Consider the following 114649-nt stretch of genomic DNA (forward strand, 5'->3'; position numbering starts at 1 on the left):
GCGTCGGGCTGCGGCGCCCACCCGCGTACGACGAGGACGGCCGCGTCGCCGGTCTGCAGCGGGGCCACCGCCCAGTAGCCGGGCTCGTCCCCGCGGTCGCGGTCGGCGACCCAGAAGCCGCCGTCCAGCCACTCGCCGGCGACCTCGACGGGGCGCCCGAGGTCGGGGGCGGGGAACGGGTCGTCGTTGCCCATCACGTCACCCAGCGGCACGGGGGCGATCCCGGTGAGGTCGCGCGCCTCGGCCTCGCGCGACGCCTGCCAGGCGTCGTACTGCCACTTCCCGAGCATGCCCGCGATGCCGACCAGCACGAGCGCCAGGGCCGCCGCGCCGAGGTCGGTCAGCAGGCCGGGTCGGCGGGGCGCGGTCACGGGCTCGATTGTCCCAGCCGCTCCCAGCCGGCACTCGTGCAGGTGGGTGGAGCGCGCGGTCGACGAGCCTCGAAGCCCGTGAGCCGAGCTCACGCCTCGTCGGCGTCCGGCCGCTCGCCCTCGTCGGCGGCGCGGGAGGACCCCGTGCGCTCGCGGAACGACTCGGTGGCGAGGTAGTGCATCAGGGCTGCCTTGACCTCGTCGCCCTTGCTGCTCGGGCGTTGCTGCCCTCCGACGGCGTCACGAGCCTCACGCGCCGCTGCGGCCTTCTCGAATTCTTCATGACTGTTCACGGGTGCCACCTCCGTTGGGAGCTCCTGGGTCCAGCCTCTGCGTCCCCACCCGGGCGCACCAGAGGCGAAGGACCCTGAAAACGAGACCTGCCTGAAGCCGCTCAGGCGGAGGCGAGGGCGAGCTTGACCGCGAACCCGACGAACACCGCACCGACCGCGGAGGTCGCGCCCGCCGACAGCGCCTTGCGCCTGCGGAAGGCGGCCGCGAGGTGGGTGCCGCCGACGATCAGGATGCTGAGGTACGCCGCGCTGGCCAGCGTCGCCAGCGTGCCGAGCACGAGGAAGGACAGGACCGGGTGGGCGTACGCCGGGTCCACGAACTGCACGAAGAACGCGACGAAGAACAGGATCGCCTTGGGGTTGAGCAGGCTGATCACCAGGGCGCGACGGTACGGCCGCTCGCCGCGTGCCTGCGGCTCCACGCCGGCCTCGACGGCGGCGTCGGCGAGCTGGTCGGCGACGGGGACGCGCGAGCGCCACATCGCCCAGGCCGCGCGGAGCATGCCGATCGCGAGCCAGAGCAGGTACGACGCGCCGGCCCACTTCACGACGGCGAACGCGGCGGGGTTGGCCTGGAGCAGCGACGCCACGCCGGCCGCGGACAGCGTCATGAGGACCGCGTCGCCCGTCCACACGCCCGCCGCCCCGGCGTACCCGCTGCGGACCCCGCGTCGCGCGGCGACGGAGAGGACGTAGAGCGAGTTCGGGCCCGGCAGCAGGATGATCAGGACCAGGCCGACGAGGTAGGTCGGGAGGTCGGTGATGCCCAGCATGGGACCAGTGTGGGGCCGGGCCCTCTGCGCCGGGGACCGATTTCGAGGGGTGGGCCCGACGTCACGACCGGCCGGCTGTCGCCACCACCTCGCCGGTGAGCCCGTCGATCAGCTGGGTGCCCTCGGCAGCCGACTGGAGGGCGCGCAGCGCGATGGCTCGGCGGTCGAACGACTGCAGCTCCGCGCGGGGGTCCGGGTCGGCGAGGATCCAACGCCGCGCGGGTCGGGCACCGCGGGAGGGCCGCGCGGGTTCGGGGTCGCGGTCGACGGGTGCGACGTAGTCCCCGTGCAGTGCCTCGGCGAGCCGGGCCGCGCGCACGCGACCGATGCCGGGATGGCGACGAAGGCCCTCCGGTGCGGCTGCCGCGACCTCGGCGAGGGTGCCGTACGCGGCCAGCAGGCTGCGGGCCATCGTGGTGCTGATGCCGGGGACGACCGACAGCATGGCCTCGGCCTGCGCGGACGGATGGCGCGGTGCTCGACGGGGGCCGTGGGTGGGGGTCGTCGGCCCGGCGCGGCGGGCACGCTTGGCGAGCCGGATGATCCAGGCGGCGCTGTCGTCGGCGTCCAGGCTGTGCAGCACGGTGAAGCCGTCCTCGACGAGGCGGCACACCGCGCCGCGCCAGGCATCCTCGGCGATCCCCCGCGGTTCTCCCTCGACCAGGAGCACCGCTTGGGCGAAGGCCGACTGCAACCGGACCGCCTGGTCGAAGATCCGACCGTCGCGGATTGAGGCCCCCAGGTCCTCGGGGCCCTTGCGCTCGATCGCCAGGCCGGCTCCGAGGACGTAGTCGCCCACCGGCAGGTCGGTCAGCCGGACGTCGAGACCGGCGGCGGCGAGGGCTTCGGGGATCACGCTGTTGCGCTCGCGGTGGTCGACCAGGACCGGTCCCACGACCACGCCGACACCCCCGCCTGAGGGGCTGGCGACGGCGCTCAGCTGGCGTGCCCCTCGGGATCCTCCTCCGGCTCGAAGGTGCTCCCCTCGCCGTCGGAGCGGCCGATCTCTGCCCCGGGACCACCGGTCTCGGTCTCGGTCTCGGTCTCGTCCTCGGGCCGCTGGTCGGTGGGCTCGTCCTGATGGTTGCTCATGGTCATCTCCTTGCCTCGCTGACGCTGTACCCGTCCCGCGCACACGGATGCGCGCGGGTGGCACGGATCATCCGGGCAGGAGTCGGCCCGGCCACTGGTCCCACGGCGTCGGCGTCGCCCCGCGGTCGGCTTGCGCGACGATCTCGTGCGTCATCCAGGCGCGCAGCTCGCGCAGCTGAGGAGAGGACGTCAGGGTCAGCAGTCGGCCGTCCTCGCACAGCTCGTCTGCGCGCGCGACGGCACTCTGCAGCCGCACGATCAGCGCGCTGAGCTCGCGCGGCATCGCCATCTCCACGTCCACCGTCTCCTTCCCCTCCTCGCGTGCTCGCTCGGCGGTCCGACGGCCCACGACGCGGGCGTGCGCCGGTGAGACCAGCAGGTCGCGGATCTCGTGCGCGAGGGTCGTCGACTCCGGTCGTCCCTCGTCGGCGCCCAGCAGCTGCAGCTCCCGCACGAGCTCGTCGAGATGACGGTCCTGTTGCAGGCTGAGCTCGACCGGGCATCCGGCCAGCCGGACCAGGGTCCAGCCCGGCGGCAGCTCCTCGTCCAGCGAAGCGTCGGCGCGGGTGCCGGGTCGCTGTGGTTCGCGCAGCTCGCCGACCGCACCGGGCTCGACCAGACGTGCCCACACCCGCTTGCCCCGACGCGTCTCCTCGACACCCCACTCCGCGGCGAGGACCGCGACGATCGCCAGGCCCCGGCCGGTGGCCGGCAGGTCTGTCCAGTCGAGGGGGCCCTCCGCGACAGCCGGTGTCCGGACGTGCAGGGCGTCCGCACCGACCGGACCGTCGTCCTCGACGGCGACCCGCACTCCGGGAGCGTCGTCGCTCCGTTCCACCGTGACGTACATGAAGCGAGCACCCGCGTGCAGGGCCGCGTTGCCGGTCAGCTCGCTCGCCACCAGCTCGCCGTCCTCGACGTGACGCCCTTCGCCCCACGCGGTGAGCGCGTCGACGACGAACCGACGCGCGGCCGGAACACTGACCGGGTCCGCGGCGAGCTGCACCTGCAACCTTCCTGGCGCACCCTCCATACGACGTGAGGCTAGACCTTGCCCGGGCTCGGTGGCTTGAGTCGGCCCGCGGTGGGCGCCGCCCTGGGCTCGCGCCCCCCGTCCACGATGCAGAGCTGCGGCCCTCCGACAGCCCGGGGTGCTTGATTTCAAGGACGGCGGCGTGGCGTACGGCCGCAGTTCTTGACTGTCCATGCGAGGGCGATCAACCCGCTCCTCGCCCGAATGCGCGAAGATGGTGCATGCGGCGTCGGGTGGAGCATCCGATCCGCACACTGTCCGGTAGGGCCGCACTCACCTTGGGGAAGACATGTCGAGCTTTGACCAGCCGTCCGGCGAGACCGCCACGCCGATGAACGACCACGATGGGGACTCCCGTCAGAACCCCTCACGCATCCTGGAGATCGCAGCACGCACCGCCGACCAGCTCGTCGCAGACGCGAGGACGGAGGCCGAGTCGCTGGTGACGACCGCGCAGGCCACAGCCCAACAGATCGGCGAGGCCAGCCGCGACGAGGCCGCGCGGATGGCGGACGAGCTGTCCCGCACCAGGGCGGAGCAGACCGCGGAGCTCGAGAGCGAGCGGTCGACCGCGCTCGGTCAGCTGGCGGAGGAGAAGGCGAACCTCGAGTCGCAGATCGCCGCGCTCCGCGAGATGGAGGCCGACCAGCGCGAGCAGGTGCGACGCCTGCTCACCGAGCATCTCGCGCGACTCGACGAGCAGCGCCCGGTCGCACCGACCGACGGCTGAGGGTGTAGCCGCCCCGGCGGCACCCGCCGGCATCGGGCCGCACCCGCCAGAGCGGACGTGGTGGTGGAGCCTAGGGGACTCGAACCCCTAACCCCCTGCTTGCAAAGCAGGTGCGCTACCAATTGCGCCAAGGCCCCGTGAGCGCCAAGCGCTCGGTGGAGGAGAGCGTCAGGCCTTCTCGACGGTGTCGGTGGCCTCGGCCCAGAGGGCCTGCTCGTTCTTGCCCTCGTCCAGCTTCTTCTTCGCGAGCACCGCGCCCGCGGCGGCGAGGACGACCAGCAGGAGCTTCTTCATGGACTCTCCTCAGTGGCGGAGCGAAGGGTGGGACGAAGGTCTGGAGTGGGCCTAACAGGACTTGAACCTGTGACCTCTTCCTTATCAGGGAAGCGCTCTAACCGTCTGAGCTATAGGCCCGCACTCGCCGCAAGCGGCGACGCCGAAGATTACCTGACCGCGGTCAGGCGGTGCCAATCGGGGATCGACTCACTTCTCGTCCTCGGCGAGGGTCACCTCGATGCCGCCGAGCAGGGCGGCGGCGAGGTTGTAGAGGAACGCCGTCAGGGTGGCGATCGCGGTGATCAGGATGACGTCGAGCACGGACACCAGGAGCGTGAAGCCGAGCACCCGGGACATCCCGACGTAGTCGGTGACGTCGAAGGTCGAGTTGCCGCTGTCGCCCTCGACGATGCTCGCCACCGCGGAGTTGATCGAGTCCCACACGCCGGCCGCGCCGAGCACCGACCACACCATGAAGATCGCGACGAAGGTGACGACGCCGAAGGCGACGGAGAGCAGGAACGACGTCTTCATCACCGACCACGGGTCGATGCGGGTCAGCCGCAGGCGGGCGCGCCGGGGCTGGCGGCCCGGCACACGACGGGCGCGGCTGCCCCTCGCCTGACGCGGTCCGGCATTGGCGCGGTGCTCCTCAGCGGCGCTGGAGAACGTGTCCTGCAGCCGGTCGGTCAGGGACCGCTTGGCGGGCTCGTCCCCCGCCGTACGACGGGGAGCTGCGGTGCGTTCCGACATGGATCACTCACTCCTCGGTGGTGTCGGCAGGGGCGTCCTGACCGTCGATTGTTGCATCGTCGGCCACAACCGGCGATTCCTCGTCCTCCTCGGGCGCCTCGACCGAGCGTGCCACGACGGCGACGGTGTCGCCCTTCTTGGGCGTCACGAACTTCACGCCCTGGCTGTCACGGCCGGTGGCGCGGAAGTTGGCGTCGATGGGGCTGCGCACGACCTGACCACCGCTGGTGATGGACAGGACCGCGTCGCCCTCCTCCACGATGAACGCGCCGACCAGGCCGCCGCGGTCCTCGTTGCTGAGCTTGACCGCACGGATGCCGACACCGCCGCGGTTGGTGATGCGGTAGTCGGTGATCCGTGTCCGCTTGGCGTAGCCGCCGTCGGTGATCGTGAAGACGTACTGCTCCTTGACGTCGGGCAGGTCGCCGGGCGCGATGTCGGCCGGCGCCTCGCCCCCCTCGACGAGGCGGGCCTCGGCCGCCTCCTCGGCCGCGACCTGCGCTGCCCGGATCACCGAGAGGGAGAGCACGGAGTCGTCGTCGTGCTTGAACTTCATGCCCCGTACGCCGCCGGTGGCCCGGCCCATCGGGCGCAGCTGGTCGTCGCTGGCCTGGAAGCGGATCGCCTGGCCCTTGCGGGACACCAGCAGGATGTCGTCGTCGCCGTTGACCAGCTCGGCGCCGATCAGCTCGTCGTCGTCCTCGCGGAAGTTGATCGCGATGACGCCGGCCTGGCGCGGGCTGTTGTAGTCGCCCAGCTTGGTCTTCTTCACCAGGCCGTTGCGGGTGGCGAGCACCAGGTAGGGGGCCTGCTCGTAGTCGCGGATCGCCAGCACCTGCGCGATGTCCTCGTCGGGCTGGAAGCTCAGCAGGCCGGCGACGTGGCCGCCCTTCGCGTCGCGCGCAGCCTCGGGCAGGTTGTAGGCCTTGGTGCGGTAGACGCGACCTGCCGTGGTGAAGAACAGCAGCCAGTGGTGATTGGTGGTCGCGATGAAGTGCTGGACGACGTCGTCACCGCGCAGCGTGGCACCGCGTACGCCCTTGCCGCCGCGCTTCTGCAGGCGGTACTGGTCGGCGCGGGTCCGCTTGGCGTAGCCACCGCGGGTGATGGAGACGACCAGGTCCTCGTCGGGGATCAGGTCCTCCATGGAGAGGTCGCCGTCGGCGGCGATGATCTGCGAGCGCCGGTCGTTGCCGTACTTGTCGACGATCTCGGTGAGCTCGTCGGCCACGATCTGCCGCTGGCGGGCCTCGTTGGCGAGGATGTCCTCGAGGTCGGCGATGACGCGCTCGAGCTCGGCGAGGCGGTCCATGATCTTCTGGCGCTCGAGGGCGGCGAGGCGACGCAGCTGCATCTCGAGGATCGCGTTGGCCTGGATCTCGTCGATCTCCAGGAGGTCGATGAGGCCGGTGCGGGCCTCCTCGACGTCGGGGCTGCGGCGGATCAGCGCGATGACCTCGTCGAGCGCGTCGAGCGCCTTGGCGAGTCCGCGGTAGATGTGGGCCTGGCGCTCGGCCTCCGCGAGGCGGAAGCGCGTACGCCGCTGGATGACCTCGATCTGGTGGGTCACCCAGTGGGAGATGAACTGGTCGATCGGCAGCGTGCGCGGCACCCCGTCGACCAGCGCCAGCATGTTGGCCGAGAAGTTGGTCTGCAGCTCGGTGTGCTTGAACAGGTTGTTGAGCACGACGCGGGCGACGGCGTCGCGCTTGAGGATGATGACCAGCCGCTGGCCGGTGCGGGAGCTGGTGTCGTCGCGGACGTCGGAGATGCCCTGGATCTTGCCGGAGTCGGCGAGCTCGGCGATCTTCAGCGCGAGGTTGTCCGGGTTGACCATGTAGGGGAGCTCGCTGATGACCAGCATGACGCGGCCCTTGGCGTCCTCGTCGATCTCGACCACCGCGCGCTGGGTGATCGAGCCGCGCCCGGTGCGGTAGGCCTGCTCGATGCCCTGGCGGCCCACGATGAGCGCGCCGTTGGGGAAGTCGGGGCCCTTGATCCGCTCGACGAGGGCGTCCTGCAGCTCTTCCTTGGTGGCGTCGGGGTGCTCGAGCGCCCACACGGCGCCCTCGGCGACCTCGCGCAGGTTGTGCGGCGGGATGCTGGTCGCCATGCCGACCGCGATGCCGGCCGAGCCGTTGACCAGCAGGTTGGGGAACCGCGACGGCAGGATGGTCGGCTCCTGCGAGCGACCGTCGTAGTTGGGACGGAAGTCGACGGTGTCCTCGTCGATGTCGCGCACCATCTCCATCGCCAGCGGCGCCATGCGGCACTCGGTGTAACGCATGGCGGCGGCGGAGTCGTTGCCCGGCGAGCCGAAGTTGCCCTGGCCGTTGATCAGCGGCGCGCGCAGCACCCACGGCTGCGCGAGGCGGACCATGGTGTCGTAGATCGCGGAGTCGCCGTGGGGGTGGTACTGACCCATCACGTCACCGACGACGCGCGAGCACTTCGAGAAGCCGCGGTCGGGTCGGTAGCCGCCGTCGTACATCGCGTAGAGGATGCGGCGGTGCACCGGCTTGAGCCCGTCGCGTACGTCGGGCAGCGCGCGCCCGACGATGACGGTCATCGCGTAGTCGATGTAGGACTGCTGCATGAGCGTCTGCAGCTCGATCGGCTGGATGCGGTCGTCGCCGTAGCCGAAGCCGCCTGCTCCCGTGCCGGTGGGGGTCTCAGTCATGTCTGTCTTTCTCCTGCGTTCTATCGATGTCTAGGGCTGGTCGTAGATGCGGCTAGCGACCTAGATATCGAGGAAGCGGACGTCCTTGGCGTTGCGCTGGATGAAGGAGCGGCGCTGCTCGACGTCCTCGCCCATGAGGATCGAGAAGATTTCGTCGGCTTGGGCGGCGTCCTCGAGCGTGACCTGCTTCATCAGGCGGCCGTCGGGGTCCATCGTGGTCTCCCACAGCTCGTCGGCGTTCATCTCGCCGAGGCCCTTGTAGCGCTGGACCGGGTTCTCCTTGGGGAGCTTCTTGCCCTGGGCCTGGCCGTCGGCGAGCAGCGCGTCGCGCTCGGCGTCGGAGTAGACGAACTCGTGCTCGGCGGGCTTGTTCCAGCGCAGGCGGTAGAGCGGCGGCTGGGCCATGTAGACGTAGCCGTGCTCGATGAGCGGCTTCATGAAGCGGAACAGCAGCGTCAGCAGCAGGGTGTTGATGTGGTGGCCGTCGACGTCGGCGTCGGCCATCATCACGACCTTGTGGTAGCGCAGCTTCTCGAGGTTGAACTCCTCGTGGATGCCGGTGCCGAGCGCGGAGATGATCGCCTGGACCTCGGAGTTGGCGAGCACCTTGTCGATGCGGGCCTTCTCGACGTTGAGGATCTTGCCGCGGATCGGGAGGATCGCCTGGATGCGCGGGTCGCGGCCCTGGCGTGCCGAGCCGCCGGCCGAGTCGCCCTCGACGATGAAGACCTCGCACTCGGCGGGGTTGGTCGACTGGCAGTCGCTGAGCTTGCCGGGCAGGCCGCCGCCGCCGAGGAGGCCCTTGCGGTTGCGGGCCAGCTCACGGGCCTTGCGTGCCGCGATCCGGGCGCTCGCCGCGGCCTGCGACTTGCGGACGATCTCGCGGCCCTCGGCCGGGTTCTGCTCGAGCCAGGCGCCGAGCTGGTCGTTCATGATCCGCTGGGTGAAGCCCTTGGCCTCGGTGTTGCCGAGCTTGGTCTTGGTCTGGCCCTCGAACTGCGGCTCGCTGAGCTTGATCGAGATGATCGCGGTCAGGCCCTCGCGGATGTCGTCGCCCGAGACGCGGTCCTCCTTCTTCTTGATCAGGCCCCACTCCTCGCCCCAGTTGTTGACCAGGGAGGTGAGTGCGGCGCGGAAGCCCTCCTCGTGGGTGCCGCCCTCGTGGGTGTTGATGTTGTTGGCGAAGGTGTGGACCGACTCCGTGTAGGAGGTGTTCCACTGCATCGCGACCTCGAGGCTCATGTGCTGCCCGGAGGCGCCCTCGGCGGTCTCGGCCTCGAAGGAGATGACGGTCGGGTTGGCCGCGGTCTTGCGACGGTTGAGGTGCTCGACGTAGTCGACGAGGCCGCGGTCGTACCTGAAGACCTGCTCGAGGCCGCCGGTCTCGGCGCGCTTGATCGCGTCGTGGCCGGCGTTGTCGACCTCGTCGTCGACGGTGTCGTCCTGGACGGCGTCGACGCGCGACTCGGCATCGGGGCGCTCGTCGCGCACGACGAACTCGACGCCCTTGTTGAGGAAGGCCATCTCGCGCAGCCGCGAGGTGATGGTCTCGAGGTTGTAGTTGGTGTGCTCGAAGATCTCCTCCGAGGCGTACCAGGTGACGGTGGTGCCGGTCTGCTCGCCGTCCTCCATCGGGCGCACCTGCTCGAGGTCGGCGTCGGGCACGCCGAGCTGGAAGGTCTGGCGCCACAGGTGGCCGCGGTTCTTGACCTCGGCGACGAGCCGGGTGGAGAGCGCGTTGACCACGGACACGCCGACGCCGTGGAGGCCGCCGGAGACCTTGTACCCGCCGCCGCCGAACTTGCCGCCGGCGTGGAGCATGGTCAGCGCCATCGTGAGCGCGGGCATCTCCTGACCGGGGGCGGTGTCGGTGGGGATGCCACGGCCGTTGTCCTCGACGCGCAAGCCGCCGTCGGCCTGGAGGGTGAGCACGATCCTGGTCGCGTAGCCGGCCAGCGCCTCGTCGACGCCGTTGTCCACGATCTCCCAGATCAGGTGGTGCAGGCCCCGCTCGCCGGTGGAGCCGATGTACATGCCGGGGCGCTTGCGGACGGCCTCGAGGCCCTCGAGGACCTGGATCGCGGAGGCGTCGTACTCGACGCTGCCGTCGACGGCGGTGGTGGAGCGCTTCTCCTCCACGGCCTCGACCGCCTCCTCGACCGCCGCGGCGAGAGCCTCGGCGCGCTCGCTCTCGCTGGGCGCCCCGTCGGAGGGAGGTGCGGGCTGTGGAGTGGGGTCAGAATCGGGGGTGGTGGCCGGGGTGGACTCGTGATTCTGTTCGCTCAAGGCACAGCCTTCTGCTCGTCGCCGCGGATCTCGTCCGAGGGCGTTCGACATGAGTCGAGTCGCTGCGGTTGCGCCTGCAACACGACGTGCGACTCGTACGCTCATATTACCCGTCAGGCGCTCTGAACCGAAGTACCCGCCCCGGGTTGGGGAGGGATCCGCTCGAAAAAGTGCCCGTAGCAGCCCCGTGGGAGCCGTTCAGCCGGTCGAACAGGGGGTTCGGTGGGGCCCCATGTGGTCGTGCGGCTCCCAGATCGGCAGAACGAGGCTCTCGCGCGATCAGCCGTAGGTGTCGCGCGGGCCGCGGCCGTCGCGGCTCGAGAGGCGTCCCTTGGTCCAGCTCGGCAGGTGCGGTCCGAGCACCTCGATCACCGTGACGGTGCCGTGCCCGAGGTCCTCGTTGAGCCGGCGCACGATGCTCGGTGCGAGCAGCTTGAGCTGGGTGGCCCAGGCCGTGGAGTCGGTGCGGACGACGAGCCGCCCGTCGTCGAACGACTCCGGCGTGCAGTGGTCCGCGACCTCGGAACCGACGAGCTCGGCCCAGCGGCCGAAGACGCCCTGCACGCGGAGGTCGACCTCCCAGCCGTGGTTGGCGATCAGCCGGCCCATCGCCTGCTCGAGCAGCTGGGGGTCGCGGTCGTCCGGTCGGGCGCCGGACGACGTGGTGAAGGTCCGCCGGCGGAAGGAGGACGTACGCCGCCGCGCGGGTGCCGAGCCCGGGTTGGCCGCCGCGGCGCGGGCGGCCGCGCGCGCGAGGTCGAGGCCGTCGGGGCGGTGCTCCTCGGCAGCGACCTCGGGGGTGCTCTCGTCGGAGCCGGCCTCGTCGGTCGCGGGCCCGTCGGGGCCCGGCTGCTCATCCGTCACGGGTCACCGTCCCGTCCGCGACGAGGAAGCGCACGCCCTGGAGCGACGCGGGCACGTCCGCGGCGACCGCGGCCGTGACGAGGACCTGCTCGGCGCCCGCCACGAGCTGGGCGAGCTGGTTGCGGCGCTCGGCGTCGAGCTCGGCGAAGACGTCGTCGAGCACGAGGATCGGGTCGTCGCCGTCGGCGCGCAGCAGGTCGTACGACGCCAGGCGCAACGCCAGCGCGAACGACCACGACTCCCCGTGGGAGGCGTACCCCTTGACGGGCAGGCGCAGCTGGGGGTCGCCGAGGGTGAGCACGAGCTCGTCGCGGTGCGGACCGATGAGGGAGATGCCGCGGTCGAGCTCCTCCTTGCGACGAGAGGCGATCGCGTCGAGCAGCGCCTGCTGGAGGTCCTCGGCCAGCTCCACGCTGGCCTTGTACTCGAGGTCGGCGTCGTCACGGCTCGCGCCGCGGGCCACCGCCTCGTAGGCCTTGCCGAGGTAGGGCCGCAGGTCCTCGACGAGCTGCAGCCGGGCACCCAGGATCTCCGCCCCGACGCGGGCCAGGTTGTCGTCCCAGATCTCCAGCGTGGCCATCGCCGCGTCGCGCGAGGAGCCGCGGGCGAGTCCGGCGGTCTTGAGCAGGCTGTTGCGCTGCCTGAGGATCCGGTCGTAGTCGGACCGGACGCCCGCGAGGCGTGGCGTACGGAGCATGAGCAGGTCGTCGAGGAACTTCCTGCGGTCGGAGGGATCGCCCTTGACCAGGGTGAGGTCGTCGGGCGCGAAGACCACGGTCCGCACCAGGCCGATGATCTCGCGCGGTCGGGGGAGGGGCGAGCGGTTGATCCGCGCACGGTTGGCGCGTCCGGGGTTGAGCTCGACCTCGAGGAGCGCCGTACGCCCCTCCTTGACCACCGACGCGCGCACGATCGCCTGGTCGGCGCCCGCCCGCACCAGCGGCGCGTCGGTCGCGACCCGGTGGGAGGAGAGCCGCGAGAGGTAGTCGATCGCCTCGACGAGGTTGGTCTTGCCCTGCCCGTTGCGTCCGATGAACGCCGTCGCCCCCGGCTCCAGGGCGACGTCGATGTCGCCGTAGGAACGGAAGTCGTGGAGGCTCAGGTGGGCGACGTGCAACGGGTCAGGCCTAGCTCTCGCCGGTCTCCCGGTCGCTGCCGGCGCCGGCCTTCTGCGCGGACTCGGACTGCTCGGCACCGGTGGCGCCCTCGGCGTCGCCGCCCTTGGGCGCGGAGGAGCGCACCGCGTGGCCGCCGAACTGGTTGCGCATCGCGGCGATCGCCTTCATCGTCGGCGCGTCGTCCTGGCGGGAGACGAAGCGGGCGTAGAGCGCCGCGGTGATCGCCGGGGTGGCCACGGCGTTCTCGATGCCGGCCTCGACGGTCCAGCGGCCCTCGCCGGAGTCCTCGGCGTAGCCGGCGACCTGGCTGAGCCCCGGGTCCTCGTCGAGGGCGTTGACCATCAGGTCGAGCAGCCACGAGCGGATGACGGTGCCCTCGCGCCACGAGCGGAACACCTCGGTGACGTTGTCGGTGAGCTCGGCCTTCTCCAGCAGCTCCCAGCCCTCGGCGTACGCCTGCATGATCGCGTACTCGATGCCGTTGTGGACCATCTTGGAGAAGTGCCCGGCGCCGACCTTGCCGGCGTGCACGGACCCGAACTCGCCCTCGGGCTTGAGGGCGTCGAATGCCGGCTGCACCTTGGCGATGTCGTCGGCGTCGCCGCCGTACATCAGGGCGTAGCCGTTCTCGAGGCCCCACACGCCGCCGGAGACCCCGCAGTCGACGTAGCCGATGCCCTTGCCGGCGAGCAGCTCGGCGTTGGCGAGGTCGTCGGTCCAGCGCGAGTTGCCGCCATCGACGACCACGTCGCCCTCGCCGAGCAGGTCGGCCAGCTCCGCCACGGTGGCCCGGGTCGGGTCGCCGGCGGGCACCATGACCCACACGACCTTGGGGCTGGGGAGTGCCTCGACCAACGCGGCGAGCGAGTCGACGTCGCTGACGTCGGGGTTGCGGTCGTAGCCCACGACCGTGAGTCCCGCGCGGCGCATGCGCTCACGCATGTTGCCGCCCATCTTGCCGAGTCCGATGAGTCCGATGTCCATGTCCGGAGCCTAGCCGTGCACGAGGAACGAGTGCACGGCGTGGCGGAGGAGGTCGAGTGGCACCGCGAGTGAGGGACGAGCTCGCGACGTGCTGTATCGAGACCCGGTTGATCGCAAGGTCTCGATACGCCACTCGTTCCTCGCGGCTACGCGACCACCGATCAGGACAGCAGGCGGCGGGGCATCAGCAGGTAGCGGAAGGAGCTCGCGTCGTCGTCCGCGGCGTCGGTGCCGGAGATGACCACCGGCTTGGTCGCCTGGGTGAAGGACAGGTCGACGAACTCGCCGTCGATGGCGGTGAGGCCGTCGAGGAGGAACTGCGGGTTGAAGCCGGTCGTCAGCTCGTCGCCGTTGATCTCGGCGTCGACGGCCTCGGTCGCCATGGCCTCGTCGCCGGAGCCGGCGTCGAGCACGATCTGGTTCTCGCCGAACTTCATCTGCACGGCCGTGTTGCGCTCGGCGACGAGCGCGACGCGCTTGACGGTCTCGATGAGCTCGGCCTTGTTGACCTTGGCCACCGTGAGGTGCTCGGCGGGGAAGAGCGAGCGGACCTTGGGGAACTCGCCGTCGAGGAGGCGGGTCGTGGTGCGGCGTACGCCACCGAGACCGGTGCCCTCGAAGCCGATGAGGCCCTCGCCGGTACCGCTGGTGCTCAGCGCAATCGTGACCTCGGCACCGGAGGTGAGCGACTTGGCGGTGTCGCCGAGCACCTTGGCCGGCACGAGGGCGGCCACCGACACGTCGGGGGACTGCGGGTTCCAGGTCAGCTCGCGGTGGGAGAGCCGGAAGCGGTCCGTGGCGAGCAGCGCCATCGTGGACCCGTCGATCTCGATCCGTACCCCGGTGAGGACCGGCAGCATGTCGTCGCGGCCCGCGGCGGTGACCGCCTGGGCGACGGCGTGCGCGAAGTCGGCGCTGGAGACCGTCCCGGTGGCGGACGGCATCTCGGGCAGCGTCGGGTAGTCCGAGACCGGCATGGTCTGGAGGCTGAAGCGTGCGGACCCGCAGGTGAGGGAGACGCGCGGGCCCTCGAGGGTCAGCTCCACCGGCTTGGCGGGCAGGCTGCGGCAGATGTCGGCGAGCAGGCGGCCGCTGACCAGGGCACGGCCCTCGTCGTTGACCTCGGCGGAGAGGGTGGCGCGCGCGGACGTCTCGTAGTCGAAGGTGGAGAGCACCAGACCGGCGTCGCTCGCCTCGATCAGCAGGCCGGCCAGGACCGGGGAGCTGGGACGGACGGGCAGGCTGCGGGCAGCCCAGGCAACGGCATCGGCGAAGACGTCGCGTTCGACGCGGAACTTCACAAGGGTCTCCTCGACGAGGGGTGGGGCGAGCGACTGGTGGGCAGAGGCTCAGGCAGACAAGGACCACACGTGTACGCGTGGGAAGTGCATCCTGCCACGCGCCGGCTCGGCTTCGGCAGGGTTCTCCCCAGAGGGAGGTCGGTCAGACGTTGGTGGGAGATCGGACCAGTCTTGAGGTTCACAGTCGTCGTAGGGTCCGTGGAAACTGTGGATGACGGGCATTCGTGCAGGTCAGGGCCCGAAACCCTTGTGGATGGGGGTTGTGGAGGCAGTCGGACGGCCAGGCGTTCGGTGTGGACGCAGCCGGACGACGTGTGGTTCGTCCCGAGGTGTCCACAGGGGCTGGGGACGAAGCGCCGGACCGAACCACAAGTTCTCCACACGCGGCACCGGCCGCCGTACGGCGCGGACAGGTCGCCCGAGTCCGTCAGGCCTGGCGGGCCTGCATCTTGACGCGGTTGGTGAGCTCGCTGACCTGGTTGAAGACCGCGCGGCGCTCGGCGAGGAGCTGGCGGATCTTGCGGTCGGCGTACATCACGGTCGTGTGGTCGCGGCCGCCGAACTCGCGGCCGATCTGCGGCAGCGACATCGAGGTCAGCTCGCGGCAGAGGTACATGCCGATCTGGCGCGCCATCACCAGGTGCCTGCCCCGTGAGGGTCCGGTGAGGTCCTCGAGCGAGACGCCGAAGTAGGCGGCCGTCTGGGCGATGATCAGCGCGTGGGTGATCTCCGGCTCGCCACCCTCGGGGATCAGGTCCTTGAGGACGATCTCGGCCAGGGTCATGTCGACCTCCTGGCGGTTGAGGTTGGCGAAGGCGGTGACCCGGATCAGCGCGCCCTCGAGCTCGCGGATGTTGGTCTGGATCTTGGAGGCGATGAACTCCAGCACGTCCGGCGGCGCCGTCAACCGGTCCATCGCGGCCTTCTTGCGCAGGATCGCGATGCGGGTCTCGAGGTCCGGCGGCTGGACGTCGGTGATCAGGCCCCACTCGAACCTGTTGCGCAGTCGGTCCTCCAGCGCCTCGAGGCGCTTGGGCGCGCGGTCGGAGGTGAGGACGATCTGCTTGTTGGCGTTGTGGAGGGTGTTGAACGTGTGGAAGAACTCCTCCTGCGTCTGGGTCTTGCCCTCGAGGAACTGGATGTCGTCGATGAGCAGGACGTCGACGTCGCGGTAGCGCCGCTTGAACCGGTCCTGGCGGTCGTCGCGGATCGCGTTGATGAACTCGTTGGTGAACTCTTCGCTGGAGACGTAGCGCACCTTGGCGTTGCTGTAGAGGCTGCGTACGTAGTGGCCGATCGCGTGGAGCAGGTGCGTCTTGCCCAGGCCGGACTCGCCGTAGACGAGGAGCGGGTTGTAGGCCTTGCCGGGAGCCTCGGCCACGGCCACGGCCGCCGCGTGCGGGAACCGGTTGGAGGAGCCGATGACGAAGGTCTCGAAGGTGTACTTGGGGTTCAGCCGGGTCTCCAGCGCGGAGGGCCGACGCTCGCCGGAGGCCGGTGCCGGCTCGAAGTGGTCCACCTGCTCCGGGACCGACGCCTCGTAGGGCTGGTGGTCATTTGTCGACATGGCGACAGATCGATCTGTCGATTCGTCGACCGGAGTGGGTGCGGCGTCCTCGAGGGCGGGGTTGACCGTGACGAGCATGCGGATCTCGCGGCCGAATCCCTCGCTCAGCGCGTCCTCGATGTGGTTGCGGAGCCGGCCCTCGAGCTGGTTGCGGGTGAAGTCGTTGGGGACGGCGATGATCGCGGTGTTCTCGTGCAGCGTCATCGGGACGCTGGGCCTCAGCCAGGCGCGCTGGTTGGGCTGGAGGTCCGCGACGATCTGCTGCCACGCCGTCCCGAGATCTACCTGCTGGTCGTCCACCGGACCGCCTTCACTTCCACCGTGTCGTCGTGCCAGTCGTGCCTGCCGCACCTCGCCGGGCACCTGGATCCGTGCCCGTCCCGGTCGAGCGGGTGTGTTCTGCGCGACCCTGACCGGTTGTGCTTCCACAGAGTTGTCCACAAGCTGTGCACTGTTTGTCCCGGCCGGGGTGGCCGAGCTCTCCGCGCTGCGCCGGTCTGTGATCTTCCCAGCGTTTCCGCAGGTCAGAGGCCTGTTCAGGGGCCGTGGGACCCGGATCACAGCAAGCCGTGGACCTGGGGAGCACCGTCGTCCGACGCGACCGCGAAGAGGTGGAACGTAACAACCGGGCCGTGCAGGGAGCAAGACGTCATCCACAGGCTGGCCCCAGGGGTGGGCTCGAGGGTTTGACCCCCACTTTCCCCTCCGCGTACCGTTGGCCGGTCGCTCCCTGTCGACGGGTGCCGCATGTCCACGATCCGCCACACGGCGGCTGCGTGGGTGGGCGGTGCCGGCCGAACGACCTGCACCGATCCTCGCGCGGAGTGGACATCCCTCGAAACCTTCGGAGAAATGCCGTGAGCAAGCGTACGTACCAGCCGAACAACCGTCGCCGTCACAAGGTGCACGGCTTCCGCCTCCGCATGCGGACCCGTGCCGGTCGCGCGATCCTGTCGAGCCGTCGCCGCAAGGGCCGCAAGAGCCTGGCCGTCTGAGGCCCAGGGCTCACGGCAACCCCGCCGTGCTCTCCGCTGACCATCGCCTCACCGACAGTGACGGCTTCCGCCGCACGGTCCGCAACGGGCGACGTGCCGGGTGCTCGACGCTCGTCGTCCACATGTGGGTGGACCAGGCTGCGGCCTCCGGTCCGGCACAGGTGGGCTTCACGGTGGGCAAGTCCGTGGGCAATGCCGTCACACGCAACCGTGTGAAGAGGCGACTCCGGCACCTGACCCGGGAGCACCTCCCCGCACTGGAGGAGCTCCCGGGTCGTGCTGCACTCGTGGTGCGGGCGCTGCCGGCGGCGGCCGACGCGTCGTACGCCCGTCTCGGTGCCGATCTGGCGCGTACGCTCGATCGGGTGAGCGCGTCGTGAAGTACCTCCTCATCGGCTTCATCCGTGCGTGGCGCTTCGCGATCAGCCCGCTCTACGGACAGGTCTGCCGCTACCACCCGAGCTGCTCGGCGTACGCCCTCGAGGCCGTCACGGTGCACGGCTCGCTGCGCGGCACCTGGCTCGGCGTACGCCGTCTCGGCCGCTGCCACCCGTGGTCCGACGGCGGGTACGACCCGGTCCCGCCCCGTGACCGACCCCGTGTTCCCCCCCACGCCACAGGCGTGGGCTCCACCACCCCGAGCCAGGGAGCTTGAGTGATCGACTTCTTCACCTCCATCGGCAGCGCCATCATGACGCCGCTCTACTACGCGATCTCCTTCGTGCTGGTGGGCTTCCACAACGTCTTCGGGGACCTGTTCGGGCCCACGTCCGGTCTTGCCTGGGTGCTGTCGATCATCGGGCTCACGCTCGTGGTCCGCGCCGCGCTGATCCCGCTCTTCGTCAAGCAGATCAAGTCCAGCCGCAACATGCAGCTCATCCAGCCAAAGGTGCGCGAGCTGCAGAAGAAGTACGGCCACGACCGTGAGCGTCTCGCGCAGGAGACGATGAAGCTCTACAAGGACTCGGGGACGAACCCGTTCTCCTCGTGCCTGCCGATCCTGCTGCAGATGCCGATCTTCCTCGCGCTGTTCCGGATCCTCGACCAGGCCGCCCGCAATCCGCAGGACAAGCGCGGACTGATGACGCCGGAGCTCAACGAGCAGCTCCGCTCCGCGGTGTTCGCCGGCGGCAGGATCTCCGACACGTTCCTCAACGCCGACGGGGTGGAGGTCCGCGTCCTCGCCGCCGTGCTGGTGCTCGCGATGACGGCGACGACCTTCCTCACCCAGCGGCAGCTGATGAGCAAGAACATGCCGGCCGACGCGCTCTCCGGTCCCTACGCGCAGCAGCAGAAGATGCTGCTCTACGTGCTCCCCGTCGTCTTCGCCGTCGGCGGCATCGCCTTCCCTGTCGGTGTCCTCTTCTACTGGACGACGTCGAACCTGTGGACGATGGGCCAGCAGTTCTACGTGATCCGCAACAACCCCGCTCCCGGCACTCCGGCGGCGGAGGCCAAGGAGGAGCGCGACCGCGCCAAGGCTGCGCGCAAGGGGATCAAGACCCCGGCTCAGCTCGAGGAGGAGCGGCTCGCGGCCGAGGCGGAGGCCCGGCGCGCGGAGAAGTCCCAGACGCGCCAGCAGCCGCAGCGCCAGACCAAGGCCCAGCGCAGCAAGAAGAAGCGCTGACCCAGACATCCGCGATCGTCGCCCCGGCGACGTCGCACATGATCGAGAAGCAGGAGACACCACTGTGAGTGAGCAGCTGACGGACGACGAGGCCGTGGACAACGTCGAGCAGGACGGCAAGGACCTGGACGCGAGCACGCCGGCGGACGGCGGGAAGCCCCGCCCCTCCAAGGTGGAGCGCCTCGAGCACGAGGGCGACATCGCGGCGGACTACCTCGAGGAGCTGCTCGACATCGCGGACCTCGACGGCGACCTGGACATGGACGTCGAGGGCGACCGTGCGAGCGTGCAGATCGGCGGAGCCGACCTGAGCCTGCTCGTGGGTCGCAACGGAGAGGTCCTCGAGGCGCTCCAGGAGCTCACCCGCCTCGCGGTCTACCGCGAGACCGGGGAGCGCTCGCGCCTGATGCTCGACGTCGGGGGCCACCGCGCCGAGCAGCGCACCCGGCTCGTGGCGATCGCGGAGAAGTCCATCGCCGCCGTGCGCGAGTCCGGAGAGTCCGTCTCCCTGGAGCCGATGAGCGCCTTCGAGCGGAAGGTCGTGCACGACGCCGTTGCCGCCGCCGGCTTGACGTCCGAGTCCGAGGGTGCCGAGCCCAAGCGCTACGTGGTGATCCTCCCCGCGTGAGCGACGAGGTTTCACGTGAAACCGGTGGGTCGAGTAGGCCCCCCGCGGCCGTTTCGAGACCACCCTCCGTCCCTCCCGGGGCGCGGAGGGTGTTCGCGTCCGAGCAGCTCCCGCTCGCGGAGCGGTACGCGGAGCTGCTCGCGACGGAAGGCGTGGTCCGCGGTCTGATCGGACCACGGGAGGCGCCTCGCTTGTGGGAGCGCCACCTGCTGAACTCGGCGGTCCTGTCGGACGCCATCCCGCAGGGTTCGACGGTCTGTGACATCGGGACGGGGGCGGGGCTGCCCGGCCTGGTCATCGCGATCGCGAGACCGGACGTACGGGTCACGCTGGTCGAGCCGCTGCTGCGACGCACCACGTTCCTCGAGGAGGTCGTGGACGAGCTCGGCCTCGACTGGGTCTCGGTCGTGCGCGGGCGTGCCGAGGACCTCCACGGCGAGGCGACGTTCGACGTCGTCACGTCCCGTGCGGTCGCGCCACTGGAGCGGCTGCTGGGGTGGTCGATGCCGCTCGTGGCGCCCGAGGGTGCACTGGTGGCGATGAAGGGCCAGACGGTGCACGAGGAGATCGAGTCCGCCCGGAAGTTCCTCAGGACGTGGAGGTGCAGCGAGCCCCAGGTGATGGAGCTCGGCGACGGCGTGGTTTCTCCACCGACCACTGTGGTGCGGGTGTCATGGGCTGACCCGTCCCGGATAGGTTGGCCCCTTGCCCGTGAACCCAGGCGGCGTTCGCCGCGACATGACAGACGTGCAGACCGACGTGCAGCGCGCGAGAGGTGAGCTGAGTTGACGACCGAGGGTCCTACCCACGACGCGGGCTGGCGTTCTCACGAGGATGCGCCTTACCCGTTTTCCACCGGCTCCAAGGGCGCCCCTGAGCGCAGCTATCCACAGACTGACCCGATTCATCCACAGGCTGAGGAAGAATCAGACGTTTCACGTGAAACACCGCCGTCGGACGTTTCACGTGAAACACGACCCGCTTGGCAGGTGCGTACGGCGGGTGATCTCGCGGCACGGGATGCCGAGTTCACCGACCACGGCACCCCGCTCGCCCAAGCGGCGCAGCACTCCGTGCTCGCTCGCTCGGGAGGCCTGCGCCGGCAGGGCGTCCCCCGGCCGGGCGAGACCCGGGTCCTCGTGGTCGCCAACCAGAAGGGCGGCGTCGGCAAGACGACCTCGACCGTGAACGTCGCGGCCGGCCTTGCGCAGCTGGGGCAGAAGGTGCTCGTCATCGACCTCGACCCCCAGGGCAACGCGTCGACCGCGCTCGGCGTGGAGCACCACCGGGGCATCCCCTCGACCTACGACATGCTCGTCGACGGGCAGCCGCTGGCCGACGTCATGACCGAGTGCGCCGATCTCCCCGGCCTGTGGGCAGTCCCGGCGACGATCGACCTGGCAGGTGCAGAGATCGAGCTCGTCAGCGTGGTGGCGCGGGAGCAGCGTCTCGCCCGGGCGATCGCCGGCCATCCCCTCATGGGCCCGGCGTCCGAGGTCGGCGACGAGCGGTTCGACTACGTCTTCGTCGACTGCCCCCCGTCCCTCGGCCTGCTCACCCTGAACGCGCTCGTCGCGGGTCGCGAGATGTTCATCCCGATCCAGGCGGAGTACTACGCGCTCGAGGGCCTGGGCATGCTCCTCGAGACCGTGGAGATGGTGCGACAGCACCTCAACCCGCAGCTCACCATCTCCACCATCCTGTTGACGATGTACGACGCGCGCACCCGGCTGGCCGCCGGCGTCGCGGACGAGGTACGCAGCCACTTCGGCGACCAGGTGCTGAAGACCGCCGTGCCCCGCTCGGTGCGGGTCTCCGAGGCACCGTCCTACGGGCAGACCGTGATGACCTACGATCCTGCGTCGGCGGGTGCGCTCTCCTACCTGGAGGCCGCCCGCGAGATCGCCAGCAAGGGAGCCCCCGCATGAGCACCCCACGACGTTCTTCTCCGCCGCTCCGCTCCCCCGAACAACGCCGCGAGGACCCCGCATGAATGCCACCCCCCCTCGTCGTGGTCTGGGCCGCGGGCTGGGCTCCCTGATCCCCACGACGCCCAGCCAGCCGGCCCCGGCCGCGCCCTCGACGGGCACCGATGTGTCCTCCCCCGCAGGCACGCGCAACGGCTCGGCCGCCACGGCCGACGCTGCTGCCGGTCGCACTGACTCGCGCAACGGCGCGGAGCCCGGTGGCGCGGCCGGTGGCACAGTGGCCGGTGGCGAGGTGGCAGGCGCGTACTTCGCCGAGCTCCCGATCGCGCAGGTCCGCCCCAACGCCCGACAGCCGCGGCAGGTCTTCGAGGAGGAGGCCCTCGCCGAGCTCGTCCATTCGATCCGCGAGGTGGGACTGCTGCAGCCGGTCGTCGTGCGCCGGACGGGCGAGGAAGCGTACGAGCTCATCATGGGCGAGCGTCGCTGGCGGGCTTCGCAGGAGGCCGGCCGTGACACGATCCCCGCGATCGTCCGCGAGACCGACGACAACGACATGTTGCGCGACGCGCTCCTGGAGAACCTCCACCGTTCGCAGCTCAACCCGCTCGAGGAGGCTGCCGCCTACGGCCAGCTGCTCGAGGACTTCGGGTGCACCCACGACGAGCTCGCCCAGCGCATCGGGCGATCACGACCGCAGATCTCGAACACGCTGCGCCTGCTCAAGCTCTCGCCCGCCGTCCAGCGCCGGGTGGCTGCGGGCGTGCTGTCCGCGGGCCACGCCCGGGCGCTGCTCTCGGTCGACGACGCCGGGCTCCAGGACAAGCTCGCCGCCCGCGTCACCGCGGAGGGCATCTCGGTGCGCGGCCTCGAGGAGATCGTCTCGGTCGGCGTCGAGCAGGACGAGGCTCCTCGTACGCTGCGGGCCAAGCCGGTGGCTCCCGGACTGTCCGAGCTGGCCGACCGTCTCTCCGACCGGTTCGAGACGCGGGTCAAGGTGGACCTCGGCAAGGCCAAGGGCAAGATCACCGTGGAGTTCGCCAGCCTCGACGACCTCCGACGCATCGTCGACATCATGGACCCGCGCAACCGCGACGACCGGCCCATCTGAGCCGCTCCCGGTCGAACTGGGTGGGGTAGTCCGTCACTTGGAGGGGGACACAACCCCCTCCAAGTGACGGAATCCCCGCTCGGGCGGGGACTCCGCGCCACGCGACCTATTGTCGACAAAGCGACGTAGCGACAGATCTACAAGACGACAGATCTACTTGCCGTTTTGTCGCTTCGCCCGCTTCTCGGCGCGCTTGCGGGCGCGCTCGCGCTTCTCCTCGGCGTCGAGGCGAGCCGCCTCCTCCAGCGTGGGGGCGGTGCCACCCATCGAGGCCGGCACCCACCAGGACCCAGGGGGCTGCTCGTCGGCGGGGTAGGCGGCGACGGTCTCGGCGAGCATCTGCGCCATCTGCGCCTTCAGCCGAGCGGTGTCACCGACCGGGTCGTCGCCGGTGGGGTGCATCGGCTCGCCGACCGTGATCGCGATGGTCTTGCCGCGCGAGAAGTCGCGGGGGTGGTCCTTGGTCATCATCCTCTGGGTGCCCCACATGATGACGGGGACCAGGGGTACGCCGGCCTCGGCCGCGATGCGTACGGCTCCGGACTTGAACTCCTTGAGCTCCATCGCGCGCGAGATGGTCGCCTCCGGGAAGATCCCGACCGCCTCGCCGCGGCGGAGGTAGTCGACGGCCGTGTGGAAGCTCCCGAGGCCCTCGCCGCGGTCGACCTCGATGTGGTGCAGCGAGCGCATGAGCGGGCCGACCCAGCGGTGGTCGAAGAGCTCGCGCTTGGCCATGAACCGCACCAGCCGGCCCGACGGGTTGGCGGCCAGGCCGCCGTAGACGAAGTCGACGTAGCCGACGTGGTTGTAGGCGAGCAGCACGCCGCCCTCGCGCGGCACGTGCTCCGTACCGGTCAGCACGATGCGCTGGCCCAGAGCCTTGAAGGCCGCCTTGGCGGTGACGATGATCGGTGGGTAGGTCACATCGCGCATGGCGAGGAGCCTAGGGTCCCCGGGTCGGGACCGCGACCCTTCGTGATCAGCGTCGCGTGGCGAGGAAGTCGGCGATCCGGCCGATCGCCTCCTCGAGGACGCTGGCCTCGGGGAGCGTGACGAGCCGGAAGTGGTCGGGCGCGGGCCAGTTGAACCCGGTGCCGTGGGTGACGAGGATCTTCTTGGCGCGCAGCAGGTCGAGGACGAACTCCTGGTCGTCGTCGATCGGGTAGACCTCCGGGTCGAGCCGGGGGAAGCAGTAGAGCGCACCGCGCGGCTTGACGTTGCTGACGCCGGGGATCTCGTTGAGGAGGCGGTGCGCGAGCATCGACTGCTCGTAGAAGCGGCCGCCGGGCCCGATGAGCTCCTCGATCGACTGGTAGCCGCCCAGGGCGGTCTGGATCGCGTGCTGGGCGGGGACGTTGGCGCACATCCGCATGTTGGCGATGAGGGTGAGCCCCTCGAGGAAGTCGGTCGCGACCTCCTTGGGACCGGAGATCATCACCCAGCCGGCGCGGTAGCCGCAGACCCGGTAGGCCTTGGAGAGCCCGGAGAACGTCAGGCACAGCACGTCGTTGCCGCCGTAGGTGGCCGCGTGGTGGTGCTCGGCGTCCTCGAACAGGATCTTCTCGTAGATCTCGTCGGCCATCACGACGAGCTGGTGTCGGCGCGCGATGTCGACGAGCGCCTTGACCGTCTCCTCGCTGTAGACGGCACCGGTGGGGTTGTTGGGGTTGATGATGACGATGGCGTGCGTATTCTCGGTGATCTTCGACTCGATGTCGGCGAGGTCGGGGTTCCAGTCGTTCTCCTCGTCGCACCGGTAGTGCACCGGGATGCCGCCGGCGAGCGTCACGGCCCCTGTCCAGAGCGGGTAGTCCGGCGCCGGCACGAGGATCTCGTTGCCGTCGTCGACGAAGGCCTGGAGCACCATCGAGATCAGCTCGGAGACGCCGTTGCCGATGAAGATGTCCTCGACGCCGACGTCACGCAGCCCGTGGGACTGGTAGTAGTGCATGACCGCGGTCCGTGCCGACCAGATGCCCTGGCTGTCGGCGTACCCCTGCGACTGCGGCAGGTGGTGGATCATGTCGGCGAGGATCTGCTCGGGTGCCTCGAAGCCGAACGGCGCGGTGTTGCCGATGTTGAGCTTGAGGATGCGGTGCCCCTCGGCCTCGAGCCGCTGTGCCTCGACCAGGATCGGGCCACGCACGTCGTAGCGGACACCTTGCAGCTTCTTGCTCTGTCGGATCGGGCGCACGACTCATCCTCTCAGGCGCCGTACGCCGCTAGCATCGGAGTTGTGTCCCGCAAGACCGCACGCTTGACGGTCGACCACCTCGCGGAGCTGGCCGACCCGGTCCGCTCGTGCCTGTTCTGGGAGCTCGGGCCGGTCGACCGGTCCCGGCTCGACGAGCAGGAGCGGATCGCGGAGAAGGAGAACTGGCTCTCCTCGACCCTGCGTGACTGGGGCTCGTGCGGGCGGGTCGTCCGCATCGACGGACGCACGGTCGGCCACATCGTGTACGCCCCGGCGGCGCGGCTGCCCGGTGCGGCCGCGCTGCCGACCGCGCCCGGGTCGCCGGACGCCATCATCGCCGCGACCGCGTGGATCGAGCCTGCCCTGCGGCGCGGCGGCCTCGGCCGGATGCTGGTGCAGGCGATGGCGGCGGACCTGGTCGAGCGCGGGCACACCGCGATCGAGGCGTACGGCGACACCCGCGGGCGTACGGAGCGGTGCGTGCTGCCGGCCGAGTTCCTCGGCAGCGTCGGCTTCAAGACCCAGCGGGCCCACCCGACCACTCCACGGATGCGGATGGAGCTGCGCACCGCGCTGAGCTGGAAGGACGAGGTCGAGCTCGCGCTCGAGAAGGTGTGGGGTGTCGTGCGCCCCACGCAGAAGGCGACCCGCCCGATCGGATCGGTGCGGGCCGCCTCTGGCGGCTGGCTCAGATGATGCCCTCGAGCTCCTTGAGGAGCGCGGCCTTGGGCTTGGCGCCCACGATGGACTTCACGACCTCGCCCCCCTGGTAGACGTTGATGGTCGGGATGCCGGTCACGCGGTAGGACGAGGGGGTGACCGGGTTCTCGTCGACGTTCATCTTGAGGAACGTGAGCTTCTCGCCGTGCTCGGCGTTGAGCTCGTCGAGGATCGGAGCGACCTGGCGGCACGGACCGCACCACTCCGCCCAGAAGTCCACCAGGACGGGCTTGTCGGACTTGAGGACCTGCGCCTCGAACTCGGCGTCGGTCACGGCGGCGATGTTGGCCACGGCACTTGCCCCTTTCACATGAGGTCTCTGCGTCGGGTGTCGGTCCCCGACGGGGATGTCCAGTCAACACCAACCCGGTGACAGTTGTTCCCGACCCTGTGCGCGCTCGTCGTGAGACGGAGGACCGCGACACCCCCGTGCTCGCGGTCCTCCTCACCCCCACGGGGGTGCCTCGAGCCTAGGCGCGACCCGCCCCCGACGTCCGCCCCCGGAACCGGGGGGAGCGGCCAAAGCAAAACTTGTCGTGAGGGCTGAGACGGACGTAGTGGACGAACGTGCTCCGACCTAGCATCCAGAGGTTCGAAGCCAGCTGAACCCGGGGGTGTCTGCGTGCGTTGGCCCCTGTGGGCGGTCGTCACGACGCCGCCGCCCGTCCCCCGGACGAGGTCGGGCAGCGCCTACCGGATGTACCGGAGCATCCTGGGTGCGCACGCGTGCATCCTCCTCAGCCTCTGCCTGTTCGCCTCGCTGCCGTGGATGGGTCACCTCGCGTGGGACGAGCCCACGGCACCGAACCGGGCACTGATCGGAGCCGTGCTGCTGGGCTCGGCCGTGAGCGTGTTCTCCCGCGGCGAGCGGATGCACAACCTGTGGATCCTGGGCGCCACGTTCCTCCTGGCGACTCCCCAGATCGGCACCAACCCGGTGCCCAACGACGCCACGGTCGGGATGGTCCTGTCCGCCGTCGGCGTCATGGCGGCCCGGTTGCTGCCGCTCCTCAACGCCCTCGGGCTCGTCGCCGTGCTCAGCGCCGTGCACGTGGGCACCCTGGAGGCGCTCGGCCTCCCGGCGTCGGGCCTCTCGCTCGACACGATGGTGCTCTCGCTCGGGACCGCGGCCGCGGCGGTCGGCTTCGTCAACGCCATGCAGGCGAGCGCGATCGCCACCGAGCGGGTCACGGAGGGCAACCGGCAGCGCGAGCTCGACCTCGCGCGCGCCGAGGCCGAGCTGCGAGCCCGTACGACGAGCCGCCGCGTGCTGCACGACGACGTGCTGGGCACCCTGCACCTCGTCTCCGACGCGGTCGCTCCTGCCGACCGGGTGCGGGCGCAGGCCCGGGCGACCGCCCTGGCCATCCGACGGATGGTGGGGGAGGAGTCCGACGCAGCCGTACGCCTCGAGGAGCGCGAGCCGGGCTCGGTGGAGGAGCTGCCGCAGGCCTACGCCTCCCTCGTCGACGACCTGCGCGAGCGGGTGCCGGCGACCGTCGAGGTCGAGGTCGTCGGGCGGGCCCAGCGCCTGCCGCCCCTCTCGAGCGAGCAGCGCGCCGCGGCGTTGCGCGCGCTGTCGGAGGGGGTGCGCAACGCGGTGCGGCACGGCCGGGTCGACGAGGTCGTCCTCCGGATCTCCGCCGACCGACGCGACCTGCGGCTGGAGGTGCTCGACCGCGGTCGGGGGGTCGACGCCCCCACCCGATCGGGGTTCGGCCTCGTCGAGTCGGTCGGGCGCCCGATCGCCGAGATCGGCGGGACCTCGGCGCTCCTGCCGCGTCCGGGCGGGGGCGCGGTCCTCGTCCTGGACCTGCCTCGCAACCCGGAGGCCGGCCGCCGCCTCCACCACGCCCACGGCCTCACCACCGGTGGACTCGGCTCGGTGCGGACGCTGTCGCGCGCCGTGGCCATCCCGCTGGGCGCGGCGTGGAGCATCATCGCGATCCACTCCGTCGTGAAGGCTCCCGAGTCCTGGCCCTCGCTCCTCGTCGGGCTCGCGTGGCTCGCGCTGACCCTGGTCATCGTGCGGCAGTCCGAGCGCGGCAGCCCGCGCCCGGTCTGGGTCACCACGGTCGCGGCGGCCAGCATCGCCCTGCAGGTGCTCGGCATCGCCCTGATGCCGAGCGGCGCGATGCTCGACTTCCGCTCGTGGTCCATCGGCATGAGCGCCCTGCCACTGGTGGTCTTCGTCCTGAGCCTGCCTTTCCCCGTGGCTGCCGGCGTGGTCGCGGCCCACATCCTCGTCGTGCTCGGCGCGGCCCAGGTCAGCCCGGACCTCACGCGCGGGCTGGTCCCGTGGGGCTCGCTGAACGCGGTCATCACGTGCCCCGTCCCGTCCATGGTGCTCGGCTCGCTCATCCGTCGACAGGGCCGGTCGCTGCGCCAGCAGCAGAAGCGCGAGTTCGCCCTCGAGCACCGCCGCGCGGCGGAGGAGTGGCAGGCGGCGATGACGGACCTCTACTTCGCGCACGTGCGCCACGAGGTGCTGCCATGGCTGGACGACGTGGCGTCGGGGGTGCGCGACCCCCGGGCCGAGGAGACGATCGCGCAGGCCCGCCTGCTCGCGGTGGCAGCGCGTGACGACCTGTACGCCCCCGGTTTCTTCGACGACGACCTGCGTGCCGACGTCGCCCACTTCCGCTCGCGCGGCGGGGCGGTCGAGCTGCGGGCTGGGCTCGTGCCCGGTGGATTCGACCGGCCGGTCGGACGGGTGCTGCGCGGGCTGCTGCCGGTGTCGGCGGGCCGCAGGATCATCGTGTCCCCTCCCGTGGCGCCCGAGCAGCAGGTCCGGATCGCCGTGGTGCCGGCGCCGCACACGGGAGACCTCGAGCGCCTCCGGGACGTGATGGCGGACGGGTTCGCCGCCGACGTGGACGCCTTCCGCGCCGTGCTCCTCGTCGACGACCTCCCCGTTTCGGGGTAGAGACAGCCGCTGGCGCGCCTTGTATTCACTCCCCATGACAACTCGACCGGCGCGACGCGCGACCGTGGCCGTCCTGGACAACCAGGAGGTCGTCCGCGACGGCGTGGCCGCGGCCGTGGGCCGGCACCCCGACGACCTCGTGATGGCGGGTGTGTACGCCGCCGTGTCCGAGGTGGACCTCGCCACGCCCGGCCCGGACGTGCTGGTGCTCGACCTCTACCTCGGGCGCGACGACGAGGTGGTGCTCGAGCACATCCCCTCCCTGACGTCGTGGGCCGGTGCCGTCGTGCTGCACACGGCCGAGGAGAAGCCGGTGCCCCTGCGGCGCGCCCTGGCTCTCGGCGTGCACGGGGTGGTGCTGAAGAACGACGGCACCGAGGCGCTCATCGAGGTCGTACGCCGCTCGCTGGCGGGGGAGTTCGTCTGCAGCAGCGTCCTGGCCGAGGCCCTGATCGGCGACGTCGAGCTCACTCCTCGCCTGACCGCGCGGGAGGTCGAGGTGCTGAGCAACCTGCGCGACGGCCTCACCCAGCGGCAGGTGGGGTCGCGGCTCAAGGTCGCCGAGGAGACCGTGCGGGCCCACCTCAAGTCGATCCGCGCGAAGTACATGGACGCCGAGCGGGACGTCACCAACACCGGGAGCCTGGTGCGCGAGGCCGGGCGCGACGGCTGGATCTGACGACCCCGATCTCCTCGCATTGTCACCGCGGATGCCCTCCCGGTCAGGCATTCGGTGATTTCGACCCGGTCCCCACTTGTGGGGAGCGACAGGCCGGCGCCGGGCGGGTGATCCTCTGGTCGGCTCGTTCGTGGGGGACGAGCCGCCAAGCCTGATGGGGTGGACATGCGACTTCTCGGTCACAACCGGGGCCAGGCCGCGCTCGCGTCCCTGACCCTCGGCATCGGTCTGATGGCGACCCTCTACGACGGAGTCCCGACCTCCGACCTCGAGCTGCACGACGGCGGGGTGTGGGTGACCAACCTCGAGACGCGCGCCGTCGCGCACCTGAACTACCCCTCCATGACCCTCGACGCGGCGATGACCGCCACGTCGGCCGACTTCGACGTGCTCCAGGACGCCACCGAGGTGGCCCTCGACGACCGGGGCAGCGGCACCCTCTCGCCCGTCGACTCGTCGGTCCCCGCACTCGGGTCCGCGGCGGCGGTCCCGGCCGGGTTCGACGTCCGGCAGGGCGGCCGTACGGTCGTCGTGACCGACCCCGTCGGCGGCGCGCTGTGGGCGATGGACGTCGCCGAGGTCGACGGCTTCAGCGAGGAGCAGGAGCCGACCCTGGTCGACGTGGCCGGTGCGAGTGCGGCCGTCGGCAAGGACGGCACCGCCTACGTCGTCGCCGCGTCCGGTGACCTCAGCTCCGTCGATCCCGCCACCGACGGCTGGACCACCACCGAGATGGGGAGCCTCGGCGACCTCGCGTCCGGCGAGTTCGAGCTGACGGTCGTCGGGTCGACGCCGGTCGTGCTCGACCGGGCCGCCGGCGAGGTCCGCACCCTCGAGGAGTCGGTCGAAATCCCTGACGCGACCGACGTCGTCCTCCAGGCCCCGGGCGACCCGGCCGACGACGTCGCCCTGGCCGCACCGGACGGGCTCCTGCTCGCGCCGCTCTCCGGCGGCGACGTCCGGACCGCCGGCGACGGACCGACGAGTGCCGGCGACGCCGCGCCGCCCGTACGGCTGGGGACCTGCACGTACGCCGCGTGGGGCGGCAGCGGGCACTACCAGCGGGTGTGCGACGACAGTGCCGACGACCAGTTCCAGGTCGTGGAGCGACTGGTCCAGACCACCCGGCCGGTCTTCCGGGTCAACCGCGACGTGGTGGTGCTGAACAACCAGGACAACGGGGACGTCTTCCTCGTCAACGAGAACATGACCCTCGTCGCCAACTGGGACGACGTCCTCGGCCGGGTCGAGGACGAGAAGAAGGAGCAGGAGGAGTCCGAGGAGCAGGACCAGCAGCTCAACGCCGACCGGACCGACCAGAACCACCCGCCGAAGGCGAACCCCGACTCCTACGGCGTACGGCCCGGGCGGTCCACCACGCTCCCCGTGCTCGACAACGACACCGACCAGGACGGCGACGTTCTCACGGCCTCGACCGAGGACGAGCCGCGCATCGGCACCGTCCTCCCGGTCCGCGGCGGCGAGGCCCTGCAGATCGTCACCGGGCCGGGCGCCGCCGGGTCGGACACGTTCGAGTACGCCGCCGGCGACGGCCGCGGCAAGCCGGCGACGGCGCGGGTGCAGGTCGAGGTGCACCCGTGGTCGGTCAACGCCGCACCGCAGCCCAAGGACCGCGCGTCGGTGGTGGTCGTGGCCGGCGGTGCCGAGGTGAAGTACAACCTGCTCCAGGACTGGATCGACCCGGACGGCGACCCGATCTACCTCGAGTCCGTCCAGGGCACCGACGACATCGCAGCCCAGAGCCGCGAGGACGGCACCGTCACGATCACCGACCTCGGGCGCGCCGAGCCCGGTCTGCACCAGGTCGAGGTACGCGTCTCCGACGGCCGGGAGGTCGCCAGCGGGACCCTCGACATCGACCTGCGCAGCGACGACAACGTCGCGCCGGTCGCCAACGCCGACCACGTGATCGCCGTCGTCGACGAGGAGACCACCGTCAGCCCACTGGCCAACGACACCGACGCCAACGGCGACGAGCTGCGCCTGGCGCAGGTCGACAACCCCGGGGGCGGTGCCAAGGTGCTGCTCGACCCGGCCGCCGGGACGTTCAGCTTCCTGGCGAAGAGGGCCGGCACCGTCTACGTCGAGTACACGGTCTCGGACGGGCCGGCCATCTCGAAGAACATCGTGCGCGTCGACGTCGTCGACGGCACCGGCGACGCACCTCCGGTCGCCGACAACGACCTCGCGCTGCTCCCGGCGGGTCAGTCGGTCCTCGTGCCGGTCCTCGCCAACGACTACGACCCGGCCGGCGGCGTGCTCGTCGTGCAGTCGGTGTCGGCCCCGCCCGAGGCCGGTCTCCAGCTCGACATCGTCAACCACGAGCTCGTGCGGGTGCGTGCCGTCGGGTCCCTGCGCGCGCCCGTGGCGTTCACCTACACGATCTCCAACGGTGCCGCTCCGGCCACCGCCCAGGTCACCGTGGTCAACGTCCCTGACCCCGGCTCCGACAAGGCGCCGGTCGTCGAGGACGACGCCGCCACCGTGCGCGCGGGCGACATCGTGACGATCCCGGCACTCGCCAACGACCGGTCGCCGGCCGATCTGGAGCTGCGGATCGACCCCGAGCTGCGGATGCTGCCGAAGTCGTTCGCGGGCACCGCCTTCGTCTCCGGGCGCAACGTGCGGTTCAAGGCCGGCAAGGAGGCTGGTCGCGTACGCCTGACCTACACCGTCTTCGACTCCGCCGAGAACTACTCCTCCGGGACGATCGTGGTGACCGTCGTGCCCGAGGACGCCCCGAACACCCCGCCGACGCCGCGACCCCTGGTGGCGCGCGTCCTGGCCGGTGGCACGGTCACGATCCCGGTGCCGACCGACGGCGTCGACCCCGAGGGCGACTCGGTGACGCTCCTCGGCGTGGCCCGCCCGGCCCCGACCAAGGGCGTCGTCAGCGTGGTCGGCGGCTCCCTCAGGTACGTCGCGCCGATCTCCGCCTCCGGCACGGACAAGTTCCGCTACCTCGTCGAGGACGCGGTCGGGGCGCAGGCGACCGGCAGCATCCGGGTCGGCATCGCGCCGCCTTCGGCGACCAACCAGCTGCCGACGGCCGTGACCGACGTGGTGAAGGTGCGGCCGGGCCGCAAGCTCGCGGTGCCAGTCACCGCCAACGACACCGACCCGGACGGCGACGCCCCGATCCTGGTGCCCGACTCGGTGAAGCCGGCGGACTCAGCGACCAAGGTCGCGGCGAGGACGGAGGGTCCTCAGGTCCTGCTCGCCACGCCGTCGAAGAACGCCGACCTCACCTACTACTACCGGATCACCGACTCCCCGGGGGGCCAGCGCGTCGACGGCGTGCTGACCGTGCAGGTGCGGGAGAAGGCGCCGCTGCGCGCGCCGATCGCCCGTGACGACGTGGTGACGGCGGCCGAGACGCTCGGACGCAACACCGCGAGCGTCGAGGTCCTGGCCAACGACGCCGACCCCGACGGCGTCGCCGAGGACCTGGCCGTCAGCTCGTCCGACCGCGGCGTACGGATCAGCGGAGGCAAGCTCGACATCGACCTCGACAAGGCCCGTCGGGTCGTCCTCTACACCGTGACCGACGTCGACGGCCTCACCTCGAGCGCCGTCGTGACGGTCCCCGGCACGGCCGACCGCCGCCCGGTCGTCGACCCCGGCGCCCCTGCCGTCGAGGTGGTCGCCGGCAGGACCGTCGAGGTCGCCCTGGCCGACCACGTCGTGGTGCGGGAGGGGCGTACGCCGAGCCTCACCTTCGGCAACACCGTCCAGGCCGGCCCCGGTGGAGTGGCGAAGGCCGTCTCCCAGAAGGTCGTGTCGTTCACCGCGGACAAGGGCTTCTCCGGACCGTCGGCCATCACCTTCGAGGTCACTGACGGGACGGACGCGGACGACGCCACGGGCCTCGTCGCCACGCTGTCGGTCCCGATCGAGGTGCTGCCGGCCACGAAGGACGAGGACACCGAGACCGCGCGGACACAGCCGCGCTTCACCCCGACCGAGCTCCGGGTCGCCCCGGGCGAAGACGCCGTGGAGGCGAACCTCCGCGCGATGGTCACCGACCCCGACCCCGGGGACCTCGACCGCCTGAAGTTCTCGCTCGGCAGCGTCGAGGGCGACGCGGGCCGAGTGGAGGTGACCCTCTCGGGGTCGACCCTGCGGGCAGAGGCGTCGGCCGACACCCCGGCCGGCTCCTCGCTGCTCGCCGCGGTCACGGTGACCGACGGGTCGACCGACCCGGTGTCGGCCAAGGTGCCGGTCACGGTGGTGTCCTCGACGCGACCGCTCATCCAAGTGCAGCCGATCGAGATCACCGACGCCGACGCCGGCGTCGCCGAGGTCGTGGACATCGCCGACCACGTCACCAACCCGTTCGCAGCCGAGGGCGAGCCGATCACCGTGCTCAGCGCCGACCCGGCCGGCGGGGACGCGACCGGCAGGGTCACGCTCTCCGGGACGAGGGTGACCATCACCCCGGACGCCGCCACCAGCGGCCAGCTCACCGTCCGCTTCTCGGTCGGTGACGCCACCGGCGACCCGGCCCGCCAGGTCGACGGGCTGATCCGCGTCACGGTCCGCGACCGCCCCGACGCCCCCGCCGGGGTCAAGGCGGTGAGCCAGGAGTCCGCCACGGTGACCCTGGGCTGGACCGCTCCGTCCAACAACGGCACGGTCATCACCGGCTACGAGGCCCAGTGGAGCGGCGGGACCCAGTCCTGCGGGCAGACGACGTCCTGCGTCATCACCGGACTCAAGAACGCGGTCGAGTACCGCTTCACGGTCACCGCCACCAACGAGGTCGGCACCTCCGAGAAGTCGGCCGTGTCCAACACCGTCACGCCCGACCAGCGTCCCGACCCGCCGAGCGCGGTCTCCGGTGAGTTCGGCGACAGGTCGGCGAAGCTCCGGTGGAACCAGCCGGTCGGCGACTTCAGCGCGGTGACGTCCTACAGCATCCTGATCAGCCCGGGCGACGGCGCCGGGCGGACGCAGATCGACGGGATCGCCGGCACCAGCGCGACGGTCGACAACCTGGTCAACGGCACGGCGTACACGTTCCAGGTGCTGGCCCACAACGACCACCCGGACCCGAGCGACCCCTCACCGGCGTCGGCGCCGATCGTGCCGGCGGGCGTGCCGTTCGCCGCAGCCGCACCGACCGTCGCCAAGCGGGCTCCGGACGCCACCCAGCCGTCCGCGACGGTCTCGTGGAACGCGCCCGACGGCAACGGCGACAACAACCTCGTCTACACGCTCAGCGCCAGCAACGGCCGCAGCTGGAACAACCTCACCGGCACCAGCCAGGAGGTGCTGATGGACGCGTCCACCACGGACGTCACCTTCACCGTCCGGGCCACCAACAAGGCCGGGCAGGGCGAGGCGTCACCGGCGTCCGCGCCACAGCGGTTCTTCCAGAAGCCGGGTCCGGTGACGAACCTCAAGGCCGAGGAGACGGGCGCCGACAACACCGTGCGGATCACCTTCGGCGCGGCCGAGGGCAACGGCGCGACCCCGGGCGAGATCACCTACCGGTGGCGGGCCAACGGCGGCACCGGCACCCTTCCCGCCGGAGGTGGCACGGTCACCAGTGGCGCCTTCGTCAACGGCCGGGACGTCACGGTCGAGGTCTGGGCGACCAGCACCGTCGACGGCGAGACGGCCGTCGGCGACGCGAGGTCGGACGGGGCCAACGCCTACGGGCCGCCCACCGCACCCGCTGTGTCGCACTCCGACGGCTTCCAGTCGGTGACCTTCAGCTGGAACGCGTCGAGCACGGGCAACGGGCGCCCGGTCACCGGCACGCAGATCAGCATCAACGGCGGCGGCTGGCAGTCGGTCGGGGTCGTCGACTCCCGGCGTGTGGACGTGGCGCCCGGGACCCGGGTCGACGTCAGGGTTCGGTCGCAGAACCAGGCCGGCTGGGGCGCGGAGGCAGCTGACGCCGGCACGTCGTGGGCTGCCGCCAGTGACCTCTGGCGCAAGACAGGCACCGTCGCCCCGAACGGCTGGTACTACGTCGAGCTCCGCCTCGAGCGCTTCCGGCCCGACTCCAACGTCTACTGCTGGGTCGGCGGCATGGGAGCGCCCGACTGGTACGCCACCATCCGCGTCGACGGCGCTGGGAACTGGGGGTGGAGCGTACCCAGCGGTCCCCCGGGCCGCCCGTCAGCGAGCGGCAGCTTCCCCGTCGGCAACGACTACGGCACTTGCGAACAGCGATGACCTCCACCTCAACGAGAGACGAGCACTCATGACCATCACCACCGACCAGGCCGCGTGGTTCGCGGACTCGTTCGCGACGCTGACCGACAACGTGGGCCAGGCGCTGCTGGGCAAGGCCCCCGTGATCCGGCTGGCGCTGACCTGCCTGCTGACCGAGGGCCACCTCCTCCTCGAGGACGCCCCGGGCACGGGCAAGACCGCGCTGGCGCGAGCGGTGGCCGCGACGGTGCAGGGCACCCACAGCCGCATCCAGTTCACGCCGGACCTGCTGCCGTCCGACATCACCGGCACGACGGTCTACGACCAGGCGCAGGCGCGGTGGGAGTTCCACAAGGGGCCGATCTTCGCCTCGATCGTCCTCGCCGACGAGATCAACCGGGCCTCGCCCAAGACCCAGTCCGCGCTGCTCGAGGTGATGGAGGAGGGCCACGTCACCGTCGACGGCACGTCGTACGACGCGGGGCGCCCGTTCATGGTCATCGCCACGCAGAACCCGATCGAGCAGGCCGGCACCTACCGGCTGCCGGAGGCGCAGCTGGACCGCTTCCTCATCAAGACCTCGGTCGGCTACCCCGACCGGTCCGCCGCCGTGCAGGTGCTCGCCGGTTCGGCGTCGCCGGACCGTACGCGCAGCCTCCAGCCGATGATCTCCACCTCGGCCGTCGCCGAGATGGCGGACCTCGTCAAGGCCAACCACGTCGACGATGCCGTGCTCGACTACGTCCAGCGCCTCACCGAGGCGACCCGCGACGACAGCGACACCACGCTCGGCGTCTCCACCCGCGGCTCGATCTCGATGGTGCGCGCCGCCCGCGTCTGGGCCGCCGCGCGAGGGCGCAACTACGTCCTCCCCGACGACATCAAGGAGCTCGCCCTCCCGGTCTGGGGCCACCGCATCATCATGTCGCCCGAGGCCGAGTTCGCCGGCGCGACCACCGCGGCGGTCGTCGCGCGGGTGCTCGACCGCGTCGAGGCGCCGATGCTCCGGGGAGCCGGGGTCTGATGCACCACGGTGGAGCAGCCGCATGAGCGCGGTCAGCCCGGCCGCGCCGACGCGCCGCCGGCTGCCGCGCCCCGACGTCGCGGGGCGGGCCACGGGTCTGGTCACGGGGCTGGCCACGGGCCTCGGTGACCGCCTCGCCACGTCGCGTCGCTGGCAGTCCGTTCGCGGGCACGGCGAGCAGGCGTGGAGCCGTACGACTCCCGCGCGGCAGCGCGCCGCGGCGGTCGGCGCCTTCGTCACCCCGCTCGGCTGGGTCGCGCTCGCCGGCCTGGCGCTCACCCTGTGGGTGGGCCTCGACCGCTCCTGGACCGAGCTCACCGTCGCGGCCTCGGCCCTCGCCGTCGTGCTCCTCGCGGCGTTCGCGTGGGTGCTGGGCAAGACGGCGTACGACGTCGACATCGCACTCGACGACCAGCGGGTGCAGGTGGGCGCCGAGGCACTGGGTCGCCTGCTGATCCGCAACTGCGGCACGCGATCGCTGCTCCCGACCCGCATCGAGCTCCCTGTCGCCCGCGCGGTCGCGTCGTTCGACCTGCCCGCCCTCGGCAAGCAGGAGGAGCACGAGGAGTTCTTCGCCGTCCCGACCCGTCGACGCGGCGTGATCCCCGTCGGACCTGTGCTCTCCGTCCGCGCCGACCCGCTGCACCTGCTGCGCCGCGCCCAGCGCTGGACGGAGCAGGTGGAGCTCTTCGTCCACCCGCGCACCCTGGTCATCGACTCGGGCCACGCCGGTTTCCTCAAGGACGTCGAGGGCGTCACCACCCAGGACCTGTCGAGCTCGGACGTCTCCTTCCACGCCCTGCGCGACTACGTCCCGGGCGACGACCGGCGCGCCATCCACTGGAAGACGACGGCCCGCACCGGGCGCTTCATGGTGCGCGTCTTCGAGGAGACCCGCCGCTCCCACCTGCTGCTCCTGCTGTCGGTCCGCCCCGAGGACTACGCGAACCCTGAGGACTTCGAGATCGCGGTGTCGAGCGTCGCCTCGCTCGGTCTCCAGTGCCTGCGCGAGGACCGCGACCTCTCCGTGGTCACCCAGGCGGGACGCCTGCGGTTCCCGAGTGCGCGCGGGCTGCTCGACGAGCTCTCCCGCGTCGAGCTGGTGCCCGACTGCGCGCCGTTGCAGACCCTCGCCGAGGAGGGCGTCGCCCTCGTGCCCGGCGCCTCCGTCGTCGCCGTCGTCACCGGCTCCGCGACCGACGCCGCCGCGCTCCGTGCCGCCGACCGGGTCGCCCCCATGGACGCCTTCACATTCGCCGCGCGCTGCGCGGAGGGGCAGGAGGTCGCACGCCGGCGCATCGGGAGGCTCACGGTCCTCGACCTGTCCGCCCTGGACGACCTGCCCCGCGCGGTGAGGACGATGCGATGAGCACCGACAACCAGGGCCCGACCCGGCCCCAGCTCACCGAGCCCGGCACGACCCAGCTCACCCTCGGTCGGGGGCGCCGGGCGCTGCCGGTCCCGCAGGTCCTCGACGTCGTCGCGATGCTGGTCCTGCTCGCGACCGGGGTGGTCGCCTTCGGACCGGTGTTCGCCGACGCGTCGGGGTACGCCGCTGCCGGCGGGGGTGTGCTCCTCGGCACCGCGGTGGCCGCCATCGGCGCCTGGCGCCGGTGGTCCGTCTTCGCCGTCGCCGCCGCGACGCTGGGGGTGTTCGTCGCCTTCGGCGGTCCCCTCGCCCTGCCCAGCACGACCCTCGGTGGCGTCGTACCGACCCCGGAGACCGTCAACCGGCTCGTCGTGCTGACCTGGCAGGCGTGGCGCGACCTGCTCACCGTGAGCGTCCCGGCGTCCTCGTTCACCGGACCGGCGGTCGTGCCCTACCTCTCCGGCCTGGTGTGCGCGGTGCTTGCCGTGGGCCTCGCACTCCGGGCGCGTCGGCACCTGTGGGCCCTCGCGCCCGCGGTCATGCTGCTGGTGGTCGGGATCCTCTGGGGAACCAAGACCGCCCCGTCGGCGGCCGTGCAGGGCGCGGTCTTCTGCGTGACCGCGCTCGCGTGGGCGGGCTGGCGCACGGCGCTGCAGCAGCACCGCGACAACGCGCACCTCCTGACCAGCCGACGGACCAGCACCAGTGCGCAACGGCAGCGCATCGTCGCGGCTGCGGTCGTCCTGGCAGTCGCGGGTGGCTCCTCGGCGTTCCTCGGTGCCGGCATGGTGTCGGCGTCGGACCGCTACGTCCTGCGCGACGACGTCGTCCCCCCGCTCGACCTGCGCGACTACGCGAGCCCGCTGACGCGCTACCGATACTACGAGCGCGACCAGAAGGAGAAGACGCTCTTCACCATCACCGGCCTGCCCGAAGGCTCCCGCCTCCGGGTCGCGGCCATGGACGGCTACGACGGCCACGTCTTCAGCGTCGACGCCGCGAGCGCCCAGTTCCGTCGCGTCGGCAGTCGCATCGGCGTGACCACTCCCGATGGGGCGCGCACCCTCGGCGTCGAGGTCGGCGACTACGAAGGCGTGTGGGTCCCCGGCGGCGGAGACGTCGGCGGGGTGAGCTTCGAGGGATCCCGGGCCGAGTCGCTCGGCGCCGGGCTCTACTACAACGCCGACTCCGGCACGCTGCTGAGCACGGCCGGCCTCCAGGGAGGCGAGCGCTACACGGTGACGGTCGTCCCGGACGCGGCGCCGACCGACGAGGAGCTCGCGAAGGACTCCATCGTCACCGGCGCGGCTGAGGCCGACGTCGACGTTCCGGACGCGATCGCCGGGATCACGTCGGACTTCGCGGAGCCCGGCGAGAGCCAGATCGACCAGCTCCGCAAGCTGGAGTCGAGGTTCCGCGAGGTGGGGTTCTACTCCAACGACGACACGGTCTCGACGGCCGGCCACTTCGACGGGCGGCTCACCGCCCTGTTCAGCGGCGCCCGGATGATCGGCGACGACGAGCAGTACGCCACGTCGATGGCGCTGATGGTGCGACAGCTCGGCTACCCGGCCCGGGTGGTCCTCGGCTTCTACCCCGAGGAGAGCACGCCCGGAGAGCCGGTCGCCCTCACCGGCAACGACGCCCACGTGTGGGTCGAGGTCCCGTTCGAGAAGGCGGGCTGGGTCGCCTTCGACCCCACGCCGGACCGCGACAAGACGCCCGACACCAAGGTCCCGAAGCCGGACGAGGTCCCGCAGCCGCAGGTGCTCCCCCCGCCGGTGCCGCCGGAGGAGCCGGTGGACCCGCCCGAGGACCGGACCGACGACAGCTCGACCACGCAGAAGGACGAGAAGGGGATCGAGATCCCGCCCGGGGTCCGGGTCGCCGCGTACGTCGCGGGAGCCGGCGCGCTGCTGGCGTCACCGTTCGCCGCCATCGTCCTGCTCAAGCGTCGCCGTCGGGCGCGTCGTCGCCACGACGGCCGTACGGCCGACAGGATCTCCGGCGGCTGGGACGAGGTCGTCGACACCGCCGCCGACCTCGGCGTACGCACCCCTGCGCGCCTCACGCGTCAGGAGTCCGCTCGCGACTTCGCCGACACCTTCCCGACGGTCGGTCCCGTCGCCGTCGCCGAGCGGATGGACGCGCACGTGTTCGGCCGGGGCGAGCCGAGCCAGGCGGACGTCGACGAGATGTGGCGCCAGGTCAACGCGCTCCGGCACGGGATGTCCCGCTCCGTGCACCCCGTGCGACGGCTGCGTGCCGTCGTCTCACCCCGCTCCCTGCTGAGCAACCGACGCCCGAGGAGGACGACGTGACCACCCACCCCAGCGGCAGCCCCGCCACGATGGGCAGGCGCGTGACCGCGCGTGCCCTCGACATGTCGGTCAGCCTCGTGCTCCTGCTCGTCCTCAACGGCGTGACCGTGGCTGCCCTCCTGGGCGGCGGGGGGATGGAGGTGGCGGTCGTCGTCCTGGCCCTGACCGCCGTCTGGTCCGCCTTCGCGCTGTGGGCCGTGCTCGCACGGGCCGCGCTCCCGGGCCAGCTCATGCTGGGCCTGCACCACGTCGACGCCGTCACCGGGCAGCGGGCCGGCGGCCGGACGTTCCTGAAGTACCTCGTGCAGGGGTGCACCTTCGGCCTCGCGCTGCTGATCACCCCCCTGACCATCCAGTCGCCGAACCGCTCCTGGTTCGACCGGCTGACCGGCGTGATCCTGGTCGACGGCAAGGGGGCAGGCGTCGCACCGGCCGCCCCCCAGCAGGTCGCGGCCCCGCCCGCAGGATGGGAGGCCGAGGAGTCCCACCTGACGCAGGTGGGACTGCCCGCACCGGTGCCCGGTCCGTCCTCCGCACCGCAGCCGGGCGGCATGATCGAGGCGGTCCCCTTCGGTGCCGGTCAGGCGCTCACGAGCAGCGCCCCGCCGGCGGTCGAGCGGCCCGTCGGCCTGCCGGTGGCGCCGCCCGTCGCCCAGCCCGCGCCCGCCGTCGGCGCACCGCGCCCGGTCGTCGTGCTCGACGACGGGCAGCGCATCCCGGTCGACGGAACCGTCGTCCTCGGCCGCGACCCCCGCCCGAGCGCCGCGCTCGGCGAGGCCGCCCTGGTCGTGGTCGCCGACCAGTCCGTCTCGGCGAACCACCTCGCCGTCGGCCTCGGCCCGACCGGTCCCTGGGTCATGGACCTCCGCTCGACCAACGGATCGTCGGTCGAGCAGGACGGAGCGCCCGGGAGCCGCCTCGCACCCATGACGCGCGTCCCCGTGTCACCCGGTGCGGTCGTCACGCTCGGCAAGCGGCGGTTGACGGTGGTGGCCTCGTGAGCGCACTCCCGACCGCGGCGCCCCGGATGGTCGTACGCGCCGGCGCAGCCACCGACCAGGGGGTCCGTGACCGCAACGAGGACGCGTACGTCGTCGCCAGCCCGGTCTTCGCCGTGGCCGACGGCATGGGCGGCCACACGGGTGGGGCCGAGGCCTCGGCCCTGGTGGTGGAGGAGCTCGCTGCCCTCGGCCACGGCGAATGGCTCGGGGCAAGTGAGGTCCTGGCGGCGGTGGAGCGTGCCGCGCACCGGGTGGCCGGTCTCGCCGACGGACCGTCCGCCGCACCGGGCTCGACCCTGAGCGGGGTCGCGCTCGCGGAGCAGGACGGCATGCCCTGCTGGTTGGTCTTCAACGTGGGCGACTCCCGGACCTATCGCGTCCAGCACGGCCGCCTCGAGCAGGTGACGGTCGACCACACCCGGGTCCAGGAGATGGTCGAGTCCGGACGGATCACCGCCGACGAGGCCCGCACGCACGCGCAGCGCAACGTGATCACCCGCGCGATCGGCGCCGGGAGCGCCGGACCGACCCGGATGGACTGGTCCCTGCTGGTCGCGGGGGCGGACGACCGGCTGTTGATCTGCTCGGACGGTCTCACCGGAGAACTGAGCGAGCAGCTGATCGCCGCCTCGCTCCTCGGGATCGCCGATCCGCAGGCGGCGGCCGACGTGCTGGTCCGCGAGGCGGTCGAGGCCGGCGGGCACGACAACGTGACGGCCGTGGTCGTCGACGTGGTCGAGCTGCACGGCCCCCACCGGACGGACTCCGGTCACGGCACGCATCCGGATCTGGACGCGGTGACCGACAACGGTGGGGACACCCTGCCGGACGCGCTGGAGCCCGGTCAGGACGGTTGGTCGTGAGGCGGGTCGAGTGGTCGTCCGGACGACAGTACGCGCTCGTGCTGGGCGACGTGGTGCTCCTGGTGGGCGACGGCGTGCCTCGCGAGCAGCTCGTCGGGATCTGGGACCGCCTCACCGCGACCGAGGTCGCCGGTCTCGGGACGCTCCTGGAGATCCTCGCCGAGGTGACAGGAGCGGCGCTGTCGTCGCTGCCCGCCTTCGCGATGGCCGTCCTCGACGACAAGGGCCTGCACGTCGCGGCCCGGGGCGGCTGCCACGTACGGGTCGTTCACACCGACGGCACCGAGCTGGACCTGCGCGGCGAGGAGGTGTCGACCTGGCTCGAGCGCAACGTCGACGCCACGTCGGCGGCGTACGTCTCCCTGGGCGCGGGCGTCGTCGGCGAGAGCTGGCTGCCAGTGGTCGGCGGCGTCGTCCCTGCAGGGGCCGTACGCCTCCTGGTGGCGGAGGACGCCCTGCTCGACGAGCGCTGCGAGCCGTCCCGTCCGGCCGAGGCGGTGGAGGAGGTCCCGGTCGTAGTCCCGGCCGCGGCGCCGTCGGCCGAGACGCTGGCCGAGCCCGAGCCCGAGCCCGAGGTCGAGGTCGCGGCGGAGCCCCGGGGTGCGGAAGCGCCGCCGAGCCGCCTGGCCCACATGTACACGCCGCACACGGTGCTGCACGACATCGAGGACGCCGCGGTCCGCGCGGAGGAGGACGACGACATCGCCGGCCGCGACGAGCCGGTTGTGCCTGTGGTGCCTGTGGTGCCTGTCGAAGCGGTGGTGGTGGTGGAGCCTGTGGCGCCGGTGGAAGCGGTGCCGGCGGAGCCTCGGCCCGCGCCGTCCCCCGCGCTCCCCGCGAGCCCGAGTCCGGCGAGCCCCGCGCACACGGCGAGTCCGGGAGCGTTCATCTCCAGAGTGCCGTCGGCTGCACCGGCCCGACCCGCTGCCCCGGACCGGAGCAGCACTGCCGGGGCGGACGGGGAGCACCACGACGGCCACACCCTCCTCGAGGCTCCGGACAGCACGGAGATCGACGCCTACCTGGCATCGGGCGGCGAGGCGGCGGACGGACAGGAGACCGTCCTGGGCGTGCTGTGCCCGAACGGCCACGCGAACCCGACCCACCGCCCCGCCTGCCGCGTCTGCGGACTGCGCCTCGCGGGCGAGGGCGTCCGCATGCCCCGCCCCGGGCTGGGCTGGCTCGTCACGTCGGCCGGTGAGCAGATCGAGCTCGTGCAGAACGTCCTGGCCGGGCGGAACCCCCAGGCCTCGCGCATCCAGGGCCCTGTACTGCCCCGCCTCCTGCCGCTGCCGCACAGCCACGTCTCGGGCACGCACCTCGAGATCCGGCTGGAGGGATGGAGCGTGATGGTCGTCGACCTCGACTCCACCAACGGCACCTTCCTCCAGCGCCCGGGCCAGCCGACCGTACGGATCTCCCGGTCCCCGCAGCTGCTGACCTCCGACGACGTCGTCCAGCTCGGCCACGGCGTCGACCTGCGGTTCGAGGCCCTCCCGTGAGCCGCCGCGAGGCGGCCGCGCCTCCCGAGATCCCCGGCCTCCGGTTCATCGAGGTCCTCGGGGTCGGTGGGTTCGCCGACGTCCACCGCTACGAGCAGCTCGGCCGCACGGTCGCGGTGAAGGTGCTCACCGCCGACCTGACGCACAACTCGCAGCAGGCGTTCGAGGCCGAGGCCAACCAGATGGCGCGGCTGTCCAACCACCCCTCGATCGTCAGCATCTACCACGCGGGTGCGGCACCCGACGGCCGTTCGTACCTCGTGATGGAGGTCTGCCAGCCGCAGACCCTGGAGAGCCGGATCAGGACCCGTCCGCTGACGGTGGCGAAGGCGCTGGAGATCACCATCCAGATCGCCGGCGCGGTCGAGTCAGCGCACCGGATGGGCGTGCTGCATCGCGACATCAAGCCGGCCAACATCCTGTTCACCGAGTTCGGCCGGGCCGCCCTGACCGACTTCGGCATCTCGGTGTCCACCCAGGACGGCCAGCAGGGGGTGGGGGTCGGCGTCTCGCCGGCCTGGGCGCCGCCGGAGCAGGTCACCAAGGGCCAGCCGATGGTGCCCGCGAGCGACGTCTATTCCCTCGCCGCGACCTGTTGGGCGATGCTGGGCGGTCGCAGCCCGATGATCGTGCCCGGCGGTGACAACTCCAACCTGGCGCTCATGGCACGCGCCCGGAACGAGCCGGTGCCCCCGCTCCGGCGCGAGGACGTGCCCGAGCAGCTCGAGCGCGTGCTGGTCGCCGCCATGGCCAAGAGGGCCGATCAGCGCTTCGAGTCGGCGCTCGAGCTCGGCCGCGCCCTCCAGGCGATCCAGGTCGCCCTCCACCTGCCGATGACGCCGATCGAGGTCGGTGAGGACACCCAGGACGACCTGGTGGCAGACGACCTCGGGAGCGAGGAGGTCGGCTCCACGCGCATCTCGACCTTCAAGGTGATCGACCCCGAGGGCGTCACCCCTGCACCTCCCGCACCCGCAGCACCCACGGCAGCCCCTGCGTACGCCGCTCCGACGCCGGTGCTCGACCGTGCGCCGCGCGACTTCACCGGTCCGGCCATCCCAGCGCCGGAGGAGGACGCCACCGTCCTGGGTCACGAGTCGGACCCGGCCGCCGCGCCCGCCTCCCCGCCGGACGACCGGCACGAGCCGGCACCGCCCGCGACCCGGACGGCCCGGACGGCCGTGCTCGCGGTCGTCGGGCTGGTGCTCGTCGGAGGCGTGGTCGCCTGGCTGGTGCTGGGCGGCACCACCGAGGGCACCACCCAGGACTCGGAGCCGACCACGAGCAGTCGGCCCGCGGACGCCGTCGGCGAGTCGGTGCCGAGCCCGCGCGGTCTGGCACTCGTGCGCCGCGGCGACGAGGTGGTCGTGCGGTGGCGCAACCCTGCCCCGGAGGACGGCGACTCGTTCCTCTACCGCGTCGCCGACCCGTCCCAGCAGCGGCCGCTCGAGGGGCCGGTCGACTCCGGTCCTGTGACGGTCCCGGCCGAGCAGGGACGTACGTGCGTCGAGGTGATGCTGCGGCGCAGCAACGGCCAGACGTCCGCAGGAGCCACGGAGTGCACCAGGTGAGCACGCACGAGAGCACCCTCACGGTCGACTTCGCGGGCGAGGTCACGCGGCTGGAGCCGGGGGAGACCTTCACCATCGGACGCGACGGCGACCTGCGGTTGGACGACAATCCCTACCTCCACCGGAGCTTCCTGGTCGTCACCTTCCACGACGGGCTGTGGTGGGTGCACAACTCGGGCTCGCGCCTGGCCGCCGGCCTGACCGACGAGGCCGGCCTCATGCGGAGCACGCTGTCGCCCGGGGCGAGCCTGCCCGTCGTGTTCGGGCGCACCAGCCTGACCTTCGCAGCGGGCACGACCAGCTACGAGGTGCTGCTCGATTGCGCGCAGGAGTCCTACCGGCCCGTCGGGGGCGCCGTGCACGACGACGGCGAGACGACGATCGCACCGACGACCTTCACCGAGTCCCAGCTGCTGGTCGTGCTCGCCCTCGCGGAGCCGGTGCTCCGGCGGGTCGGATCCGGGTCCTCGAGCGTGCCGAGCGCGGTCGAGGCCGCCCGCCGGCTCGGGTGGGCGCAGACCCGGTTCACCCGCAAGCTCGACAACGTCTGCGACAAGCTCAGCCGCGCCGGCGTCAGCGGGCTCCACGGTGGTGGGGCCGGGGCCGCGGCCAACCGTCGCGTCCGCCTCGTCGAGTACGCCGTCTCGTCCCTCTTGGTCACGGCCGCGGACCTGCCGCTGCTGGACGCCACCCGTACGACAGCGCCAGGAGGCGTCTCGTGAAGCTCAAGCTCACCCTCCGCCAGCCGGGGTCGCAGTCGCCGGAGCGTCACCTGCTGGTCACGGCCGACGCGACCACCACGGCGGGCACGCTGGCCCAGACGCTGGCCGGCGCGAAGGAGTTCGAGGGCCACGTGCCCGGCGGCGAGCTGACGCTGCGTGCAGCGCTCGGCGCGGGTGAGGTCGTCCTGGACCCCGATGTCGCGCTCATCGACTCCGGACTGCGGTCAGGCGCGCGGGTCGAGCTCGCCTCGGCCGTCCACGGCGGCTCGGCGGGACCCGCGGCGGCCGTCCTCACCGTCACCGCCGGCCCCGACGCCGGGCTCCAGGTCAACCTGCCCACCGGGAGCGTGAGCGTGGGCCGGGCCGCCGGCTGCGACGTCCGGCTGACCGACACGATGGTGTCCAAGCACCACGCGCGCCTCAACATCGGCTCCCAGGTCGAGATCCTCGACGAGAACTCGGCCAACGGCGTCCTCGTCGGCGGCATCCGCGTCGCCCGCAGCGCCCTGGGGCACGGCGACGTGGCCCGGCTCGGCGCCACCGAGATAACGATCTCGGTCGACGCCGCGGGCCCGGCCTCCGGTGCCAGCACCGACATCGCCTTCACCCGCTCGCCCAGGGTCCTGCGGCGACCGCAGGAGCGGCAGCGCGAGCTCCCGCCCGCCCCCACTGAGCCGGATCCGGCCCACTTCCCGGTGCTGGCGCTCGTGGCACCGCTCGTCATGGGTGCCGCCCTGTTCGCCTTCACCCGCTCGGCCATCGCCGTGCTGTTCGTCGCGCTCAGCCCGTTGCTGATGATCGGCTCCTACCTCGACCAGCGCCGGCAGACCCGCAAGAAGCTCGCCGCGGTGCGGGCGGCGTACGCCGCCACCCTGGACCGGCTCGACGAGGAGATGGAGCAGGTCCGCACCGCCGACCGCGCCGCCCTGGAGGAGCTCCATCCCACCTTGGCGCGCTGCGTGGACGCGGCGGACCGCCGCACCGACGTCCTGTGGTCGCGGCGCCCCGAGCACCCGGAGTTCCTGTCGGTGCGACTCGGCACCGGTGACGTCGCGCCGTACGTCCGGTTCGACGACCGTGATCCCTCCGGCGAGGCCATCGCGGACCTGGTCGTGCGTGGCCAGGAGCTCCGGGCCAGGCACGCCGTCATCCCCGACGCCGCCGTGACCTGCCACCTCCCCGCCGTCGGGAACCTGGGCGTGTGTGGCGGCGGCGCCGCGACGCGCGGGGTCGCCGCGGGCGTCGTCGCCCAGCTCGCGATCCTGCACGCACCCTCCGAGGTGGTGGTGGCGGCGTTGGCGTCGCCCGGGTCGCGTACGGCCTGGGAGTGGCTGGAGTGGCTGCCCCACGCCAGCTCACCTCATAGTCCGCTGGCGGGCAGCCACCTGGCTGCGGACCCTGCGTCCGGTGCTGCGCTCCTCGACCGTCTCGAGCAGCTCGTCGACGCGCGGAGCGCACAGCGCACGGAGGACGCGCCCGGCCGCGGGCCGGTCGACGGCGAGCCGCTCGACCACCGCGCCCTGGTGCCCTCCGTCGTCGTCGTGGTCGACGAGCCGTCCACCGACCTGGCCCGGCTGACACGCCTGACCGAGCTCGGTCCGGACGTCGGGGTGCACGTCGTGTGGTGCGCGGCGCGGCGACAGGAGCTCCCGGCCAGCTGCCGCACCTTCGTCGACCTCTCCGACAGTGCGTCGCCACACGCCGGCATGGTCCGCAGGGGGACCAGCGTGACGCCGCTGCGCGTCGAGAGCATGGCCCGCGAGGACGCCGGGCACCTCGCCCGGATCCTGACGCCCGTCGTCGACGCGGGGACGCCGGTCGACGACGAGTCGGACCTGCCCCGGTCGGTCGCCGTGGTCTCGCTGCTCGGTCAGGAGGCCAGCGACGACGCCGCCGTGGTCGTCAATCGCTGGCGGGAGAACGGCTCGCTCACCGACCGCTCCGCCCCTCCCGAGCCGCGGGACCAGCCGGTCAGCCTGCGTGCACTCGTCGGCCACGCGGGAAGCGAGCCGTTCGCCCTCGACCTCAGGCTCCAGGGCCCTCACGCCCTGGTCGGCGGCACGACCGGCGCCGGCAAGAGCGAGTTCCTCCAGGCGTGGGTCCTCGGCCTCGCGCACGCCCTCAGCCCGGACCGCGTGACCTTCCTGTTCGTCGACTACAAGGGAGGCGCGGCGTTCGCGCAGTGCGTCGAGCTCCCGCACTGCGTCGGCCTGGTCACCGACCTGTCGCCACACCTCGTGCGCCGCGCGCTGCGCAGCCTCCGCGCCGAGCTGCACCGCCGCGAGCGTCTGCTGCGGAGCAAGCGAGCCAAGGACCTGATCGAGCTCGAGAAGACCGGCGACCCGGACTGCCCGCCGAGCCTGGTGATCGTCATCGACGAGTTCGCGGCGCTGAAGTCCGAGGTCCCTGAGTTCGTCGACGGGGTCATCGACATCGCGCAGCGCGGTCGCAGCCTGGGGCTGCACCTCATCATGGCCACGCAGCGGCCCGCCGGCGTGATCAGCGACAGCCTGCGCGCCAACACCAACCTGCGCGTGGCCCTGCGGATGGCCGACGAGGTCGACTCCGCCGACGTCCTGGACACGCCGATGGCCGCGCACTTCGACCCGTCTATCCCCGGGCGCGGTGCCGCCAAGACCGGCCCCGGCCGGGTCGCGACCTTCCAGTCCGGGTTCCCGGGCGCACGTACGCCGGCCGTGGTGCCGCCCGCGCAGGTGCTCGTGGAGGAGCTGGACTTCGGTCGGGGTCGGTCGTGGACCACCCCGAAGCCCACGGTCTCCCTGGACGGGCTCGACACCGACATCACCCGCCTCGTCCGCACCCTGCGCGAGGCGTGCCGCCAGGGAGCCGTGCCCACCCCACGCAAGCCGTGGCTGGACTCGCTGGCTCCGGTCTACGACCTGCTCAGCATGCGGCAGCGATCCGATGGCGAGCTGCTGCTCGGCGTGCTGGACGACCCCGACAACCAGCGCCAGGTCTACGAGTACTTCCGGCCGGACACGGAGGGCAACATCCTCTTCGTCGGCACCGGCGGGTGCGGCAAGACCACCGCCCTGCGCACCCTGGCAGTGGTCGCGGGCATCTCCCCGCGGGGTGGGGACTCGCACGTCTACGGGCTCGACTTCGCCGGTGGCGGTCTGCGCCTGATCGAGCCGATGCCCCATGTCGCGCCGATCGTCGCGGGCGAGGACGAGGAGCGCGTCGTACGCCTGCTCGAGCGGCTGGTCCGCGAGATCGACGACCGGTCGGACCGATACCGCGCCGCCAACGCGGCGACGCTCGCCGAGTACCGCGACCTCACCGGGCGGGTCGAGGAACCGCGCATCCTGCTGCTCATCGACGGCTTCGCACTCATGCGGGAGACGTACGAGGCCGCGAGTCGTCACCAGCGCACCTGGATGAACTTCCAGCGCGTGCTGGCGGACGGCAGGTCGGTCGGCGTGCACGTCGCGATGACCGCCGATCGGGAGGGCGCCGTCCCGATGGCGATCCAGGCGTCGTTCCAGCGGCGCATCGTGATGCGCCAACCGGACGAGGACAGCTACCTCGCGCTCAACGTCCCGCGCGACGTGCTCGGCCCCGACAGCCCGCCTGGGCGCAGCGTCCAGCCGGACAACCACCAGGAGCTCCAGCTGGCGATCCTGGGCAAGGAGGTCACCGTCGCCGCGCAGGCGCGTCTCATCGAGGAGATCGCGCCCGAGCTCGCCGAGCGGGTGCGCTCGCGACCCGCACCCGTGGAGGTGCTGCCCGAGCACATCCCCGAGGAGACGGTGCCGACGACCGTCGCGGGACGTCCTGTGGTCGGTGTCGCCTACGACGACCTCCAGCCGGTCGGGTTCGACCTCGCCACCGTCATGGTCCTCGCCGGCCCGCCCGGTTCGGGGCGCACGACCGCCGTCAGGTGGTTGGCCGAGTCCGTACGCCGCGGCTGCCCGCAGGTGCGGCGAGCGTTCCTCACTCCCCGCCGGACCGTCCTGGCGGTGCCGGGCGGGTGGGACTGGTCGGCCTCTGGCATCGACGAGGTGGCCGAGGTGATCGAGGAGCTGAGGCCGCTGGTCGAGGCCGACGGCTCGCTCGCACCGGTGATGGTCGTCATCGAGGCGATGCCCGAGCTCTTCGGGAGCGTGGCGGACCCGGGTCTCGAGGAGCTCGTCACCGCGGCCAGGCGCAACGGGCACCTCGTCGTGGCCGAGGGGGAGACCGCGTCCTGGAGCTCCTCCTACAGCGCGGCCGGCGACGCCGTGAAGGCGGCACGCACGGCGCTCCTGCTGCGACCGGACGGCAACGACGGCGACACCCTCGCCAAGACCTCCCTGCCCCACGTCAGGCAGGCCGACTTCGTCGTCGGCCGCGGCTACTGGGTCCGCGGCGGTGCCGTGACCCAGGTGCAGGTGCCCCACCCGGCCTGACCCCATGGGTCGGTCAACCCATCGACGCCCGCCCGGCGGGCGACCACGATTCCACCAACACCGAACACCACACACCAGAAGGAGAACCACCATGGCCGGCATGATCGGAATGAACGTCGAGGAAGTCCGGACGCTGTCGCGACAGCTCCAGCAGGCCTCGGAGCAGGTCAAGCAGCTCCAGTCCCAGCTGACCTCGAAGCTCAGCGGCACGACCTGGGTCGGCCAGGACCAGGCGCGCTTCAAGAGCGAGTGGGACGGCACCCACTCCACCAACCTCCGCAACGTCGCCGAGGCGCTGGCGCAGGCCTCGCAGGCCGCTCAGCAGAACGCCAACGAGCAGGAGCAGATCTCCCGCTGACGTCGTCGCCGGTGCGTGGTGGCTCGGGCCACGCACCGCGGGAGACCTGAGATCCGGAACTGAGGAGGACCCATGAGCCGCATGGTCGGAGCCGACCCCGATGCACTCGACCGTCTCGCCGCGGACTTCGACCGCAGCGCAGGCGCGCTCGAGTCGACCGTGGTCCGCGTACGCGCATCCGTCCACGCGAACCCGTGGGCCGGCGCGAAGGCCACCCGGTTCCGCCACGACTGGGACCAGCGCCACGGCCCGCTGTTGAAGCGGACCGCCGTGGCCCTGCGCGGCGCCGCCAAGCAGCTGCGGCTGCAGGCCCAGGAGCAGCGGCAGGCGAGCAGCGCGGGCGGGGGCGGCTTGGGTGGTGCGACCAGCGACGCCGCCAGGAGGGCCACAACTGGTGCGGGCTCGGCAGGGACGACGTTCGTGGACATCCTGGGCGCCGGAGGCAGCTGGTTCATGCGGGGATCCGAGGTCGTCGGCAACCTGGACAGCCTCCGTGAGACCGCCACCGGGCTGAAGCTCAACGTCTACGCGTCCTCTGTGTTGAAGGGGATCGGGCTCGGCTCGGCCCTGGCCGACCTCGCATCCGCTGTGCGGGATGGGGACCTGAGCGGTGGCATGAAGGCCACCGCGGATGGCGCGTTCACGTTCGCGAGCGCGCCGGTCTCACTTCTCTACAACGGACTGAAGGCTGAGATCGGCTTCTTCATACCGCTCGACGCGTCGTCGCAGGACGAACACTTCGAGTGGATGGCCGCCCAGGGCTACACGGCCGACCAGGTGGTCGACCGCTACGACGGGGTCGACGGATTCATCCAGCTGGGCAACGACAACGTCGAGCGCCGTGCACCGTGGATGAACGACGCAGCCGACGCGACGTTCGGTCGCGCGGGCGAATGGCTCTACAACCACGGCATCCGCCTGATCTAGGAGGCGCGACATGACATCGATCCACGAGGACCCGGGGGTCCTCATGCCGTTGGGGTCCCTCGTGGCCATCGGCACGTCGGCGCAGGGGGCCGCCGTGCTGTCGATCTTCGGCATCGCCGCCCGAGAGGACCTGGACACCGCGTTGTCGCAGACGATCGAGTTGCTCGCAGGGACGTTGCAGGGAGGCGAGCTCGCGGCCTGCCTCTCCCTCGTTGCGGAGATCGCTGCTGAGGCAGACAGGTGGTTCCACGTCACCGCGGACGCGCAGGTTGTGCCGCCGAGCGTTGTTCTGTCTGCTCCAGGCAGATCGATCGTGTGCTGCCTGCACGGAGACGTCGTCGAGTGCGTGGCGGGAGATGATGAGCTGCTTGCGCGAGTGGTGGGACGAGCCATCGACGCGATGGGGAGACAGCCGCTGACAGTCACCGCGTTCGACGGCGACGTGTGCCTGGCCAGTGTGCGCTTCGCAGCCGGATCGATGGATGCTGCGGCCCGCTCGGCAGAGGACCTCGCCCGACTCAGCCGCGCGCGGGACGTCCTGGAGGCCTCTCACGCGCTCCGCTCAGTGGGCCGTGTGTCGGACCGCACGCCATGAGGGGGATGGTCGGGGCCGACCTCGATGAGCTCCGCTCCCTCGCGGCGGCGTACGAGCGCGCCGCGACCCAGCTGCGACAGACGAGCACGACGGTGCGCAGCGGCATCCAGATCTCGGCGTGGGTGGGGCCGTTCGCGGTCCGCTTCCGGAAGACCTGGGACTCGGAGCACTCCGTGAAGCTCACCAGGGCCGCCGCCGCGCTGGCAGCCCAGGCGCGACAGCTGAGGCTCGAGGCGGATCAGCAGGAGCGCACCAGCGCGGTGTCGGTGCGCCTGGAGTCCACGAGGTCCCTGCTCGACCTGGACCGACTCGACGCCGACGGCGACGGAGTCGTCATCACCGAGGTCGTCGGCCTCGATGGCAAGGTTCGCTACATCGTCACGATCACCGGCACCCGCCCCGTTGCGGCACCCGGCGAGCACTTCGACGCACTCGAGAACGTAGCGGCGGTTCTCGGGATCGAGACGCAGACGATGTCGTACGTGGAACAGCTGATGGTCGACCGCGGGATCACGTCCGAAGACGAGGTGTTGTTGGTCGGGTACTCGCAGGGGGGCCTGATCGCCCAGAACATCGCTCACAGTGGCCGATGGGGAGACCCGCTGGTCGTGACATGGGCCTCGCCACAGGTGGTCGGCGGAGTGGAGTCACGCGACATCATCAGGTTCGAGGTCACCGGAGACGTCATCACAGACGGAGTCGCGGCCTCCAGCCTGTCCGTGCCTGACCAGGCCGGCGACAACTACCTCGTCCGCGGTGACGCTGGTGCTGGTAGGTCAGGGGCACGCGTGGGCATCCCGAATGCCGTCGACATCGCTGTGGGGCTCGGTGCCGGGGCGGCAATTCACATGGAGGGTCGGCCGTTCTACGGCAACCTCGCCGATGACTTCGACGAGCGCGACGACCTCTACGCGGCACGGCTGCAGGCGCGCATGGAGCCGTTCCTCGGAGGAAGTGTCGTCAGCACCCAGTGACGGGAGCCAAGGAGCGGCACAGAGTGCAGCCGGGACGCAGCGTCAGTCCCGAGCGACTTGGAACGTGCCGAGATGGTCGCTCTTGTCGTAGTCGCGTCCCCACTGGGCGTAGAAGTAGTTGGAGTCGTACGGCCCGTACGTCGCGCACGACCAGGTGAACGTGGCGGTCACCCGGTCCTTGCCGGTGCTCCACGTGGCGCGCGTGCCGGGACACGGGCTCATCGTCATGCCCTCGTAGTTCTCGTTGTAGAACCGGGCGCTCACCACACCCTTGGCGCGACGCACCCGCACGCCTCCGCCGTACTCGCCGTCGATGGGGTCGACGAAGCTGAGGAAGACCACGCCCTTGCGCGGCAGCTTCGCGACGGTCAGGGCCATCGTCGTCCGGGTCGTGCCGTTGTCGACCCGGAACGAGCGGAAGTCGACGCCGGACATGCCGTCTCCCCGCGGGTCCTGCTTGCTCGCGGTCGCTGCGTCTGCGGGACCGGGGACCAACGCGAGCGCCGCCACCAGACCAGCCACGGACGTACGTGCGATGGATCGTGCAGTCATCGATCTCCCCCTCGGCCTGGAGCTTCTCGTCGAGCCTTCTGGCGAAACTAGCGAGAGCCCGACCGAGGGAGAATCCCCAGATCCGGGGGGCGCGAGGGAGGTCGTACGCGCGTCAGGCGCGCGCCGTCTCCTTCTGCTCATCGATGGCCTCGACGGTGGCCGCGGCGTCACCGGCGGTGGAGGCCTCGTGGTCGAGGGCCGCGATGAAACGCTCGGCGTCGAGCGCCGCGGCGCAGCCGGTGCCGGCCGCGGTGATGGCCTGGCGGTAGTGGTGGTCGACCAGGTCGCCGGCGGCGAAGACGCCCGGGAGGTTGGTGGCCGTCGACGGCTGCTTGACCAGCACGTAGCCGTCGTCGTCGAGGTCGACCTGACCGGTGAGCAGCTCCGAGCGCGGATCGTGGCCGATCGCGATGAAGAGGCCGGTGACGTCGAGCTGGCGCTCCTCGCCGGCGACCGTGTCGCGCAGCTGGATCGACTCGAGCTTGTCGGCGCCGTTGATCGCGGCGACCTCGGAGTTCCAGACCATCTCGAGCTTGGGGTCGGCGAAGGCCCGCTCCTGCATGATCTTGGAGGCGCGCAGCTCGTCGCGGCGGTGGATCAGGTAGACCTTCGAGGCGAAGCGCGTGAGGAAGGTCGCCTCCTCGACGGCGGAGTCGCCACCGCCGACGACGGCGATCGCCTGCTCGCGGAAGAAGAAGCCGTCGCAGGTCGCGCACCACGACACTCCGCGGCCGGAGAGCTCCTCCTCGCGGGGCAGGCCGAGCTTGCGGTAGCCCGAGCCGGTCGCGAGGATCACCGAGCGCGCGGTGTAGGTGTCGGTGGCAGTCTTCACGACCTTCACGTCACCGGTGAGGTCCACCTCGACGACGTCGTCGGAGACCAGCTCGGCGCCGAACCGCTCCGCCTGGGCGCGCATCTCGTCCATCAGGGCCGGGCCCATGATGCCGTCGCGGAAGCCGGGGAAGTTCTCCACCTCGGTGGTGTTCATCAGCGCGCCGCCGGCGGTGACCGAGCCCTCGAAGACCAGGGGCTCGAGCGCGGCGCGGGCGGCGTAGACAGCGGCGGTGTAGCCCGAGGGCCCCGAGCCGATGATGATGACGTTGCGCGTCTCGGTGCTGGTGCTCATGGGTGGATCGAACTCCTGGGTGATCGGGTCTGCCTCGATGGGCTGTACGCCTTGCTCAACCGATCGTAGGCGACGGTTGTTCCAGCACCCGTCGCCAGCGCTCAGGGCGCGGGCAGCGTGAGCGTACGCAGCGGGTCGGGCGTGCCGCAGGCGTAGAGCTCGGCCTGCTGGGTCCCGCCGGCGGGGCGGCGGAACAACACGACACCGAGCTCGCCGTCGACCTGCGCGAGCAGCCGGCGGCCCTGGCCGAGGCTCGGCAGGGTGCAGCTGCTCAGGGCGTCGACCGAGCCGAGGTCCTGCGAACGTGCGGCGGCGTCGGGCCGCAGGTCGACCAGCTGCTGCTCGAGCGCCGGGTCGGCCGCAGAGATGGCGGGCATGCCGGCGAACGGGGTGGCCGACGGGCTCTTCAGCAGCTCGGGTGCCTGCTCGGAGCTGCCCGCGCCGGAGTCGTCGGACTGGCCGTCCTGCTCCGCCTCGGCCGGGGACTCGGCGAGGGAGGAGTCCGAGTCGGTGCTCGAGGTGCCGGAGTCGCCGGTGCCACGGGGCAGGACCTGGCCGATGGCCACGCCCGCGACCACCACCGACGCAGCCGCCAGCAGGCCGACGCCGGCCAGTCGCCGACGACGGGCGGAGAGGTCGACGACGGGAGCCGTACGCTCCGACGACGGGGCCGGTGCACCGTCGAGCGGGGCGGAGCCGCGGTCCGCGACGAGCGCGGCCAGTGTCTCGTCGAGGCGGGCCACGACCTCGGGAGGCGGCGGCCCGTCGTGACGGGCGTCGGCCAGCAGGCGGCGTACGGCCTCCTGCTCGGGCGGCAGGTCGGACGCATCGGTCATCGTGGGTCACCTCCTCTGGGACGGGCGGGGCGAGAACGGGGGAGAAGTCGGGTGCGCGCGATCAGGGCGCGGGCGGGCCGCGGGGCCGCACGGTCGGTTGGACGGGACCGTCCGGAGGCGGGTTCCCGTGAGGCGGGTCACCCGCCGGGTGGTGCAGGTCGCCCAGCAGCCCGGCGAGACGGGTGCGCCCACGCGAGCAGCGGGACTTCACGGTGCCCTCGGCGCAGCCCAGCATCTCGGCGACCTCGGCCACCGGGTAGCCCTCCATGTCGACGAGGACGAGCGCGGCCCGCTGCTCCGGCGGGAGGGTGGCGAGCGCGGCGAGGACCCGGCGGCGACGTTCGGCGACCTCGGCCGCCTCCTCGGGCCGGTCGTCGCGGGCCGCGGTCGCGACCACGGTGCCGCGGTCGTCGACGTCGTCGGGAAGCGCCTCGAAGCGGCGGATCTTCGCGGCCCGCAGCCGGTCGAGGCAGGCGTTGACCACGACCCGGTGCAGCCACGTGGTGACGGCGGCCTCGCCGCGGAAGGAGCCGGCCCGGCGGAACGCCGCGACCATCCCGTCCTGCAGGCCGTCGGCGGCGTCGTCGGGGTTGCCCATGGTGCGCAGCGCCACGGCCCACAGCCGGTCGCGGTGGCGTGCGAACAGCTCGCCGAAGGCGTCCGGGTCGCCGTCGACGTGGGCCTGGAGCAGCGCTTGGTCGGAGCGCTCGTCGCTCATCCGGTGGTCGACCTCATCCGAGCACCTGCACCTCGGTGATCGTCCCGCGGAACCCGCCCTCGACCGGCGGCAGCAGCGTGAGCCACACGGTGACGTAGCGGCCCGAGACGGCCTCGTCGAGGTCGATCGCCAGGTCGCCCGCGCCGGAGTCGGTGCCGATCGGGGTGAGCCCGGCGATGCCGGTGGGCGGCTCGGAGGTGACGTAGGCCGCGAGGGAGGTCTGCCCGCCCTCGGTCGAGACCAGCACCCGGCGCACCGCCTGGGTGGAGCCGAGGTCGACGACGAGGCCGACGCCGGTCTTGAGGCCCGCGGGACCGAAGTTCTGCAGGTAGGTCGAGGTGTTCCACGACGTGGCAGGGTCGCCGTCGACGACGTTGGGCACCGACTCGGAGTTCTCGACACCGCCGTCGCCGCCCTGGGGGTCGAAGTCGTCGGCGACCAGTCCTTCGAACGGCGTCGGCTCCGCCACGGTCGGTGAGGGTGACGTCGTCGGGTCGTCGGTGAAGTCCGGCGTGGGTGGCTTGAGGCCGAGCTGGTAGGCCGCGACCGCGGCCACACCGACCAGCAGGCACGCGCCCACGATCATCGCGAGCCGGATCCAGCTGCGTCCGGGCACCTGCTCCCCGGTGTCGTCGCCGTCCCCGGTGCCCCACCGGTCGCCGGACCACGAGCCCGACCCCCACGACCCGGTGTCGCGGCCCGCCGGCTGCCCGCCCGAGCCGCGGCCGGAGTCCTGGCTGGACTCCCAGGGCCAGTAGTCGGGGTTGGCGGACGCCGCGCGGCTGCCCGGGCGTGGACGGCGTACGGGCTCTCCCTCGGGCGGGTCGGGCGCGAACAGGGGCTTGGGTGCGGGCTCGTGGAGGGGCGGCGGCGGCGCGGGCTTCTCGGCGCGGGCGCGCAGCCAGTCGACCTCGTCGTCGTCGTGGAAGACCGGCATCCCGGCCTGGGTGGGCAGCTCGGTGACCGGGGTGGCGTCGGGCTCCGGCTGTGCTGCGTCGGGCTCGGCCGGTGTCTCCGGCTCCGGCTCCGGGACGGGCTCCGGCGCGGGCTCCGGCTCAGCCTCCGGTGCTACGTCGCCGGCGGCGACCACAGGTACGACCGCGGTCGGCGTCGCGGAGGAAGTCGGGTCGGCGGGGGGCGTGGCGGGCTGCTCGGCGGCGGTCGGTCGTACGCCCGGGACCGGCACGTGGGTGCCGGTCATCTCGCCGACGTAGTCGAGCAGCACGTCGCGGATGGTGTGCGCCGACGGCTGGCCCCCGGTGGCCGCGTCGTGCGGGTTGAGGACCTGGTCGCAGAGCGCGTCGAGCACGCGGGGGATGCCGGCGCGCACCCGACGGGGCCGGAGCACCTCGCCGTGCACCTCGGGAGCGGGCGGCACGGCCGACTCGGACACGCCGGCCCACTTGCCGGTGAGCGTGCAGTAGAGCAGGCCGGCGAGGTCGATCTCGTCGACGTTGGTCCGACCGGGCGGGAGACCGCGCAGCGCCGCCTCGACGCCGAAGCCGATCAGGCGGACCTGGCCGTGCTGGTCGACGAGCACGTTCTCCGGGGTCAGGGACCCGTGCGCGAGCCCGGCGTCGTGGGCCTCGGCGAGGCTGTCGGCCACCTCGGCGACGAGCCAGGCCGCGCGACGGGGCGCGAGCGGGCCCTCGCGGGTGAGCAGGATGTCGACGGAGTCGCCCTGGCCCCACTCGTGGACGACGAAGCACAGCCCGTCGGCCGACTCGGCGTCCAGGACCCGCAGCAGCCGCCGGTTGACCACCGGGCCGGTGCGGCGGGCCGCGTCGAGCATCGGCTGGGCGCGCTCGTCGTCCGCGGAGAGGATGTGCACGGCCACCGGCCGGTGCAGGACGAGGTCGTGGGCGCGCCAGAACCTGCCCGACCCGGCCTCGGCCAGGAGGTCGTCGAGGCGGTAGCGCCCGGCGAGCACGTCACCGGCCTGCTTCGACGTCGGCACCGCTCACCCCACCTCCCTCACGATTCCCTCTGCTTGCCGCCACTCTAGGGAGTCTCACGTCCTCCGCAGCCGCGCCGCGACGGTGTCGACCAGGCCTGTGACCTCGCGCACCCGCAGCAGCCGCGCGCCGATGAGCACGACCAGCAGCCCGGCGACCGCGCTGAGCCCGCCGCGCAGCAGCGACCCGAGCGGGCCTGGGTACTCCCCGATGCCCGCCATCGACAGCTCCACCAGCCAGGCGGCGGCGCCCGCCGCGGCGAGCACCACGGCCATCCGGACGAGGAAGCGCACCAGCTGCGGGGTCTCGAGACCGCCCACCGTGCGGCGGAGCAGCACGTAGCTCGCGACGGCACCGACAACGTACGACGACAGGTAGGCCACGACGAGCAGTGGCGCGGTGTCCTCCGGGCTGCCCCGCGGCACCAGGACGGTCGCGACGGCGATGTTGGTGAGGGACACCGCGAGCTGGATGAAGAACACCAGCCTGGTCATCTCCATCGCGTAGAAGCCGCGCAGCATGAAGTAGTGGACGGTGAAGAAGACCAGCGCCGGTCCGAAGACGGCGAGGGTCGGTGCGAAGGTGGCGGCCTCCTCGGCGCTCGCCCAGCCGAAGGCGAAGCCCGCGACGTCGCCGGCGGTGATCGGCAGGAGGACCGCGAACGGCAGCACCAGCGCGAGGGACGTCCGCAGGGTCGAGCCGACGGTGCTGCCGAGGTCGGCCAGCCTGTCGTCGTGGGCATAGGAGGAGAGCCGGGGCAGGATCGCCGTCGCCAGCGAGACGGTGACGATCGCGTGCGGCACCATCATGATCAGCAGGCTGTTGGAGTAGACGAGGTAGCCGGTGCCGTCGTCGACCGCGCCGCCCGAGGCGAGCTTGACCACGACCAGGTAGGCCGCCTGCGTGGCGATGACGAACAGCACGGTCCAGATGCCCAGCGACAGGGTCCGCTTGAGCTCGGGGTCGCGGAAGTCGAAGCGCGGTCGGTAGGTGAAGCCGGAGGCGCGCAGGTAGGGCACCAGCACCAGGAACTGGACGGCGATGCCGAGCGTCGAGCCCAGGCCGAGGAGGACCTCCGGTCCGGTGCCGAGGGCCTCGGCTCGCTCCGGTCCGCGCCCGGTGGCCCCGTAGAGGACCAGGTAGAGGACCAGCATCAGCACCGAGAGCAGGTTGTTGGCGATCGGCGCCCACATCATCGGACCGAAGCTGCCTCGTGCGTTGAGCACCTGGCCGACGAGGACGTACATGCCGTAGAAGAAGACCTGCGGCAGGCACCACCGGGTCAGGTTGACGATCGACTCGAGGTGCGCGGCCCGGTCGGGGTCGAGGTAGCCGTCGGCGAGGTAGACCCGCAGCACCAGTGGGGCCAGGAGCACCAGGAGCACCGTCACGACGCCGAGGAACAGGGCGGACAGCGTGATGACCCGGCTGGCGTACGCGTCGCCGCCGTCCGGGTCGTCCTTGATCCGCCGCACGAGCTGGGGCACGAGGACCGCGTTGAAGATGCCACCGGCCAGCAGGATGTAGACCATGTTGGGCAGCGTGTTGGCGATCGCGAACAGGTCACCGCGCAGGCCGGAGCCGAGCGCCACGACGAGCAGGGTCGCTCGGACGTAGCCGGACGCCCGGGAGACCACCGTGCCCGCGGCCATCACGGCGGACGAGGTGAGGATGCGCTGCTCGGTCACGGCCGCTCCGCGGTCGCGCCCTCGGGCACGGGGTCGGGCTCGCGGTCGGGGTCGGGGTGGGGCTCGGGGTCGGCCGCGGCCAGCTCGGCCCGGCGCTGCCGGATCTGGCCCGGCAGGCGGTAGCCGATCATCCCGAACAGCACGAGGGCGCTCACGACCATGACGATCCAGATCAGCGCGCTCACCCGCGCCGCCCGGATCGGCAGCTGCGCCGAGGAGCCGAGGGGCGCCCCGTCGAGGCTGGTGACGAAGAGCCGTACGTTGTGCACGCCCGCCTGGGCGGTGGTGGCCTCGAACCGGACGACGCTGCGCGTCTGGGGCGCGAGTCGGCGTACGCCTCCGCCGGTCAGGGTGAGCTCGCCGTCCGTACGCACCTGCACCTGCACCTCGACCGGCTGGTCGAGGCCGTTGACGAGGGTGGCGCCGAGCGGTCCGGAGTCGCTGGACAGCGTCACGGCGGTGGGGGCCTCGATCTCGATCTTGCCCAGGTCCTCGCGCAGCGACTCCTCGACCCGGCGCGCGGCGGCACGGGCGAGGCCCGGTCGTGCGCGGTGCTGCTCCGACAGCGTCACCAGCACCTCGTCGCGCACCAGTGCCTCGACCCGCGTGACGGAGGAGAGCACCTGCTCCAGCAGGGTCGCGTCGTCGGTGGCGCGGGTGGCGGCGGCGAAGGCGGACGCGTCGAGCTCGGCCTCCGCGTCGGCGTCGGTGTAGGAGAGGCTGGAGGCCTTCACGCCGGCGGCCTGTCGGGACGCGACCTCGCCGACGGGCACCACCTCGAGCCAGGACTGCTCGAGGTCGGTGAAGAACGACGCGGCGTCCTCGCCGCGCCAGACCGTGGGCAGGGTGACGACGAGCGGCGCGGTGTCGCCGTCGGCGAGCCGGAGGGCGGCCTCGCTCAGCAGTCGCTGACGCAGCGCGAGCGGGTCGTTGGCGGCGGTCGGTGCCGGGCCTCCCGCCTCGGCACCGGTGCTGGTCACCAGCACCTTGTGGCCGAGCAGCCGCACGACCGAGTGGGGGGTGCGCGGCGGGATCGTGAAGGCGTTGTCGCCGAGCAGGACCACCGTCTCGGGCGGGACCTGCGCCAGGGCCTCAGGGCTCAGCACGTCGTTGCCGGGCGCGACGGCCTGCTGGGCGGGCAGCGTGAGCGCGGCCATGATCTCGGCGCCACGGGCCACGGCCTGGTCGAAGCGGGCCCGGTCGTGACGCATCGCGGCGGACACGTCGATGTCGCCGTAGGGCAGCGTCAGCACAGAGCTGGTGCCGACCAGCGCGCTGAAGCGCGCGAGCCAGGCCGATGCGGCGGCGGCGAGCTCGGCGTCCGCGTCGCTCGGCTCCTCGGTGGGCAGCGCCTCGGTCGGGGTGAGCGTGTCGGGGGTCGCCGGGGTCGCCTCACCGTCGGTCGGCGTCTCGCTCGGCGTCTCGGTGGGCGCGATCTCCTGCCCGGGCACGTTCGGGTCGGGCGCCAGGCTGCGGGGGGCGTTGCCCTCGGCGAGGCGGGCGAGCGCGAGCAGCACCGCGGGGTCGACCAACCAGCTGTACGGGGTGGTGCCGGCCGACTCGGCCATGTCGAGCACACCGTCGAGGCTGCCGCCCTCGGCGAGGCGACGCGCCCAGCGCTCGGTGCCGGCCACCGCGCCGTCCTGGTCGTACCAGACACGGTGGCGGATCGGCAGGATGACCGACGCCTCCTGGGTCTCGCCGCCGGTCGGACGCATCGGGATGAACGTCCGGGCGCGCCCGTCGGCGACGCCGTCGCGCGGCACCTCCTCGGTGTCGCCGAGGGCGTGGACGCCGATCCAGTAGACGCCCGGGTCCCCGGAGGTCTCGAGGAGCTCCACGGGCACGGAGTCGGAGAAGGAGGCGGTCTGTCCCGGCGCGAGCTCGTCGACGGTGTCGAACGTGCCGGGCACGGTCACCCGCTGGCCGACGTACTCGGCGGGGTCGATGGTGACCGACTCGGCGAGGGCCGTGGCGGTGGGGATCGGCGCCTGCGAGGAGAAGGCGTGCAGGTTGATCCGGGTGAAGGTCTCGTCGCCGACGTTGGTCACCGTGCCGGTGATCTCGACGTCGCCGTTGCGGGGCAGCTCGGGGCTGATCGTGTCGATGTGCACGACGAGGGGGTCGGTGTCCTCCGCGGCAGCCGACGCGGCCGGGGTGCCCGCGAGGCCGGCGCCCGCGCTGCCGAGGGTCAGGAGCCCCGCCAGGGCAGCACGGAACACGGACGGGCGGGGCACGCACCGATGCTAGTTGTTCGGTGGTCCCGAGCCGGCACCTAGACTGTCCTGTCGTGTCCGACGCCGCCCTGCCCCCGCTCACGATCGTCGAGATCCAAAGCCGCGTGGCCGCCGAGCTGAGTCGCATCGGCTCCGTGATCGACGAGCTCGGCGCGCTGTTCACCGGTGCCGGTGAGGAGCTCGCGCTGGTCGGCGGCCCGGTCCGCGACGCGATGATCGGCCGGCTGCAGAACGACCTCGACTTCACCACCTCCGCCCGTCCCGAGGTCACCGAGCGGCTGGTCGCCGGCTGGGCCGACGCCGTGTGGGACATGGGCCGCGACTTCGGCACGATCGGGTGCCGCAAGGGCCCGTGGCAGGTCGAGATCACGACCTACCGCTCGGAGACCTACGACCCGTCCTCCCGCAAGCCCGACGTCGACTTCGGCGACACCCTCGAGGGCGACCTCGGCCGCCGCGACTTCAGCGTCAACTCGATGGCCGTCCGGGTGCCGGGGCGCGAGTTCGTCGACCCGTTCGGCGGCATCGTGGACCTTGCCGAGCGGGTGCTCCGCACGCCCGGCACCCCCGAGGACTCCTTCTCCGACGACCCGCTGCGGATGATGCGGGCCGCCCGCTTCGCCGCCCAGCTCGGCTTCTCCGTCGCCCCCGAGGTGGTCGAGGCGATGACCGCGATGGCGGGCCGAATCGAGATCATCTCCGCCGAGCGGGTGCGCGACGAGCTGGTCAAGCTGGTCTGCGCCCCGCACCCCAGGCTCGGCCTGACCCTGCTCGTCGAGACCGGCCTGGCGGCGTACGTGCTCCCCGAGCTGCCCGCGCTGGCGCTCGAGCGCGACGAGCACCACCGCCACAAGGACGTCTACGAGCACACGCTGACCGTCCTCGAGCAGTCCATCGACCTCGAGGACCGCCTCGGCGGCGGCCCCGACTTCGTCTCGCGGTTCGCGGCGCTGATGCACGACATCGGCAAGCCGCGGACCCGGAAGTTCGAGGCAGGCGGCACCGTGACCTTCCACCACCACGACGTCGTGGGCGCCAAGCTGACCCGCAAGCGGATGAAGGCGCTGCGCTTCTCCAACCACGACATCGACGCGGTCGCGCGGCTGGTCGAGCTGCACCTGCGCTTCCACGGCTACGGCTCCGGCGAGTGGACCGACAGCGCGGTGCGTCGCTACGTCCGCGACGCCGGCGACCAGCTCGAGCGGCTGCACATCCTCACGCGGGCCGACTGCACCACCCGCAACCAGCGCAAGGCCGACCGCCTGCGCCGGACGTACGACTCCCTCGAGGAGCGGATCGCGCGGCTCTCCGAGGAGGAGGAGCTCGCCGCGATCCGGCCCGACCTCGACGGCAACCGGATCATGGAGGTCCTCGGCATCGGCCCCGGCCGCGAGGTCGGGCAGGCGTACGCCTTCCTGCTCGAGCTGCGGATGGACGAGGGACCGAAGTCGGCCGAGGAGGCCGAGGCCGCGCTGCGCGAGTGGTGGGCCGGCCGCTCCTGAGCAGACAACCTGACCCGGTGCTGGGCGCGAGCGTCAGGCGTCGCGGTCGAGGACCGCGGCGTCGAGCCAGTCCGGGAACGCCAGCAGGTCGTCGAGGACGACGTCGGTGCCGGCCTCCTCGAGCTCGGCGCGCGTGCACCCGCCCGTCAGCACCGACACGCTGAGCACGTCGGCGGCCCGGGCCCCCTCGACGTCGTGGACGTGGTCGCCGACGTAGGCGAGCGCGCCCTCGCGGCGCAGCACCTCAGCCTTGCCCACGCCCCAGACCCAGCCCTCGAGGTGGTCGGCCCCCAGACCGAGGTGGTCGAGGTGCAGCTGTGCGTTGGGGCCGTACTTCCCGGTGACGACGAGCACGCGTCCGCCGTGGGCGCGCACCGCCTCGAACGCCTCGTGCGCCCCGGGCAGCGCAGGGACGGTGGTGATCGCGTGGTCGGGATAGAGCGCCCGGAACCGGTCGCCGGCCGGGGCGACCTGCTCGGGCAGGAGGTAGGGCGCGAGCAGGTGGTCGAGCGGCGGGCCCAGTCGGGCCGTCATCTCCTCCAGCGGGAAGGCCACGCCCAGCTCGTCACCCAGCACCTCCAGCACCTGCCGAAAGCCTGCCGCGGTGTCGATCAGCGTGAGGTCGAGGTCGAACCCGACGACGAGCGGTGCGCGAGCGGTCACGCCGGCGAGCGTACGGCCGGGCGAACGCCGGAGAGCACGGAGGCCCCGCCCCCCGAGGGGGACGGGGCCTCCGTCAGAGCTGGCGACGGCTCACTCGCCGGCGATGAACTTCTCCAGCTCGGCGCGACCGAGGTCGTCCGGCATCTGCACCGGCGGCGACTTCATCAGGTAGGTCGAGGCCGAGATGATCGGGCCGCCGATGCCGCGGTCGAGCGCGATCTTGGCGGCGCGGACGGCGTCGATGATGATGCCGGCGGAGTTGGGGGAGTCCCAGACCTCGAGCTTGTACTCGAGGTTGAGCGGGACGTCGCCGAACGCGCGACCCTCGAGGCGGACGTAGGCCCACTTGCGGTCGTCGAGCCACGCGACGTAGTCGGACGGGCCGATGTGCACGTTGCGGTCGTCGGCGCCGACGCCCGCCAGGGAGCCCTCGAGGTTGGAGGTGACGGCCTGGGTCTTGGAGACCTTCTTGGACTCCAGGCGCTCGCGCTCGAGCATGTTCTTGAAGTCCATGTTGCCGCCGACGTTGAGCTGGTAGGTGCGGTCCAGCGCGACGCCGCGGTCCTCGAACAGCTTGGCCATGACGCGGTGCGTGATGGTCGCGCCGACCTGGCTCTTGATGTCGTCGCCGACGATCGGGACGCCGGCGTCCTCGAACTTCTTGGCCCACACGGGGTCGGAGGCGATGAACACGGGCAGCGCGTTGACGAAGGCCACGCCGGCGTCGATGGCGCACTGGGCGTAGAACTTGTCGGCCTCCTCCGAGCCCACCGGGAGGTAGGACACGAGGACGTCGACCTCGGCGTCCTTGAGCGCCTGGACGACGTCGACCGGCTCGGCGCCCGACTCCTCGATGGTCTGGCGGTAGTACTTGCCGAGGCCGTCGAGCGTGGGGCCGCGCTTGACCTCGACGCCGAGCGTCGGGACGTCGGCGATCTTGATGGTGTTGTTCTCCGAGGCGTTGATGGCCTCGGACAGGTCCTTGCCGACCTTCTTGTCGTCGACGTCGAAGGCGACGACGAACTCGACGTCCTTGACGTGGTAGTCGCCGAAGACGACGTGCATGAGCCCCGGAACGGTCCCGGTCGGGTCCGCGTCCTTGTAGTACTCCACGCCCTGGATGAGGGAGGTGGCGCAGTTGCCGACTCCCACGATCCCTACTCGTACCGAACCCATGGGGCTCTCCTTCTCTCTGCTGGCCTGCTCTGGCTGGTGGGTTGATCAGTCGTTGCCGACTGGCTTGGGTGCTGGTGTGGTGGCCGGGCCCTCGTCGCCGCGCTCGGCCCGGATGAGGTCGGAGAGCCAGCGGACCTCGCGCTCGACCGACTCCACGCCGTGGCGCTGGAGCTCCCCGGCGTAGCGGTCGACCTCGGCCTGGGTGCGGGCCAGCTCGGCCTGGACGCGGGCGAGCCGCTCCTGCAGGCGCGAGCGCCGCCCCTCGAGGACGCGCAGCCGGATCTCCATGTCGGTGGAGGAGAAGAACGCGAACCTGATGTCGAAGTTGTCGTCCTCCCACGCCGTGGGCCCGACCTCGGACATCAGTCGCTGGAACTGCTCGGTGCCGGCCGGGGTGACCTCGTAGACGATCCGCGGGCGGCGGCTCGTCGGGGTCGTGGTCGTGCTGACCTCGGTGATGAGGTTGGCGCGCAGCATCTTCTTCAGCGCCGGGTAGAGCGAGCCGTAGGAGAGCACCCGTCCCCAGCCCAGCATCAGGTTCAGCCGCTTGCGCAGCTCGTAGCCGTGCATGGGTCCCTCGTGCAGCAGCCCGAGGACTGCGAGCTCGATGGTGTCACCACGGCGTGCCATGCGACCTATCGTACCGATATATCCGTCAACGACGAATCAGGGATGCCGGAGCACTCCCCGTACCCTTTCCCGCGTGAGTGTCAAGAAGCGGAGGGCCGACGGCAAGGCCCAGACCCGGCGGCCCGCGCCCCGGCGTACGGGCAAGCAGCGCGCGGCGAAGGTCGCCAAGGTCCTCGCGGTCCTCGGCGTGGTCGGCGCCCTCGTCCTCGGTGGCGTGGTGGTCGTGCTCTACCAGGCGATCAGCATCCCGACGCCCAACTCGGCCTTCGAGGCGCAGACGACCTTCGTCTACTACCGCGACGGCAAGCAGGAGCTGGGCACCTACTACGAGGACCAGAACCGCGTCTCGATCCCGCTGTCGGAGATGCCGGAGACGATGCAGGACGCGGTGGTCGCCGCGGAGAACCAGACCTTCTGGACCGACAAGGGCATCGACCCCAAGGGCATCCTGCGCGCGCTCTTCTCCAACGCCCGCGGCAACGCCCGCCAGGGTGCGTCGACGATCACCCAGCAGTACGTCAAGATCCTCTACCTGACCAGTGAGCAGAGCTACAAGCGCAAGATCAAGGAAGCGGTCGTCTCCCTCAAGATCCAGCAGCAGCTCAGCAAGGAGGAGGTCCTCGAGGGCTACCTCAACACGATCTACTTCGGCCGCGGCGCCTATGGCATCGAGGCCGCCTCCGAGGCCTACTTCGACCACCCGGCCAAGGACCTGAACCTCCGCGAGTCCGCCGTCCTGGCCACCGTGCTCAACAACCCGTCGAAGTACGACCCGGCCAACGGCAAGGAGGCCAAGGAGGACCTCAAGGTCCGCTACGCCTACGTCCTCGACAGCATGGCCGAGATGGGCACCATCACGCCCGAGGAGCGCGACACCGCGCTCAAGCGCCTGCCGAAGCTCCCCAAGATCGTCGCCCAGAGCCAGTACGGCGGGCAGCGCGGCCACATGCTCGAGCTGGTCAAGGACGAGATCCTCGCGCGCGGCATCGCGACCGAGGACGAGATCGACGGCGGCGGCCTGCGGATCACCACGACCTTCGACCCGCAGGTCATGGCCGACGTCGAGGAGGCCGTCACCGAGCAGCGTCCTGACGCGGGCATGCCCGGCGCGGCCGGCAACAAGGACCTCCACGTCGGCGCGGCCACGGTGGACACCCGCACGGGCCAGCTGCTCGGCTTCTACGGCGGGCAGGACTACCTCGACTCGCAGATCAACTGGGCCGTCTCCGGAGGCATGGCCGGCTCGACGATGAAGGCCGCGACCAACGTCGCGGCGATCCGCGACGGCTACTCCCTCGAGGACACCTTCGAGGGCAACAGCCCGATCGACATCGCCGGCACCGAGTTCGGCAACCAGGGGGACACCGACTACGGCCCCGCGGTGTCGATGCTCGACGCGACGGAGAACTCGGTCAACACCGCCTACGTCGACATGGTCGACTCGATGGCCGACGGGCCGCAGAAGGTCATCCAGGCCGCCGAGGACCTCGGCATCCCGGGCAACGAGGAGGCGCGGTGGGGCATCCCGCGGCGCTCGATCGACTTCCAGGAGAACATCGGCGTGACACTCGGCACGGCCCAGGTCAGCCCCATCAACATGGCCAACGCCTATGCCACGCTCGCCAACGGCGGTGTGCGCAACGAGGTCCACGTCCTGCAGAAGGTCGTCGACCGGCGCGGCGAGGTGCTCTACGAGGCCAAGAAGCGCAGCAAGCAGACCGTCGACCCCGACATCGCGGCCGACGTCACCTACTCCCTCCAGCAGGTCGTCGAGTCCGGGTCCGGCACCGAGGCGCTCGCCCTCGCCCGCCCCGCCGCCGGCAAGACCGGCACGGCCACCGTCGACAGCGGCGACGTGTCCTCCTCGTGGTTCGTCGGCATGACCCCGCAGCTGTCCACGGCGGTGATGTACGTCCGGGGCAAGGGACGCGGCAGCCTCGACGAGCTGCGCCCCGACGGCGCCGACCTCTGGCTGCCCACCAGCTCGGACGGCAAGTCCGGATACTTCGGCGGCAACTACCCGGCGAAGACCTGGACCGCGATCATGCAGCGGGTGATGGAGGGCATGGAGGTCGAGGACTTCCCCGAGCCCGCCTACGTCGACGGCGACGCACCGGAGGAGGGCCACGAGTACACCCCGCCGCCGCCCCCGCCGCCGCCGCAGCCCACGAAGACCCCGACCCCGACCCAGACGCCCACGGTCGAGCCCGAGGAGCCGACGGAGGAGCCGACCGAGACGCCCACGGAGACCCCGGTGCCGACCGAGACGCCAGTCCCGACCGAGACTCCGGTGCCCACGGAGACCCCGGTCCCGACGCCTCCACCGACGCCGACCGAGACGCCCCCGGCCACCCCGACCGGGCGGTCCCAGCTGCGCCAGCCGCTGGCCGACGCGCGACCCTGAGCGCACCGGTGGACCGCCCGCCCCATGAGGCGCCGACGCGCACCGACCCCGTCGCCTCGGCGATGTCGGAGGTCGTCGGAGGTCCCGTGGGGGCGCACGCGGCCGGCCACCGCTGGTGGAACGCCCAGCGCGTCCTCCTCGGTGCCACCGCGCTCGTCCTGGCCGGCGGGATGGTGAGCAAGACGGCGTGCGTCCCGTCCGGGTGGAGCCGGCCCGACCAGCCCTTCGCGCAGCTGTGCTGGAGCGACCTGGCCGGCGCGTCCGCCGACGCCGGGTCGCCGCCGCAGGTCGCCACGTGGCTGGTCCGGCTGGCCGAGGCGCTCCCCGGCTCCGGCACGGTCGCCACCACCGCCGTCCTGGCCGTCCTCCTCGCCGCGCTCGCGCTCGTCGCGACGGCCCTCCTCGTCCGGGTCGACGCACGCCGGCCGTGGGCCGCAGCCGGCTGGGCGATGTCCCCGGTCCTGCTCGTCCACTGGCTCTCGTGGGAGCTGGTGGCCGCGGTGGGGGTGGCCGTCCTGCTGTGGGGCTGGACGTCGGGCCGGCCCTGGCTCGCCGGAGTCGGTGCCGGCATCGGTGCCGCCTTCGCCCTCCCGGTGGCCGTCGCCCTCGTCGGCGTGGTCGCGGTCGGCGGGCGACTGCGCGACCGCGTGGACGCCCTGCTCGCGGCGGCCGCGGCGTACGTCGTGGTCACGCTGCCCGGACGGGCGCGGGTCGAGAACCCCGACCTCGGGTCGATCTGGCTGCTGCTGGACCAGCTCGGCCTCGGGGGGTCAACGGCGTCGCGGACGCTCGTGCAGCTCGCCGTCCTCGCGGCGGCCGGGGTTGCCGTGTGGTGGCTGGTGCGGCGCGCCGGTCGACCCTCCGTGCTGACCACCGCCCGGGCGGGACTGGTCCTGCTCGCCACCGCGCTCGTCGTGGCGCCCTCGGCCCCGCCCGAGACCGCCCTCCTCGTGCTCCCGCTGGCCGCCGTCGCCGTACGCCGCTGGCGCGACCTGCTGGTCTGGCAGGGACTGCACCTCGTGAGCTGGGTGATCACCGGGTGGTACGTCGGGCAGGCCCTGGTGCCGACCGTGGCCGACGACGGCCGGGCCTACTGGCTCGCGATCCTGCTGCGGGTCGCCGGCCTGGTGTGGCTCGTGGTCGCGGTGCTCAGGGACGCCTCAGCCGACGACGACCCGGTCGAAGTCGGTGGCGGTGAACCGGACCCGGACGTCGATGTCCTCGCCGATGCGGGGCACCCGCGCCCCTGACGGGACGAACAGCATCGAGGCCTGCATGTGCGGCGGCTCGGCGAAGAGGCGCTGCTTGCCGTCGATGGAGAACGGCGACCGGACGAACCCGACCGCGTCGAGGCCGCCACGGGCGAGGGTCGCCGCGCGCGCCTTGAGGGACTGGTCACCGGTGGGCGCCTCGAGGCCGATGCCGTGGGCCGTCCCGCCGCTGACGACCACGATGTGCCCGTGCTTGGGCGCGCTGCGGCCGCGGTAGCCGAAGGTGTCGCCGCGCTCGACCTCGTGCACGTCGAGCACCGTCGAGGTGACGGCGAGCGCGCCGCGGTCGCCGAGCCACAGGTCGGTGCCGATGCGCGGACGGACGGTGAAGTCGGGATAGCTCGTGGCAAGCCGGGCCAGCTCGGCGCCGGTCAGGTGGGAGACGTACACGGTGCGCGTGGGCAGGCCCGAGGCGACGACGTCGTTGATGAGCCGGGTGACCTCGCCGAGGTGCGAGGTGGTGTTGAGCGGCAGGTGCATCGCGACCCCGCGCAGCCCGCTGCGCTCCGGACCGAGCGCATCGGCAGCTGCGGCGAGGTCCCGGCGGGTCATGCCGTGGCGCAGCATCGAGGTGAGCTGCTCGAGGACGAACCGCGCCCGTGGGTGCCGCTCGCGCAGGGAGGCGAGGTCCTCGACGCGGCTGACGGTGTGGACGACCCGCGCGGACGTACGCGGGTCGAGGTCCAGCGCCGCGCCGAAGGGCCGCCACGGGGTGAGGACCAGCAGGTCGCCGTCGTAGCGCGTGGCTGCTTGCTCCACCTCGTCGTAGGTGCCGACGGCGATCGTGTCGACCGGCGCCCCGGTGTCGGCGACGTGGTCGGCGAGCCACTGTGCGCGGCGGGCGAGGCGACCGAGGGTGAGGCCGTAGCCGTTGCCCTTGGCGACCGGGACGATGCCGGGGTGCCGCTCGACGGTCGCGAGCAGGTGCCGGCGCCACCGCTCGCCGTCGACGGTGAGCGTCAGGCTCATGCGCGTACTCGCTCGCTGCGCTCGCTCATCCGCGCCTCACCCTCTCCGGGCCAGGTAAACCTGGAACGCCTTGTAGATCGCCCGGTTGATCGGCAGGTCCCACTCGCCGGCGTACTCGACGGCCTCGCCGCCCGTGCCGACCTTGAACTGGATCAGCCCGACGTGGGGGTCGTCGGCGTCGAGGGTCTCGGTGATGCCGCGGAGGTCGTAGACGTGGGCGCCGCCGGCCAGGGCGTGGCGGACCATCGCCCACTGGACGGCGTTGGAGCCGCGCACCTCGCGCTTCTCGGTGGAGGACGCGCCGTAGGAGTACCAGGCGTGGGTGCCGACGCGGATCGCGATGGTGGCGGCGACGAGGTCGCCCTCGTGCCGGGCGAGCCAGAGCTGGATCCGGTCGGGGTCCTCGGCGGCGAGCGCGTCGTACATGGTCTCGAAGTAGGACAGCGGTCGCGGGGTGAAGTGGTCGCGCTCGGCGGTGTGGACATAGAGGTCGTGGAACGCCTTGAGGTCGGCGCGCTCACCGAGCGAGACCTCGACGCCCGCCTTGTCGGCCTTCTTGATGTTGCGCCGCCAGAGCTGGTTCATCCCGGCGAGGACGTCTGCCTCCGAGCGCGGCTCGCCGGCCTCGTCGACCAGAGGGATCTGGAAGTTGAACTGCGGCTGCCCCGCGGAGAAGCCGCCCTCGGCCGTCTGCTGCTGCCAGCCCAGCTCGTGCAGCTGGGCGATGACGCACGCACCGTCCTGCGACCGCTCGTGGGGAGGCACGTCCCCGAGCCGTCGTACGGACTCGTCGGCGATCCCGGCCTTGACCTGCGCGGCCGACCAGCGGCGGGTCACCACCGGCGGCCCCATCCGTACGGCGAACGCGCCCTGGCGCTTGAGGTGCGCCACCATCGGCGCGAGCCACTCCTCGAGGTCGTCGCCGGCCCAGTCGATGACCGGGCCCTCGGGCAGGTAGGCGAGGTAGCGCCTGACCTTCGGCAGCTGCCGGTAGAGCACGAGCCCCACGCCGACGACGTCGCCGTCTCGGAACCAGCCGATCGACTCGGCCTTCCAGTCGGCCTTCACGCTCGCCCAGGCCGGGGTCTGCAGGAAGCTGGCGGACGACCTTCCGGCGATGAAGTCACGGTGCTCCTGCGCGGAGATCGGGCGGAGCGTCAGGGGGGTCGTCACCCCGGAGAGGCTACAAGGGACCAGACACGACCCCCGTACGTGTCTGGTCCCTTCGTCAGAAGAGACGCAGCGGGGGCCGGTTTGGTTGCAGTCCTCAGGACCTTGTCCTCGCAGTGGGACCGCCGGTTTCGTCAAGATCCTCTGGACTTCTTCAAGAAAGGTTTCATGTTCAACCGAATCCGCCCTTTAGGCGTACCCCCTGTGGTGGGGCCGACGTTCTCTGGTGTGAGGGGGCCGCGATGCGGTCTGTGGGAGATCGAAGGTTCTTCGCGCCCCCGCCACGTTCGCGCGACAGGCGCGGGCACCAACCCCTGGGGGATCCATCATGACCTCGAACAACAGCTATCGCCTCGCCCCGCGACTCGGCCTCGCCGCCCTCGTCTGCCTCGGCATGGTGACCGCCGCGCCCATCGCCGCCCTCGCCGACCCGCCCGGCAACAACGGCACCGTGAAGATCGCGCCGCTGGGTGACATCGACTCCATCCCCGACAACACTCCGCACGTCGGCTGCAGCTTCGACGTCGAGTGGTACGGGTTCGACGAAGGAGCCGACATCGTCTCGAACGTCGCCTTCGAGGAGCAGGCTCCGACCACCGGTGTCGGGATGACCGTCTCCGGACCTCCGCAGGTCTTCGTCGGCGGCGACCCCGCGACGGGCGCGGGCACGCCGACCGGCCTCGACGGCCGACAGACCTACACCCTGTCGTTCACCGGCGCTCCGCACCCGCAGCAGGGCTACCACGTGAAGCTCACGATCGCGACGCCCGGTTCCATCGGCAACGACACCAAGACCAAGGTCTTCTGGGTCGAGGGCTGCGCGCCGACGACCCCGCCGACGACTCCGCCGACGACTCCGCCGACGACCCCGCCGACGACCCCTCCGACGACCCCGCCGACGACCCCGCCGACGACCCCGCCGACGACCCCGCCGACGACCCCGCCGACGACCCCGCCGACGACCCCGCCGACGACCCCGCCGACGACCCCGCCGACTCAGCCTGAGACGCAGCCGGAGGAGACCGAGGAGCCGGAGGTGCTGGGCGAGCAGGCGTTCGCGGACGACGACGACAACCCCGGCAGCAACAACGGCGGCAACGACTCGACGAACCCGTCGGCCGCTCCGTCGCAGCAGCAGCAGCTGCCGACCGCGGTCAACGCCGGTCTGACCGGCGCCGAGCCGGCCGGACCGAGCCCGACCCAGGTCCTGCTGGGAGCGCTGCTCGTGCTCCTCGGCGGCGTCTTCGCCGGCCTCGGGTGGCGCCGCGCCCGTGGCTGATGCGCACGGCCGTCGGCTGACAGCCGTCCTGCTGGGAGCAGTCGCACCCGCGCTCGTCGCGGGTGGGCTGCTCCTGGCCGGCGGCGGCCTCGGTGGGACCCCTCCGTCCCCCGAGGCCGCGTCGACGTCGCAGCCTCCCGCTGCGGTGCAGGTGCGCGAGCCGGGGCGTACGGCCGGGTCGTCGCCGAGCCCGGCACCGACCCGGGCGCCCGCCGACCCGGGCGTACGTCCCGACCTCGTCGTCGTGCCCGACCTCGGGGTCCGGGCGCCGGTGACGGGCATCCGCACCGAGGACGGCGCGCTCACGCCCCCCTCCGACCCCCAGCAGGTCGGATGGTGGACCGGCGGCGCCCGCCCCGGCGCGTCCGCCGGGGCAGCCGTCGTCACCGGGCACACGGTGCGCGCCGGTGGGGGTGCCTTCGACGACCTCGAGACGCTGGCTGCCGGCGACGACGTGCTCGTACGCTCCGGGGCGCGCGAGGTGGCCTACGTGGTCGACGCCGTCGAGGTGCTCAGCCGGGACGAGCTCGCGCGCAGGAGCGCGTCCCTGTTCTCCCGGAACGGTCCGGGTCGCCTGGTGCTCATCACCTGCGAGGACTGGGACGGCACCGCCTATCGCAGCAACGTGGTGGTCACGGCGCGCCCGGCCGGCTGAGTCCGACCGGGCCCCGGTGGGGTCAGAGGTGCTCGCGGAGCCACGCGAAGTCCGCGAGGTGCTCCGCGGGCCCGCCGGGCGTCTCGCAGATGACCGGTGCTCCGGCCTCGCGCACCACGGCGGCGAACTCGTCGGCCGGCAGGTGCCCGTGGCCGAAGTTGGCGTGGCGGTCGGCACCCGAGTCGAAGCCGTCGCGCGAGTCGTTGGCGTGGACGAGGTCGATGCGGCCGGTGATCGCGCGGACCTTGTCGACCGCGTCGCCGAGCTCGATGCCGCCGGCCCACGCGTGGCAGGTGTCGAGGCAGAAGCCGACGTGCTCGGCGCCCTCGGCCGCCGAGATCGCGTCCCAGACGCCGGCGATCCGGTCGAGGTGGCGTGCCATCGCGTTGTCGCCGCCGGCGGTGTTCTCGATGAGGAGGGGGATCTTGAGGTCGGTGGCCTCGATCGCCTTGCGCCAGTTGTCGAAGCCGACGGCCGGGTCGTCGGCCTTGTTGACGTGGCCGCCGTGGACGATCAGTCCCTTGGCCCCGATCTCGGCCGCCGCGTCCATGTGCTGCTGGAGCAGCTTGCGGCTGGGGATGCGGATCCGGTTGTTGGTCGTGGCGACGTTGACGATGTAGGGCGCGTGGACGTAGAGGTCGACGCCCGCCTCCTCGGCCGTCGACCGCAGTGCCGCGGGCCCGCCCTCGAAGCGCACCTCGGGCCCCTTGTAGCCCTGGGGGTCGCCGAGGAAGAACTGCACCAGCGTGGTGCCGCGCGCGGCCGCCTCGGCGATCGGGTCGGTCTGCTCGACGTGGGCGCCGATCGGCAGTGGGGTGCTCATGAGGACCAGCCTAGGAGGACCCCCAGACACCCGGCGACCACACCGACGAGGGCGACCACCGCGAGCCAGCCGGGCCAGTCGACGGGGTCGCGGGGCTCGGTGCGGGACGTACGCCCACGGCGCGGGGCCGGGCCGAGGCGGTCGGGCACGGGCGGGCCGGCGGGCGGGGGCACCGGCAGCCGGCGGAGCAGGCGCAGCGCAGCGTCGGCGGTGGCGAGACGCTGCTCCGGGTCGCTCACGAGCAGGCGCTCGAGGAGCGGCCGGAGCGGGTGGGAGGGAATGTCCCGCTGCCGTGCAGGGGGCAGTCCGGTGACGAGCTCGAGGGCCACCCGTCCCACGGCGTACAGGTCCTGGGTCGGCTCCGGAGGCGCCCCGCGGGCCTGCTCGGGAGCCATGTAGCCGTCGGTGCCGATGGCGCCGGGCACCGTGGTGAAGCGGCGGTCCGCGATCGGCGCAGCCACCCCGAAGTCGCCGAGCCGCAGGTGCGGTGGGCCGTCGCCGGTGGCCTCGAGGAGCAGGTTGGCGGGCTTCACGTCACGGTGCACCAGCCCCGCCGCGTGCACGGCGCCCAGCCCCATCAGCAGCTGCTCGACGAGGAGCGCGGCGGTGCCGGGGTCGAGGGGGCCGTGCTCGCGCAGCAGGTCGGCGACGGAGCCGCCGGGCACCAGCTCCATCGCGAGGACCACCAGGTCGTCCTCCGCCGCCCATCCGTGCGGCGCCACGACGTGCGGGTGCCGCACCCGGATCGCCTGCTCGCGCACGAAGCGGGCCAGCAGCGCCGAGCCGTGCCGGCCGAGCACCTTGAGGGCCACGTCCTGCCCGGTGCGTAGGTCGTGGGCGCGCCACACCGAGCCCATCCCGCCGCTGCCCACCTGGTCGAGCAGGCGGTAGCGCCCGGCCACCACGGTGGCGGAGCGGGGCGCTGTCGCGGGCACCCCTCGACGCTAGCGCCGGGCGAGCGTCGCGGGGGCGTCCTCCACAGGCTCGGTCCGGGCGACGCGGGCTGCTCGGGGGGCGGTCACCGGATATCCGGTGACCGCCCTGCTTACAGGTAGAGATCCGTGCCTCGAACCACGAAACTCGGGTGCGAAGCCCCCGGTGGCCGGCCCGCTGCGCGGCTTGGCGAGCCGACGATTCCGGGCGTACGTCCCCCGCTGGTAATCTTCCCGGGTTGCCTTCGGGTGACCGCGGTGCCGCGACCCACGTCGTACGCCGTGAACGCACAGTCCCTCCTGCCACGGAAAGCCCGTGGCCGCTCTAGCCCAGAGGAGGTGGAGACCGCTATGCGTGCTTATGAAGTGATGGTCATCCTCGAGCCCAGTCTCGACGAGCGCACCATCGAGCCTTCGCTCGACAAGTACCTCAACGTCATCCGCAAGGACGGCGGCTCCGTGGAGTCCGTCGACGTGTGGGGCCGTCGCCGGATGGCCTACGAGATCAAGAAGAACGCCGAGGGCATCTACGCCGTCATCCAGCTGACGGCCGAGCCCGCGACGGTCAAGGAGTTCGACCGCCAGCTCACGCTGAACGAGTCGATCCTGCGCACGAAGGTCATGCGTCCCGACGCCCACTGATCGCCCGCTCGGGCATCTGTGGAAAGACCCTTCCCGCTGTCGGTGAGTGCCTGTTTGATGGGCGCATCACCGGGAGCACTCCCGGATCATCAGGACATCTAGAGGAGACCTGACATGGCAGGCGAGACCACGATCACCGTCATCGGCAACCTCGTCGACGACCCGGAGCTGCGGTTCACCCCCTCGGGGGCACCCGTGGCCAACTTCCGGATCGCGTCGACGCCGCGCACCTTCGACCGCCAGAGCAACGAGTGGAAGGACGGCGACACGCTGTTCCTCTCCTGCGCTGTGTGGCGGCAGGCCGCGGAGAACGTCGCCGAGTCCCTCCAGCGGGGCATGCGCGTGATCGTCCAGGGTCGCCTCAAGTCGCGTCAGTACGAGACCCGCGAGGGTGAGAAGCGCACCGTCTTCGAGATCGACGTCGAGGAGGTCGGCCCGTCGCTGCGTTCTGCATCGGCCAAGGTCACCAAGACGACTCGACAGGGCGGCGGTGGCGGCTACTCCGGCGGTGGCGGCGGCGGTGGCTACTCGGGTGGTGGCGGCGGTGGCGGGCAGCAGTCCGCGTCCGCGCCGGCCGACGACCCGTGGGCCAGCCCGGCGCCCGCGCAGGGTGGCGGCGGCTGGGGCGGTCAGTCCCAGGGCGGCCAGCCCCAGGGTGGCGGCCAGTCCGCACCGCCCAACGACCCGTGGGCCACGCCCGGGGTCAGCGGCGGCAACGACGAGCCTCCGTTCTGATCAGGATCTCGATACGCACCTCGTTCCTCGGCGCTACTCGATCACCGACCGGTAGCTGACCCGGAACACCAGCAAGACATTCATTCCATTCCGTCCCTGATTTGCCTCAGGGCCGGGCTCACTGAAAGGGAGCACCACAATGGCCAAGGCAATTCTGCGCAAGCCCAAGAAGAAGGTTTGCCAGTTCTGCAAGGAGAAGGCGACCGGTGTCGACTACAAGGACACCACCCTCCTCCGCAAGTTCATCTCCGACCGCGGCAAGATCCGCGCCCGTCGCGTGACCGGCAACTGCGTCCAGCACCAGCGCGACGTGGCCATCGCCGTCAAGAACGCGCGCGAGCTCGCCCTGCTGCCCTACACGTCCACCGGTCGCTGAGAGGAGCGGGAGACATGAAGCTCATCCTGACCCAGGAGGTCGAGGGCCTCGGTGCCCCCGGTGACGTGGTCGAGGTCAAGGACGGCTACGGCCGCAACTACCTCGTCCCCCGTGGCCTCGGCATCCGCTGGAGCCGCGGCGGCGAGAAGACCATCGAGTCGATCAAGACCGCCCGCACCGCCCGCGCGGTGCGCGACGAGGACCACGCCAAGGACGTCAAGGCCAAGCTCGAGGCCAACGCTGTCATGGTGAAGGTCCGCGCCGGTGAGGGCGGTCGCCTGTTCGGCGCCGTCACCACCACCGAGATCGCCGACGCCATCACCGCCGTGTCCGGCGAGAAGGTCGACCGCCGCACCATCGTGGTGGTCAACCCGATCAAGACGCTCGGCGCCCACGAGGTGTCGGTCAAGCTGCACGACGAGGTGTCCGCCACGGTGGCCCTCAACGTCGTCCCCGCCTGACGCGACGCGCACCGTACGACCCACGCTCGGCCCGCTGCCCCTGAGGGGTGGCGGGCCGTCGTGCTGTCCGGGACTACTCGGTCGGCTTCTCGCAGAGCGCGGGCGGCCGGCTGCCGCCGGAGTGGTACTCGTACGTCCGCCCGCCGGCACGCAGCGTGATCCGCAGGCCGTCGACGAGCGCCTGGGTGTACATCTCACCCGGCTTGGCGCAGCCGCGGCTGCCGTCGCGCCAGGTGACCTCCTCGGTGGAGACCACCTCCACCTCGTCGGCCGCGATGTCGAGGGTGGCGGCCAGGTCGTCGACCGCCAGTACAGCGTCGGCCGGCGCGCCCGACGAGGGGCTGGAAGAGGGACTGGACGAGGGGCTGGGGTCCACGGCTGTCTCCTGGCCGGTCGGGGGCTGGTCGGTGCCACCACAGCCTGCCACCAGGACGGAGGTCACCAGCAGCAGGGGGAGGCGGCGCATCGCGTGCATCACCCCAGTCTGACGGCAGGGCTCCCGGAGACGTTCCGCACGTGACGGGTTCCAGACATGACGAAGGGGCCGGCGGTGTTGCCACCGCCGGCCCCTCCGTGTGGATCAGGTGAGGATCACCTCGATCAGTCCTTGACGACCCTGATCTTCAGCCTCTCCTTGCTGCCGAGCACCGCGGCGTCACCGAGGTACTCGACCTTCACCTTGATCTTGCCGACCTTCTTGGCCTTCGGCAGCTTGAGACGGGCCTTGCCGTACTCGTTGAGCGTCAGCGTCCAGGTCCTCTTCTTGAGCACACCCTTGACCGTCACCTCGACCGTGCCGGTGGGCACGACGTTGGGGGCGGACACGGCGATCTTGAGCTTGGCGCGCTTGCCCTGCTTGATCACCTTGGGGGCGTCCACGTCGATCCGGGACTTCACCTTCGGCGTCGGGGCACCCGGGGCCGAGACCACCAGGTTGACCGGCGCCGAGGTGCTGCCGAGGTTGGCGGGGTCACCGAGGTACTTCGCGGTCACCGGGATGGTCCCGGCGGTCGTGAAGCCGCCGAGCGTGGCCGTGGCCTTGCCCGTGGCGTCCAGGGTGGCGGAGGTGACCTTGCGGTCGCCCGCCCAGAACTCGACCGTGCCCGTCGCGACCGTCTCGCCAGCGCTGAAGACCGTGGCCGTGGCCGCGGTCGTCTGACCGGTCTCGATGCGGTCCGGGTTGATCGACAGCGCGACCTCGCTGCGCTCCGAGGCGCCCTTGACCACGACCGTGTCGGTCGCCGACGCGGGCTTGGCGCCCGGGTCGTTGGTCGTGTGGACGGCCTCGTTGACCAGCCGCTGGCGCTCGTGGACGTCGCCGTCCACGGTCACCTGGTAGCTGAAGCTGGCGCTCTCGGCGACCGGACCGTCGTAGGTCGCGCAGACCACGAGGCCGTCCTCGAGCACCGGACCGGCGTTGCCGGCGTTGACCACGGCCTGCCCCGACGTGCCACCGGCGTTCTCGGTGCCGATCGTGACCGGTGCTCCGGCGTTGCCACCGAGGAGGATGCCGTTGCCCGCGGTGATGTTGTCGTAGGCGAACCACATGTCGTTGCTGCCGTCGACGACCCAGGCCTGCATGTCGAGCTGGCCGTAGGTCGCGGTCTCGTCCTCGAAGAACCGCATGTTGTCGTACTCGATGATGCCGATCTCACCGGGGTCGAACCCGTTGGCGCCCGCGGTGCTGGCGAGGGTGACACCCGCGCCGGACGCCGCGTCGTAGCGGAACTCCATGTCCTGCCAGAGCATCGCCGCCACGTTGTTGGGCTTGGCGACGTCGGGGACGGACTGCACCGTCCACGGCTCGTCGCCGGCGCCCGGGTCGCCGTAGCCGTCGCCGTAGGTCAGGAACCCGTCGTCGGCGAAGCTGAGGCCACGGTAGGACGTGCCGTAGAACCCGAAGTCACCCGTGCCGAAGGCGTCGAACGTCGCCGTGTCACCGGTGATCCCGTCGTCGGCCGGGATGTTCAGCCCGGCCAGGTCGAGGTAGCCGTCGAACGGCGTGGTGCAGGACGCGTCCTCCGCGCTGGTGGTGAAGGAGTAGGTGCCCTCGAGGCCGTACGTCGTGGCCAGCTCCCCGGTCCACGACACCGTGCCGTCGGCGAAGGTGGCGCCGTCGGTGGCAGAGCCCTCGACGTACGTCGTGCCCTCGGGCAGTGCGTCCGTGATGGTGTAGGTCAGGTCCTCGCGCGAGACGTTGGGCGCGACCTCGACGGTGTAGGTGATGGTGTCACCCGGTGCCGCCTCGTCCACGTCCGCGGTCTTGGTCACGTCGTCCTCGACGCGCTCGACCGTCACCGGCACGACACCGATGTCGCCCGGGCTGGCCGGCGAGGTGCCGAGGGTGAGCGTGCCGTGCCAGGTCTGACCGGCCTCCATGTCGTCCTCGTCCCAGAAGGTGCGGATCGAGAACGGCGTGGCGGCAGGCAGGGCGCCCTCGGGGCCCTCGGCGCGCAGGTTGCCCTGGTCGCCGGCGACCACCGCGGTCACCAGGTCGGTGGTGTCGGTGCCACCGGCCGTGGAGGCCTCCCAGTTCTGCACCAGGACCCAGTAGGTGCCCGGCTCGGGGTTGGCGATCTCGACGACCTCGTCCGAGCCCGCGCTCGCGCTGAGTGCGATCTCGTTGGCCGCGGACACCTCGCCCGTTCCGACGTAGAGGTCGAAGTCGGGCGCCGTCGGGTTCTCCAGCTTGGCGATGAGGCTCGTGGCGCCCGCGGGCACCTCGAGCATCTCGACGTGCGTGCCGTTGCCGTCGTACGGGTCGGTGTTGGTGCTGTCCTCGGCGATCGAGAGCTCGACGCTGTCCTCGGGGACCAGACCACTGGCGTCGACCTGCAGGTCGCTGATGGCGATGGCCTCGAAGCCCGACTCCACCTGGGAGCCGGCGTCACGACGGGTGGTGATGTCGATCGACTCGGGGAGCACGCCGGCCGACGGCAGGACGCCGACGGGGAGGTGCGCCACGGGGGCCTCGGAGCCGGCGGGCGGCGTCAGCACCAGGGTGCCGAAGAGCCACGTGTCGGTGTCCACGCCGGCGTCGACGGTCGCGGTGACGGTGACGTCGGCGGTGCCGCCGTCGGTCAGCGCGACGGTGTCGACGTCGGTGTCGAGGGTGACGCCCTCGGAGATGTTCTCCACCGAGACCGTCCACGTGCCGGCGCCGGTGGCGGTGCCGGTGAGCGTACGGGTCCACTCACACGTCTGCAGGCACTCGTCGTCGGCCATGCTCGCGGTGTTGAGCTCACGGACGTCGCCGCCGAGCGCGGGGTTCGCGCCCTGGTAGCCGGCGAGGTCCTCGTCGAGCACGAAGCCGGCCTTGGCGGCACGACGGAGCTCGATGCGACCCGAGCCCATGTCGAACCAGTCGGCAGCGGTGCCGTCGGAGTCGGTGATGTCGCGCTCCGCGGTGGTCATCAGCGCGGACTGCGCCTCGGCCGGGCTCCACTGGTCGGCCGCGGGGACGTCGAGCTGCATGCCCCTGAGGAGCGTGAGCGCGCCGGCCGTGTGCGGGCTGGCCATCGAGGTGCCGGAGATGAACTCCCAGACGACCTCGTCCTCCGCGCCGGCCGCGGCGAGGATGTCCACGCCGGGAGCCGAGACGGAGGGGCTGATCATCGACACCGCGCGGTTGGGGCCACGGCTGGAGAAGGCGGCCATGATGTCGCCGTTGGCGTCCTTGACGTCGGCGACCGAGCCGGAGAGCGCGGCCTTCTCGCCGGTGACCGAACCCATCCACTGTCGGAGGGCGACGCCGTCGTCGTAGGTGATGTGCGCGGCCGGGAGGGCGTGCGCGTCACCGTTGAGGGAGTTGCCGCTGGCCGGGTCGTTGGCCAGGATCATGCCCTCGGCGTTGAGCGCGGCGACGACCTCGCCCTTCTCGACGCGACCGGTGACGCCGCGGTCGCACAGGATGATCTGGCCGGCGAGGTCGGTGCCTGCCGGGAACTTCTCGGCCTCGCAGAGCGCGTTGCTGTTGATGGAGCGAGCGTCGACCAGCGGGTAGGCGGCGTCCGTGGGGCCGGACAGACCGGCACCCGCGATGTCGGCCGGACCTGCCCCGGCGTCCGAGGCCAGGTCGGTGACCGAGGAGACGTACTTGCGGTCGTGCGTGGTCGCACCGACCGTCGTCATCCACGGCACGTCGCCCGGGCTCCCGAGCGTGGCGGCACCGGGGCCGGCGTTGCCGGCCGAGGTGGCGACGTGGATGCCGGCCTCGCGGGCGTTGAGGAACGCGACGGCGTCGGGGTCGGTCCAGGGGTTGGACGCGGCCGAGGAGCCGATCGAGTAGTTGATCACGTCGACGTCGTCGAGGATCGCCTGGTTGATGGAGGCCAGGATCGAGTAGCCCTGGCAGCCGCCGTCGCAGACGTCGTAGCCGATGATGTTGGCGTGGGGCGCGACACCCTTGATGGTGGACGTCACGGAGAACTCGTTGGGAGTCCCCTTGGCGGCGTACGCGGTGGCGTCGACCTGGTTGCCGGCCGTGGTGCTGCCGGTGTGGCTGCCGTGGCCGTCGTCGTCGTAGGGGTCGTCGAACGGGTCGCCGCCGGCCGCGGGGTTCTCGAAGTTGTAGTAGCCGATCAGCTTGTCGTTGCAGCCCCAGTCCGCGACGTACTGCGCGGTGTTGGCGGGGTCGCACATGCCGAGGTAGTTGCCGGCGCCGAGCGGGTTGGTGTGGTCGTAGCCGTCGCCACCGTCCTCCGCGGGCACCACGTCGGCGAACGACGGGTTGCTCGGGTTGAGGCCGGAGTCGAGGATGCCGACGATGACGCCCTCACCCTTGTTGCCCTCGAACGCCGCGGGGACGTTGGTGCCGTCCCAGATGGACGGCGCACCGATCCACTCGGGGCCCTTGTCGGTGGTGAGCTCGCGCTCGAAGTCGACCTGGACGGCCGCGACGCCGTCGAGACGGGAGACCTTCTGTGCCTGCGCGCGGGTCAGGTTGACCGCGATGCCGTTGATCGCCTCGGTGTAGCGGTAGAGCACCTTGGCGCTGCCGCCGGTGACCTCGGAGATGGAGGAGACCAGGTCGGCCTGCTCGGACTTGATCTCCGAGCGGTAGGCCGACTCCGACTGCGTGCTCGCCTCGCCGCGGCTCTCGGCGCCGGCGCGGGTGGGCACTGCAGGGGCGTCCAGCTGGACGATGTAGGTCTCGGCCTTCGTGCCGGTGCCGAGCTCCAGCACCGTGCCCTTCTCGAAGGCCTGCGCGGGGGTTGCCTTCTCAGGCTTGAGGCTGCCGGGGTCGAGGTCGGCTGCGTTGGCAGCCGTCCCCCACGGCACGAGTAGTGCGGCAGCGACGCTGGTGGCAGCGCCTGCCGCGATGGTGCGACGGATCACGCGGATCTCCCGTTCGACGAGACTGGTCCGACCGCATGACGACGCGCCCCCGAGAGCGAATGCGTACGTCATCCAGGCGGGATGAGGGTGGAGCCCCTGTATCTGAAGTCACACGTGGGGCGCGTGTCAACGAAAACCGCGCCTGAAGATTCTCTCGTAACTGAGACGTAACCCCGGAGTGTCTCCGCGTGTATCAGCGCGCCGGCCGCGGACCGTCCGTCCGGGTCGCGGCAGGGAAGCGGTCGGGCCGGGCCACGACGGCGTCGACGACGACCCGCTTGTTGCTCAGCGACTCGATGACGATCGGGCCAGAGCGGATCCCGGAGTAGCGGTCGATGACGACGACCTGGCGCACGGCGGCCTTCGGGCCGGAGAGGTCGACGACGTGCCACGCGCGCCTGCCGACGCGCACCCGCACCTTGCCGTAGCCCGGGCCGCTCGGGGCGAGGAGGCGGAGCTCGCCGACCTTGGCGCGGGGCAGCACGAGCCGGGCCCCGCGTCGGGTGGCCCGGAGAGCGTCGCCGCGGAAGAAGCCCGCGTCCCGCACCTTCTTCCAGCCGCGCTGGCGGGTGAGGTTGCGGGGGACGAAGAACTCGACCGGTGCGGACCAGGCGCTGGCGTTGCCGGCGGAGTCGACAGCTCGCGCGGCGAACCGGTGCCGGCCGGCTCGCGGGTCCTCGAGCTCCCACCGGCCGGCCGTGCAGGCGACGGGTCGGCCGTTGTCGGTGCACTCGATCGTCGCGCCCGCCTCGCTGCTGTTGAGCCGGATCGGCACGCTCGCGCCGGTGACCACTGGCTGGGTGGGCGTGATCTCGTCGTAGGACGTGGAGGTCACGAAGACGAACGGCGCCCGGGTGTCCTGGCCCCAGCGGACCGTGGCAGGGCTGGGGTCGTGGTCGGGGGTGTCGGCGACCGCCGGGGGCAGCAGCGGGTTGACGTCGGGGCTGCGGCCGGCGTCGCCGAGGTCGACGGCGCGGGCCTGGAAGACGTACGTCCCGGCCGCGGCGTCGGGGAGGTCGGCGTAGGTCACGGGGCTGGTGCAGGCGCGCCAGCCGTGGGCCTGCGGCCCGCCGGCCAGCGTGCACTCGAGGCCGAAGGGACCGGCGTCACCGTCGGAGACCTGGGCCTGCACGGCGAAGGTCATGGCGGAGACGTTGACCATGCCGGCAGCGTTGGGCGTGGTGGACACCGTGAGGGTGGTGTCGGGCGGCGTGCTGTCGTCGCAGCCGTTCTGCAGGATGCTGGGCGCGGTCTCGTCGACGCATCCCGGCTCGGCAGCCGCGGGTCCGGCTCCCGCCAGGGGGACGAGTGCTCCTGCGACGAGCGTGACGACCCCCAGCCGGACTGCCAGCCGGACGGCTGCGCGCTGCTTCTCCATCTGACCCACCTCGGACCCTCCCACGGTCGTGATGCCTGCTCAACGAGCAGACGTCGCTCCGGTCACGAGCCACCGGTCACCGCGTGCGCGCCAGGACAGCAGCACCCCGCGCGCGCCCATGAAGACGAAGGCCATCGCGACCCAGACCGCCACCAGGCCCTGCGGGAGGGTCGCGGCCCAGAGCGCGGCGGGGGCGTACGCCGCAAGCACGACGAGCCCGGCCCAGGCGAGGTAGACGCCGTCGCCGGCGCCGATGAGGACGCCGTCGAGGACGAAGACCATCCCGGCGAGCGGCTGCCCGAGCGCGGCGACGAGCAGGACGGGCACGAGCAGGTCCCGCACCGCGGGGTCGGTGGTGAACACCGCACCGATGAACGGGGCGACCGCGGCCAGTGCGAGCCCGGCCACGATCCCGCTGCTCCAGCCCCACCTGACCATCCGGCGGGTGAGCCGTCGGGTGCCGTCGACGTCGCCGCTGCCGAGGGCACGGCCGGTGAGCGCCTGCGCGGCGATCGCGATGGCGTCGAGGGCGAAGGCGAGGAAGCTCCAGAGCGTGATGGCGATCTGGTGGGTGGCGACGTTGACGTCGGTGGCCTGGGCGCCGACGCGGGTGACGGCGTACGTCCCGACGAGCAGGCAGGCGCGCAGCGCGAGCGTACGGACGACGAGCGCGACGGCGGCGTGCGCGGCCGCGGCGATGCCGGCGCGGTCGGGGGACAGGGGTGCGTCGTGTGCGCGGGCCGCGCGGACCACGACGACGAGGAACCACGCGGCGCTGATGACCTGGGCGAGGACGGAGCCGATGGCGGAGCCTGCGATCCCGAGGTCGAGGCCGTAGACGAGGACGACGTTGAAGACGATGTTGAGGCCGTTGCCGACGACGGCGACCAGCAGCGGCGTACGGGTGTCCTGCAGGCCGCGCAGCACGCCGGTCGCGGCGAGCATCACGAGCAAGGGCGTGGTGCCGAGGAAGGCGATGGCCAGGTAGGTCTCGGCGTGGTCGGCGACCTCGGCGCCAACGCCGAAGGCGCCGACCAGGGTCGGGGTCAGCACGATGCCGGCGACGGTGGCGAGGGTCCCGATGAGCACCGCCAGCCAGACGCCGTCGACGCCCTGGGCGAGGGCGGCGCGGAGGTCGCCGGCGCCGAGGTGTCGCGCCACGCTCGCGGTGGTGCCGTAGGCGAGGAAGACGCACAGGCCGACCACCGTCTGCAGGACGGCCGCGGCGACGCCCAGGCCGGCGAGCTCCGGGGTGCCGAGGTGGCCGACGATCGCGGCGTCGGAGAGCAGGAACAGCGGCTCGGCGACGAGGGCGAGGAAGGCGGGGACGGCCAGGCGCAGGATCTCGCGGTCGGTCTCGCGGTTGGTCTCGCGGTCGGTCGTCACGCGTCGAACTCTAGGAACGACGCCCGACGTCGGCCGTGCCGGACCTGATACCGGCCGGCTCCCGGCGCGTACATAGTCCCTTCGGACTACCTGTGAATGGCCGTGTGGATGACGCGCCGATGGTGCTGGTCACGGCGGGGTGGTGACCGAGCGGACGGCATCTTCCAGATGTCGGACGGGTGAACGACCGCCGCGGCCGTGTATTTCTCCTCCACAGCCTGTGCGTCGCGTTGTCGCAGGTCAGAGCGGTGTTCGGTCGGTAGTTCGTCCTCATGTCCACAGGTTCGTCCACGTCATGTGCACTGCTGCCTGCGTGTCGTCCACCCTCGTCCGCAGGTTCTCCACAGAGCCTGTGGATAACTCTGCCGCGCTGGCTTCCCCTGAGCCGTCCGGAGCACGTACGGTCTCGCGCGGACGTGGATCTGGACGCCACTCGCGGGCCCGGGTCCGCAGCGGTGTCGGTGGTCGCACCTACCGTCGAGGACGGTGGGTCGAGAGTGGGTCGTGGTCGGACCGTGGGCGGCACAGGAGTGGAGGAGCGCGGAGTGAGCATCGCCTTCGAAGGGGACACCGACGAGGCCTGGGGCGACGGCCCGGCGGCCTACGAGCCCGGTCATTCGCCACGCTCGGCCGGTGACCGTACGCCTCCCCAGGACAACGCCGCCGAGCAGAGCGTGCTGGGCTCGATGCTGCTGTCCAAGGACGCGATCGCCGACGTCGTCGACGTCATCAAGGGCGTCGACTACTACCGTCCGGCCCACGAGATCATCCACGACTCGATCATCGACCTCTACGGTCGCGGCGAGCCGGCCGACCCGATCACCGTTGCCGCCGAGCTGCAGAAGCGCGGCGAGCTGGTCCGCATCGGCGGCGCCCCCTACCTGCACACCCTCTCGGCCAACGTGCCGATCGCGGCCAACGCGGGCTACTACGCCGAGATCGTGCGCGACAAGGCGATCCTGCGTCGCCTGGTCGAGGCCGGCACCCGCATCGCCGCCCTGGGCTACGCCGGCGAGGGCGAGATCGACGACGTGGTCGACCACGCGCAGGCCGAGGTCTACAAGGTCACCGACCGGCGCGCGGCCGTCGACTACGCGCCGCTGAGCGACATCATGAGCGGCGTCCTCGACGAGATCGAGGCCATCGGCAACCGCGAGGCCGGCCTCTACGGCGTGCCCACGGGCTTCGCCGACCTCGACGACCTGACCAACGGTCTGCACTCCGGACAGATGATCATCGTCGCGGCTCGACCCGCTATGGGGAAATCAACTCTGGCTTTGGACTTCTGCCGCGCGGCGTCGATCCACAACAACCTCACCAGCGTCTTCTTCAGCCTGGAGATGACGCGCTCGGAGATCATGATGCGCCTGCTCTCCGCCGAGGCGAAGGTGCCGCTCAACCACATCCGCAACGGCACGATGCGCGACGACGACTGGGAGAAGCTCGCACGCAAGATGGGCCAGGTGTCGGGGGCGCCGATGTTCATCGACGACAGCCCCAACATGACGATGATGGAGATCCGGGCCAAGGCGCGGCGGCTCAAGCAGCGCCACGACCTCAAGCTCATCGTCATCGACTACATGCAGCTGATGAGCTCGGGCAAGAAGGTCGAGTCGCGTCAGCTCGAGGTCTCGGAGTTCTCCCGCAACATCAAGCTCCTCGCCAAGGAGCTCGAGTGCCCGATCATCGCGCTGTCGCAGCTCAACCGTGGTCCCGAGCAGCGTGGCGACAAGCGCCCGATGATGAGCGACCTGCGTGAGTCCGGCTCGCTCGAGCAGGACGCCGACATGGTGATCCTGCTCCACCGCGACGACGTCTACGAGAAGGAGTCGACCCGCCCCGGCGAGGCCGACCTGATCGTGGCCAAGCACCGCAACGGTCCGACTCGCGACCTCACCGTGGCCTTCCAGGGCCACTACTCCCGGTTCGTCGACATGGCCCAGGGCTGAGCGTCCGCTGCCTGCGTCCAGGAAGAAACGGGACCGGAGCATCACTGCCTGTCGAGCGGGTACCGGACGTACGTGACGGAGACGCAGACGGTGAGCTCAGCAGGCAAGGTCGGAGAGCGACCGTCGAAGGCGGCCGGGATCATGCACGGCATCGGTCTGGGAGGCTTCATCGACGGCATCGTCCTGCACCAGATCCTGCAGTGGCACCACATGGTCAGTGACGTCGGTGGGTACCCGGTGACGACGGTCGCCGGGTTGGAGGTGAACACGATGGCGGACGGGTTCTTCCACGTTGCGTCGTGGTTCTTCGTGGTCGGTGCGTCGATCGTCACGCTCGCGCAATGGCGCCAGAGCCGGCTTGCCCCGAACTGGAAGTTCCACCTGGGTGGTGTCCTGGCCGGCTGGGGCTTCTTCAACGTCGTGGAAGGTGTGGTCGACCACCAGCTGCTGGGTGTCCACCACGTGCGTGACGACCTCGGTGGTCCGTTGTCGTGGGACATCGGGTTCCTGGTCTTCGGTGTGCTCCTCGTCGTGGGCGGATGGTCGTTGCAGCGCATCGGTGAGCGTCAGCTCGGTCAGCAGGGCCGGGAGCCCCGCGCTCTCTGACCGCAGCAGCCGGGGGCCGCAACCGAATGAGGTGGGTGGGACGCATCCGACGTGGCCTGCGCGGGTACGTCGTGGATCCGGACCCATCGGCACAGGAGGCACCATGTCCTCGGACACCGACCCCGTCAGGGGCCACTCGGGCGAGAAGGCGACTCGCCAGCTCGACAGGGAACGACTCGAACGAGTTCGTCGCTTCGCGAGCGCGCCCGGAGGGGTCGCCCGCGAGCACCTCTACGAGCTCGACAAGCAGTGGGACATCGAGCGGAAGCTGGAGGCGAACGCGGCCACCATCATGCTGCTCAGCACGGCACTCGCCGCCACTCACTCGAAGCGCTGGCTGATGCTCACGGCGGTGGTGCCGGGCTTCCTGCTCCAGCACGCGATCCAGGGGTGGTGTCCGCCCATCGAGGTGTTCCGCCGGCTGGGTGCGCGGTCACGCAACGAGATCGACGCCGAGCGCACGGCCATCAAGGCCCTGCGGGGCGACTTCGCGGGCCTCCCTGACCCCGCCGCACCGGGTGCGGCAGAGCAGGCACTCCAAGCGGCCGGCCGGCGCTGACGCGCCCGCCCGGTAGGGACGTCAGGCCAGGGAGAGGAAGAGCTTCTCCATCTTCTTCACGTCCACGCTGTCGACGTCGTCGCCTTTCGTCAGGCACTGCTGGAGCCCGGTGGCGACGATGGCGAACCCGGCGCGGTCGAGGGCGCGTGAGACGGCTGCGAGCTGGGTGACGACGTCCTCGCAGTCGCGGCCTTCCTCGAGCATCCTCAGGACGCCGTCGAGCTGGCCGCGGGCTCGCTTGATCCGATTGATGGCCGGGGTCATCTCAGTGGGGTCGAGCTCCATCAGGCGCTCCGCTGCTCCGCGGCCTGCTGCTCCGCGAGGGCGGCGTCGACGTCGAGGTCGCGGACGGCGGCGATGAGCTGCTCCAGTGCGGCCGCAGGGAGAGCGCCGGGCTGGGAGAAGACCAGCGTGCCGCCCTTGAAGGCCATCAGGGTGGGGATCGAGGTGATCTGGGCGGCGGCGGAGAGGGACTGCTCCGCCTCGGTGTCCACCTTGCCGAACACGATGTCGGGGTGCGCGAGCGACGCCTTCTCGTAGATGGGGGCGAACATGCGGCACGGACCGCACCAGGACGCCCAGAAGTCGACCAGGACGATGTCGTTGCCGGTGACGGTGCTCTCGAAGTTCGCTGCACCGAGGTCGATGGTGGCCATGGGGTTCTCCTTCGCTGTCGTGGCGCTTCCGCGTGGGTCCGTCAGCACAACGGACATACCCCCGGCGGTATTCCGACCGGGGGAATACCCATCCCGGTACGGGGAACGTAGCCGACACACCCAGTCGACGAGAGGGAGCGCATTCATGAGCCAGGACACCCGCGAGACCGAGACCGTGATGACCGCCGACCTGACCATCATCCCGCTCGAGACCCCGTCCCTCGGCGACCGCAGCTACGTCGTCCACGACGGCGAGGTCGCGTTCGTGGTCGATCCGCAACGCGACATCGACCGCGTCCTCGACCTGCTCGACGAGCAGGGCGTACGGCTGACCGACGTGTTCGAGACGCACATCCACAACGACTACGTGACCGGCGGCCTGGCACTGGCCGGGCGGACCGGAGCGGCGTACCACGTCAACGGCGAGGACGAGGTGTCCTTCGAGCGCACCCCCATCGCCGACGGCCAGACGGTGGCCGTCGGCGAGCGCATGGTGGTGCGCGCGATCTCCACGCCCGGGCACACGTTCACCCACCTGTCCTACGCCCTGGCCACGACCGGTGCCGACGGCGACGAGCCGTACGCCGTCTTCACCGGCGGGTCCCTGCTCTACGGTGCCACCGGCCGACCCGATCTCCTCGGCGAGGAGAACACCGACACCCTGGTCCGCCACCAGCACGCCTCCGCGCACAAGCTCGCGGAGCATCTGCCCGACGCCGCCGAGGTCTACCCCACCCACGGCTTCGGCTCGTTCTGCTCGGCCACCCAGTCGGACGCGACCGAGTCCACCATCGGCCAGGAGAAGCAGACCAACCCGGTGCTGACCCAGGACGAGGAGACCTACGTCCGCGAGCTCCTCGCCGGGCTCGGCGCCTGGCCGGCCTACTACGTCCACATGGGCCCGGCCAACGCCGCCGGGCCAGGGGCCGCGGACCTGTCCCCGGTGCAGGAGGCCGACGCGGACGAGCTGCGTCGCCGGATCGAGGCGGGCGAGTGGGTCGTCGACCTGCGCAACCGCACCGCCTTCGCTGCGGGCCACGCGCCCGGCACGTTCAACTTCGGTCTCGACGGGGCGTTCTCGACCTACCTCGGCTGGCTGATCGAGTGGGGCACCCCGGTCACACTGCTGGGCGAGACCGAGGACGACGTCGCCGAGGCGCAGCGCGAGCTGGTCCGCATCGGCATCGACCGACCCGCCGCCCAGGCGACCGGAGGGCCCGAGCGCTGGGCGACCGGAGAGCTGGCGTCCTTCGCAACCGGCACGTTCGCCGACCTGGCACAGGTCCGCCACCACCGCGAGGTCGTCGTGCTGGACGTCCGCCGCGCCGACGAGCACGAGGACTCCGCCATCTCCGGCGCGGTCAACATCCCCATCCACGAGCTGCCCCGCCGGGTGGGCGAGGTGCCGGCCGGTGAGGTGTGGGTCCACTGCGCCTCCGGCTATCGCGCCTCGGTCGCCGCGTCGTTCCTCGACGCCGCCGGTCGCGACCTGGTCGCGATCGACGACTCGTTCGAGAACGCCGAGAAGGTCGGCCTGCACCTGGTGAGCCCGGGTGACGACCCGCACCCGACGGTCTGACATGACGTTCGTCCTCGCCGTCGCCGCCGGCGCGCTCATCGGCCTCTCGCTCGGAGCGCTCGGCGGCGGCGGATCGATCCTCGCCGTCCCGGTGCTGGTCTACCTCCTCGACCAGTCGGCGACCCAGGCGACCACCGGCTCACTGGTGGTCGTCGGTGTGACCTCCCTGACCGGGGCGGTCGCCGCGCACCGCGCGGGCAACGTGCTGCTCGGTCGCGGGGCCGTCTTCGGCGTCGTGGCGATCGGAGGCGCGGCGGCGGGCGCCAAGGCCTCGGCACTCGTCTCCGACGACGTCCTGCTCGCGGCCTTCGCCGGACTGATGCTGTTCGTGGGCGGCCTGATGGGGTGGCGTCAGCTCCGGCGCTCGCGCGGCGGCACGACGGGGGGTCCCAGGCCGGCCCTGGACGACCCGATCATCACGTTCAGCCCCACCTTCGCCTGCAACTGCCCCCGCGCGCTCAAGGTCCTGGTCACCGCTACCGCAGTGGGCCTGCTCACCGGCTTCCTCGGCGTCGGCGGCGGGTTCCTCGTCGTACCGGCCCTGCTCCTGGCGCTCGCCTTGCCGATGGAGTACGCCGCCGGCACCTCCCTGGTCGTCATCACCGTCACCAGCGCCGCGGCGCTCGTCGTCCGCGCGGGTGTCGGCACCAGTCCCGACTGGGGGGTCGTGGCGGCGCTCACAGCCGTCTCGGCGCTCACCGCCGTGGCCGGTGCCCGCATCGTCGGCCGGCTCGACAGCGACCGGCTGCAAGCGGCGTTCACGGTCCTCGTCCTCGCGGTCGCGACCTACACCGCCTCGCGCGCCCTGCCGGCACTTCTGTGACCCATGAGAACCATCGCGGCGCTCCCTCAGTGCATGCCTGCGCGTTCCCGGTCGGAGGATGGCTCCTCGACGGGACCTCGGCGCCGCCAGGCGACGGCGAGCGCGATGAGCACGATGCCCAGCAGGAGCGACCAGGCCGGGACCTGAGCGGTCCACTCGGCGACGGCGCGCTGGGCGGAGTACTCGAGGTCGGTGAGGTCGCCGAAGCCTAGTGAGCCGGTGAGTCCCGCGGTGCCGTCGTAGCGCAGGAACACCACGCCGACCGCGATGAAGAGCAGGCCGGCGAGCAGTGACGTGGTGTGCAGGCGTACGGCCCCCCAGGACAGGGTGCGCCCGCGCAGCCACCGACGGTGGCCGAGGTCGAAGCGGTCCCACAGCGCCGCCAGCGCGAACAGCGGGGCGGCCATGCCGAGGGCGTAGACCGCGAGCAGCGCTCCGCCCTGCCACGGGGAGTCCTGGGTGGCCGCCACGGTGAGGATGGCGCCCAGCACGGGACCCGAGCAGAAGCCCGCGAGACCGTAGACAGCCCCCAGGAGCAGGGTGGACAGCCACCCGCCGTCGCTGCGCGACGACACGGCCGCCTGCAGGCGCGCCGCCCCCGGCACGGCGAAGCCCCGACCCGCCAGCTGGAGCACGCCCAGGCCGATGATCGTCCATCCCGCGACGGCGATGAGCAGCGGCCGGTGACCGTAGAAGAGCGACGAGGCAGCGCTGGCGCCCGTTCCGAGCGGCACGAGGGTCACCAGCAGGCCGACGTAGAAGACGACGGTCCGCGCCAGGAGCGCGCGCCGGCTGGCGAAGGCGTAGGCGAAGAACGACGGCAGCAGCAGCGCGCTGCACGGTGAGAGCAGTGCCAGGACTCCGGCCGCGAACGCAGCGAGGGCTCCGACCTCGCTCATCGACCCGCTTCCTCGGCGGCCTTCTCGATGGTGCGCTCGAAGACCTCGGTGGGTTGGGCGCCGATGACCGGCACGCCGTTGACGAGGAAGGCGGGAGTGCCGGTCACGCCGATGGCCTGGCCTTCGGCGAAGTCCTCCCGCACCGCCTGCGCGACCTCCGGGGAGTCGAGGTCGTCCCGGAAGCGGTCCACGTCGAGGCCGATGTCCTCGGCCACCGAGACCAGGTGGTCCTCGTCGAGGTCGCCGCTGTTGGGCGGGAGCTGGTCGGCGTACATCGCCTCCTCGAACTCCCAGAACCGGCCCTGCGCCGCCGCTGCGCGGCCGCCACGGGCCGCCACGGTCGACTCCGCGCCCAGGTAGGGGAAGTCGCGCCACTCGATGCGCAGGGTGCCGTCCTCGACGAACTTCTCGACCAGGACGGGCTCGGTGTCGCGGGCGAACTTGCCGCAGAACGGGCACTGGAACTCGGAGTAGGCGACCATCACCACCGGGGCGTCGGGCTCGCCCAGCGCCATCGGGTCGCCGGGCTCACGGCGCACGAGCTGTTCCCAGGACTCAGGAGGAGCCGCCGAGGCAGACGCCGGCGCGGCGTCGACGGGTGCGTCCGCCTCGTCCTCCCCGCCCTGGAGCAGCACGACGGCGAGGACGAGTGCGGCGACGGCGGCGACGATGATCGGGACGAGGGGGCTCCTGCGCTTCTCAGGCACGTGCGGGGTCTCCAAGGATCGGGGTGGGACAGGACAGCTCTCCGAGCAGCCGGCTGCGCAGCGCCCAGAGGAGGAGCAGGACGGCCGCGGCCTGCAGGACGGGCTGGAACGGCTCGAACCACGTCATCGCACCGGCGCTCCCCAGGGCGAGCAGGACGAGCTTGTTGCACACCGGGCAGCCGACGGCGAAGTAGGTCAGCATCCCGCCGGCCCAGCCGCCTCGGCGGCTCGAGGCCCGGTCGGGCTGGCTGGGAGCGCGCACGTACGTCGCGACGAGCAGGCCGCCGAGCAGTGAGGACGTCAGCAGCGAGGGCCACGCCCACCACGTGGGCGGCACCTCGCGGCCGAAGACCGGCGTGTCGATCAGGTCCGTGGGAACGGCGACGACCAGCACGAAGGCAGCCGCGGCGGCGAGCGCCACCAGCCACCGTCGTGCGGGCCAGGCGAGCAGGACCGACCACGGGGCGGTCATGACGCGCCCGCCTCGACGGGGAGCCCGGCGGTGCGCCACTCGAGCATCCCGTCCTCCAGGCGTCGGGCCTCGACTCCAGCCCCGCCCAGGATGCGAACGGCGTCGTGCGCCATGACACAGAAGCTGCCGCGGCAGTACGCCACCACGTGCGACGCCAGCTGCAACGCCTCGACCTCGGAGTCCAGCGTGCCGAGGGGTGTGTTCCGGGCGCCCGGGATGTGGCCGGCGAGGTACTCCTCGGGGGGACGTACGTCGAGCAGGGTCACCTCCCCCTCCGCGAGCATCCGCTCGAGCTCGTCGCGGGTGACCAGGCCCACCTCGTCGGAGCCGGGCAGGTTGAGGTAGGCCTCGAGGGCCTGGCTGACGTCGGCCGAGCGCTCGCGGGCGACGGTGCGCATCGCGGCGTACAGGTGGGCCACGTCGTCGCCGGCGAGCCGGTAGAACACCTTGGTGCCGTCGCGCCGGGTGCGGACCAGGTTGGCGAGCTTGAGCACCTGCAGGTGGGCCGAGACGGTGCTCATGCCCATCCCCGCGGCACGCGCCAGTCCGTCGACCGTGCGCTCGCCCTGCGCGAGCAGCTCGACGAGCTCCAGCCGCTTGGGGCTGCCGAAGGCCTTGCCGACCACGGCGAGCTCGTCGAACAGGTGGTGTCGGCGCTCTTCATTCATCGTTCCTCCAATGATCTTTGGAGAACGGTAGATCCTTTGCTACGGTCGAGCCATACCCCCCCGGGTATCTACCGACATCGAGGAGGATCCATGACCCCCACCGTCATTCCCATCGACACCCCCGGTCTGGGCGACCGGACCTACCTGGCCCACGACGGCTCCGTCGCCTTCGTCGTCGACCCGCAGCGCGACTTCGACCGCGTCCTGGCCGCCGCCGACGAGGCCGGCGTGACGATCACGCACGTCTTCGAGACCCACATCCACAACGACTACGTCACCGGCGGGCTCGCGCTGGCCGAGGCGGTCGGCGCGGAGTACCTCGTCAACGCCGACGACCCGGTGGCCTTCGAGCGCACCCCCGTCCGCGACGGGGACGTCGTCGCCGTCGGGGACAGCATGCGAGTCCGCGTGGTCCACACGCCCGGACACACCCACACCCACCTGTCCTTCGCGCTCTCCGCCGACGGCGAGCCGGTGGCCGTGTTCACCGGTGGGTCGCTGCTCTACGGTTCCACCGGCCGTCCCGACCTGCTCGGCCCGGACCACACCGACGCCCTGGTCCACGCGCAGTGGCACTCCGCCCAGCGCCTGGCCGAGGAGCTTCCCGACGCCACCGAGGTCTACCCGACGCACGGCTTCGGCAGCTTCTGCTCGGCCACCCAGTCCGAGGCGTCGTCGAGCACGATCGGCGACGAGAAGCGGTCGAACCCGGCCCTGACCAAGGACGAGCAGGCGTACGTCGAGGAGCTGGTCGCCGGCCTCGAGGAGTTCCCTGCCTACTACGCCCAGATGGGACCGGCGAACTCCGCCGGCCCCGGTGCCCCCGACCTGACCGAGCCCGAGCTCGCGGACCCGGCCGAGCTGCGCCGCCGCATCGACGCAGGGGAGTGGGTCGTCGACCTCCGGACCCGCTCGGCGTTCGCCGCGGGCCACCTCACCGGCAGCGTGAACTTCGGCATCGACGGGCAGTTCATCACCTACCTCGGCTGGGTCCTGCCCTACGACGCGACCATCACGCTGCTCGGCGAGACGCCGGAGCAGGTGGCCGAGGCGCAGCGTGACATGGTCCGCATCGGCATGGACCCGGCCGCGATGGCCACCGGCAAGCCCGAGGAATGGGCCGACGGCGCCCCGCTGGGGAGCTTCCCGGTCACCGACTTCGCCGGGCTCGCCGAGGACCTGCGCGACAACCCCGCCGCCGAGCGGGTGATCCTCGACGTGCGCCGTCCGGCGGAGTTCGACTCCAGCCACATCGCCGGCGCGGTGAACGTCCCCGTCCACGCCGTCCTGGCCCACCTCGAGTCGATCCCGCGGCAGAAGCTGTGGATCCACTGCGCCGGCGGCTACCGCGCCAGCGTGGTCGCGTCGGTCCTCGCGGCCCGCGGTCACGACGTGGTCGCCATCGACGACTCGTACGACGAGAGCGCCGGCAAGGCCGGGCTCGAGCTCGTCTGACCCCCTCTTCCCCCACACGCACCGAACCAACAAGGAGACACCCTTCACATGACCAGCACTGCTACCGAGGTCCGCACGCTCGACGCCCGGACCCTCCAGGAGCGCCTGGCCGGCGCCGAGCCCCCGCGCGTCCTGGACGTGCGGACGCCGGCGGAGTTCGAGAACGCCCACATCCCGGGCGCCTACAACGTCCCCCTGGACACCCTCCGCGAGCACCGCAACGAGCTGCGCCGCCACCTCGACGAGCACGTCGTCCTGGTGTGCCGCTCGGGGGCCCGCGCCTCGCAGGCCGAGCGAGCCCTCCGAGAGGCCGGGCTTCCCGGTCTCCGCGTGCTCGACGGCGGCATGATCACCTGGGAGCAGACCGGCGCTCCCGTCAACCGGGGCCGGCAGACCTGGGAGCTCGAGCGGCAGGTCCGTCTGGTCGCGGGATCCATCGTCGCCGGCAGCGTCCTCGCGAGCACCGCCGCGCCCAGGCTCAAGTGGGTCGCCGCGGCCATCGGGACCGGCCTCACCGGTGCAGCCCTGACCAACACCTGCGCCATGGGCATGGCGTTGTCCAAGATGCCGTGGAACCGCACGAAGGACTCCTGCGACGTCGACGAGATCGTCGCCGCGCTGGCCGGGGACGACGCGGCATGACCGCCACCTTGGCGCTCGTCCTGGCTCTGGCCGTCGTCGTCGGCATCTCGCTGGGGATGCTCGGCGGTGGCGGGTCGATCCTTACCGTGCCGATCCTGGTGTACGTCGCCGGGCTGGACGCCAAGGTCGCCATCGCGGCGTCGCTCTTCGTGGTCGGCGTCACCTCGCTGGCGGGCATGCTCAGCCATGCCCGCCAGGGGCGGGTGAAGTGGCGCACCGGCCTGATCTTCGGGCTCGCCGGCATGGTCGGTGCCTACTCAGCAGGCCTCGTCGGAGGACACCTGCCCGGCAACGTCCTGCTCATCGCGTTCGCGATCATGATGGTGGCCACCTCGCTGGCCATGCTGCGCGGACGCAAGGCGGCGCCGGCCCACCAGACGTCCGACGGCGAGCTGCCCGTCAAGCGGATCGTGGTCGACGGGCTCGTGGTCGGCGTGGTCACCGGCCTGGTCGGAGCCGGAGGCGGGTTCCTCGTCGTGCCGGCGCTCGTCCTCCTCGGCGGCCTGCCCATGTCGGTGGCTGTCGGCACCTCGCTCCTCGTCATCGCGATGAAGTCGTTCGCCGGGCTGGCGGGCTACCTCAGCTCGGTCGAGCTGCCGTGGGGTCTCGTCCTGGGCGTCACCGCCGCCGCCGTCGTCGGCAGCGTCATCGGCGGCCGGCTGGCCAGCAAGGTGCCGGAGGCCGCGCTGCGCAAGGCCTTCGGCTGGTTCGTGCTGGCCATGGGCATCTTCGTCCTCGTGCAGCAGGGACCGTCCTGGGCCGCGCCGCTGGCGCTCGCGACCCTGGCCACCGTCGCTCTCGCGGCCAGCGTCTGCTGGAACTTCGTGCGGTCCTGCCCCCTCCGTCGCGCCGTCGCCGGCTGACCGCCCGGCTCGGTGGCACCCGCTCCGGGCAGAAAAACTCCGTGAGTCTGCGTCACGGGTGGCGGGCGCCGCCGTCTCCTCGTCAAGGACGCGGGGGCGAAACGGACGGGTGAGCACTGTGGAGACCATCGACGTGACGCGACACGCGTCGGAGCGCCTCTTCGACGCGGGCTTCTGGCTGGAGTGCGAGCTCGAGGCCGCTCAGGTGCTGCGGACCATGACCGGGGCCGACGACGATCACCTCACGCCTGCAGCCGGCGTCGCAGCTTCTTGAGGGACACCCGCGCCCAGGCGTCGTCGAACTCGCGGACGGCTGCTTCGGCGTGCGCCTCCTCGAGCATGTGCAGGCGGCCGTAGGTGAAGCCGTTGTGTCCCTCCACGTGTGCACGCGCACCGTGGTCACGCAGGACCCGGCGTGACATCACCGTGTCCTGGAACTGGCCGAGGACTCGTTGGATCTCCTTGGCCGACGCGGCCACCTCGCGGGCTCGCTTCCCGAGGACCGGAGCCATGGACTCGGCGGCGTAGCGCAGACGCTTCGCCTTCTTGCGGGCGTCGTGGAGAGTGACGTCGCGTTTCGCTCCGCCCGCCGCGCACCGGACCTCCTTCACCGAGCGGCGGAGCCGCTTGGCGTCGCGGTGCAGCAGCCGCGGAAACACCTTCCGGGCCGGCTTCTGCGCCTCGGCCGTGAAGGACGGAGCTCGCACGAGCTCGTCGAGGTCGTCCAGCAGCCGGAAGTAGCGCTGGTCCCCGAGTGTGGCGAGCGTCGTTTCGCGGGCGGCCCGTTCAGCCGCCCTGAGGTCGTCGTCGATGGATGCGGCCACCGGGCCGAGCACCAGGTGGTCCGGCTCGGCCGCCACCAGCTCGATCAACCGTTCCCGGAGGACCTGGGCGTCCCGCGCCGGTCCGAGCGCCCGGCCGAGCCACCGCAGCTCCCGGGCCAGCGCGTCGGTGGCGGCGGCGTCCTCGAAGAGCGGACCGTACGTCTTGAGGGTCGACCGCAGCCGACGGGCGGCGATGCGCATCTTGTGCACGGACCCGTCCGCGCCGGCCCTGACCCGCCGGTCCTGCTCGAGCAGCCGGTCGACCTGCCGTCCCAGCCGGTGCGTGATGGCGACTCCGGCGGTGGATCGGCGGAGCTCCCTCTTGCGCATCGGCGACGTCGCAGGGGGAAGGTGGTCGGCCAGTGTCCGGGCCAGCTTCGAAGCCGCCTGCGCCCGTCGGGCGCCGGCCTCCCAGAACACCTCCTCGACCAGGTCGAGGAGGGCGTCGTCACCGGCGACCAGCTCGACCTCCCACTCGCGCCACTCGTCCACCTGGTCGCCGAGGTGGAGCTGTTCGGTGCGTACGTGGTCGTCGCAGACGTGGGCCAGCACGGCGTCGTCGGCGTCGAGCAGCGCACGCTCGAGGCGATGCGTGGCGATGCGCGCGACCGGGACCAGGTGACGGTCCCGCACCAGGGCTCGCACCGGCTCGAGCAGAGGTCGGGGGACCGTTCGGGTGGCGCGCCCGAGCGGCCGCCGCAGCTCGATCCGGGTGTCGCCGACCGGGGGCAGCTTCAGGTGCCAGCCCGCATCAGCGCCCCCGGTCCTGCGCCGTACGGTGACACCGCGGCGCGCCAGGTCGAGGTCGACGGTGTCGAAGTAGACCGCCTCGAGGTCGTGCGCGACCGCCTGACCCACCCGTGCCACGCCATCGACATCGAGCATCGTCGGAAGGACGGTCGCGGAGTCGACGTCGAAGGTGCGCTCGGTCTCGGTCCAGGACACGTTCGCCATGACACATTCTCCGCTGCGGGGAGCCACGCGCGCACCCTGCGCGAGGGTGAGTGATGAGTTCCGGCCCCCGCCGCCGTCATACGGGTGACAAGGACACGACGGACGGAAGGATGGGCCATGACGGTCGACACGAGTGTGGAGGAGGTCCACGTGGGCGAGCTGGCGGACGTGGACGAGGCGGGCTTCGCGGAGCTCGCCGAGCGGCACCGACGCGAGCTGCACGTGCACTGCTACCGGATGCTCGGGTCGTTCCAGGACGCCGAGGACGCGGTGCAGGAGACCTTCCTCAAGGCGTGGCGGGCGCGCGGGACGTACGAGGGGCGCTCGACCGTCCGGGCCTGGCTCTACCGGATCGCGACCAACGCGTGTCTCGACCTGCTCGACGCGCGCCGTCCCGGGCCCGCGACGGGTGGGGAGGTGCGGTGGCTGCAGCCGTACCCCGACAGCCTGCTCGACGAGCTGCCCGCTGCCGACGCCGAGGAGCCCGAGGCGCTCGCGATGGCGCGGGAGACGATCGAGCTGGCGTACGTCGTGGCGGTCCAGCACCTCGCGCCGCGACCGCGTGCCGTGCTCGTCCTGCGTGACGTGCTCGGCTGGCCGGCGAAGGACGTCGCCGACCTGCTCGGCGACTCGGTCAACTCCGTCAACAGCGCCCTCCAGCGGGCCCGCGCCGGCATGCGCGAGCACCTGCCCGCCGAGCGCCAGGAGTGGACGGGCGCGGACACGGACGTGGAGAACCGCGAGCTCGTACGCCGCTTCACCGACGCCAGCGTGGCGACCGACCTCGACGCGATCGCCGCGATGATGCGTGACGACGTCCGCTACTCGATGCCGCCGTGGGAGGGACTGGTCGTCGGCCGGGACGCCGTCGTCGCGGACTGGACGGCCAACGGCTACCCCGAGATGACCGGCCTGCGCGCGGTCCCCACGGCGGTCAACCGCCAGCCGGCGGTCGCCTACTACCTGTGGCGCGAGCAGGAGGCGGCGTACGTCGCCCTGACCCTCGACGTGCTGCGCATCTCCGGCGGGATGGTCACCGAGGTCACCATCTTCGACGCCGACCGGTTCGCCTCGCTCGGCTTGCCCGAGCGGCTGGGCGCCGACGAGGCCGGGCAGTGAGCGCTCGGCGGCTCGTCGCCACCGGGCTGGGGGCCGCCGTCGCGGCGGCCGCGCTGAACGCCGTCGTGGCCGCGGTCGCGCGTGCCGCGGGCGTCGACCTCGAGGTCACCGGCGGCGAGGCCATCCCGGTGTCGGGCATCGCGTTCGTCACCACCGTCTTCTCCGTGGTCGGGGTCGGCATCGCGGCGGGGCTGCGGCAGTGGAGCGACCGGCCTGTGCAGTGGTGGTGGCGCACGACCGTCGCGCTGACCGCGATCTCCCTGGTCCCGCCGTTCCTGGCGGCCGCCGACACCGCCACGGCCCTGACCCTCGTGCTGCTGCACCTCCTCGCCGCGGCGCTGGTGGTCCCGACGGTCGCGCGGACGCTCCGGATGGCCGCCTGACGTACTTCGTCCACGACGGCCTGGGCGCCCTCGACGCGGCCGTGCGCAGTCGGGAGACCGAGGCCCTGCGCCCGCCCTCGTGGGGGTAGTCCAGTGGGTAGTGGCTGGCAACGACCCCCGTGGGGTAGTCCAGTGGGAAGTGGCTGGGAGATCGGTCCGGGGTCGACCGGAACCCACTGGACTACCCCGACCGACAACCACACCCCCCTGGACTACCCCGGCCCGGAGCCAGACGCCACTGGACTACCGACGGGCGGGCCGGCCGTCCGGCCGTCACCCCGGACCCCGGACCCCGGACACCAGACACCAGGGGGCAGGCGCCGGGCTCAGCCCGGGCCGTCCGGGTGCGCCTCGTCGTACGCCCGGGCGAGGCGCTGCGGCACCACCATCCGCCACGCGTCCACCACGATCTCGCGGGCCTCGACCGGGTCGAGCTCGGCCAGGGTCGCGTGCACCCAGTTGAACCGCAGGTCCGACTCGTCGGGCAGGTGGAAGCGCGGGTCGCTTTCGACGAGGGCGTCGCGCTCCTCCTTGGGGAACGCGAATCCCATCACGGTCTCGTCCTCGGAGAACGCGACGTAGACGATCGAGCCGACCCGGAACTTCAGCCGCCCGCGCACGGTGGCGACGTACGACCGCTCCAGGGTCGAGCCCAGCTGCAGGACGTCGTCGAGCACCGCCACTCGACCAGTATCCGCACGTCGTCGCCAGCGGGCATCCCCAGAACTCGGGCCTGTCGCCCTGTCTCGGGCGGGCCACCGACAACTCCCCCTCGGGGTGATGTGTCCACCCCCCGACGTGGCTAGCGTCCCCAGCAGCCATGCACACCGACGACCCCCAGCTCCTGACGCTGACCTACACCAGCGCAGCGACGCGCCTGATGTCGGTCGCCCAGCTCGTCGAGCTGATCGAGCAGATCCGCCCCAAGAACGAGCGCCTGGGGCTGACCGGGTTGCTGCTCTACAGCGGCGGCAACGTGATCCAGACGCTCGAGGGCACGTCGTTTGCCGTCGACTCCGTGTTCGACGCGATCCAGGGCGACCCCCGCCACGGCGACGTACGCGTCGTCGACCGGCGCCACGTCGTCGACCGCTCCTTCTCGACGTGGTCGATGGGCTTTCGCAACGTCTCCGCCCGCGAGGTCGCCGACCTCCAGGACTTCGACGAGTTCGCCCGCCAGTCCGTCGGGCACGACCTCCTCGCCCACGTGGCGCCGGCCTTCGAGCTGCTCGAGTCCTTCCGGCTCAACACCGCCTGAGGACCGCCCGGCCACCGCCGGACGCCTGCATCGGGGTGGGGTCGTGCTTCGGTGCCGGTCGTAGGGTCGAGGACATGCAGACTCGCACCCTCGGCAACCAGCAGGTCGGCGCCATCGGGCTCGGCCTGATGACCTTCGACCAGACCGGCACCCAGCCGCGCCAGCAGCTCCTCGACACCGTCTCCGCCGCCCTCGAGGCCGGCGTCACGCTCTTCGACACCGCCGACGCCTACGGTCCTGGCGACGAGAAGGGCGAGGGCGCCCAGGGCGAGAACGAGCGCCTCATCGCCTCGCTCCTCGACGAGCTCGGCGTGCGCGACCAGGTGCTGCTCGCCACCAAGGGCGGCCACGTCCGCACCGAGGGCGGCGGCTGGGACACCGACAGCTCCGCGGCCCACCTCCGCGAGGCCGTCGACGCCAGCCTGCAGCGCCTCGGCGTGGACCAGCTGTCGCTGTGGCAGCACCACCGCCCCGACCCCAAGGTCCCCTACGCCGAGGTCATCGGCACGCTCAAGGAGATCGCCGACAGCGGCAAGGTCGCCCACCTCGGCCTCTCCAACGCCGACCCGCAGCAGATCCGCGACGCGCACGCGGTCCTCGGTGACGCCCTGGTGAGCGTGCAGAACCAGTTCAGCCCGAAGTTCCGCTCGAGCAAGCCGGAGATCGACGTCTGCGAGGAGCTCGGCCTCGCGTTCCTGCCGTGGAGCCCGCTGGGTGGCCTCTCCGACGCCAAGGAGCTCGCCGAGAAGCACCCCGCCTTCGCCGAGATCGCACGGGACCGCGGCGTCAGCGCCCAGCAGGTCGCCCTCGCGTGGGAGCTGGCGCAGTCGCCGGTCGTCATCCCGATCCCCGGCGCGAAGCGCCCCTCGTCGATCACCGACTCGGCGGCCGCGGCCGACATCGAGCTCACCGCCGACGAGCTGGCCCGGCTCGACGCGAGCTGAGGCGACCGTGCCCCGCCCGCTCCTCGCCCGCGCAGTCGACGCGGCCATGGACCGCTCGCTCGTCCTCGGCTACACCACGATCGGCCTCGCCGTGCGGCGTACGCTCCCCGGCTGGCCGGCCGACCCGCTGCCGCGCTCGCTCGAGGGACGCCACGTCCTCGTCACCGGAGCGAGCTCCGGGCTGGGCATCGCCACGGTCGAGGGCCTGGTCACCTACGGCGCCGTCGTGCACATGCTCGTGCGTGACGAGGCCAAGGGGGCCGGGGTCGCTGAGCGGATCCGGGCGACGCACCCCGGCGCGGACGTACGACTGTGGCGCTGCGACGTCGCCGACCTCGACGACGTACGCCGCTTCGCCGCCGACCTCGCCGGCGAGGTCCCCGACCTCCACGCGATCGTGCACAACGCCGGCGTCATGCCGCCGACCCGCAGCGAGTCGCCGCAGGGCCACGAGCTCAGCCTCGCGGTGCACCTCGTCGGGCCGGTGGTGATGACCGAGGCGCTGCGGGGACCCCTCTCCACCGGAGCCGGCGGCCGGGTGGTGCTGGTCAGCAGCGGCGGGATGTACGGCCAGCCGCTGCGCGCCGACGACCCGGGCTACACGACCGGCGACTACTCGCCGACCACGTCGTACGCCCGGTCCAAGCGCTGGCAGGTCGAGACGGCACCGCTCCTCGGCGAGCGCTGGGCCGCGGACGGGATCACCGTGGCCACCATGCACCCGGGCTGGGCCGACACCCCCGGGGTGCAGGAGTCCCTGCCGACCTTCCGCAGGCTCACCCGCCCGGTCCTGCGCGACGACGCCCAGGGGGCCGACACCAGCGTGTGGCTCACCGCCGTCGAGCCCGCGCCGCCGACGGGGCGCTTCTGGCACGACCGCGTCGAGCGGCCGACCAACCTGCTCCCGACGACGCGGGCGAGCGGCTCCGACCGGGCCCGGGCGTGGTCGTGGCTGCGCGAGGCGGCCGGGTTCGACTGAGCCGTCGTCCGCGACGAGTCCGTATGGTGGCGCGGTGCTGAGCCTGCAGATCGACGACGACGTCCGCCTGACCGACCTCGAGCCTTGGCACGCCGAGCAGCTCGCCGAGCTGTTCCGCGCGCACGGCGCCGACTTCTACGACTGGCTGCCGTGGGAGGGCTTCGAGGACGTCGAGGGGGCCCGTGGCTTCATCGACGGCTTCACCAAGGGCCGCGGCGAGGGCAACCGCCGCCTCTACGGCATCTGGGTCGACGACGAGCTCGTGGGCGGGACGCTCTTCCCGAGCATCAACGCGCGCTCCCGGACCGCTGAGGCCGGCGTCTTCCTCGCCGCCTCCGCCCGTGGTCGCGGGATCGTCACCCGGGCCGTCGCCGCCATGCTCGACTGGGCGTTCACCGAGCGCGACCTGCACCGCGTGGAGTGGCGCTGCGCCCCGGGCAACTTCGCGAGCCGACGCGTCGCCGAGCGCCTCGGGTTCACCCATGAGGGCACCCTGCGCGAGGTGTTCCCGGTGCGCGAGGAGCGTCAGGACCTCGAGGTGTGGGCGATCCTGGCGCGCGAGTGGTCCGGCCTGCCGACCCGACGCACATAAAACTTGACTGGTTCAAGAAAAGGGGGCAGGGTGGAGCGCGATGGACGACCACGCGACCGAGGCTGAGTTCGAGCACCTGCTCCGCAGCGCTGACCTGAGGGTCACCCGCCCGCGTCTCGCCGTCCTGCGCGCCGTACGCCGCCACCCGCACGCCGACACGGGCAGCGTCCTCGCGGCCGTACGCTCCGAGGAGCCGACGGTCTCCCACCAGGCCGTGTACGACGTGCTCGGCGCACTGTCGGAGTCCGGGCTGGTCCGCAGGATCCAGCCGGCCGGCTCGGTCGCGCGCTACGAGCTGCGCGTCGGCGACAACCACCACCACGTGGTCTGCCGCTCGTGCGGCGTCGTCGCCGACGTCGACTGCGCCGTCGGCGTACGCCCGTGCCTCGACGCCTCCGACACCCACGGCTTCGTCATCGACGAGGCCGAGGTCACCTACTGGGGCCTCTGCCCCGCCTGCTCAACCGCCACAGACACCAGCCCAGACACCGCTGCCAACACCACCGACACCCGCTCGTGACCTCGACACCCGAACCCGGAAGGACCGCCATGACCGACAACCAGGACACCGCACCCGAGAGCCCCCAGGGCGTGGACCGCAAGGCCGAGGCCGGCTGCCCGGTCATGCACGACTCCGTCACTGCCGAGGGCAGCGAGAGCGAGAACCCCGTCATCGACTCCCCCGAGCCCAAGCAGGGCCGGCCCCACACCAACCAGGACTGGTGGCCCAACCAGCTCGACCTCTCGGTCCTGCACGCGCACTCGCCGAAGGGCAACCCGCTCGGCGCCGGCTTCAGCTATCGCGAGGAGTTCGCCAAGCTCGACGTCGAGGCGCTCAAGGCCGACATCGCCCAGACCCTGCGCACCTCGCAGGACTGGTGGCCCGCCGACTTCGGCCACTACGGCGGCCTGATGATCCGGATGAGCTGGCACTCCGCCGGCACCTACCGCGTCCAGGACGGCCGCGGTGGCGCGGGCGACGGCGGCCAGCGGTTCGCCCCCCTCAACTCGTGGCCCGACAACGCCAACCTCGACAAGGCGCGCCGCCTGCTGTGGCCGGTGAAGCAGAAGTACGGCCAGAAGATCTCCTGGGCCGACCTGCTGGTGCTCGCCGGCAACGTCGCCCTCGAGGACATGGGCTTCGAGACCTTCGGCTTCGCCTTCGGCCGAGAGGACGTCTGGGAGCCCGAGGAGATCTTCTGGGGTCCCGAGGACACCTGGCTCGGCGACGAGCGCTACTCCGGCGAGCGCGAGCTCGGCGAGGGCCTCGGCGCCGTCCAGATGGGCCTGATCTACGTCAACCCCGAGGGCCCCAACGGCAACCCCGACCCGGTGGCCTCGGCGCGCGACATCCGCGAGACCTTCGCCCGGATGGCGATGAACGACGAGGAGACCGTTGCGCTCATCGCCGGCGGCCACACCTTCGGCAAGACCCACGGAAACGGTGACGCCGACCTCATCGGCCCCGAGCCCGAGGGCGCCCCGCTCGAGAACCAGGGCCTCGGCTGGCTGAGCTCGTACGGCTCCGGCAAGGGCGGCGACACGATCACGTCCGGCCTCGAGGTCACCTGGACCGACGTCCCCACCCAGTGGAGCAACCGCTACTTCGAGATCCTCTTCGGCTACGAGTGGGAGCTCACCGAGAGCCCCGCCGGCGCCAAGCAGTGGGTCGCCAAGACCGACGACGCGATCATCCCCGACGCGCACGACCCGTCGAAGAAGCACCGTCCGACGATGCTCACCTCCGACCTGGCGCTGCGCTTCGACCCGGCCTACGAGAAGATCTCGCGCCGCTTCCTCGAGAGCCCCGACCAGTTCGCGGAGGCCTTCGCCAAGGCCTGGTACAAGCTGCTGCACCGCGACATGGGACCGGTCGGCCCGCACCTGCTCGGCCCCTGGGTCCCCGAGGCGCAGCTGTGGCAGGACCCGGTGCCGCCGGTCGAGGGTGAGCTGGTCGGGGACGCCGACATCGCCTCGCTCAAGGAGAAGCTGCTCGCCTCCGGCCTGTCGGTCTCCCAGCTGGTGTCGCTCGCCTGGGCGTCCGCCGCGACCTTCCGTCGTACGGACCGCCGCGGCGGTGCCAACGGCGCCCGCATCCGCCTCGAGCCGCAGCGGGGCTGGGCGGCCCACGCCGACCTCGACCTGGACACCTCGCTCGCGGCGATCGAGCGCGTGCAGGAGGAGTTCAACTCCGCCGGTGGCGCGCAGGTGTCGCTGGCCGACCTCATCGTCCTCGGCGGTGCCGCGGCGATCGAGAAGGCGGCCGCGGACGCCGGTCACGACGTGACCGTGCCGTTCACGCCCGGTCGGACGGACGCCACGCAGGAGCAGACCGACGTCGACTCGATGCGTTGGCTCGAGCCCCGCGCCGACGGGTTCCGCAACTGGACCCGCCCCGGCGAGAAGCTCCAGCCGGAGAAGCTGCTGGTCGACAAGGCCTACCTGCTGGGTCTCTCCGCGCCGCAGATGACCGTCCTGCTCGGCGGCCTGCGGGCGCTCGGCGCCAACGCCGGCGGCACCGCGCACGGCGTGCTGACCGACCGGCCGGGGGTCCTGACCAACGACTTCTTCGCCCACCTGCTGTCCCCGGGCACGCAGTGGAAGGCGTCGCAGTCGGAGGAGGGCGTCTACGAGATCCGCGACGTCGCCTCGGGCGAGCTGAAGTGGACGGCCACGGCGATCGACCTGGTCCTGGGCTCGAACTCCCAGCTCCGTGCGCTCGCCGAGGTCTACGCCAGCGAGGACGCGCGCGACAAGTTCGTCGCCGACTTCGTCGCCGCGTGGGCCCAGGTCATGGACAACGACAGGTTCGACCTGCGCTGACCCCGTACGCCTCACGGCACGCCACGTCGGCCCGGACGCCCTCACGGGGTCCGGGCCGACGTGCGTCCGGCTACCGATCCGGCACCGGCACGGAACGGGCGTCGACGCCCTGCCCGGACGTCATGGCAGGCGGCGGCCCGGGCAGCCGATCGTCATGACGTTCTGGGCTGTGCCTCGGCCTCGTCGCCGACGCTGATGGTGCCCGACGTCAGCAGCCGGAAGACCGTCCCGCCGCGGGGCGAGCGCAGCGCCTGCATCGCGCTGGGGCCGAGCCAGTCGTCGAGCAGCCGGCACGGCGCGGCGATGCGTACGACCTCCAGCTCGACGTCCGCGATGCGCATCCGCTCGCCCGGCCTCGTCGGGATCGGCCCGCTGGTCAGGGTGACGTTGCGGCGGGTCAGCCCCGGGTCGACGGGCCGACCCAGCACCTCGGCCGCGACGGCGAGGTCGTCGAGCGCCTGCACCGTCACGTGCCGGTGCCTGCTGCCGTGGTAGCGGTCGCCGACCAGGCCAGTGCCTGCCTCGGCCTCGACCGACGGCACCGACTTCGTGGGCAGGCGGCGTCCCGGGGCGAGGTGGATCGAGTGGACACGGGGGCTCACGCGGAGACCGTACTTCGCACCCGAGTTTCGTGCTTCCAGGTCGAGATCCGTACCTGTAAGCAAGGCGGTCACCGGATATCCGGTGACTCCAGATCAGGGTCCGCGGGCATGATCGAGCCGTGACCGACCTCCTGGACCCCAAGGCAGCCCTCCGGCACTACCTGCGGGAGTCGCGCGACGCGTTGCTCTGGAAGCTCGACGGAGTGGGCGAGCGCGACCTGCGCCTGCCCCGTACGCCGACGGGCACCAACCTGCTCGGCATCGTCAAGCACGTCGCCAACGTGGAGATCGGCTACTTCGGACCCACCTTCGGCCGGGAGTGGCCCGAGCCCGACCACCCGCTGGTGGTGACGGACGAGGACTACGACGCCGACCCGCAGTCCGACTGGTGGGTCCCCGCCGAGGTGTCCGCCGCGGAGGTCGTCGACTTCCACCGCGAGGTGGCCGCGTTCGCCGACGCGACCATCGCGGACCTGCCGCTCGACGCCGTCGGCGCGGTGCCGTGGTGGCCCGAGGAGCGGAGCAGGGTCTCCCTCCACCGGATCATCGTCCACGTCATCGCCGACACGACCCGGCACGCCGGCCACGCCGACATCCTCCGCGAGGGCATCGACGGCGCCGCGGGCCTCACGGTCGCCGCCCCGAACCTGCCCGACGTCGACTGGCCGGCGTACGTCGCCCGCCTGAGGCAGGTGGCCGACCGGTTCGCCCCGCCGTCCGATCCGGATCCTTCTCACCCCTAGGGGTTGAGGTCGGGGCCGATCACTGGTTCCATTCGGCGGATGGAATCCGAGGCGGCAACTGTGGCGGCAGAAGCGACTCCGGGCGAGTGGGAGTGGCTCGCGTCGATCGAGGACGCGATCAACTCGGCCTTCGACCCGATCGCCGACGCCGTGGCGTCGGTCATCTTCTACGCGCCGACGCTCGGCGGGGTCACCTTTCCCCTGATCGTGCTGTGGCTCGTGGTGGCGGCCGTGGTCTTCACCATCTACTTCAAGGGCATCCAGTTCACCTCGTGGCGCACCTCGTGGGACCTGGTCCGCGGCAAGTTCTCCCGCGCCAGCGACCCCGGTGAGGTCACGCACTTCCAGGCCCTGTCGTCGGCGGTGTCCGGCACGGTCGGCCTCGGCAACATCGCCGGCGTCGGCGCGGCGGTGACGCTCGGCGGTCCCGGAGCGACGTTCTGGATGATCATCGCCGGCCTGTTCGGCATGTGCACCAAGTTCGTCGAGTGCACCCTCGGCGTGAAGTACCGCGAGGTCCACGAGGACGGCAGCGTCACCGGCGGCCCGTTCCGCTACCTCCCCATCGCGTTCGAGCGCTTCGGCAGCGGGGTGTCCCGCTCGCTCACGGTCGTCTTCGCCGTCGCGCTGTTCTTCTTCGGGGCCGTCGGCGGCAACATGTTCCAGGCCAACCAGACCTTCGCCCAGGCCCGCGAGGTCACCGGCGGCGAGGACGGGTTCCTCGGGTCGTCCGGCTCGGCGCTGATCTTCGGGCTCGTGCTGGCGTTCCTCGTCGGCGCGGTCATCATCGGCGGCATCACCTCCATCGCGCAGGTCACCTCGAAGCTCGTGCCGGCCATGGCGCTCCTATACCTCGGCACCTGCCTGCTGGTGATCCTGGGCAACATCCCCAACATCCCGGCAGCCCTCGGCGAGATCATCTCGGGCGCCTTCAACCCCGAGGGTGTCGCCGGCGGTGCGGTGGGCGTGCTCATCATCGGCTTCCAGCGCGCGGCCTTCTCCAACGAGGCCGGCGTCGGCTCGGCGCCGATCGCCCACTCGGCCGTCAAGACCAAGCACCCGGTCAGCGAGGGCTTCGTCGCACTCCTCGAGCCCTTCATCGACACGGTGGTCATCTGCACCATGACGGCGCTGACGATCGTGATCGCCGACTCGGCCTACTACGCCGAGCAGCGCGAGGTCGTCGCCGGCGGCGGCCCGACGCCGGACGGGGTCGTCGTCACCTCGCGGGCCTTCGAGACGTTCCTGCCACAGTTCCCGGTGATCCTCGCGATCGCGGTGGCGCTGTTCGCCTTCTCGACGCTGATCACCTGGTCCTACTACACGATGAAGGCCTGGACCGAGCTCTTCGGCCGCTCGAAGCGCAGCGAGGCGATCTTCAAGATCGTGTTCTGCAGCTTCACCGTCATCGGCAGCGTCATCACCTTCACCTCGGTCCTCACCTTCGCCGACTCGATGCTCTTCGTCTGCGCGATCGTCAACCTGCTCGCCTGCTACATCCTGCTCCCCAAGGTGCGCGAGGAGCTGCGGTCGTTCCGCGAGGGGCGGCGTACGGGCGCCATCAAGGAGGTCCCGGTCGAGGAGCGCGCCACGACCTGACCGTCAACCGCCGTCGTGGCGGCCGGTTCCCGTGGGTGTCACGGGCAGGCCGGCCGCCATCGGCGCGGACAGCTGGGCGAAGGTGGTCACGGCCAGGGCGGTGAGGAGGGCGAGCCCGCCCAGCACCACCCCGGCGTCGAGGAAGCCCGACCAGCCGGTGTCGGGCCGTACGCCGACCGCGAGCAGGCCTGCCACGGCGAGGCCCACGCCGGTCACGGCGAAGATGCGGTGCTCGCGACCCGGTGTGGTGCCGGGCATGCCGCCCCTCAGGAGGCTCCAGGTCGTCAGGACCGCAGTGCCCCAGACCAGGCAGACCAGGATGGCGCCGAGGATGTCGGCGGGCCGGTGCCAGCTGGCCACGAGGGTCGCAGCGGCGGTCACCGTCACCGCGGCCGAACCGACCAGCGACACCGTGGTCCGCGCCTGTCCGGGCACGACGAGCAGCGCGGCGAACACCAGCGAGACCACGACCGTGGAGTGCCCGCTGGGGAAGCTGGTGACGGTGAGGTAGCCGAAGTCGGAGCGCTCGGACAGTGCCTTCACGGCCTGGGTGGTCACGTTGGCGCCGAGGACCAGCGCACCGGCCGCCGCCGCCGCGGCGTACAGCTGGCGCAGCAGCGCCAGGCCCACGAGCAGCGTCACGGCCACGGCGATCGAGCCGAGTGAGACGTTGCCGAGGACGCCGACGAGCCGCCGCGTCGCCACCTCGTCGCCGGCGACGATGTCCATCCCGGCCTGGTCGAGCGCCTGGCCCAGCTCGGTGTGCTGGCTGCGGTCCGCCAGCCAGACGAGCGCGGTCGCGCTCAGCAGTCCGACTCCGGCACACGCGGCCGTGCTCCGCCACCGGCGCCACTCGTCGCGACCCACGATCAGGCGGGCATCCGTGCGTCGAGGAACCGGACGGTCCGGTCCATCGCGGCGACGAACGCCGGGCCGAAGGCGTGCGCGTCGTCGTACCACTCGAGCGTGGCGTCCACGCCGGCACGGGTCATGGCCTGCTGGGTGGCCCGCGCCCACGCCGGCGGGCAGGTGTCGTCGAACCTGCCGTGCACCATCAGCACCGGCTCGGTGATCTCGCCGAAGAGCGGCCGTGGCGAGACGCCGCGCCAGAACCCGGGGTCCTCGGCCGGCAGGCCGTGCAGACCACGGAAGCCGGCCTTCAGCTCCGCCAGGGGGGCGTCGGGACGCTGGAACTGCGCGAAGTTGTCGGCCTCGAGGCTCGACACGGACGCCCAGCCGACACCGGCGGCGAACAGGCCGGGCTCGGCGGCCAGCGCCTTCATCATCACGCCGCCACCCATCGACCGGCCGAAGAGGGCGATGCGGTCGGGATCAACCCGGACCTCGCGGGACTCGCGCAGGGCGTGCAGCGCGGCGATCGTGTCCGCGGCGTAGCCGAGCCGTACGGCGGTCTCCACCCGCGGGTCGTCGGTGGACTCCGCGTGGTTGCGGTAGTCGACGTGCAGGGCGACGTAGCCGCGCTGCGCCAGGAACCCCCGCTCGCGCGTCATGCCCTGCCCGCGGACGTAGACGGCCGGGTCGATGTAGCCGTGGGCCAGGACCACCGCGGGGAACGGGCCCCGCCCGGTCGGCACGTTGAGCACCCCGCTGATCCGCAGCGGCCGCGTGCGCCTGCCCGCGGTCGTCGAGGCGAAGGTGACGTCGTACGAGGTGTACGCCGCCGTCCGCTCGCGCACCGCCCCCAGCCGGAGGTCGCCCCCGGTCAGGTCTGCCCGGGCCAGGGCGGCCATCGAGATCGGGTCGACCGGCTGAGGCTTCTCGGTGGACTCCTCGGTCGGCTCCTCGGTGGGCTCTTCGGTGGGCTCGTCCGTCGGCTCCTCGGTGGGCTCGGGTGCGCTGGTCGCACTCGGCGCCTCGTCCGGGCTGCCTGGCGTCGACTGCTCGCTCGTGCACCCGGCGAGCAGCACCAGCACCGCGACGAGCAGCGCGGTCGGGGCCCCGAGGGGCCTGCGGGCTCGGAGCCGGGGGGCGTCCATGCGCTCCAGTGTGCGGGAGGGCTGGTCACACATCGGGCCGCCGGCTCGTCATCGGGTTGGAATGATGCGATCGACGAAGGGTGGAGTGATGGACCAGGTGAAGGCCTTCGAGGCCGAGCGGCCGCGCCTGCTGGCACTGGCCGGCCGGGTGCTGGCCGACCATGCCGAGGCCGAGGACGTCGTGCAGCAGGCGTGGCTCCGGCTCGACCGGGCCACCGCGCGCGACGGCACCGACATCGAGAACCTGCCTGCGTGGCTGACGACGGTCACCACCCGGCTCTGCCTCGACCGGTTGCGGGCGCGTACGCCCCTCCCGATGGACGACCTCGACGACTCGGCCGAGGTGTGGGCGCAACCGCCCGGCGACCCCGCCGACGATGTCGCCCTCGCGGACACGGTGGGTGTCGCGCTCCAGGCCGTGATCGACCGGCTGTCGCCGCGCGAGCGGGTCGCGTTCGTCCTGCACGACAGCTTCGGCTTCGAGTTCTCGACGATCGCCGCCGTCCTCGACACCACTCCCGCGGCCGCCCGCAAGCTCGCCTCGCGCGCCCGTGCCAAGGTCGCCCAGCCCGTCGTCGAGGACGCCCTCGCCGACTGGGAGGTGGTGGACGCCTTCATGTCCGCCGCGCGCGGAGGGGACTTCGACCGGTTGCTCCAGCTGCTCGCGCCCGACGCCGTCGTCGGCGCCGACGAGGCCGCGATCCTCGCCGGCACGCCCGCCTCGATCGAGGGTCGTGGCGAGGTCGCGGCGTTCTTCAACGGCAGCGCCCAGGCGGCCTTGGCGGTCTTCGTCGGAGACCGCCCGGCGTCGGCCTGGTTCCACCGCGGTCGTGCGGCCGTCGTCTTCGACTTCACCGTCGAGGACGGCCGGGTCGCGGCGATCACCTTCCGCGCCGACCCCGGCGTCCTCGAGCGGGTCGTACGCCGCGACGGCGCGTCGCCGCGGTGAGCGCCGCGGTCACACCTGCAGTCCCAGCATCGTCGAACCACCAGAAGCCCACGGAGGAGAACCCATGAAGACCATGACCTGCCGCCAGCTCGGCGGCCCCTGCGACCTCGCGCACCGCGGCGAGACCCACGACGACGTCATCAACGCCCAGGACCAGCACCTCAAGCAGGCCGAGAAGGACGGCGACGCCGCCCACCAGCCCGCCCGCGACGAGATGAAGAGCCGCTGGCGGCACCCGAAGAAGTCGCTCGGCTGGTACCGCGAGATGAAGCAGGCCTTCGCCGACCTGCCGGAGGGCTGACCCGCCGCGACGGTCAGCGACGGGCGCGGCGGTCGGCGAGCAGCCAGGCGGCGCCGGACGCGGCGGCGGTGACGCCGAGGACGGACGGCCAGGTGCCGACCTTCCGGGCGAGCGGGTGCGAGACACCCATCGCGGTCCAGTACGCCGCCGTCAGGCCGGCGGCCAGCGGCGCGCCGCCCACGGCGTACCACTGGCGCGCGGCGAGCGCGTTGGCGCCGAGCATCGCGACCCCGCCGAGAGGGCGTACGCCGGTCTGCTGGGCGAGCGCGAAGCCACCGACGAGGCCGGTGGCGAGCAGGGGAGCGGTGGGGACGCGGGAGAGGTCGGGCACGATCCGACCCTAGCGAGCGGCCGGGTGCCGGTCGTCCGCGCGTACCGGGCTCGCGGACGGCTCCGGCAGGCCGGCGGCTACTTGCTCGGCTCGGGCGTGTCGACGTCGACGTCGGTGCACTTCACCTTGGGGTTGAGGCCTGCGTAGTTGAGCGGGCCCGCGACGATGTTGAGCGCGATGTCGCTGGCCTCGGAGCAGTTGGTCTCCGCGTCCTCGAAGTAGCCGCGCTGGAAGGCGGCGAACGCGCCGATGACGAGCCAGACCACGAGCAGAATGCCGATCAGTCGTCCCATGGGGACCTCCCTCGATCCTCGCGGCGGGGTAGCCGTTCGTCCCACTGTGTCGCCGCAGCGCTCGTCGTGCCACCCTCCCAGGGGTAGGCGGCCCTAGGGTGCGGTCATGACGATCTTCACGGTGGGATTCACGGTGCTGGCGGCCCTGCTGCACGTGTACATCTGGGTCCTGGAGTCGTTCCGCTGGACCCACCCGTCGACCCGCCGGACCTTCGGCGTCTCCGAGGCGGACGCCGAGGTGCTGAAGCCCATGGCCTACAACCAGGGCTTCTACAACCTGTTCCTCGCGATCATCGCGCTCGTCGGCGTGGCCCTGCTCAAGACCGAGCACTGGGTCGGCTCCGCCCTGGCCCTGGCCGGCACCGGATCGATGCTCGCCGCCGCGATCGTGCTCGTCGCCCACGACCGGTCGATGGTGCGCGCGGCGCTCA

Annotated in this window: 106 protein-coding genes and 2 tRNA genes (2 of these 108 cut by a window edge); 57 read left to right on the forward strand and 51 right to left on the reverse strand. The window is 71.8% G+C overall.

Annotated elements, in window-relative coordinates; genetic code table 11:
• The 6 genes from AC57BS_RS23150 to AC57BS_RS23175 form a co-directional block, all read right to left on the reverse strand.
• On the reverse strand, nucleotides 1–371 hold the 5' portion of the coding sequence (locus AC57BS_RS23150; RefSeq protein WP_496413800.1) for an SURF1 family protein. It extends 358 nt beyond the left edge of the window; only the first 371 of its 729 coding nucleotides appear in the window; the start codon lies at nucleotides 369–371; the stop codon falls past the left edge of the window.
• 89 nt (nucleotides 372–460) lie between these two features.
• The gene (locus AC57BS_RS23155) at nucleotides 461–664 is read right to left on the reverse strand and encodes a hypothetical protein (protein ID WP_496413801.1); all 204 of its coding nucleotides are present in this window, start codon (nucleotides 662–664) and stop codon (nucleotides 461–463) included.
• A 101-nt stretch (nucleotides 665–765) separates the two neighbouring features.
• The gene (gene leuE / locus AC57BS_RS23160; RefSeq protein ID WP_496413802.1) at nucleotides 766–1437 is read right to left on the reverse strand and encodes a leucine efflux protein LeuE; all 672 of its coding nucleotides are present in this window, start codon (nucleotides 1435–1437) and stop codon (nucleotides 766–768) included.
• A gap of 61 nt (nucleotides 1438–1498) precedes the next feature.
• Nucleotides 1499–2338, reverse strand: coding sequence for an ERCC4 domain-containing protein (locus AC57BS_RS23165; protein ID WP_496413803.1), 840 nt, complete (start codon nucleotides 2336–2338; stop codon nucleotides 1499–1501).
• Between the two features lie 35 nt (nucleotides 2339–2373).
• Entirely contained in the window at nucleotides 2374–2529 is a 156-nt protein-coding gene (locus tag AC57BS_RS23170) for a hypothetical protein (RefSeq protein ID WP_496413804.1), read from the reverse strand.
• A 67-nt stretch (nucleotides 2530–2596) separates the two neighbouring features.
• Entirely contained in the window at nucleotides 2597–3535 is a 939-nt protein-coding gene (locus AC57BS_RS23175; RefSeq protein WP_496413805.1) for an ATP-binding protein, read from the reverse strand.
• Nucleotides 3536–3851: 316 nt separating this feature from the next.
• Here AC57BS_RS23175 and AC57BS_RS23180 point away from each other — a divergent pair, with 316 nt between their 5' ends.
• A complete protein-coding gene (locus AC57BS_RS23180) occupies nucleotides 3852–4292 on the forward strand; it encodes a F0F1 ATP synthase subunit B family protein (protein ID WP_496413806.1) in 441 nt (146 codons plus the stop codon).
• 61 nt (nucleotides 4293–4353) lie between these two features.
• Here AC57BS_RS23180 and AC57BS_RS23185 read toward each other — a convergent pair.
• The 11 genes from AC57BS_RS23185 to dnaA form a co-directional block, all read right to left on the reverse strand.
• Nucleotides 4354–4429, reverse strand: a tRNA-Ala gene (locus AC57BS_RS23185).
• A 31-nt stretch (nucleotides 4430–4460) separates the two neighbouring features.
• Complete coding sequence (locus tag AC57BS_RS23190; RefSeq protein WP_210428882.1) at nucleotides 4461–4586, reverse strand: DLW-39 family protein; 126 nt, start codon at nucleotides 4584–4586, stop codon at nucleotides 4461–4463.
• A gap of 46 nt (nucleotides 4587–4632) precedes the next feature.
• A tRNA-Ile gene (locus tag AC57BS_RS23195) sits at nucleotides 4633–4706 on the reverse strand.
• A gap of 69 nt (nucleotides 4707–4775) precedes the next feature.
• Complete coding sequence (locus AC57BS_RS23200; RefSeq protein ID WP_496413807.1) at nucleotides 4776–5321, reverse strand: DUF3566 domain-containing protein; 546 nt, start codon at nucleotides 5319–5321, stop codon at nucleotides 4776–4778.
• Nucleotides 5322–5328: 7 nt separating this feature from the next.
• Entirely contained in the window at nucleotides 5329–8001 is a 2673-nt protein-coding gene (gene gyrA / locus AC57BS_RS23205) for a DNA gyrase subunit A (protein WP_496413808.1), read from the reverse strand.
• 60 nt (nucleotides 8002–8061) lie between these two features.
• Nucleotides 8062–10140 carry a DNA topoisomerase (ATP-hydrolyzing) subunit B gene (gene gyrB, locus AC57BS_RS23210; protein WP_496414223.1) on the reverse strand — a complete coding sequence of 693 codons (2079 nt, stop codon included), beginning with the start codon at nucleotides 10138–10140 and terminating at the stop codon, nucleotides 8062–8064.
• A gap of 426 nt (nucleotides 10141–10566) precedes the next feature.
• Nucleotides 10567–11151: a DciA family protein gene (locus AC57BS_RS23215; RefSeq protein ID WP_496413809.1), complete on the reverse strand. Its 585-nt coding sequence runs from the start codon at nucleotides 11149–11151 to the stop codon at nucleotides 10567–10569.
• On the reverse strand, nucleotides 11141–12268 hold the full coding sequence (gene recF, locus AC57BS_RS23220; RefSeq protein ID WP_496413810.1) for a DNA replication/repair protein RecF: 1128 nt from the start codon (nucleotides 12266–12268) through the stop codon (nucleotides 11141–11143). The genes AC57BS_RS23215 and recF overlap by 11 nt, the downstream gene beginning before the upstream one ends.
• Before the next feature lie 10 nt (nucleotides 12269–12278).
• Complete coding sequence (gene gnd / locus AC57BS_RS23225) at nucleotides 12279–13253, reverse strand: phosphogluconate dehydrogenase (NAD(+)-dependent, decarboxylating) (RefSeq protein ID WP_129455869.1); 975 nt, start codon at nucleotides 13251–13253, stop codon at nucleotides 12279–12281.
• Nucleotides 13254–13414: 161 nt separating this feature from the next.
• A complete protein-coding gene (dnaN, locus tag AC57BS_RS23230; RefSeq protein WP_496413811.1) occupies nucleotides 13415–14554 on the reverse strand; it encodes a DNA polymerase III subunit beta in 1140 nt (379 codons plus the stop codon).
• A 427-nt stretch (nucleotides 14555–14981) separates the two neighbouring features.
• Nucleotides 14982–16472, reverse strand: coding sequence for a chromosomal replication initiator protein DnaA (gene dnaA, locus AC57BS_RS23235; protein ID WP_496414224.1), 1491 nt, complete (start codon nucleotides 16470–16472; stop codon nucleotides 14982–14984).
• A 506-nt stretch (nucleotides 16473–16978) separates the two neighbouring features.
• Between dnaA and rpmH the strand changes: the two genes are divergently transcribed.
• The 8 genes from rpmH to AC57BS_RS23275 all read left to right on the forward strand — a co-directional run bounded on the left by rpmH (nucleotide 16979) and on the right by AC57BS_RS23275 (nucleotide 22407).
• Entirely contained in the window at nucleotides 16979–17116 is a 138-nt protein-coding gene (rpmH, locus tag AC57BS_RS23240) for a 50S ribosomal protein L34 (protein ID WP_011758123.1), read from the forward strand.
• Between the two features lie 26 nt (nucleotides 17117–17142).
• Entirely contained in the window at nucleotides 17143–17496 is a 354-nt protein-coding gene (gene rnpA, locus AC57BS_RS23245) for a ribonuclease P protein component (protein ID WP_496413812.1), read from the forward strand.
• Nucleotides 17493–17771, forward strand: a complete 279-nt coding sequence (yidD, locus tag AC57BS_RS23250; protein WP_496413813.1) for a membrane protein insertion efficiency factor YidD — start codon at nucleotides 17493–17495, stop codon at nucleotides 17769–17771. The genes rnpA and yidD overlap by 4 nt, the downstream gene beginning before the upstream one ends.
• Nucleotides 17772–17774: 3 nt before the next feature.
• Entirely contained in the window at nucleotides 17775–18743 is a 969-nt protein-coding gene (yidC, locus tag AC57BS_RS23255; RefSeq protein WP_496414225.1) for a membrane protein insertase YidC, read from the forward strand.
• A gap of 64 nt (nucleotides 18744–18807) precedes the next feature.
• The gene (locus AC57BS_RS23260) at nucleotides 18808–19371 is read left to right on the forward strand and encodes a Jag family protein (RefSeq protein ID WP_496413814.1); all 564 of its coding nucleotides are present in this window, start codon (nucleotides 18808–18810) and stop codon (nucleotides 19369–19371) included.
• An 89-nt stretch (nucleotides 19372–19460) separates the two neighbouring features.
• Nucleotides 19461–20150 (forward strand): 16S rRNA (guanine(527)-N(7))-methyltransferase RsmG, encoded by a 690-nt coding sequence (rsmG, locus tag AC57BS_RS23265; RefSeq protein WP_496413815.1) that lies wholly within the window; start codon nucleotides 19461–19463, stop codon nucleotides 20148–20150.
• Between the two features lie 210 nt (nucleotides 20151–20360).
• The gene (locus AC57BS_RS23270; RefSeq protein ID WP_496413816.1) at nucleotides 20361–21299 is read left to right on the forward strand and encodes a ParA family protein; all 939 of its coding nucleotides are present in this window, start codon (nucleotides 20361–20363) and stop codon (nucleotides 21297–21299) included.
• Between the two features lie 61 nt (nucleotides 21300–21360).
• Complete coding sequence (locus AC57BS_RS23275; protein WP_496413817.1) at nucleotides 21361–22407, forward strand: ParB/RepB/Spo0J family partition protein; 1047 nt, start codon at nucleotides 21361–21363, stop codon at nucleotides 22405–22407.
• 153 nt (nucleotides 22408–22560) lie between these two features.
• Here the strand turns inward: AC57BS_RS23275 and AC57BS_RS23280 are convergent, their stop codons facing one another.
• Both AC57BS_RS23280 and AC57BS_RS23285 read right to left on the reverse strand, forming a co-directional pair.
• On the reverse strand, nucleotides 22561–23340 hold the full coding sequence (locus AC57BS_RS23280) for a lysophospholipid acyltransferase family protein (RefSeq protein ID WP_496413818.1): 780 nt from the start codon (nucleotides 23338–23340) through the stop codon (nucleotides 22561–22563).
• A gap of 46 nt (nucleotides 23341–23386) precedes the next feature.
• Complete coding sequence (locus AC57BS_RS23285) at nucleotides 23387–24601, reverse strand: pyridoxal phosphate-dependent aminotransferase (protein WP_496413819.1); 1215 nt, start codon at nucleotides 24599–24601, stop codon at nucleotides 23387–23389.
• Nucleotides 24602–24643: 42 nt separating this feature from the next.
• Here AC57BS_RS23285 and AC57BS_RS23290 point away from each other — a divergent pair, with 42 nt between their 5' ends.
• Nucleotides 24644–25297, forward strand: coding sequence for a GNAT family N-acetyltransferase (locus AC57BS_RS23290; protein WP_496413820.1), 654 nt, complete (start codon nucleotides 24644–24646; stop codon nucleotides 25295–25297).
• On the opposite strand, the gene trxA (AC57BS_RS23295) is transcribed toward AC57BS_RS23290, so the two are convergent.
• On the reverse strand, nucleotides 25290–25613 hold the full coding sequence (trxA, locus tag AC57BS_RS23295; RefSeq protein ID WP_056603764.1) for a thioredoxin: 324 nt from the start codon (nucleotides 25611–25613) through the stop codon (nucleotides 25290–25292). The two genes, AC57BS_RS23290 and trxA (AC57BS_RS23295), sit on opposite strands and share 8 nt — an antisense overlap.
• A gap of 330 nt (nucleotides 25614–25943) precedes the next feature.
• Between trxA (AC57BS_RS23295) and AC57BS_RS23300 the strand changes: the two genes are divergently transcribed.
• From AC57BS_RS23300 to AC57BS_RS23375, 16 genes are all read left to right on the forward strand, one after another.
• Nucleotides 25944–28247 carry a sensor histidine kinase gene (locus AC57BS_RS23300; RefSeq protein WP_496413821.1) on the forward strand — a complete coding sequence of 768 codons (2304 nt, stop codon included), beginning with the start codon at nucleotides 25944–25946 and terminating at the stop codon, nucleotides 28245–28247.
• Nucleotides 28248–28281: 34 nt separating this feature from the next.
• On the forward strand, nucleotides 28282–28926 hold the full coding sequence (locus AC57BS_RS23305) for a helix-turn-helix transcriptional regulator (protein WP_496413822.1): 645 nt from the start codon (nucleotides 28282–28284) through the stop codon (nucleotides 28924–28926).
• Between the two features lie 165 nt (nucleotides 28927–29091).
• Nucleotides 29092–35133: an Ig-like domain-containing protein gene (locus AC57BS_RS23310; protein ID WP_496413823.1), complete on the forward strand. Its 6042-nt coding sequence runs from the start codon at nucleotides 29092–29094 to the stop codon at nucleotides 35131–35133.
• Nucleotides 35134–35161: 28 nt separating this feature from the next.
• Nucleotides 35162–36136, forward strand: coding sequence for an AAA family ATPase (locus tag AC57BS_RS23315; RefSeq protein ID WP_496413824.1), 975 nt, complete (start codon nucleotides 35162–35164; stop codon nucleotides 36134–36136).
• A gap of 22 nt (nucleotides 36137–36158) precedes the next feature.
• Nucleotides 36159–37505 carry a DUF58 domain-containing protein gene (locus tag AC57BS_RS23320; RefSeq protein WP_496413825.1) on the forward strand — a complete coding sequence of 449 codons (1347 nt, stop codon included), beginning with the start codon at nucleotides 36159–36161 and terminating at the stop codon, nucleotides 37503–37505.
• Nucleotides 37502–39826 (forward strand): transglutaminase TgpA family protein, encoded by a 2325-nt coding sequence (locus AC57BS_RS23325; RefSeq protein ID WP_496413826.1) that lies wholly within the window; start codon nucleotides 37502–37504, stop codon nucleotides 39824–39826. Before AC57BS_RS23320 ends, AC57BS_RS23325 begins: the two co-directional genes overlap by 4 nt.
• Nucleotides 39823–40827: an RDD family protein gene (locus AC57BS_RS23330; protein ID WP_496413827.1), complete on the forward strand. Its 1005-nt coding sequence runs from the start codon at nucleotides 39823–39825 to the stop codon at nucleotides 40825–40827. The genes AC57BS_RS23325 and AC57BS_RS23330 overlap by 4 nt, the downstream gene beginning before the upstream one ends.
• The gene (locus AC57BS_RS23335; protein WP_496413828.1) at nucleotides 40824–41690 is read left to right on the forward strand and encodes a PP2C family protein-serine/threonine phosphatase; all 867 of its coding nucleotides are present in this window, start codon (nucleotides 40824–40826) and stop codon (nucleotides 41688–41690) included. The genes AC57BS_RS23330 and AC57BS_RS23335 overlap by 4 nt, the downstream gene beginning before the upstream one ends.
• Nucleotides 41687–43192 carry an FHA domain-containing protein gene (locus AC57BS_RS23340; protein WP_496413829.1) on the forward strand — a complete coding sequence of 502 codons (1506 nt, stop codon included), beginning with the start codon at nucleotides 41687–41689 and terminating at the stop codon, nucleotides 43190–43192. Before AC57BS_RS23335 ends, AC57BS_RS23340 begins: the two co-directional genes overlap by 4 nt.
• Nucleotides 43189–44763: a serine/threonine-protein kinase gene (locus AC57BS_RS23345; RefSeq protein WP_496413830.1), complete on the forward strand. Its 1575-nt coding sequence runs from the start codon at nucleotides 43189–43191 to the stop codon at nucleotides 44761–44763. The genes AC57BS_RS23340 and AC57BS_RS23345 overlap by 4 nt, the downstream gene beginning before the upstream one ends.
• Complete coding sequence (locus AC57BS_RS23350) at nucleotides 44760–45485, forward strand: FHA domain-containing protein (RefSeq protein WP_496413831.1); 726 nt, start codon at nucleotides 44760–44762, stop codon at nucleotides 45483–45485. Before AC57BS_RS23345 ends, AC57BS_RS23350 begins: the two co-directional genes overlap by 4 nt.
• Entirely contained in the window at nucleotides 45482–49894 is a 4413-nt protein-coding gene (locus AC57BS_RS23355) for a type VII secretion EssC family protein (protein WP_496413832.1), read from the forward strand. The genes AC57BS_RS23350 and AC57BS_RS23355 overlap by 4 nt, the downstream gene beginning before the upstream one ends.
• 91 nt (nucleotides 49895–49985) lie before the next feature.
• Nucleotides 49986–50252, forward strand: coding sequence for a WXG100 family type VII secretion target (locus AC57BS_RS23360; protein WP_165356126.1), 267 nt, complete (start codon nucleotides 49986–49988; stop codon nucleotides 50250–50252).
• A 72-nt stretch (nucleotides 50253–50324) separates the two neighbouring features.
• Nucleotides 50325–51179 (forward strand): WXG100 family type VII secretion target, encoded by an 855-nt coding sequence (locus tag AC57BS_RS23365; protein ID WP_496413833.1) that lies wholly within the window; start codon nucleotides 50325–50327, stop codon nucleotides 51177–51179.
• A gap of 10 nt (nucleotides 51180–51189) precedes the next feature.
• Complete coding sequence (locus AC57BS_RS23370) at nucleotides 51190–51774, forward strand: hypothetical protein (RefSeq protein ID WP_496413834.1); 585 nt, start codon at nucleotides 51190–51192, stop codon at nucleotides 51772–51774.
• The gene (locus AC57BS_RS23375; RefSeq protein WP_496413835.1) at nucleotides 51771–52748 is read left to right on the forward strand and encodes a hypothetical protein; all 978 of its coding nucleotides are present in this window, start codon (nucleotides 51771–51773) and stop codon (nucleotides 52746–52748) included. The genes AC57BS_RS23370 and AC57BS_RS23375 overlap by 4 nt, the downstream gene beginning before the upstream one ends.
• 42 nt (nucleotides 52749–52790) lie before the next feature.
• Here the strand turns inward: AC57BS_RS23375 and AC57BS_RS23380 are convergent, their stop codons facing one another.
• The 7 genes from AC57BS_RS23380 to AC57BS_RS23410 form a co-directional block, all read right to left on the reverse strand.
• Nucleotides 52791–53300, reverse strand: a complete 510-nt coding sequence (locus AC57BS_RS23380) for a hypothetical protein (protein ID WP_496413836.1) — start codon at nucleotides 53298–53300, stop codon at nucleotides 52791–52793.
• A gap of 112 nt (nucleotides 53301–53412) precedes the next feature.
• Nucleotides 53413–54426, reverse strand: coding sequence for a thioredoxin-disulfide reductase (gene trxB / locus AC57BS_RS23385; RefSeq protein ID WP_496413837.1), 1014 nt, complete (start codon nucleotides 54424–54426; stop codon nucleotides 53413–53415).
• A 101-nt stretch (nucleotides 54427–54527) separates the two neighbouring features.
• Nucleotides 54528–55262: a hypothetical protein gene (locus AC57BS_RS23390; protein ID WP_496413838.1), complete on the reverse strand. Its 735-nt coding sequence runs from the start codon at nucleotides 55260–55262 to the stop codon at nucleotides 54528–54530.
• A gap of 61 nt (nucleotides 55263–55323) precedes the next feature.
• Nucleotides 55324–55980, reverse strand: coding sequence for an RNA polymerase sigma factor SigM (gene sigM, locus AC57BS_RS23395; protein ID WP_496413839.1), 657 nt, complete (start codon nucleotides 55978–55980; stop codon nucleotides 55324–55326).
• A gap of 13 nt (nucleotides 55981–55993) precedes the next feature.
• Complete coding sequence (locus AC57BS_RS23400) at nucleotides 55994–57937, reverse strand: protein kinase family protein (protein ID WP_496413840.1); 1944 nt, start codon at nucleotides 57935–57937, stop codon at nucleotides 55994–55996.
• 54 nt (nucleotides 57938–57991) lie between these two features.
• A complete protein-coding gene (murJ, locus tag AC57BS_RS23405) occupies nucleotides 57992–59623 on the reverse strand; it encodes a murein biosynthesis integral membrane protein MurJ (protein ID WP_496413841.1) in 1632 nt (543 codons plus the stop codon).
• Complete coding sequence (locus AC57BS_RS23410; RefSeq protein ID WP_496413842.1) at nucleotides 59620–61860, reverse strand: DUF6049 family protein; 2241 nt, start codon at nucleotides 61858–61860, stop codon at nucleotides 59620–59622. The genes murJ and AC57BS_RS23410 overlap by 4 nt, the downstream gene beginning before the upstream one ends.
• Before the next feature lie 53 nt (nucleotides 61861–61913).
• On the opposite strand from AC57BS_RS23410, the gene AC57BS_RS23415 reads away from it, so the two are divergent.
• Nucleotides 61914–63362: a CCA tRNA nucleotidyltransferase gene (locus tag AC57BS_RS23415; RefSeq protein WP_496413843.1), complete on the forward strand. Its 1449-nt coding sequence runs from the start codon at nucleotides 61914–61916 to the stop codon at nucleotides 63360–63362.
• Between the two features lie 33 nt (nucleotides 63363–63395).
• On the opposite strand, the gene AC57BS_RS23420 is transcribed toward AC57BS_RS23415, so the two are convergent.
• From AC57BS_RS23420 to AC57BS_RS23430, 3 genes are all read right to left on the reverse strand, one after another.
• Nucleotides 63396–64025, reverse strand: a complete 630-nt coding sequence (locus AC57BS_RS23420; RefSeq protein ID WP_496413844.1) for an HAD family hydrolase — start codon at nucleotides 64023–64025, stop codon at nucleotides 63396–63398.
• Between the two features lie 90 nt (nucleotides 64026–64115).
• On the reverse strand, nucleotides 64116–65201 hold the full coding sequence (locus AC57BS_RS23425) for an inositol-3-phosphate synthase (protein WP_496413845.1): 1086 nt from the start codon (nucleotides 65199–65201) through the stop codon (nucleotides 64116–64118).
• Nucleotides 65202–65246: 45 nt separating this feature from the next.
• Nucleotides 65247–65831, reverse strand: coding sequence for a PadR family transcriptional regulator (locus tag AC57BS_RS23430; RefSeq protein WP_496413846.1), 585 nt, complete (start codon nucleotides 65829–65831; stop codon nucleotides 65247–65249).
• A 73-nt stretch (nucleotides 65832–65904) separates the two neighbouring features.
• Here AC57BS_RS23430 and AC57BS_RS23435 point away from each other — a divergent pair, with 73 nt between their 5' ends.
• Both AC57BS_RS23435 and AC57BS_RS23440 read left to right on the forward strand, forming a co-directional pair.
• Complete coding sequence (locus AC57BS_RS23435) at nucleotides 65905–68235, forward strand: transglycosylase domain-containing protein (protein ID WP_496413847.1); 2331 nt, start codon at nucleotides 65905–65907, stop codon at nucleotides 68233–68235.
• A gap of 8 nt (nucleotides 68236–68243) precedes the next feature.
• Nucleotides 68244–69485 carry a hypothetical protein gene (locus AC57BS_RS23440; RefSeq protein WP_496413848.1) on the forward strand — a complete coding sequence of 414 codons (1242 nt, stop codon included), beginning with the start codon at nucleotides 68244–68246 and terminating at the stop codon, nucleotides 69483–69485.
• On the opposite strand, the gene AC57BS_RS23445 is transcribed toward AC57BS_RS23440, so the two are convergent.
• Both AC57BS_RS23445 and AC57BS_RS23450 read right to left on the reverse strand, forming a co-directional pair.
• Entirely contained in the window at nucleotides 69396–70475 is a 1080-nt protein-coding gene (locus AC57BS_RS23445; RefSeq protein WP_496413849.1) for an alanine racemase, read from the reverse strand. The genes AC57BS_RS23440 and AC57BS_RS23445 overlap by 90 nt on opposite strands.
• 36 nt (nucleotides 70476–70511) lie before the next feature.
• Nucleotides 70512–71648, reverse strand: a complete 1137-nt coding sequence (locus tag AC57BS_RS23450) for a lipid II:glycine glycyltransferase FemX (RefSeq protein ID WP_496413850.1) — start codon at nucleotides 71646–71648, stop codon at nucleotides 70512–70514.
• A gap of 325 nt (nucleotides 71649–71973) precedes the next feature.
• Here AC57BS_RS23450 and AC57BS_RS23455 point away from each other — a divergent pair, with 325 nt between their 5' ends.
• Complete coding sequence (locus AC57BS_RS23455) at nucleotides 71974–72924, forward strand: hypothetical protein (RefSeq protein ID WP_496413851.1); 951 nt, start codon at nucleotides 71974–71976, stop codon at nucleotides 72922–72924.
• Nucleotides 72917–73579 (forward strand): class F sortase, encoded by a 663-nt coding sequence (locus tag AC57BS_RS23460; RefSeq protein WP_496413852.1) that lies wholly within the window; start codon nucleotides 72917–72919, stop codon nucleotides 73577–73579. The genes AC57BS_RS23455 and AC57BS_RS23460 overlap by 8 nt, the downstream gene beginning before the upstream one ends.
• A 22-nt stretch (nucleotides 73580–73601) precedes the next feature.
• Here the strand turns inward: AC57BS_RS23460 and AC57BS_RS23465 are convergent, their stop codons facing one another.
• Nucleotides 73602–74402, reverse strand: coding sequence for a deoxyribonuclease IV (locus AC57BS_RS23465; RefSeq protein WP_496413853.1), 801 nt, complete (start codon nucleotides 74400–74402; stop codon nucleotides 73602–73604).
• Complete coding sequence (locus AC57BS_RS23470; RefSeq protein ID WP_496413854.1) at nucleotides 74399–75337, reverse strand: serine/threonine-protein kinase; 939 nt, start codon at nucleotides 75335–75337, stop codon at nucleotides 74399–74401. The genes AC57BS_RS23465 and AC57BS_RS23470 overlap by 4 nt, the downstream gene beginning before the upstream one ends.
• 348 nt (nucleotides 75338–75685) lie before the next feature.
• Here AC57BS_RS23470 and rpsF point away from each other — a divergent pair, with 348 nt between their 5' ends.
• From rpsF to rplI, 4 genes are all read left to right on the forward strand, one after another.
• Nucleotides 75686–75976, forward strand: coding sequence for a 30S ribosomal protein S6 (gene rpsF / locus AC57BS_RS23475; protein ID WP_496413855.1), 291 nt, complete (start codon nucleotides 75686–75688; stop codon nucleotides 75974–75976).
• A 114-nt stretch (nucleotides 75977–76090) separates the two neighbouring features.
• Nucleotides 76091–76711, forward strand: coding sequence for a single-stranded DNA-binding protein (locus tag AC57BS_RS23480; RefSeq protein ID WP_496413856.1), 621 nt, complete (start codon nucleotides 76091–76093; stop codon nucleotides 76709–76711).
• Between the two features lie 139 nt (nucleotides 76712–76850).
• Nucleotides 76851–77087 (forward strand): 30S ribosomal protein S18, encoded by a 237-nt coding sequence (gene rpsR / locus AC57BS_RS23485; protein WP_056603689.1) that lies wholly within the window; start codon nucleotides 76851–76853, stop codon nucleotides 77085–77087.
• A 14-nt stretch (nucleotides 77088–77101) separates the two neighbouring features.
• Entirely contained in the window at nucleotides 77102–77548 is a 447-nt protein-coding gene (gene rplI / locus AC57BS_RS23490) for a 50S ribosomal protein L9 (RefSeq protein WP_496413857.1), read from the forward strand.
• 73 nt (nucleotides 77549–77621) lie between these two features.
• On the opposite strand, the gene AC57BS_RS23495 is transcribed toward rplI, so the two are convergent.
• The 4 genes from AC57BS_RS23495 to AC57BS_RS23510 form a co-directional block, all read right to left on the reverse strand.
• On the reverse strand, nucleotides 77622–78023 hold the full coding sequence (locus AC57BS_RS23495) for a DUF8738 domain-containing protein (RefSeq protein WP_496413858.1): 402 nt from the start codon (nucleotides 78021–78023) through the stop codon (nucleotides 77622–77624).
• Between the two features lie 125 nt (nucleotides 78024–78148).
• Complete coding sequence (locus tag AC57BS_RS23500; RefSeq protein WP_496413859.1) at nucleotides 78149–82885, reverse strand: S8 family serine peptidase; 4737 nt, start codon at nucleotides 82883–82885, stop codon at nucleotides 78149–78151.
• Nucleotides 82886–83078: 193 nt separating this feature from the next.
• The gene (locus tag AC57BS_RS23505) at nucleotides 83079–84263 is read right to left on the reverse strand and encodes a hypothetical protein (protein ID WP_496413860.1); all 1185 of its coding nucleotides are present in this window, start codon (nucleotides 84261–84263) and stop codon (nucleotides 83079–83081) included.
• A gap of 39 nt (nucleotides 84264–84302) precedes the next feature.
• Nucleotides 84303–85649, reverse strand: coding sequence for an MATE family efflux transporter (locus AC57BS_RS23510; RefSeq protein ID WP_496413861.1), 1347 nt, complete (start codon nucleotides 85647–85649; stop codon nucleotides 84303–84305).
• Nucleotides 85650–86200: 551 nt separating this feature from the next.
• On the opposite strand from AC57BS_RS23510, the gene dnaB reads away from it, so the two are divergent.
• The 3 genes from dnaB (at nucleotide 86201) to AC57BS_RS23525 (ending at nucleotide 88763) form a co-directional block, all read left to right on the forward strand.
• Nucleotides 86201–87598: a replicative DNA helicase gene (dnaB, locus tag AC57BS_RS23515; protein WP_496414226.1), complete on the forward strand. Its 1398-nt coding sequence runs from the start codon at nucleotides 86201–86203 to the stop codon at nucleotides 87596–87598.
• Between the two features lie 72 nt (nucleotides 87599–87670).
• Entirely contained in the window at nucleotides 87671–88204 is a 534-nt protein-coding gene (locus tag AC57BS_RS23520; RefSeq protein ID WP_496413862.1) for a DUF2243 domain-containing protein, read from the forward strand.
• A gap of 103 nt (nucleotides 88205–88307) precedes the next feature.
• Nucleotides 88308–88763, forward strand: coding sequence for a hypothetical protein (locus AC57BS_RS23525; protein WP_496413863.1), 456 nt, complete (start codon nucleotides 88308–88310; stop codon nucleotides 88761–88763).
• Nucleotides 88764–88784: 21 nt separating this feature from the next.
• On the opposite strand, the gene AC57BS_RS23530 is transcribed toward AC57BS_RS23525, so the two are convergent.
• Together AC57BS_RS23530 and trxA (AC57BS_RS23535) are read right to left on the reverse strand one after the other, a co-directional pair.
• Entirely contained in the window at nucleotides 88785–89048 is a 264-nt protein-coding gene (locus tag AC57BS_RS23530; protein ID WP_496413864.1) for a metal-sensitive transcriptional regulator, read from the reverse strand.
• Complete coding sequence (gene trxA / locus AC57BS_RS23535; RefSeq protein WP_496413865.1) at nucleotides 89048–89419, reverse strand: thioredoxin; 372 nt, start codon at nucleotides 89417–89419, stop codon at nucleotides 89048–89050. The genes AC57BS_RS23530 and trxA (AC57BS_RS23535) overlap by 1 nt, the downstream gene beginning before the upstream one ends.
• 145 nt (nucleotides 89420–89564) lie before the next feature.
• On the opposite strand from trxA (AC57BS_RS23535), the gene AC57BS_RS23540 reads away from it, so the two are divergent.
• Nucleotides 89565–90998 carry a rhodanese-like domain-containing protein gene (locus tag AC57BS_RS23540; protein ID WP_496413866.1) on the forward strand — a complete coding sequence of 478 codons (1434 nt, stop codon included), beginning with the start codon at nucleotides 89565–89567 and terminating at the stop codon, nucleotides 90996–90998.
• Between the two features lies 1 nt (nucleotide 90999).
• The gene (locus tag AC57BS_RS23545; protein WP_496413867.1) at nucleotides 91000–91821 is read left to right on the forward strand and encodes a TSUP family transporter; all 822 of its coding nucleotides are present in this window, start codon (nucleotides 91000–91002) and stop codon (nucleotides 91819–91821) included.
• Nucleotides 91822–91847: 26 nt separating this feature from the next.
• On the opposite strand, the gene AC57BS_RS23550 is transcribed toward AC57BS_RS23545, so the two are convergent.
• Genes AC57BS_RS23550 through AC57BS_RS23565 form a run of 4 tightly spaced genes read right to left on the reverse strand, consistent with a single transcriptional unit; the run spans nucleotide 91848 to nucleotide 94567 of the window.
• Nucleotides 91848–92720 (reverse strand): cytochrome c biogenesis CcdA family protein, encoded by an 873-nt coding sequence (locus AC57BS_RS23550; protein ID WP_496413868.1) that lies wholly within the window; start codon nucleotides 92718–92720, stop codon nucleotides 91848–91850.
• A complete protein-coding gene (locus AC57BS_RS23555; RefSeq protein ID WP_496413869.1) occupies nucleotides 92717–93427 on the reverse strand; it encodes a DsbA family protein in 711 nt (236 codons plus the stop codon). The genes AC57BS_RS23550 and AC57BS_RS23555 overlap by 4 nt, the downstream gene beginning before the upstream one ends.
• Complete coding sequence (locus AC57BS_RS23560; protein ID WP_496413870.1) at nucleotides 93420–93899, reverse strand: hypothetical protein; 480 nt, start codon at nucleotides 93897–93899, stop codon at nucleotides 93420–93422. Before AC57BS_RS23560 ends, AC57BS_RS23555 begins: the two co-directional genes overlap by 8 nt.
• A complete protein-coding gene (locus AC57BS_RS23565) occupies nucleotides 93896–94567 on the reverse strand; it encodes an ArsR/SmtB family transcription factor (protein WP_496413871.1) in 672 nt (223 codons plus the stop codon). Before AC57BS_RS23565 ends, AC57BS_RS23560 begins: the two co-directional genes overlap by 4 nt.
• Before the next feature lie 90 nt (nucleotides 94568–94657).
• On the opposite strand from AC57BS_RS23565, the gene AC57BS_RS23570 reads away from it, so the two are divergent.
• The 4 genes from AC57BS_RS23570 to AC57BS_RS23585 all read left to right on the forward strand — a co-directional run bounded on the left by AC57BS_RS23570 (nucleotide 94658) and on the right by AC57BS_RS23585 (nucleotide 97801).
• Nucleotides 94658–96022 carry an MBL fold metallo-hydrolase gene (locus AC57BS_RS23570; RefSeq protein WP_496413872.1) on the forward strand — a complete coding sequence of 455 codons (1365 nt, stop codon included), beginning with the start codon at nucleotides 94658–94660 and terminating at the stop codon, nucleotides 96020–96022.
• Nucleotides 96023–96070: 48 nt separating this feature from the next.
• A complete protein-coding gene (locus AC57BS_RS23575) occupies nucleotides 96071–96664 on the forward strand; it encodes a rhodanese-like domain-containing protein (protein WP_496413873.1) in 594 nt (197 codons plus the stop codon).
• Entirely contained in the window at nucleotides 96661–97527 is an 867-nt protein-coding gene (locus AC57BS_RS23580; RefSeq protein ID WP_496413874.1) for a sulfite exporter TauE/SafE family protein, read from the forward strand. Before AC57BS_RS23575 ends, AC57BS_RS23580 begins: the two co-directional genes overlap by 4 nt.
• Before the next feature lie 109 nt (nucleotides 97528–97636).
• The gene (locus tag AC57BS_RS23585; protein ID WP_496413875.1) at nucleotides 97637–97801 is read left to right on the forward strand and encodes a hypothetical protein; all 165 of its coding nucleotides are present in this window, start codon (nucleotides 97637–97639) and stop codon (nucleotides 97799–97801) included.
• Here the strand turns inward: AC57BS_RS23585 and AC57BS_RS23590 are convergent.
• Nucleotides 97770–99305, reverse strand: coding sequence for a CYTH and CHAD domain-containing protein (locus AC57BS_RS23590; protein ID WP_496413876.1), 1536 nt, complete (start codon nucleotides 99303–99305; stop codon nucleotides 97770–97772). The genes AC57BS_RS23585 and AC57BS_RS23590 overlap by 32 nt on opposite strands.
• A 117-nt stretch (nucleotides 99306–99422) precedes the next feature.
• Here AC57BS_RS23590 and AC57BS_RS23595 point away from each other — a divergent pair, with 117 nt between their 5' ends.
• A complete protein-coding gene (locus AC57BS_RS23595; RefSeq protein ID WP_496413877.1) occupies nucleotides 99423–100424 on the forward strand; it encodes an RNA polymerase subunit sigma-70 in 1002 nt (333 codons plus the stop codon).
• Nucleotides 100421–100807, forward strand: a complete 387-nt coding sequence (locus tag AC57BS_RS23600) for a DUF6069 family protein (protein ID WP_496413878.1) — start codon at nucleotides 100421–100423, stop codon at nucleotides 100805–100807. The genes AC57BS_RS23595 and AC57BS_RS23600 overlap by 4 nt, the downstream gene beginning before the upstream one ends.
• Nucleotides 100808–101133: 326 nt before the next feature.
• Here AC57BS_RS23600 and AC57BS_RS23605 read toward each other — a convergent pair whose 3' ends face one another.
• Entirely contained in the window at nucleotides 101134–101490 is a 357-nt protein-coding gene (locus AC57BS_RS23605; protein WP_496413879.1) for an MmcQ/YjbR family DNA-binding protein, read from the reverse strand.
• A 137-nt stretch (nucleotides 101491–101627) separates the two neighbouring features.
• On the opposite strand from AC57BS_RS23605, the gene AC57BS_RS23610 reads away from it, so the two are divergent.
• The 6 genes from AC57BS_RS23610 to katG all read left to right on the forward strand — a co-directional run bounded on the left by AC57BS_RS23610 (nucleotide 101628) and on the right by katG (nucleotide 107403).
• Nucleotides 101628–102065 (forward strand): BLUF domain-containing protein, encoded by a 438-nt coding sequence (locus AC57BS_RS23610; RefSeq protein ID WP_496413880.1) that lies wholly within the window; start codon nucleotides 101628–101630, stop codon nucleotides 102063–102065.
• A gap of 74 nt (nucleotides 102066–102139) precedes the next feature.
• A complete protein-coding gene (locus AC57BS_RS23615; protein WP_496413881.1) occupies nucleotides 102140–103009 on the forward strand; it encodes an aldo/keto reductase in 870 nt (289 codons plus the stop codon).
• 7 nt (nucleotides 103010–103016) lie between these two features.
• The gene (locus AC57BS_RS23620) at nucleotides 103017–103988 is read left to right on the forward strand and encodes an SDR family NAD(P)-dependent oxidoreductase (RefSeq protein WP_496413882.1); all 972 of its coding nucleotides are present in this window, start codon (nucleotides 103017–103019) and stop codon (nucleotides 103986–103988) included.
• Between the two features lie 34 nt (nucleotides 103989–104022).
• Nucleotides 104023–104580 (forward strand): GNAT family N-acetyltransferase, encoded by a 558-nt coding sequence (locus AC57BS_RS23625; RefSeq protein WP_496413883.1) that lies wholly within the window; start codon nucleotides 104023–104025, stop codon nucleotides 104578–104580.
• A 40-nt stretch (nucleotides 104581–104620) separates the two neighbouring features.
• A complete protein-coding gene (locus tag AC57BS_RS23630) occupies nucleotides 104621–105100 on the forward strand; it encodes a Fur family transcriptional regulator (RefSeq protein WP_496413884.1) in 480 nt (159 codons plus the stop codon).
• A gap of 29 nt (nucleotides 105101–105129) precedes the next feature.
• Nucleotides 105130–107403, forward strand: coding sequence for a catalase/peroxidase HPI (katG, locus tag AC57BS_RS23635; RefSeq protein WP_496413885.1), 2274 nt, complete (start codon nucleotides 105130–105132; stop codon nucleotides 107401–107403).
• Between the two features lie 152 nt (nucleotides 107404–107555).
• Here katG and AC57BS_RS23640 read toward each other — a convergent pair whose 3' ends face one another.
• On the reverse strand, nucleotides 107556–108005 hold the full coding sequence (locus AC57BS_RS23640) for an MOSC domain-containing protein (RefSeq protein ID WP_496413886.1): 450 nt from the start codon (nucleotides 108003–108005) through the stop codon (nucleotides 107556–107558).
• Between the two features lie 119 nt (nucleotides 108006–108124).
• Between AC57BS_RS23640 and AC57BS_RS23645 the strand changes: the two genes are divergently transcribed.
• Both AC57BS_RS23645 and AC57BS_RS23650 read left to right on the forward strand, forming a co-directional pair.
• Nucleotides 108125–108748: a DinB family protein gene (locus AC57BS_RS23645; protein ID WP_496413887.1), complete on the forward strand. Its 624-nt coding sequence runs from the start codon at nucleotides 108125–108127 to the stop codon at nucleotides 108746–108748.
• Nucleotides 108749–108808: 60 nt separating this feature from the next.
• Entirely contained in the window at nucleotides 108809–110347 is a 1539-nt protein-coding gene (locus tag AC57BS_RS23650) for an alanine/glycine:cation symporter family protein (RefSeq protein WP_496413888.1), read from the forward strand.
• Between the two features lie 3 nt (nucleotides 110348–110350).
• Here AC57BS_RS23650 and AC57BS_RS23655 read toward each other — a convergent pair whose 3' ends face one another.
• Together AC57BS_RS23655 and AC57BS_RS23660 are read right to left on the reverse strand one after the other, a co-directional pair.
• Complete coding sequence (locus AC57BS_RS23655; RefSeq protein ID WP_496413889.1) at nucleotides 110351–111214, reverse strand: phosphatase PAP2 family protein; 864 nt, start codon at nucleotides 111212–111214, stop codon at nucleotides 110351–110353.
• A gap of 2 nt (nucleotides 111215–111216) precedes the next feature.
• Complete coding sequence (locus AC57BS_RS23660) at nucleotides 111217–112344, reverse strand: alpha/beta hydrolase family protein (protein ID WP_496413890.1); 1128 nt, start codon at nucleotides 112342–112344, stop codon at nucleotides 111217–111219.
• Nucleotides 112345–112432: 88 nt separating this feature from the next.
• Between AC57BS_RS23660 and AC57BS_RS23665 the strand changes: the two genes are divergently transcribed.
• Complete coding sequence (locus tag AC57BS_RS23665; protein ID WP_496413891.1) at nucleotides 112433–113293, forward strand: sigma-70 family RNA polymerase sigma factor; 861 nt, start codon at nucleotides 112433–112435, stop codon at nucleotides 113291–113293.
• 64 nt (nucleotides 113294–113357) lie between these two features.
• Nucleotides 113358–113594: a DUF1059 domain-containing protein gene (locus AC57BS_RS23670; RefSeq protein WP_496413892.1), complete on the forward strand. Its 237-nt coding sequence runs from the start codon at nucleotides 113358–113360 to the stop codon at nucleotides 113592–113594.
• Between the two features lie 13 nt (nucleotides 113595–113607).
• On the opposite strand, the gene AC57BS_RS23675 is transcribed toward AC57BS_RS23670, so the two are convergent.
• Together AC57BS_RS23675 and AC57BS_RS23680 are read right to left on the reverse strand one after the other, a co-directional pair.
• The gene (locus AC57BS_RS23675) at nucleotides 113608–113925 is read right to left on the reverse strand and encodes a hypothetical protein (protein WP_496413893.1); all 318 of its coding nucleotides are present in this window, start codon (nucleotides 113923–113925) and stop codon (nucleotides 113608–113610) included.
• Between the two features lie 77 nt (nucleotides 113926–114002).
• Entirely contained in the window at nucleotides 114003–114218 is a 216-nt protein-coding gene (locus AC57BS_RS23680; RefSeq protein ID WP_496413894.1) for a hypothetical protein, read from the reverse strand.
• 106 nt (nucleotides 114219–114324) lie between these two features.
• Between AC57BS_RS23680 and AC57BS_RS23685 the strand changes: the two genes are divergently transcribed.
• A protein-coding gene (locus AC57BS_RS23685) for a DUF1304 domain-containing protein (RefSeq protein ID WP_496413895.1) crosses the window boundary here: on the forward strand, nucleotides 114325–114649 show its 5' portion. It continues 53 nt past the right edge of the window; the window shows 325 of its 378 coding nt (coding positions 1–325); it begins with the start codon at nucleotides 114325–114327; the stop codon falls past the right edge of the window.

This window comes from Nocardioides sp. BGA-UO-ETr-FS32 (genome assembly GCF_059567905.1).

What these genes read in the sequence shown, in the direction of transcription:
- leuE (WP_496413802.1), bottom strand. Translation starts at nt 1,437, where the DNA reads ATGCTGGGCATCACCGACCTCCCGACCTACCTCGTCGGCCTGGTCCTG.
- AC57BS_RS23375 (WP_496413835.1), top strand. Translation starts at nt 51,771, where the DNA reads ATGAGGGGGATGGTCGGGGCCGACCTCGATGAGCTCCGCTCCCTCGCG.
- AC57BS_RS23630 (WP_496413884.1), top strand. Translation starts at nt 104,621, where the DNA reads ATGGACGACCACGCGACCGAGGCTGAGTTCGAGCACCTGCTCCGCAGC.
- AC57BS_RS23430 (WP_496413846.1), bottom strand. Translation starts at nt 65,831, where the DNA reads ATGGCACGCCGTGGTGACACCATCGAGCTCGCAGTCCTCGGGCTGCTG.
- AC57BS_RS23320 (WP_496413825.1), top strand. Translation starts at nt 36,159, where the DNA reads ATGAGCGCGGTCAGCCCGGCCGCGCCGACGCGCCGCCGGCTGCCGCGC.
- AC57BS_RS23170 (WP_496413804.1), bottom strand. Translation starts at nt 2,529, where the DNA reads ATGAGCAACCATCAGGACGAGCCCACCGACCAGCGGCCCGAGGACGAG.
- AC57BS_RS23360 (WP_165356126.1), top strand. Translation starts at nt 49,986, where the DNA reads ATGGCCGGCATGATCGGAATGAACGTCGAGGAAGTCCGGACGCTGTCG.
- AC57BS_RS23665 (WP_496413891.1), top strand. Translation starts at nt 112,433, where the DNA reads ATGGACCAGGTGAAGGCCTTCGAGGCCGAGCGGCCGCGCCTGCTGGCA.
- AC57BS_RS23455 (WP_496413851.1), top strand. Translation starts at nt 71,974, where the DNA reads ATGACCTCGAACAACAGCTATCGCCTCGCCCCGCGACTCGGCCTCGCC.
- AC57BS_RS23425 (WP_496413845.1), bottom strand. Translation starts at nt 65,201, where the DNA reads ATGGGTTCGGTACGAGTAGGGATCGTGGGAGTCGGCAACTGCGCCACC.
- sigM (WP_496413839.1), bottom strand. Translation starts at nt 55,980, where the DNA reads ATGAGCGACGAGCGCTCCGACCAAGCGCTGCTCCAGGCCCACGTCGAC.
- AC57BS_RS23365 (WP_496413833.1), top strand. Translation starts at nt 50,325, where the DNA reads ATGAGCCGCATGGTCGGAGCCGACCCCGATGCACTCGACCGTCTCGCC.
- rpsR (WP_056603689.1), top strand. Translation starts at nt 76,851, where the DNA reads ATGGCCAAGGCAATTCTGCGCAAGCCCAAGAAGAAGGTTTGCCAGTTC.
- AC57BS_RS23545 (WP_496413867.1), top strand. Translation starts at nt 91,000, where the DNA reads ATGACGTTCGTCCTCGCCGTCGCCGCCGGCGCGCTCATCGGCCTCTCG.
- AC57BS_RS23380 (WP_496413836.1), bottom strand. Translation starts at nt 53,300, where the DNA reads ATGACTGCACGATCCATCGCACGTACGTCCGTGGCTGGTCTGGTGGCG.
- AC57BS_RS23505 (WP_496413860.1), bottom strand. Translation starts at nt 84,263, where the DNA reads ATGGAGAAGCAGCGCGCAGCCGTCCGGCTGGCAGTCCGGCTGGGGGTC.
- AC57BS_RS23370 (WP_496413834.1), top strand. Translation starts at nt 51,190, where the DNA reads ATGACATCGATCCACGAGGACCCGGGGGTCCTCATGCCGTTGGGGTCC.
- gnd (WP_129455869.1), bottom strand. Translation starts at nt 13,253, where the DNA reads ATGGACATCGGACTCATCGGACTCGGCAAGATGGGCGGCAACATGCGT.
- AC57BS_RS23530 (WP_496413864.1), bottom strand. Translation starts at nt 89,048, where the DNA reads ATGGAGCTCGACCCCACTGAGATGACCCCGGCCATCAATCGGATCAAG.
- AC57BS_RS23560 (WP_496413870.1), bottom strand. Translation starts at nt 93,899, where the DNA reads ATGACCGCCCCGTGGTCGGTCCTGCTCGCCTGGCCCGCACGACGGTGG.
- AC57BS_RS23305 (WP_496413822.1), top strand. Translation starts at nt 28,282, where the DNA reads ATGACAACTCGACCGGCGCGACGCGCGACCGTGGCCGTCCTGGACAAC.
- AC57BS_RS23495 (WP_496413858.1), bottom strand. Translation starts at nt 78,023, where the DNA reads ATGCACGCGATGCGCCGCCTCCCCCTGCTGCTGGTGACCTCCGTCCTG.
- AC57BS_RS23550 (WP_496413868.1), bottom strand. Translation starts at nt 92,720, where the DNA reads ATGAGCGAGGTCGGAGCCCTCGCTGCGTTCGCGGCCGGAGTCCTGGCA.
- katG (WP_496413885.1), top strand. Translation starts at nt 105,130, where the DNA reads ATGACCGACAACCAGGACACCGCACCCGAGAGCCCCCAGGGCGTGGAC.
- AC57BS_RS23190 (WP_210428882.1), bottom strand. Translation starts at nt 4,586, where the DNA reads ATGAAGAAGCTCCTGCTGGTCGTCCTCGCCGCCGCGGGCGCGGTGCTC.
- AC57BS_RS23315 (WP_496413824.1), top strand. Translation starts at nt 35,162, where the DNA reads ATGACCATCACCACCGACCAGGCCGCGTGGTTCGCGGACTCGTTCGCG.
- AC57BS_RS23280 (WP_496413818.1), bottom strand. Translation starts at nt 23,340, where the DNA reads ATGCGCGATGTGACCTACCCACCGATCATCGTCACCGCCAAGGCGGCC.
- AC57BS_RS23540 (WP_496413866.1), top strand. Translation starts at nt 89,565, where the DNA reads ATGAGCCAGGACACCCGCGAGACCGAGACCGTGATGACCGCCGACCTG.
- AC57BS_RS23310 (WP_496413823.1), top strand. Translation starts at nt 29,092, where the DNA reads ATGCGACTTCTCGGTCACAACCGGGGCCAGGCCGCGCTCGCGTCCCTG.
- AC57BS_RS23680 (WP_496413894.1), bottom strand. Translation starts at nt 114,218, where the DNA reads ATGGGACGACTGATCGGCATTCTGCTCGTGGTCTGGCTCGTCATCGGC.
- AC57BS_RS23575 (WP_496413873.1), top strand. Translation starts at nt 96,071, where the DNA reads ATGACCAGCACTGCTACCGAGGTCCGCACGCTCGACGCCCGGACCCTC.
- AC57BS_RS23525 (WP_496413863.1), top strand. Translation starts at nt 88,308, where the DNA reads ATGTCCTCGGACACCGACCCCGTCAGGGGCCACTCGGGCGAGAAGGCG.
- AC57BS_RS23275 (WP_496413817.1), top strand. Translation starts at nt 21,361, where the DNA reads ATGAATGCCACCCCCCCTCGTCGTGGTCTGGGCCGCGGGCTGGGCTCC.
- AC57BS_RS23660 (WP_496413890.1), bottom strand. Translation starts at nt 112,344, where the DNA reads ATGGACGCCCCCCGGCTCCGAGCCCGCAGGCCCCTCGGGGCCCCGACC.
- gyrA (WP_496413808.1), bottom strand. Translation starts at nt 8,001, where the DNA reads ATGACTGAGACCCCCACCGGCACGGGAGCAGGCGGCTTCGGCTACGGC.
- AC57BS_RS23445 (WP_496413849.1), bottom strand. Translation starts at nt 70,475, where the DNA reads ATGAGCCTGACGCTCACCGTCGACGGCGAGCGGTGGCGCCGGCACCTG.
- trxB (WP_496413837.1), bottom strand. Translation starts at nt 54,426, where the DNA reads ATGAGCACCAGCACCGAGACGCGCAACGTCATCATCATCGGCTCGGGG.
- AC57BS_RS23180 (WP_496413806.1), top strand. Translation starts at nt 3,852, where the DNA reads ATGTCGAGCTTTGACCAGCCGTCCGGCGAGACCGCCACGCCGATGAAC.
- AC57BS_RS23480 (WP_496413856.1), top strand. Translation starts at nt 76,091, where the DNA reads ATGGCAGGCGAGACCACGATCACCGTCATCGGCAACCTCGTCGACGAC.
- AC57BS_RS23325 (WP_496413826.1), top strand. Translation starts at nt 37,502, where the DNA reads ATGAGCACCGACAACCAGGGCCCGACCCGGCCCCAGCTCACCGAGCCC.
- trxA (WP_496413865.1), bottom strand. Translation starts at nt 89,419, where the DNA reads ATGGCCACCATCGACCTCGGTGCAGCGAACTTCGAGAGCACCGTCACC.
- rpsF (WP_496413855.1), top strand. Translation starts at nt 75,686, where the DNA reads ATGCGTGCTTATGAAGTGATGGTCATCCTCGAGCCCAGTCTCGACGAG.
- AC57BS_RS23465 (WP_496413853.1), bottom strand. Translation starts at nt 74,402, where the DNA reads ATGAGCACCCCACTGCCGATCGGCGCCCACGTCGAGCAGACCGACCCG.
- AC57BS_RS23565 (WP_496413871.1), bottom strand. Translation starts at nt 94,567, where the DNA reads ATGAATGAAGAGCGCCGACACCACCTGTTCGACGAGCTCGCCGTGGTC.
- AC57BS_RS23670 (WP_496413892.1), top strand. Translation starts at nt 113,358, where the DNA reads ATGAAGACCATGACCTGCCGCCAGCTCGGCGGCCCCTGCGACCTCGCG.
- rplI (WP_496413857.1), top strand. Translation starts at nt 77,102, where the DNA reads ATGAAGCTCATCCTGACCCAGGAGGTCGAGGGCCTCGGTGCCCCCGGT.
- AC57BS_RS23610 (WP_496413880.1), top strand. Translation starts at nt 101,628, where the DNA reads ATGCACACCGACGACCCCCAGCTCCTGACGCTGACCTACACCAGCGCA.
- AC57BS_RS23580 (WP_496413874.1), top strand. Translation starts at nt 96,661, where the DNA reads ATGACCGCCACCTTGGCGCTCGTCCTGGCTCTGGCCGTCGTCGTCGGC.
- AC57BS_RS23615 (WP_496413881.1), top strand. Translation starts at nt 102,140, where the DNA reads ATGCAGACTCGCACCCTCGGCAACCAGCAGGTCGGCGCCATCGGGCTC.
- AC57BS_RS23390 (WP_496413838.1), bottom strand. Translation starts at nt 55,262, where the DNA reads ATGACCGATGCGTCCGACCTGCCGCCCGAGCAGGAGGCCGTACGCCGC.
- AC57BS_RS23590 (WP_496413876.1), bottom strand. Translation starts at nt 99,305, where the DNA reads ATGGCGAACGTGTCCTGGACCGAGACCGAGCGCACCTTCGACGTCGAC.
- AC57BS_RS23200 (WP_496413807.1), bottom strand. Translation starts at nt 5,321, where the DNA reads ATGTCGGAACGCACCGCAGCTCCCCGTCGTACGGCGGGGGACGAGCCC.
- AC57BS_RS23595 (WP_496413877.1), top strand. Translation starts at nt 99,423, where the DNA reads ATGACGGTCGACACGAGTGTGGAGGAGGTCCACGTGGGCGAGCTGGCG.
- AC57BS_RS23570 (WP_496413872.1), top strand. Translation starts at nt 94,658, where the DNA reads ATGACCCCCACCGTCATTCCCATCGACACCCCCGGTCTGGGCGACCGG.